The 115,343-nt window shown below is 56.2% G+C and carries 89 protein-coding genes and 1 pseudogene (2 of these 90 only partly in view); 55 read left to right on the top strand and 35 right to left on the bottom strand.

The window, feature by feature from the left end; all coding sequences use genetic code 11:
* The 8 genes from sdhA to brnQ form a co-directional block, all read left to right on the top strand.
* Positions 1 to 1,023, top strand: partial view of a succinate dehydrogenase flavoprotein subunit gene (sdhA, locus tag RHM59_RS06640; protein ID WP_322169236.1) — the 3' portion only. Its footprint begins 750 nt before the window's first position; 1,023 of the gene's 1,773 nt are visible here — the last part of the coding sequence; its start codon lies off the left edge, out of view; the stop codon is at positions 1,021 to 1,023.
* 11 nt (positions 1,024 to 1,034) lie between these two features.
* Entirely contained in the window at positions 1,035 to 1,739 is a 705-nt protein-coding gene (locus RHM59_RS06635; protein WP_322169239.1) for a succinate dehydrogenase iron-sulfur subunit, read from the top strand.
* Positions 1,740 to 2,000: 261 nt separating this feature from the next.
* Positions 2,001 to 4,832: a 2-oxoglutarate dehydrogenase E1 component gene (locus RHM59_RS06630; RefSeq protein WP_322169242.1), complete on the top strand. Its 2,832-nt coding sequence runs from the start codon at positions 2,001 to 2,003 to the stop codon at positions 4,830 to 4,832.
* A 42-nt stretch (positions 4,833 to 4,874) separates the two neighbouring features.
* Entirely contained in the window at positions 4,875 to 6,092 is a 1,218-nt protein-coding gene (odhB, locus tag RHM59_RS06625; RefSeq protein ID WP_322286243.1) for a 2-oxoglutarate dehydrogenase complex dihydrolipoyllysine-residue succinyltransferase, read from the top strand.
* Positions 6,093 to 6,261: 169 nt separating this feature from the next.
* A complete protein-coding gene (gene lpdA, locus RHM59_RS06620) occupies positions 6,262 to 7,698 on the top strand; it encodes a dihydrolipoyl dehydrogenase (protein ID WP_322286242.1) in 1,437 nt (478 codons plus the stop codon).
* 212 nt (positions 7,699 to 7,910) lie between these two features.
* A complete protein-coding gene (sucC, locus tag RHM59_RS06615; protein ID WP_297837759.1) occupies positions 7,911 to 9,077 on the top strand; it encodes an ADP-forming succinate--CoA ligase subunit beta in 1,167 nt (388 codons plus the stop codon).
* Positions 9,077 to 9,958: a succinate--CoA ligase subunit alpha gene (gene sucD / locus RHM59_RS06610; protein ID WP_322169250.1), complete on the top strand. Its 882-nt coding sequence runs from the start codon at positions 9,077 to 9,079 to the stop codon at positions 9,956 to 9,958. The genes sucC and sucD overlap by 1 nt, the downstream gene beginning before the upstream one ends.
* A gap of 277 nt (positions 9,959 to 10,235) precedes the next feature.
* On the top strand, positions 10,236 to 11,549 hold the full coding sequence (brnQ, locus tag RHM59_RS06605) for a branched-chain amino acid transport system II carrier protein (protein WP_322169253.1): 1,314 nt from the start codon (positions 10,236 to 10,238) through the stop codon (positions 11,547 to 11,549).
* Between the two features lie 50 nt (positions 11,550 to 11,599).
* Here the strand turns inward: brnQ and RHM59_RS06600 are convergent, their stop codons facing one another.
* On the bottom strand, positions 11,600 to 11,857 hold the full coding sequence (locus RHM59_RS06600) for a hypothetical protein (protein WP_322169257.1): 258 nt from the start codon (positions 11,855 to 11,857) through the stop codon (positions 11,600 to 11,602).
* Between the two features lie 151 nt (positions 11,858 to 12,008).
* Between RHM59_RS06600 and RHM59_RS06595 the strand changes: the two genes are divergently transcribed.
* The 4 genes from RHM59_RS06595 to RHM59_RS06580 all read left to right on the top strand — a co-directional run bounded on the left by RHM59_RS06595 (position 12,009) and on the right by RHM59_RS06580 (position 15,721).
* Positions 12,009 to 12,485, top strand: coding sequence for a PaaI family thioesterase (locus RHM59_RS06595; RefSeq protein WP_322169260.1), 477 nt, complete (start codon positions 12,009 to 12,011; stop codon positions 12,483 to 12,485).
* A complete protein-coding gene (locus tag RHM59_RS06590; protein ID WP_322286241.1) occupies positions 12,482 to 12,925 on the top strand; it encodes a PaaI family thioesterase in 444 nt (147 codons plus the stop codon). Before RHM59_RS06595 ends, RHM59_RS06590 begins: the two co-directional genes overlap by 4 nt.
* Before the next feature lie 103 nt (positions 12,926 to 13,028).
* Positions 13,029 to 14,933, top strand: a complete 1,905-nt coding sequence (gene htpG / locus RHM59_RS06585) for a molecular chaperone HtpG (protein WP_322169265.1) — start codon at positions 13,029 to 13,031, stop codon at positions 14,931 to 14,933.
* Positions 14,934 to 14,992: 59 nt separating this feature from the next.
* Entirely contained in the window at positions 14,993 to 15,721 is a 729-nt protein-coding gene (locus tag RHM59_RS06580) for a dienelactone hydrolase family protein (RefSeq protein WP_322169268.1), read from the top strand.
* A 470-nt stretch (positions 15,722 to 16,191) separates the two neighbouring features.
* Here the strand turns inward: RHM59_RS06580 and RHM59_RS06575 are convergent, their stop codons facing one another.
* The 9 genes and pseudogenes from RHM59_RS06575 to RHM59_RS06535 all read right to left on the bottom strand — a co-directional run bounded on the left by RHM59_RS06575 (position 16,192) and on the right by RHM59_RS06535 (position 27,953).
* A complete protein-coding gene (locus RHM59_RS06575; RefSeq protein ID WP_322286240.1) occupies positions 16,192 to 16,701 on the bottom strand; it encodes a hypothetical protein in 510 nt (169 codons plus the stop codon).
* Between the two features lie 83 nt (positions 16,702 to 16,784).
* Positions 16,785 to 17,945, bottom strand: coding sequence for a DUF2515 family protein (locus RHM59_RS06570; RefSeq protein WP_322286239.1), 1,161 nt, complete (start codon positions 17,943 to 17,945; stop codon positions 16,785 to 16,787).
* Between the two features lie 311 nt (positions 17,946 to 18,256).
* On the bottom strand, positions 18,257 to 19,111 hold the full coding sequence (locus tag RHM59_RS06565; protein ID WP_416194769.1) for a pirin family protein: 855 nt from the start codon (positions 19,109 to 19,111) through the stop codon (positions 18,257 to 18,259).
* 19 nt (positions 19,112 to 19,130) lie between these two features.
* The gene (locus RHM59_RS06560; RefSeq protein ID WP_322169277.1) at positions 19,131 to 19,550 is read right to left on the bottom strand and encodes an OsmC family protein; all 420 of its coding nucleotides are present in this window, start codon (positions 19,548 to 19,550) and stop codon (positions 19,131 to 19,133) included.
* Positions 19,547 to 22,588: pseudogene (locus tag RHM59_RS06555) on the bottom strand (EAL domain-containing protein). The gene RHM59_RS06560 and the pseudogene RHM59_RS06555 overlap by 4 nt, the downstream one beginning before the upstream one ends.
* Complete coding sequence (locus RHM59_RS06550) at positions 22,576 to 23,622, bottom strand: substrate-binding domain-containing protein (protein ID WP_323562505.1); 1,047 nt, start codon at positions 23,620 to 23,622, stop codon at positions 22,576 to 22,578. Before RHM59_RS06550 ends, RHM59_RS06555 begins: the two are co-directional and overlap by 13 nt.
* Before the next feature lie 438 nt (positions 23,623 to 24,060).
* A complete protein-coding gene (fabB, locus tag RHM59_RS06545; RefSeq protein ID WP_322169286.1) occupies positions 24,061 to 25,281 on the bottom strand; it encodes a beta-ketoacyl-ACP synthase I in 1,221 nt (406 codons plus the stop codon).
* 10 nt (positions 25,282 to 25,291) lie between these two features.
* Entirely contained in the window at positions 25,292 to 25,807 is a 516-nt protein-coding gene (gene fabA / locus RHM59_RS06540; protein ID WP_322169289.1) for a 3-hydroxyacyl-[acyl-carrier-protein] dehydratase FabA, read from the bottom strand.
* A 223-nt stretch (positions 25,808 to 26,030) separates the two neighbouring features.
* Positions 26,031 to 27,953: a response regulator gene (locus RHM59_RS06535; RefSeq protein WP_322169292.1), complete on the bottom strand. Its 1,923-nt coding sequence runs from the start codon at positions 27,951 to 27,953 to the stop codon at positions 26,031 to 26,033.
* 270 nt (positions 27,954 to 28,223) lie between these two features.
* On the opposite strand from RHM59_RS06535, the gene RHM59_RS06530 reads away from it, so the two are divergent.
* The 3 genes from RHM59_RS06530 (at position 28,224) to sixA (ending at position 30,085) form a co-directional block, all read left to right on the top strand.
* A complete protein-coding gene (locus RHM59_RS06530; RefSeq protein ID WP_322286237.1) occupies positions 28,224 to 29,246 on the top strand; it encodes an NAD(P)H-dependent glycerol-3-phosphate dehydrogenase in 1,023 nt (340 codons plus the stop codon).
* Between the two features lie 90 nt (positions 29,247 to 29,336).
* Entirely contained in the window at positions 29,337 to 29,633 is a 297-nt protein-coding gene (locus RHM59_RS06525; RefSeq protein ID WP_322286678.1) for a DUF4389 domain-containing protein, read from the top strand.
* Entirely contained in the window at positions 29,630 to 30,085 is a 456-nt protein-coding gene (sixA, locus tag RHM59_RS06520; RefSeq protein WP_322286236.1) for a phosphohistidine phosphatase SixA, read from the top strand. The genes RHM59_RS06525 and sixA overlap by 4 nt, the downstream gene beginning before the upstream one ends.
* Before the next feature lie 528 nt (positions 30,086 to 30,613).
* Here sixA and RHM59_RS06515 read toward each other — a convergent pair.
* Both RHM59_RS06515 and RHM59_RS06510 read right to left on the bottom strand, forming a co-directional pair.
* Positions 30,614 to 31,372 carry an anti-sigma factor gene (locus RHM59_RS06515; RefSeq protein WP_322286235.1) on the bottom strand — a complete coding sequence of 253 codons (759 nt, stop codon included), beginning with the start codon at positions 31,370 to 31,372 and terminating at the stop codon, positions 30,614 to 30,616.
* Positions 31,369 to 31,881 (bottom strand): RNA polymerase sigma factor, encoded by a 513-nt coding sequence (locus tag RHM59_RS06510; protein WP_322286234.1) that lies wholly within the window; start codon positions 31,879 to 31,881, stop codon positions 31,369 to 31,371. The genes RHM59_RS06515 and RHM59_RS06510 overlap by 4 nt, the downstream gene beginning before the upstream one ends.
* A 176-nt stretch (positions 31,882 to 32,057) precedes the next feature.
* Between RHM59_RS06510 and RHM59_RS06505 the strand changes: the two genes are divergently transcribed.
* Entirely contained in the window at positions 32,058 to 33,155 is a 1,098-nt protein-coding gene (locus RHM59_RS06505; protein ID WP_322286233.1) for a catalase family peroxidase, read from the top strand.
* On the top strand, positions 33,155 to 33,694 hold the full coding sequence (locus RHM59_RS06500; protein ID WP_322286232.1) for a cytochrome b: 540 nt from the start codon (positions 33,155 to 33,157) through the stop codon (positions 33,692 to 33,694). Before RHM59_RS06505 ends, RHM59_RS06500 begins: the two co-directional genes overlap by 1 nt.
* Positions 33,695 to 33,931: 237 nt before the next feature.
* Here the strand turns inward: RHM59_RS06500 and RHM59_RS06495 are convergent, their stop codons facing one another.
* The 8 genes from RHM59_RS06495 to RHM59_RS06460 form a co-directional block, all read right to left on the bottom strand.
* Complete coding sequence (locus tag RHM59_RS06495) at positions 33,932 to 35,077, bottom strand: M14-type cytosolic carboxypeptidase (protein ID WP_416195056.1); 1,146 nt, start codon at positions 35,075 to 35,077, stop codon at positions 33,932 to 33,934.
* 261 nt (positions 35,078 to 35,338) lie between these two features.
* Positions 35,339 to 37,330, bottom strand: a complete 1,992-nt coding sequence (locus RHM59_RS06490) for an acetyl/propionyl/methylcrotonyl-CoA carboxylase subunit alpha (protein WP_322286231.1) — start codon at positions 37,328 to 37,330, stop codon at positions 35,339 to 35,341.
* Entirely contained in the window at positions 37,327 to 38,142 is an 816-nt protein-coding gene (locus RHM59_RS06485) for a gamma-carboxygeranoyl-CoA hydratase (RefSeq protein WP_322286230.1), read from the bottom strand. The genes RHM59_RS06490 and RHM59_RS06485 overlap by 4 nt, the downstream gene beginning before the upstream one ends.
* Before the next feature lie 24 nt (positions 38,143 to 38,166).
* A complete protein-coding gene (locus RHM59_RS06480) occupies positions 38,167 to 39,774 on the bottom strand; it encodes a carboxyl transferase domain-containing protein (protein WP_322286229.1) in 1,608 nt (535 codons plus the stop codon).
* Between the two features lie 110 nt (positions 39,775 to 39,884).
* Positions 39,885 to 41,048, bottom strand: coding sequence for an isovaleryl-CoA dehydrogenase (locus RHM59_RS06475; protein WP_322169331.1), 1,164 nt, complete (start codon positions 41,046 to 41,048; stop codon positions 39,885 to 39,887).
* Positions 41,049 to 41,700: 652 nt separating this feature from the next.
* Positions 41,701 to 42,600 (bottom strand): hydroxymethylglutaryl-CoA lyase, encoded by a 900-nt coding sequence (locus RHM59_RS06470; protein WP_322286228.1) that lies wholly within the window; start codon positions 42,598 to 42,600, stop codon positions 41,701 to 41,703.
* A 39-nt stretch (positions 42,601 to 42,639) separates the two neighbouring features.
* On the bottom strand, positions 42,640 to 43,029 hold the full coding sequence (locus RHM59_RS06465; RefSeq protein WP_322169336.1) for a MerR family DNA-binding transcriptional regulator: 390 nt from the start codon (positions 43,027 to 43,029) through the stop codon (positions 42,640 to 42,642).
* A gap of 167 nt (positions 43,030 to 43,196) precedes the next feature.
* On the bottom strand, positions 43,197 to 44,144 hold the full coding sequence (locus RHM59_RS06460; protein WP_322286227.1) for a LysR family transcriptional regulator: 948 nt from the start codon (positions 44,142 to 44,144) through the stop codon (positions 43,197 to 43,199).
* A gap of 161 nt (positions 44,145 to 44,305) precedes the next feature.
* On the opposite strand from RHM59_RS06460, the gene RHM59_RS06455 reads away from it, so the two are divergent.
* Entirely contained in the window at positions 44,306 to 45,541 is a 1,236-nt protein-coding gene (locus RHM59_RS06455; RefSeq protein ID WP_322286226.1) for an acyl-CoA dehydrogenase, read from the top strand.
* Between the two features lie 76 nt (positions 45,542 to 45,617).
* Here the strand turns inward: RHM59_RS06455 and RHM59_RS06450 are convergent, their stop codons facing one another.
* On the bottom strand, positions 45,618 to 46,991 hold the full coding sequence (locus RHM59_RS06450; protein ID WP_322169346.1) for a phosphate ABC transporter substrate-binding/OmpA family protein: 1,374 nt from the start codon (positions 46,989 to 46,991) through the stop codon (positions 45,618 to 45,620).
* 98 nt (positions 46,992 to 47,089) lie between these two features.
* Positions 47,090 to 47,902, bottom strand: coding sequence for an exodeoxyribonuclease III (gene xthA, locus RHM59_RS06445; RefSeq protein WP_322169349.1), 813 nt, complete (start codon positions 47,900 to 47,902; stop codon positions 47,090 to 47,092).
* A 202-nt stretch (positions 47,903 to 48,104) separates the two neighbouring features.
* Between xthA and RHM59_RS06440 the strand changes: the two genes are divergently transcribed.
* The 3 genes from RHM59_RS06440 (at position 48,105) to RHM59_RS06430 (ending at position 54,260) form a co-directional block, all read left to right on the top strand.
* Positions 48,105 to 48,755 (top strand): GNAT family N-acetyltransferase, encoded by a 651-nt coding sequence (locus RHM59_RS06440; RefSeq protein ID WP_322169352.1) that lies wholly within the window; start codon positions 48,105 to 48,107, stop codon positions 48,753 to 48,755.
* A 67-nt stretch (positions 48,756 to 48,822) separates the two neighbouring features.
* Positions 48,823 to 50,571 (top strand): autotransporter assembly complex family protein, encoded by a 1,749-nt coding sequence (locus RHM59_RS06435; RefSeq protein WP_322169355.1) that lies wholly within the window; start codon positions 48,823 to 48,825, stop codon positions 50,569 to 50,571.
* Positions 50,568 to 54,260 carry a translocation/assembly module TamB domain-containing protein gene (locus RHM59_RS06430; RefSeq protein WP_322286225.1) on the top strand — a complete coding sequence of 1,231 codons (3,693 nt, stop codon included), beginning with the start codon at positions 50,568 to 50,570 and terminating at the stop codon, positions 54,258 to 54,260. Before RHM59_RS06435 ends, RHM59_RS06430 begins: the two co-directional genes overlap by 4 nt.
* 169 nt (positions 54,261 to 54,429) lie before the next feature.
* On the opposite strand, the gene RHM59_RS06425 is transcribed toward RHM59_RS06430, so the two are convergent.
* The gene (locus tag RHM59_RS06425) at positions 54,430 to 55,425 is read right to left on the bottom strand and encodes an aldo/keto reductase (RefSeq protein WP_322286224.1); all 996 of its coding nucleotides are present in this window, start codon (positions 55,423 to 55,425) and stop codon (positions 54,430 to 54,432) included.
* 132 nt (positions 55,426 to 55,557) lie between these two features.
* On the opposite strand from RHM59_RS06425, the gene RHM59_RS06420 reads away from it, so the two are divergent.
* The 8 genes from RHM59_RS06420 to RHM59_RS06385 all read left to right on the top strand — a co-directional run bounded on the left by RHM59_RS06420 (position 55,558) and on the right by RHM59_RS06385 (position 69,319).
* The gene (locus RHM59_RS06420; RefSeq protein WP_322286223.1) at positions 55,558 to 56,481 is read left to right on the top strand and encodes a LysR family transcriptional regulator; all 924 of its coding nucleotides are present in this window, start codon (positions 55,558 to 55,560) and stop codon (positions 56,479 to 56,481) included.
* A gap of 65 nt (positions 56,482 to 56,546) precedes the next feature.
* Positions 56,547 to 57,047 carry a thiol peroxidase gene (gene tpx, locus RHM59_RS06415; protein ID WP_322169369.1) on the top strand — a complete coding sequence of 167 codons (501 nt, stop codon included), beginning with the start codon at positions 56,547 to 56,549 and terminating at the stop codon, positions 57,045 to 57,047.
* 174 nt (positions 57,048 to 57,221) lie between these two features.
* Complete coding sequence (locus RHM59_RS06410; RefSeq protein ID WP_322286222.1) at positions 57,222 to 58,562, top strand: MdtA/MuxA family multidrug efflux RND transporter periplasmic adaptor subunit; 1,341 nt, start codon at positions 57,222 to 57,224, stop codon at positions 58,560 to 58,562.
* Positions 58,559 to 61,669 carry an MdtB/MuxB family multidrug efflux RND transporter permease subunit gene (locus tag RHM59_RS06405; RefSeq protein ID WP_322286221.1) on the top strand — a complete coding sequence of 1,037 codons (3,111 nt, stop codon included), beginning with the start codon at positions 58,559 to 58,561 and terminating at the stop codon, positions 61,667 to 61,669. Before RHM59_RS06410 ends, RHM59_RS06405 begins: the two co-directional genes overlap by 4 nt.
* Entirely contained in the window at positions 61,666 to 64,773 is a 3,108-nt protein-coding gene (locus tag RHM59_RS06400; RefSeq protein ID WP_322286220.1) for an efflux RND transporter permease subunit, read from the top strand. Before RHM59_RS06405 ends, RHM59_RS06400 begins: the two co-directional genes overlap by 4 nt.
* Positions 64,770 to 66,236, top strand: a complete 1,467-nt coding sequence (locus tag RHM59_RS06395; RefSeq protein WP_322286219.1) for an efflux transporter outer membrane subunit — start codon at positions 64,770 to 64,772, stop codon at positions 66,234 to 66,236. Before RHM59_RS06400 ends, RHM59_RS06395 begins: the two co-directional genes overlap by 4 nt.
* Before the next feature lie 162 nt (positions 66,237 to 66,398).
* Complete coding sequence (locus RHM59_RS06390) at positions 66,399 to 68,504, top strand: putative bifunctional diguanylate cyclase/phosphodiesterase (protein ID WP_322286218.1); 2,106 nt, start codon at positions 66,399 to 66,401, stop codon at positions 68,502 to 68,504.
* Positions 68,505 to 68,572: 68 nt separating this feature from the next.
* Positions 68,573 to 69,319 carry an SDR family oxidoreductase gene (locus tag RHM59_RS06385; protein WP_322286217.1) on the top strand — a complete coding sequence of 249 codons (747 nt, stop codon included), beginning with the start codon at positions 68,573 to 68,575 and terminating at the stop codon, positions 69,317 to 69,319.
* 27 nt (positions 69,320 to 69,346) lie between these two features.
* Here the strand turns inward: RHM59_RS06385 and mapR are convergent, their stop codons facing one another.
* Together mapR and ccoG are read right to left on the bottom strand one after the other, a co-directional pair.
* The gene (gene mapR, locus RHM59_RS06380) at positions 69,347 to 70,756 is read right to left on the bottom strand and encodes a GntR family transcriptional regulator MpaR (RefSeq protein ID WP_322169390.1); all 1,410 of its coding nucleotides are present in this window, start codon (positions 70,754 to 70,756) and stop codon (positions 69,347 to 69,349) included.
* Positions 70,757 to 70,812: 56 nt separating this feature from the next.
* On the bottom strand, positions 70,813 to 72,225 hold the full coding sequence (gene ccoG / locus RHM59_RS06375) for a cytochrome c oxidase accessory protein CcoG (RefSeq protein WP_322169394.1): 1,413 nt from the start codon (positions 72,223 to 72,225) through the stop codon (positions 70,813 to 70,815).
* Positions 72,226 to 72,671: 446 nt separating this feature from the next.
* Between ccoG and RHM59_RS06370 the strand changes: the two genes are divergently transcribed.
* Positions 72,672 to 72,905 (top strand): hypothetical protein, encoded by a 234-nt coding sequence (locus RHM59_RS06370; RefSeq protein ID WP_322286216.1) that lies wholly within the window; start codon positions 72,672 to 72,674, stop codon positions 72,903 to 72,905.
* A 323-nt stretch (positions 72,906 to 73,228) separates the two neighbouring features.
* Here the strand turns inward: RHM59_RS06370 and RHM59_RS06365 are convergent, their stop codons facing one another.
* Both RHM59_RS06365 and RHM59_RS06360 read right to left on the bottom strand, forming a co-directional pair.
* Positions 73,229 to 73,450: a DUF3203 family protein gene (locus tag RHM59_RS06365; RefSeq protein WP_322169401.1), complete on the bottom strand. Its 222-nt coding sequence runs from the start codon at positions 73,448 to 73,450 to the stop codon at positions 73,229 to 73,231.
* Between the two features lie 93 nt (positions 73,451 to 73,543).
* Positions 73,544 to 73,720 (bottom strand): hypothetical protein, encoded by a 177-nt coding sequence (locus RHM59_RS06360; RefSeq protein ID WP_322169404.1) that lies wholly within the window; start codon positions 73,718 to 73,720, stop codon positions 73,544 to 73,546.
* 474 nt (positions 73,721 to 74,194) lie between these two features.
* On the opposite strand from RHM59_RS06360, the gene RHM59_RS06355 reads away from it, so the two are divergent.
* The 3 genes from RHM59_RS06355 to glgB are packed head-to-tail and all read left to right on the top strand — an operon-like array spanning position 74,195 to position 81,796.
* A complete protein-coding gene (locus tag RHM59_RS06355) occupies positions 74,195 to 76,225 on the top strand; it encodes an alpha-1,4-glucan--maltose-1-phosphate maltosyltransferase (protein ID WP_322286215.1) in 2,031 nt (676 codons plus the stop codon).
* A gap of 19 nt (positions 76,226 to 76,244) precedes the next feature.
* On the top strand, positions 76,245 to 79,571 hold the full coding sequence (gene treS / locus RHM59_RS06350; protein WP_322286214.1) for a maltose alpha-D-glucosyltransferase: 3,327 nt from the start codon (positions 76,245 to 76,247) through the stop codon (positions 79,569 to 79,571).
* Positions 79,568 to 81,796: a 1,4-alpha-glucan branching protein GlgB gene (gene glgB, locus RHM59_RS06345; protein ID WP_322169411.1), complete on the top strand. Its 2,229-nt coding sequence runs from the start codon at positions 79,568 to 79,570 to the stop codon at positions 81,794 to 81,796. The genes treS and glgB overlap by 4 nt, the downstream gene beginning before the upstream one ends.
* 98 nt (positions 81,797 to 81,894) lie before the next feature.
* Here the strand turns inward: glgB and RHM59_RS06340 are convergent, their stop codons facing one another.
* Both RHM59_RS06340 and RHM59_RS06335 read right to left on the bottom strand, forming a co-directional pair.
* Positions 81,895 to 83,097, bottom strand: coding sequence for an MFS transporter (locus tag RHM59_RS06340; RefSeq protein ID WP_322169414.1), 1,203 nt, complete (start codon positions 83,095 to 83,097; stop codon positions 81,895 to 81,897).
* 261 nt (positions 83,098 to 83,358) lie between these two features.
* Complete coding sequence (locus RHM59_RS06335) at positions 83,359 to 84,948, bottom strand: ABC-F family ATPase (protein ID WP_322169417.1); 1,590 nt, start codon at positions 84,946 to 84,948, stop codon at positions 83,359 to 83,361.
* A gap of 393 nt (positions 84,949 to 85,341) precedes the next feature.
* Between RHM59_RS06335 and RHM59_RS06330 the strand changes: the two genes are divergently transcribed.
* Positions 85,342 to 86,532, top strand: a complete 1,191-nt coding sequence (locus RHM59_RS06330; RefSeq protein WP_322286676.1) for an MFS transporter — start codon at positions 85,342 to 85,344, stop codon at positions 86,530 to 86,532.
* A gap of 65 nt (positions 86,533 to 86,597) precedes the next feature.
* Here RHM59_RS06330 and RHM59_RS06325 read toward each other — a convergent pair whose 3' ends face one another.
* The 5 genes from RHM59_RS06325 to RHM59_RS06305 form a co-directional block, all read right to left on the bottom strand.
* On the bottom strand, positions 86,598 to 88,640 hold the full coding sequence (locus RHM59_RS06325; RefSeq protein WP_322286213.1) for a bifunctional DedA family/phosphatase PAP2 family protein: 2,043 nt from the start codon (positions 88,638 to 88,640) through the stop codon (positions 86,598 to 86,600).
* Between the two features lie 72 nt (positions 88,641 to 88,712).
* Complete coding sequence (locus tag RHM59_RS06320; RefSeq protein WP_322286212.1) at positions 88,713 to 91,832, bottom strand: efflux RND transporter permease subunit; 3,120 nt, start codon at positions 91,830 to 91,832, stop codon at positions 88,713 to 88,715.
* A gap of 21 nt (positions 91,833 to 91,853) precedes the next feature.
* Positions 91,854 to 92,918 (bottom strand): efflux RND transporter periplasmic adaptor subunit, encoded by a 1,065-nt coding sequence (locus RHM59_RS06315; protein WP_322183956.1) that lies wholly within the window; start codon positions 92,916 to 92,918, stop codon positions 91,854 to 91,856.
* The gene (locus tag RHM59_RS06310) at positions 92,915 to 94,285 is read right to left on the bottom strand and encodes a TolC family protein (RefSeq protein WP_322286211.1); all 1,371 of its coding nucleotides are present in this window, start codon (positions 94,283 to 94,285) and stop codon (positions 92,915 to 92,917) included. The genes RHM59_RS06315 and RHM59_RS06310 overlap by 4 nt, the downstream gene beginning before the upstream one ends.
* Before the next feature lie 68 nt (positions 94,286 to 94,353).
* A complete protein-coding gene (locus RHM59_RS06305) occupies positions 94,354 to 94,950 on the bottom strand; it encodes a phosphatase PAP2 family protein (RefSeq protein ID WP_322286210.1) in 597 nt (198 codons plus the stop codon).
* A 314-nt stretch (positions 94,951 to 95,264) separates the two neighbouring features.
* Here RHM59_RS06305 and RHM59_RS06300 point away from each other — a divergent pair, with 314 nt between their 5' ends.
* The 18 genes from RHM59_RS06300 (at position 95,265) to RHM59_RS06215 (ending at position 111,318) form a co-directional block, all read left to right on the top strand.
* Positions 95,265 to 95,927 (top strand): response regulator, encoded by a 663-nt coding sequence (locus RHM59_RS06300; RefSeq protein WP_322169434.1) that lies wholly within the window; start codon positions 95,265 to 95,267, stop codon positions 95,925 to 95,927.
* Positions 95,924 to 97,264, top strand: coding sequence for an ATP-binding protein (locus tag RHM59_RS06295; RefSeq protein ID WP_322169436.1), 1,341 nt, complete (start codon positions 95,924 to 95,926; stop codon positions 97,262 to 97,264). The genes RHM59_RS06300 and RHM59_RS06295 overlap by 4 nt, the downstream gene beginning before the upstream one ends.
* A gap of 344 nt (positions 97,265 to 97,608) precedes the next feature.
* Positions 97,609 to 98,913, top strand: coding sequence for an IS4 family transposase (locus RHM59_RS06290; RefSeq protein WP_322286209.1), 1,305 nt, complete (start codon positions 97,609 to 97,611; stop codon positions 98,911 to 98,913).
* A 593-nt stretch (positions 98,914 to 99,506) separates the two neighbouring features.
* Positions 99,507 to 100,208, top strand: a complete 702-nt coding sequence (locus RHM59_RS06285; RefSeq protein ID WP_322286208.1) for a glutathione S-transferase family protein — start codon at positions 99,507 to 99,509, stop codon at positions 100,206 to 100,208.
* A 139-nt stretch (positions 100,209 to 100,347) separates the two neighbouring features.
* Positions 100,348 to 100,911, top strand: coding sequence for a TetR/AcrR family transcriptional regulator (locus RHM59_RS06280; RefSeq protein WP_322169446.1), 564 nt, complete (start codon positions 100,348 to 100,350; stop codon positions 100,909 to 100,911).
* An 88-nt stretch (positions 100,912 to 100,999) separates the two neighbouring features.
* On the top strand, positions 101,000 to 101,695 hold the full coding sequence (locus RHM59_RS06275) for a glutathione S-transferase (protein WP_322183952.1): 696 nt from the start codon (positions 101,000 to 101,002) through the stop codon (positions 101,693 to 101,695).
* A gap of 141 nt (positions 101,696 to 101,836) precedes the next feature.
* On the top strand, positions 101,837 to 102,061 hold the full coding sequence (locus RHM59_RS06270; protein WP_322169452.1) for a hypothetical protein: 225 nt from the start codon (positions 101,837 to 101,839) through the stop codon (positions 102,059 to 102,061).
* 256 nt (positions 102,062 to 102,317) lie between these two features.
* Positions 102,318 to 102,644 carry a hypothetical protein gene (locus RHM59_RS06265; RefSeq protein ID WP_322169456.1) on the top strand — a complete coding sequence of 109 codons (327 nt, stop codon included), beginning with the start codon at positions 102,318 to 102,320 and terminating at the stop codon, positions 102,642 to 102,644.
* Between the two features lie 251 nt (positions 102,645 to 102,895).
* Complete coding sequence (locus tag RHM59_RS06260; RefSeq protein ID WP_322169460.1) at positions 102,896 to 103,570, top strand: histidine phosphatase family protein; 675 nt, start codon at positions 102,896 to 102,898, stop codon at positions 103,568 to 103,570.
* 281 nt (positions 103,571 to 103,851) lie between these two features.
* Positions 103,852 to 104,703: a transporter substrate-binding domain-containing protein gene (locus RHM59_RS06255; RefSeq protein WP_322286207.1), complete on the top strand. Its 852-nt coding sequence runs from the start codon at positions 103,852 to 103,854 to the stop codon at positions 104,701 to 104,703.
* 53 nt (positions 104,704 to 104,756) lie between these two features.
* Entirely contained in the window at positions 104,757 to 105,419 is a 663-nt protein-coding gene (locus tag RHM59_RS06250) for an amino acid ABC transporter permease (RefSeq protein ID WP_322170887.1), read from the top strand.
* Positions 105,420 to 105,429: 10 nt separating this feature from the next.
* Entirely contained in the window at positions 105,430 to 106,092 is a 663-nt protein-coding gene (locus RHM59_RS06245; protein ID WP_322169466.1) for an amino acid ABC transporter permease, read from the top strand.
* On the top strand, positions 106,089 to 106,877 hold the full coding sequence (locus RHM59_RS06240; protein WP_322169468.1) for an amino acid ABC transporter ATP-binding protein: 789 nt from the start codon (positions 106,089 to 106,091) through the stop codon (positions 106,875 to 106,877). Before RHM59_RS06245 ends, RHM59_RS06240 begins: the two co-directional genes overlap by 4 nt.
* Positions 106,878 to 106,927: 50 nt before the next feature.
* On the top strand, positions 106,928 to 107,320 hold the full coding sequence (locus RHM59_RS06235; protein ID WP_322169471.1) for a RidA family protein: 393 nt from the start codon (positions 106,928 to 106,930) through the stop codon (positions 107,318 to 107,320).
* Between the two features lie 102 nt (positions 107,321 to 107,422).
* A complete protein-coding gene (locus RHM59_RS06230) occupies positions 107,423 to 108,187 on the top strand; it encodes an IclR family transcriptional regulator (protein ID WP_322169474.1) in 765 nt (254 codons plus the stop codon).
* A gap of 34 nt (positions 108,188 to 108,221) precedes the next feature.
* Positions 108,222 to 109,448, top strand: coding sequence for an amino acid deaminase (locus tag RHM59_RS06225; protein WP_322169478.1), 1,227 nt, complete (start codon positions 108,222 to 108,224; stop codon positions 109,446 to 109,448).
* 21 nt (positions 109,449 to 109,469) lie between these two features.
* Positions 109,470 to 110,429: a sugar kinase gene (locus RHM59_RS06220; RefSeq protein ID WP_322169481.1), complete on the top strand. Its 960-nt coding sequence runs from the start codon at positions 109,470 to 109,472 to the stop codon at positions 110,427 to 110,429.
* Positions 110,430 to 110,631: 202 nt separating this feature from the next.
* Positions 110,632 to 111,318 (top strand): DUF4123 domain-containing protein, encoded by a 687-nt coding sequence (locus tag RHM59_RS06215; protein ID WP_322286206.1) that lies wholly within the window; start codon positions 110,632 to 110,634, stop codon positions 111,316 to 111,318.
* Between the two features lie 122 nt (positions 111,319 to 111,440).
* On the opposite strand, the gene RHM59_RS06210 is transcribed toward RHM59_RS06215, so the two are convergent.
* On the bottom strand, positions 111,441 to 112,433 hold the full coding sequence (locus RHM59_RS06210) for an IS5 family transposase (RefSeq protein WP_322165339.1): 993 nt from the start codon (positions 112,431 to 112,433) through the stop codon (positions 111,441 to 111,443).
* 98 nt (positions 112,434 to 112,531) lie between these two features.
* Here RHM59_RS06210 and RHM59_RS06205 point away from each other — a divergent pair, with 98 nt between their 5' ends.
* The 3 genes from RHM59_RS06205 to RHM59_RS06195 form a co-directional block, all read left to right on the top strand.
* Entirely contained in the window at positions 112,532 to 112,750 is a 219-nt protein-coding gene (locus RHM59_RS06205; protein ID WP_322286205.1) for a hypothetical protein, read from the top strand.
* A 147-nt stretch (positions 112,751 to 112,897) separates the two neighbouring features.
* The gene (locus RHM59_RS06200) at positions 112,898 to 113,896 is read left to right on the top strand and encodes a hypothetical protein (protein ID WP_322169487.1); all 999 of its coding nucleotides are present in this window, start codon (positions 112,898 to 112,900) and stop codon (positions 113,894 to 113,896) included.
* 9 nt (positions 113,897 to 113,905) lie between these two features.
* Positions 113,906 to 115,343, top strand: partial view of a lipase family protein gene (locus RHM59_RS06195; RefSeq protein WP_322286204.1) — the 5' portion only. 743 nt of this gene lie beyond the right edge of the window; 1,438 of the gene's 2,181 nt are visible here — the first part of the coding sequence; it begins with the start codon at positions 113,906 to 113,908; the stop codon falls past the right edge of the window.

Genomic DNA, 115,343 nt, shown 5'->3' with positions numbered 1-115,343 from the left:
GGCGCAGGTGTACTGGTCACTGAAGGCTGCCGTGGTGAAGGCGGTTACCTGATCAACAAGCACGGTGAGCGTTTCATGGAGCGTTATGCTCCGAACGCGAAAGACCTTGCTGGTCGTGACGTGGTAGCACGCTCCATGGTTAAAGAGATCATTGCCGGCAACGGTTGTGGTCCAGATGGCGACCACGTGATGCTCAAGCTAGATCACTTGGGCGAAGAAGTACTGCACAGCCGTCTGCCCGGGATCATGGAACTGTCCAAGACCTTCGCTCACGTCGATCCTGCAGTGGCTCCGATTCCAGTGGTTCCAACTTGCCACTATATGATGGGCGGCGTTCCGACCAACATTCATGGTCAGGCGATCACCCAGAATGCCGAAGGCGTGGATCAGATCATTCCGGGTCTGTTCGCGGTTGGCGAAGTGGCCTGCGTATCGGTTCACGGCGCCAACCGTCTGGGCGGCAACTCGTTGCTCGATCTGGTGGTCTTTGGTCGTGCTGCCGGTATCCACCTGGAACAAAGCCTGCGTGAAGGCGTTGACTACCGTCGCGCTTCTGAAACTGACATCGACTTCGCCCTCGAGCGCCTTGCTGGCTTGAACGAACGTACCACCGGTGAAGATGTCGCTTCGCTGCGCAAAGAGCTGCAAAGCTGCATGCAGAACTACTTCGGTGTGTTCCGTACCGGCGAATACATGCAGAAAGGTATTACCCAATTGGCGGATCTGCGTACGCGCATCGCCAACGTCAAGATCAACGACAAGAGCCAGGCTTTCAACACCGCTCGAATCGAAGCTCTGGAATTGCAAAACCTGCTGGAAGTGGCGGAAGCCACGGCAATCGCCGCAGAAGTTCGTAAAGAGTCCCGCGGCGCTCACGCCCGTGAAGACTTCGAAGATCGCGATGATGTGAATTGGCTATGCCACTCCCTGTATTTCCCGGGTGACAAGCGTGTAACCAAACGTGCCGTGAACTTCTCGCCGAAGACTGTTCCGACTTTCGAACCCATGATCCGTACTTATTAAGGGTGGCCGATATGTTGCAAGTCAGTGTTTATCGCTACAACCCTGATCAAGACGCGGCGCCGTTCATGCAGGAATTTCAGGTCAATACCAACGGTAAAGACCTGATGGTTCTGGATGTGCTGGCGCTGGTCAAAGAGCAGGATGAAGGTTTCTCTTATCGTCGCTCTTGCCGTGAAGGCGTCTGTGGTTCCGACGGTATGAATATCAACGGCAAAAACGGCTTGGCGTGCATCACGCCACTGTCTGCCGTGGTCAAGGGCAACAAGCTAGTGGTACGTCCATTGCCTGGTTTGCCGGTTATTCGTGACCTGGTCGTCGATATGAGCATCTTCTATAAGCAATACGAGAAGGTGAAGCCATACCTGCTGAACGATACGCCGGCTCCGGCCATCGAGCGCCTGCAGACTCCAGAAGAACGTGAAAAGATTGATGGTCTGTACGAGTGCATCCTGTGCGCTTGCTGCTCGACTTCCTGCCCGTCTTTCTGGTGGAACCCAGACAAGTTCCTCGGTCCAGCGGCACTGCTGCAAGCTTATCGTTTCCTGGCTGACAGCCGTGACACTCATACCCAGGAACGTCTGGCTTCGCTGGATGATCCATTCAGCGTATTCCGCTGCCGCGGGATCATGAACTGCGTGAACGTGTGTCCGAAGGGCCTGAACCCAACCAAGGCTATCGGTCACATTCGCAGCATGCTGCTCCAAAGCGGCGTTTAATTTGTAACGTTGCACCTGTAATTGATTTACCCGTACTAGCTGCGGCGCAGGCTTCAACCGGCGCCGTAGTTTTAACCTGAGCAGTAGCTCATGAAGCTACGGCTCTTATTTTGAAGAAATGAGACCAGCAGGGGCATCCGGGCTGGTACCCGGACTATCTGCGTGGACCTCGGTGGCTTGTTTTAGTCGCGATACATGGGCTTTTTCAGGCTGGCTGTGGTGTCTTCGCCGGTGGTGTCCCCTTACCGAGGGTGACCAAGCATGCAAGAAAGCGTGATGCAGCGCATGTGGAACAGTGCCCACCTTTCCGGTGGTAACGCTGCCTATGTGGAAGAGCTCTACGAGCTCTACCTGCACGACCCTAACGCTGTGCCAGAAGAATGGCGCACCTACTTTCAGAAGTTGCCCGCTGACGGCAACACTGCCACCGATGTATCGCATTCGACGATTCGCGATCATTTCGTGTTGCTGGCTAAAAACCAGCGCCGCGCCCAACCGGTATCTGCCGGCAGCGTGAGCAGCGAGCACGAGAAGAAGCAGGTTGAAGTGTTGCGGCTTATCCAGGCGTATCGGATGCGGGGCCATCAAGGCGCCCAGCTCGATCCATTGGGTTTGTGGCAACGTCCAGCGCCGGCTGACCTGTCGATCAATCATTACGGTTTGACCAACGCTGATCTTGACACCACTTTCCGCGCCGGTGATTTGTACATCGGCAAAGAGGAGGCGAGCCTACGCGAAATTCTTGATGCGTTGCAGCAGACATATTGCCGCACCATCGGTTCTGAATTTACGCATATCGTCGATTCCGTGCAGCGTAACTGGTTCATGCAACGCCTCGAGAGCGTGCGCGGACGTCCAGCGTTTTCCGCTGACATCCAAAGCCACCTGCTCGAGCGTGTGACGGCAGCTGAAGGTCTGGAAAAATACCTGGGCACCAAGTACCCAGGTACCAAGCGTTTCGGTCTGGAAGGCGGTGAAAGCCTGATTCCAATGCTCGATGAGCTGATCCAGCGTTCGGGTTCTTACGGCACCAAGGAAATCGTGATCGGCATGGCCCACCGTGGTCGGTTGAACGTCTTGGTCAACACCTTCGGCAAAAACCCGCGCGACTTGTTCGACGAGTTCGAAGGCAAGAAGAAGGTCGAGCTGGGTTCCGGTGACGTTAAATATCACCAGGGCTTCTCGTCCAACGTGATGACCGCCGGCGGCGAAGTTCACCTTGCGATGGCGTTCAACCCGTCTCACCTGGAGATCGTTTCTCCGGTGGTAGAAGGGTCGGTACGTGCGCGTCAGGATCGTCGTAACGATCCGACTGGTGACAAGGTTCTGCCTATTTCCATCCACGGTGACGCTGCGTTTGCAGGTCAAGGCGTGGTCCTGGAAACCTTCCAGATGTCGCAGACTCGCGGCTTCAAGACAGGCGGCACGATCCACATCGTCATCAACAACCAGGTTGGTTTCACCATCAGCAACCCGGAAGACGCTCGCTCCACCGAGTACGCGACCGACGTTGCCAAGATGATTCAGGCGCCGATTCTCCATGTAAATGGTGATGACCCTGAAGCCGTCGTGTTTGTAACCCAGTTGGCCATCGATTACCGCATGCAGTTCAAGCGTGACATCGTGATCGATCTGGTTTGCTACCGTCGCCGTGGACACAACGAAGCGGATGAGCCGAGCGGTACTCAGCCGTTGATGTACCAGCAAATCGCCAAGCAGCGCACTACGCGTGAGCTGTACGCCGAACGCCTGACCAAGGCCGGTGTGATCGATGACGCCCGTGTACAAGCAAAAATCGACGACTATCGCGATGCGCTGGACGCCGGTTTGCACGTAGTGAAAAGCCTGGTCAAAGAGCCGAACAAAGAGTTGTTCGTCGATTGGCGCCCTTATCTGGGTCATGCCTGGACTGCTCGTCACGACACCCGTTTCGACTTGAAGACCTTGCAAGAACTGTCCGCAAAAATGATGGAGCTGCCAGAAGGCTTCGTGGTTCAGCGTCAGGTGTCGAAGATCTACGAAGACCGTCAGAAGATGCAAGTCGGTGGCCTGCCGATCAACTGGGGTTACGCTGAAACCATGGCGTACGCGACCCTGGCATTCGAAGGTCACCCGGTTCGCATTACTGGCCAAGACGTCGGTCGCGGCACGTTCTCGCACCGCCACGCAGCCCTGCACAACCAGAAAGATGGCGCTACCTACATTCCATTGCAGAATCTGTACAAAGGTCAGCCGCGTTTCGACCTGTACGACTCCCTGCTGTCGGAAGAAGCGGTACTGGCGTTTGAGTACGGTTACTCGACCACCGAGCCTAACGCGCTGGTTATCTGGGAAGCTCAGTTTGGCGATTTCGCCAACGGTGCCCAAGTGGTTATCGACCAGTTCATCACCAGCGGCGAGCACAAGTGGGGCCGTCTGTGCGGTCTGACCATGTTGCTGCCTCACGGTTATGAAGGTCAGGGTCCAGAGCACTCGTCTGCGCGTTTGGAGCGTTACCTGCAATTGTGTGCCGAGCACAACATTCAGGTTTGCGTACCGACCACACCGGCTCAGATCTATCACCTGTTGCGTCGTCAAGTTATCCGTCCGCTGCGCAAGCCGCTGATCGTGTTGACACCGAAGTCGCTGCTGCGCCACAAACTGGCCGTTTCGACTCTGGAAGATCTGGCCGAAGGCTCGTTCCAGACCGTGATTCCAGAAGTGGATGCACAAGACCCGGCCAAAGTCGGTCGCGTCGTACTGTGTAGCGGCAAGGTCTACTACGACCTCTTGGAAAAACGCCGTGCCGAAGGTCGTGATGACATCGCCATCGTGCGTCTTGAGCAGCTGTACCCGTTCCCGGAAGACGACTTGATCGAAGTCCTGGGCCCGTACAAAAACCTCAAGCACATCGTCTGGTGTCAGGAAGAACCGATGAACCAGGGCGCCTGGTACGGGAGTCAGCATCACATGCGTCGCATCATCAGCGGTCACAACAAGGCATTGGTCCTTGAGTACGCTGGTCGTGACGCGTCTGCGGCTCCGGCTTGTGGTTATGCCTCGATGCATGCCGAACAGCAGGCAAAACTGCTGAAAGATGCATTCACCGTTTAACGCCTTCGTGCATCAGAAACCGAATTTAAGGAACCACAGATAATGGCTATCGAAATCAAAGCCCCCACTTTCCCGGAATCGGTTGCCGACGGTACCGTTGCTACCTGGCACAAAAAGCCTGGGGATGCCGTCAAGCGTGACGATCTGATCGTCGACATCGAAACCGACAAGGTGGTGCTTGAAGTTCTGGCTACCGCTGACGGCGTGATGGGCTCCATCGTTAAAAACGAAGGCGACACCGTTCTCTCCGATGAATTGCTGGGCACGCTTGAAGCGGTTGGCGCCACTGTTGCTGCCGCTGCTGCACCGGCTCAGGCCGCTTCTGCTCCTGCAGCAGCGCCTACCGCTGGCGATGAAGATGCAATTGCTGCACCTGCCGCGCGCAAGCTGGCTGAAGAAAATGGCATCAATCTGGCCAGCGTTAAAGGCACCGGTAAAGACGGTCGCGTTACCAAGGAAGACGTTGTTGCTGCTGTAGACGCGAAGAAATCCGCGCCTGCCGCTGCTCCTGCACCGGTTAAAGCGGCTGCGGCCGCGCCTGTTTTTGCCGCCGGTGATCGCGTTGAAAAACGTGTTCCGATGACCCGCCTGCGTGCCAAGGTTGCCGAGCGTCTGGTTGAAGCTCAGTCGAACATGGCGATGCTGACCACGTTCAACGAAGTCAACATGAAGCCGATCATGGAGCTGCGTTCGAAGTACAAGGACCTGTTTGAGAAGTCCCACAACGGCGTACGCCTGGGCTTCATGTCGTTCTTCGTGAAAGCGGCCACCGAAGCGCTGAAACGCTACCCGGCGGTCAATGCTTCCATCGACGGCACCGACATCGTCTACCACGGCTATTCAGACGTCGGCGTTGCCGTGTCGAGTGATCGCGGTTTGGTGGTTCCGGTTCTGCGTAACGCTGAGCTGATGAGCCTGGCTGAAATCGAAGGCGGCATTGCTGCTTTCGGCAAAAAAGCCAAAGACGGCAAGCTGACCATGGATGACATGACCGGCGGTTCCTTCACCATCTCCAACGGTGGTACCTTCGGTTCGCTGTTGTCCACGCCAATCGTTAACCCGCCACAAGCGGCTATCCTGGGCATGCACAAAATCCAGGAACGTCCAATGGCGGTCAAAGGCGAAGTCGTGATCTTGCCAATGATGTACTTGGCACTCTCGTACGATCACCGTTTGATCGACGGCAAAGAAGCAGTGACCTTCCTGGTGACCATCAAAGACTTGCTGGAAGATCCCGCTCGCCTGCTGCTGGATATCTAACGGGAATCGCTATAAGTTTCTAGCGTCAAGCTGCAAGTAAAAGCAGCCTGCGTTGTGGCTTGTAGCGCGGACACCTAAATGAACAGGTCGCAAGCTCGTCTGTAATTTATCGCAGACCAGCTTGCGGCGTGTAGCTTGAAAGCTTGCAGCTAAAGAGGAACTCTTTTTTATGTCCCAGAAATTTGACGTAGTAGTGATTGGCGCGGGCCCTGGTGGCTATGTTGCTGCTATCAAGGCTGCGCAACTTGGTCTTAAGACGGCTTGCATCGAAAAGTATCAGGACAAAGAGGGCAAGCTGGCCCTCGGCGGCACGTGCCTGAACGTTGGTTGCATTCCATCCAAGGCGCTGCTGGACAGCTCCTGGAAGTTCTACGAAGCTAAAAACGGCTTCAAAATCCACGGTATTTCGACGTCTGAAGTCACCATGGATGTGGCTGCAATGATCGGCCGCAAAGCTACCATCGTCAAAGGCCTGACCGGCGGCGTAGCCAGCCTGTTCAAAGCCAATGGCGTGACTTCCCTGCAAGGTCACGGCAAGTTGCTGGCCGGCAAGAAAGTTGAATTGACCAAGCCTGATGGCACGGTTGAAGTGATCGAAGCGGACCACGTGATTCTGGCTTCTGGCTCACGTCCGATCGACATTCCGCCGGCTCCGGTTGATAACAACGTGATCGTCGATTCGACGGGCGCTCTTGAATTCCAGCAAATTCCAAAACGTCTTGGCGTGATTGGCGCTGGTGTGATTGGCCTGGAATTGGGTTCGGTCTGGGCACGTCTTGGCGCACAGGTTACGGTTCTGGAAGCACTGGAAAAATTCATTCCAGCCGCTGATGAAGCTGTCTCCAAAGAAGCGTTGAAGACCTTCACCAAGCAAGGTCTGGACATCAAACTCGGTGCTCGCGTGACCGGCTCGAAGGTCAACGGCGAAGAAGTCGTTGTGACCTACACTGATTCGACCGGCGAGCAAACCATCACGTTTGACCGTTTGATCGTTTCCGTGGGCCGTCGTCCGGTGACCACCGAATTGCTGGCTTCCGACAGTGGCGTGAACCTTGACGAACGTGGTTTCATCTTCGTCAACGATCAGTGCGAAACCAGCGTTCCAGGCGTTTACGCCATTGGTGACGTGGTTCGTGGTCTGATGCTGGCGCACAAAGCCTCGGAAGAGGGCATCATGGTCGTCGAGCGCATCAAGGGTCACAAAACCCAGATGAACTACGACCTGATTCCATCGGTTATCTACACTCACCCTGAAATTGCATGGGTGGGTAAAACCGAACAGACCTTGAAGGCTGAAGGCGTTGAAGTTAATGTCGGCGTCTTCCCGTTCGCTGCCAGTGGCCGTGCCATGGCTGCCAACGACACCGGTGGTTTCGTCAAAGTTATCGCTGACGCCAAGACTGACCGCGTTTTGGGCGTTCACGTTATTGGTCCAGGCGCTGCCGAGCTGGTACAGCAAGGCGCAATCGGTATGGAATTCGGCACCAGTGCCGAAGATATCGGGATGATGGTTTTCTCTCACCCGACCCTGTCCGAAGCTCTACACGAAGCCGCATTGGCTGTGAATGGCCACGCCATCCACATCCAGAATAAGAAAAAACGTTAAAAAGGAAACCACGGCGGACTGCCCGTCGTGGGTCTTGCGAGCAAGACTCACCGCGGAATGTCCGCTGGACCAGACCTCATAAGGCGAATTCAGGAACGTTCAGAACTCATGTTCGGCACATTCCTGAGGTCACCTGGAGTCAGTCACAGGTGGTGCGCCACTTTTATAAGTGCGGCACCGAATGCGCAGTACTAACGAAGACGGTAATAAGCATGAATCTCCACGAGTATCAGGGTAAGCAGCTGTTCGCTGAATACGGCCTGCCAGTATCCAAAGGCTACGCTGTAGACACCCCGGAAGCTGCAGCAGAAGCTTGCGACAAAATTGGCGGTACCGAATGGGTCGTCAAAGCACAGGTTCACGCTGGCGGTCGCGGTAAAGCGGGCGGCGTTAAGCTGGTTCGCAGCAAAGAAGACGCAGCAGCATTCGCTCAACAGTGGTTGGGCAAGCGTCTTGTGACTTACCAGACCGATGCAAATGGTCAGCCAGTCACCAAAATCCTGGTCGAGTCCTGCACCGACATCGCTAAAGAGCTGTACCTTGGCGCTGTAGTGGATCGTTCGAGCCGTCGTATCGTGTTCATGGCTTCCACCGAAGGTGGCGTGGACATCGAGAAAATCGCTCACGACACACCAGAGAAGATCCTCAAAGCCACGATCGATCCACTGGTTGGCGCTCAGCCATTCCAAGGTCGCGAGTTGGCTTTCCAGTTGGGTCTGGAAGGTAAGCAAGTTACTCAGTTCGCGAAAATTTTCGTTGGCCTGGCGAAACTGTTCAAGGATCACGACCTGGCTTTGCTGGAAGTGAATCCATTGGTCATCAAAGCTGACGGCGATCTGCACTGCCTTGATGCCAAACTGAACATCGACGCTAACGCGATGTACCGTCAGCCTAAGCTGAAAACTTTCCACGATCCGTCGCAAGACGATCCGCGTGAAGCGCACGCTGCCAAGTTCGAACTGAACTACGTAGCGCTGGAAGGCAACATCGGTTGCATGGTCAACGGTGCTGGCTTGGCCATGGGTACCATGGACATCGTCAATCTGCATGGCGGCAAACCAGCGAACTTCCTCGACGTGGGCGGTGGTGCTACCAAAGAACGCGTTACTGAAGCGTTCAAAATCATTCTGTCAGACACTAACGTCGCGGCAGTATTGGTTAACATCTTCGGCGGCATCGTTCGCTGCGACATGATTGCCGAAGGCATCATCGGTGCAGTGAAAGAAGTTGGCGTGAAAATCCCGGTTGTTGTGCGCCTTGAAGGTAACAACGCTGAACTGGGCGCTAAAGTACTGGCAGAAAGCGGCTTGAACATCATCGCTGCTACCAGCTTGACCGACGCTGCTCAACAAGTTGTCAAAGCTGCGGAGGGCAAATAATGAGCGTCCTGATCAATAAAGACACAAAAGTTATCTGCCAGGGTATTACCGGTTCGCAAGGTAGTTTCCACACCCAGCAAGCCATTGAGTACGGCACCAAGATGGTCGGTGGTGTCACTCCGGGCAAAGGCGGCACTGAGCACCTGGGTCTGCCAGTGTTCAACACCGTGAAAGACGCTGTGGCACAAACTGGCGCAACCGCCAGCGTGATCTACGTTCCAGCTCCTTTTTGCAAGGATTCCATCCTTGAAGCGGCGTTCGGTGGCATCAAGCTGATCGTGTGCATCACCGAAGGCATTCCTACCCTGGACATGCTGGATGCCAAGGTCAAGTGCGACGAACTGGGCGTGATTCTGATTGGGCCTAACTGCCCAGGCGTGATCACTCCGGGTGAATGCAAGATCGGCATCATGCCAGGTCACATTCACTTGCCAGGTAAAGTCGGTATCGTGTCGCGTTCTGGCACTCTGACCTACGAAGCTGTGAAGCAGACGACTGACGCCGGTTTCGGCCAGTCGACCTGTGTTGGCATCGGCGGTGACCCGATCCCAGGCTCGAACTTCATCGACATCCTGAAACTGTTCCAGGAAGACCCGAAGACTGAAGCGATCGTCATGATCGGTGAAATTGGCGGTTCGGCTGAAGAAGAAGCGGCTGCCTACATCAAGGCACACGTGACCAAGCCGGTTGTTTCCTACATCGCTGGTGTGACTGCCCCTGCGGGCAAGCGCATGGGCCATGCTGGCGCAATCATCTCCGGCGGCAAAGGTACTGCAGACGAGAAATTCGCTGCACTGGAAGACGCTGGCGTTAAAACCGTGCGTTCTCTGGCAGACATCGGCAAGGCTTTGGCTGAGCTGACCGGTTGGGCTGTCAAGTAAGCTTCTGCTGAACTGACGCAACAACCAGCAAAGGCCACCTTCGGGTGGCCTTTGTGCGTTTTAGGTTTTGATAATTGTGGGTGACGCAGATCTACGGGTTTGAGCACCGTATCGAAATTCGCGTAATTCGTTGGCCACGCTATTAATGTTATCCGTATGCGACGCTTGCTGTCGTAAATGGGACTATTTGCCCCTTAATGGTGCGACGGACACGCTAATTCGTTAGGCTAGTCGCCGCTTTGTATCGCCCCGATCCAGCAATGTGGTATTCCCCGTAATGAAAGTGTTGAAAGGTCAGGACATCCTGGCACTCGGTTTTATGACCTTTGCTCTGTTTGTTGGGGCTGGCAATATCATCTTCCCACCCATCGTCGGACTTCAGGCCGGACCACACGTTTGGCTGGCGGCGCTGGGTTTTCTGATTACGGCGGTGGGCCTTCCGGTTATTACCGTAGTTGCGCTGGCTAAAGTAGGCGGCGCGATGGATGCGTTGAGCAGTCCAATCGGCAAAGTTGCGGGCGGGATTCTCGCCGCAGTCTGCTACTTGGCGGTAGGCCCACTGTTCGCCACGCCACGGACAGCCAGTGTGTCGTTCGAAGTCGGCCTTGCGCCACTGACCGGGGACGGTCCGTTGGCGTTGTTCCTGTACAGCTTGGTGTACTTCATCGTGGTATTTTGGGTTTCGCTGTATCCGGGTCGACTGCTTGACACGGTTGGCCGGTTTCTTGCGCCGATGAAGATCTTTGCGCTGGCCGTGTTGGGCATCGCGGCGTTTGCTTTGCCGGCAGGGGACGTCGGTGTCGCGGAGCCGGCCTACGTGGCGGCGCCTTTTTCTCAAGGTTTTATCAACGGCTACCTGACCATGGACACCCTGGGCGCGTTGGTATTCGGCATTGTCATCGTCAATGCCATTCGTTCGCGCGGGGTCACTTCACCGCAGTTGATCACTCGCTACGCCATTATTGCCGGTCTGATTGCCGGGGTGGGGCTGGCGCTGGTCTACGTCAGTTTGTTTCGCCTAGGCTCGGGCAGTCACGCGATTGCTGCGGGGGCGGGCAACGGCGCGGTGGTGCTGCACGCCTATGTGCAGCACACCTTTGGTTCGTTGGGCAGCGGTTTCCTTGCGGTACTGATTTCATTAGCGTGCTTGGTCACCGCCGTCGGTCTGACCTGCGCGTGCGCCGAATATTTCAGCGCAGTACTGCCGTTATCTTATAAAACCCTGGTGCTGATGCTGGCGGTTTTTTCGTTGTTGATATCGAACCTGGGCCTGACTAAATTAATACACTTCTCAGTCCCGGTGCTGACCGCGATCTACCCGCCGTGCATCGTGCTGGTGGCCCTGAGCTTCTGCAAAGACTTCTGGTATTCACAGCGTTTGATTGTCGCGCCGGTGATGCTGGTGTCTCTGCTGTTTGGCATTATCGATGCCCTTAAAGTCGCCGGGCTAGCGGACGGATTACCGAGCCAACTGGCGCATTTGCCGTTGAGTGAGCAGGGCCTGGCATGGCTGGTGCCAACGGTGATTACGTTGATCGGTGCATTCGTCTGCGACCGCCTGCTGGGTAAGCGCCGCGAAGCGCTGGCCTAACGAATAAAGCCCGCTGGTGGCGGGCTTCATGATCCTGAGAGCGGCTCAGTTTATTTGGTGGTGGTAGGCGCCGGCGCCTGAGAGTTAGCTTCTTTAGTCCGCTCTTGAGCGGCTTCGGCATTTTTCTGAGCGGCCTGTTGACTTTCTTTGGCGGCGTCATTGACCTTGTCTTGGGCCTTGCTCATCGAATCCTGGGATTCCTGAGCTGCTTTGTTGGCTTCTTGCTGTTTGTTCTCGCTGGATTTATCGCAAGCGGCCAAAGCGACGGTGGCAGTGAGCATGAGGGCAAAAGCTAAAGATTTACGCATGGGGTTTTTCTCCTTATTGAACATATCTACCGGTCTTTCGAGCGTGGCTCGGTAAATTAAGTTCAACATTTCCTATAGAAATCTATAGGTTGCCGTGTCAACCGCTTTGCGCTGCGGCTATGCTGGGTCCACTAAAACAAGAGATCAACGGATGAGCGAAAATGCGATTTTCGATAGCGCAGTGCGTTTCGTTTCGGTGCTCAGGCATTGTCAGGTGCTGGGGCTGCGCGTTCACAGCGCGAACGCCGATGGTATGACCCTGATCCTTCCTTACAGCTTGAGTATTGTCGGAAACCCTGAAACCGGGGTCATCCATGGCGGTGCGTTAACCTCGTTGATGGACAGCACCTGTGGAATAGCCATCCTGTGCGTATTGCCTGAGTTTGAGGTCTGCCCAACCCTCGACCTGCGTATCGATTACATGCATTCGGCCGAACCCAATAAAGACGTTTATGGATTTGCTCAATGTTATCGGGTCACCAGCGATGTCATTTTTACCCGTGGGTTTGCCTATCAAGATGACCCACAGCAACCCATTGCTCATGTGGTCGGGACGTTCATGCGCATGGGTAAAGGCATCAAAGGCGACAGCCGCCTGAGCGGACCGATACGGGGCTCAGCGCTATGACCATCGACTTCAAGGCACAGGTCCGTCAGGCGCATCAACAAAACAGCTATGAAGCGTTATTCGAACTGATTCCTTATGCCCGTCTGATCGGCATCGAATGCACCCGGCAGGACGGCGCCTTGATTTTTCGTCTGCCGGCCAACAGCGACAACATTGGCAATCCTTTGCTGCCGGCCATTCATGGGGGTGTAATCGCCGGGTTCATGGAGCTGGCAGCGGCCATGCACTTGCTGATCGCTACTGACTCGGGAGCTGTGCCGAAAATCATCGATTTTTCGGTGGACTACCTGCGTGCCGGACACGTTCGCGATACCTACGCGCAGTGTCAGGTCTGGCGTCAGGGTCGACGGGTGGCAAACGTTGCTGTTACCGCCTGGCAAACCCTTTCCACCGAACCGATTGCCACTGCGCGGGCGCATTTCAAAATCGAAGAATCGTAGATCACACAACTCAAGCCCTTGAAATCTCTGACCCAGCCCCCACTTTGATGACATCCCGCCGCTGTGTATGCGGCTTGTACCATCTGATTGGAGTTTGACGACCATGAGTGTGGAAACTCAAAAGGAAACCCTGGGCTTCCAGACCGAGGTGAAGCAACTGCTGCACCTCATGATCCATTCGCTGTATTCCAACAAGGAAATTTTCCTTCGCGAATTGATCTCGAACGCCTCTGACGCTGTTGATAAATTGCGCTTCGAAGCCTTGTCCAAGCCGGACCTGCTCGAAGGCGGCGCTGAGCTGAAAATCCGTGTGAGCTTCGACAAGGACGCGAAAACCGTCACCCTCGAAGACAACGGTATCGGCATGAGCCGCGAAGACGCGATCACTCACTTGGGCACCATTGCCAAGTCGGGTACTGCGGACTTCATGAAGAATTTGTCCGGTGATCAGAAAAAAGATTCGCACCTCATCGGCCAGTTCGGTGTGGGCTTCTACTCAGCATTCATCGTCGCCGACAAGGTTGAAGTGTTCAGCCGTCGTGCTGGCGTTCCTGCTAGCGAAGGCGTGCATTGGTCCTCAAAAGGCGAGGGCGAATTTGAAATCGCTACCGTCGAAAAGGCTGATCGTGGTACGCGCATCGTTTTGCACCTGAAAAGCGCTGAAGATGAATTCGCAGACGGCTACCGTCTGCGCAACATCATCAAGAAATATTCTGACCACATCGCGTTGCCCATTGAGCTGCCAAAAGAACAGGCCGCTGCCGAAGGTGAAGCCACGCCTGAAGTGGAGTGGGAAACCGTTAACCGCGCCAGTGCGCTATGGACCCGTCCTCGGACCGAGGTGAAGGACGAGGAATACCAGGAGTTTTACAAGCACATAGCCCATGACTTCGAAAACCCGCTGAGCTGGAGCCATAACAAGGTTGAAGGCAAGCTGGAATACAGCTCGTTGCTCTATGTGCCAGCCCGTGCTCCGTTCGATCTTTATCAGCGTGAAGCACCTCGCGGTCTGAAACTGTACGTGCAGCGCGTTTTCGTGATGGATCAAGCTGAGTCGTTCCTGCCGCTGTACCTGCGCTTCATCAAGGGCGTGGTCGATTCCAATGACCTTTCGTTGAACGTGTCGCGGGAAATTCTGCAGAAAGACCCGATCATCGATTCGATGAAATCGGCGCTGACCAAGCGTGTCTTGGACATGCTGGAAAAACTGGCGAAAAACGAGCCTGATCAATACAAAGGCTTCTGGAAAAACTTCGGCCAGGTCATGAAGGAAGGCCCGGCAGAAGATTTCGCCAACAAGGAAAAAATCGCCGGCTTGCTGCGTTTCGCATCGACCCACGAAGACGGTGGCGAACAAGTCGTCGCACTGACCGAGTACTTGGCCCGCGCCAAGGAAGGTCAGGACAAGATCTATTACCTGACCGGCGAAACCTACGCTCAGGTTAAAAACAGCCCGCATCTGGAAGTCTTCCGCAAGAAAGGCATTGAAGTGCTGCTGTTGACTGACCGCATCGACGAATGGTTGATGAGCTACCTCAGCGATTTCGACGGCAAAGGGTTTGTCGACGTCGCGCGTGGTGACTTGGATCTTGGCAAATTGGACTCCGAAGAGGACAAGAAAGCCCAAGAAGAAGTCGCCAAGGATAAAGAAGGTCTGATCGAGCGTCTGAAAGCCGCGCTGGGCGAGGCTGTCAGCGAAGTGCGGGTTTCCCACCGTTTGACCGACTCCCCGGCGATTCTGGCCATCGGCGAACAAGATCTGGGCCTGCAAATGCGCCAGATCCTTGAAGCCAGCGGTCAGAAGGTTCCGGATTCCAAGCCTATCTTCGAATTCAACCCGGCCCACCCGCTGATTGCCAAGCTCGATGCAGAGCAAAGCGAAGAGCGATTCGGTGACCTGTCACACATCCTGTTTGACCAAGCGGCGTTGGCCGCAGGCGATAGCCTGAAAGACCCGGCTGCTTATGTGCGTCGACTGAACAAGCTACTGGTAGAGTTGTCAGTTTAAACACCAGCAAAAAACCCGCTTCGGCGGGTTTTTTTTATAGTTTTTTTCGAGGGCTGCAAATGAGCAACGTTATCGTTCGTTCCGTGGTTTACCAAATTGATGGCCAATCCTACGAAAGCCGTCTGGTGTTTGATTCCAGCGATGCTTCCTCACGCCCAGGCCTGGTAATGGCGCCAAACTGGATGGGCGTTAGCGAAGGTGCGCAGATGATTGCACAGTCGGTTGCTGAGCAAGGTTATGTGGTGTTGCTCGCTGATCTTTATGGGCAGGGGGTTCGTCCACAGAACGGCGATGAAGCAGGCGCCGCCATGATGCCGTTGAAGAATGACCGGGCGTTAGTGCGCAAGCGCATGCAAGCGGCGCTCGATGCGCTTAAATCGCAGACAGATGCCCCGGTAGATACCCGCAAGTTGGCGACCTTTGGTTTCTGCTTCGGTGGTTGCTGCTCCCTGGAACTGGCCCGTAGCGGCGCGGATCTGAAAGCCACCGTCACGTTCCACGGAACGTTGGATACGCCTGATCCAGCTGATGCCAACAACATCAAAGGCTCGGTATTGGTCCTGCACGGCGCGTCCGACCCCCTGGTCGCGAAGGACCAACTGCCAGCGTTCGAAGAAGAAATGAATGCCGCAGGCGTGGATTGGCAATTGCTGAGCTACGGCGGCGCGGTGCATTCATTCACTGACCCCCACGCCAACGTGCCGGGCAAGATGATGTACGACGCTAAAACCGCCAAGCGCGCGTTTGTTTCAATGCATAACTTGCTGGATGAAGTGTTCAAGGGCTAACGCTTCAGATCCTTCTGTAGGCGAAGGTCCTTCGGGCTGTTCGCAGCCTCCGGCAGTTCCTACAGAAGTGTGTGCAGCGCCAAATCTGTGGGACCGAATTTATTCGGGAAGGCCACGATGCGATACATCAGACAAACCGCGCCGCCTTTAGCTGTCTGTAGAGCCAACTTGTTGGCAAGAGGGCCTGACGCGGTTTGCAGGACCTACCGCTTCGCCAACAAGTTGGCTCCACAGATCGTCGAAGAGTGCTTCCAGCCCGGAGCCACAATTGCCAGTGTTGCCCTGCGCAATAATTTGAACGCGAATCTGGTCCACAAGTGGATTTGCGCCACCACACCCCAACCGCCCACAAACACCGTGGTGCCCGCGTTCTTGCCCCTGAAACTCAGCGTGCTTCTTCGGGGTGTTTGCGGTCCTTTACGCGGTGCACGCTTAACAGGGCCTGATATTTTAGGCCCAACGACGCCGAGTCACGGGTAAGGCGTCCAAGGTTTGGACACACTCAGGATAATTTTATAGCGCTCTTCTTCGGGGTGTTTACGGTCTTTAAAGCGATGCATTGTTAACGTGGCCTGATATTTATCTCCGGCATACCAAAAAGTTGCTCTACCGTTGGGCGCGTCGCGCAAATGAGCGCGCCATTGCGGCGTATCAGCAAACGGCGGGAATTTTTTTTGTTTTTTATCCATCCAGCCACCCCGACGCCATTGTTCTTGTAAATCTAGAACAACCTTCAGTGCGTCATCGAGTAACAAGGGTTCGATCTGCGGAGAAATGCGAACGTCCTCAATGATGTTGCCTCTGAATCCCATAGTGAAATGAGTGCCTATGGGAGTGATAAACCCATATTGCGGGTCGACGAACCGTAAGCGTGCGTTGGACTCTGCCCCGCCCCACGATATGCCCCCGTCTGGGTAAGGTGGACTAAAGCGGGCTGACGACTGCCGTCGCATGTGCTCATAAGTTCCACCGATCTCCATGACGATCTCTCGTTCATACCACGACCGGGCGACATCGGCGCCCCATACCGCTAGCAGTGCCAAGCAGAACCAATATCGCCGCTTCATCGGACACCTGCCCCTTCGGCGATATCTTTTATTGACTGCTCTAGCAAGGGTCGATTTTCGTCGCCCAGCATCTCATCGAAACGTTCCGCGGCTTGCAATACGAAGGCTATGCGCTGCTTGTAAACTGACAAGTCTGCAAACGGGTTGCTGCTGAATTCGAGGGTGCGTCCATCCTCGACGGGCTGGCATTGGCTCGCCAGGGTCAGCTCAATCGCTTGAGCCACCCCGGATGGAAAACCGGTCACGTAGGAGACATGGTTACCGCGAAGTAGCAGTTTAAGTTGTTGGTCTTGGTAGATGGTCGGTTGCAGGATATTGAGTTGCTCATGTTTCGCCAATTGCCTCACGCTCTCGGCAATATCTCCCCCCTCTATCGCCTCGAAGGCCTGCAGGATTTCTGCATACAGCCCCCCGAACTCGAGCTTCTCCTTCTCCACCGGCCACAACACCGGAAACTTCGGATGACCATAAATACCCGCCCGCTCTTTAAGACAGGTCCTTAACTCTTCAATGCCACGCTTTTTGTAAAACGCATGCAACGGGAAGATATCCAGAAACAAGGTGGTGTTGCCCAGCGCCATCATTTCGTAGACGTGCTGGAACTGTTGCTGCATCAAGGATGAGGGTTCCGGGCCCAAAGCAAGGTCGCTTAGAGGAACGGGATTATTGCTGCGGGCGGTTTGGTAATCATCCAGCGCCTGCTGATCCGTATCTTTGAAAATATGAGCCCCGAGGAAACCGGGATTCGATGCCGCATTGGAGTCGATCAAGCGCTGCCTGGCGTCGCGTTCAGCTTGAATGACGTCAGTCATATCGGCAGCATGCAACAACCCGCAACCGACTTGCTTGGAGGCAAAGGCTGCCAGGCCGGCCCACTGAAAGCGGTTGTCGTGCAACCACAACCGGGCATAGGCGGCATTGATCACGCGATTGCGTTCGATGGGGTCGGCGATCAGGACGCCGCCGGGGGCGACGATTTCTTCGGCTTCGCGCTGGAAGACTCGCCAGATTCCCGAGCAAGTCAAAAACGGCACGTCAACAACGTCCTGCATGACCCCGTACAACTCGATCCTGTGCGTCTCGCACTCTTCGATCGGTTTGGTGGGTTGGTTCAACAGCTGCGTGTCGCATTCGTGGTCTTTGAAACACTGGGTCATGGCGCTGGCTCCTGGCTAGAATTTCGCCACCCTACCAGCCACAAAACCGAAGTAAAATATCGCCGAAAAAATGGAGAGACGCCCTACAAGCCAAGCTGTACAACCTTACAAGAACCTCGGAAAAAGCTTACAACTCTCACCCCCGCTAACACCGAAACCCCATACTGGTTCACCGATCTGTAGGAGCGCGCTTGCTCGCGATGGAGCGCGAAGCGGTCCCAATCGGCTGACTCGGTTTCAACTGAAAGAACCGGGTCGCTGATTTTACGACTGCTGCGCAGCCGATCGCGGGCAAGCTGCTCCTACAGAGGCTATTTCGGCAATTCGATCCTGTCGAACTCACCCGGCACCGTCGGCCAATCTCCTGCCGCCCAGCGAGCGCGGGCTTGATCGATCAATGCGAGGTCGCTGGCGACGAAGTTCCAGTTCATGCGCCGTGGTCCGTCCAATACGGCGCCGCCTATCAGTACGGCGTGGCATTCACTGCCGGCGCTTAGGGTCAGCGCTTCGCCCATCGGCAGCACCACCAGTGTTCGCGGCTCCATTTGCTCGCCATCCAATAGCGCTTCACCCGACAGCACGTACAGCGCCCGCTCTTCGTGTTCTGCGGGAATCAACAGCGTGGTGGCGGTTTGCAGGTTGATTTCGGCATACAGCGTCGGCGACAGCACTGGCACCGGCGATACCAGGCAAAACCCGCTGCCAGCGATCATGCGAATGCGGATGCCCATAGTGTCGCTCACGGGGAGGGTGTGCGCCGGGTGATGGCTGTAATGCCCCGCGCCTTGCTCACGTTCTTTCGGCGAAGCCAGCCACACCTGCAAACCGTGCATGCGTGACCCCCGAATACGCAGATCATCCGGGGTACGCTCGATGTGAGAAACGGCGCTGCCGGCGGTCATCCAGCTCACTTCACCCGGTTGAACCCGTTGATCGCTGCCCAGGCTGTCTTTGTGCAACAACTCGCCCTCAAACAGGTAGGTGAGGGTCGATAAGCCGATGTGTGGGTGCTGACGAATATTCATGCCGCTACCGGCCGGGTAATCGGTTTCCAGCATGTGATCAAAAAACACGAACGGTCCGACGCTGCGGCATCTGGCGGACGGCAGTGGGCGCAGAATCGGCTGACCCTCAACGTCTTCGGCGCGAGGCTTAATTACGATCATGAGCGTCACCTCGTCGAGGCTACTGGCTGAATGCACCTTCAGCCAAATGGGTTTCAATCGTGACTTCAGTGCGGGTCATCAGCTTGTGTACCGGACAGCGATCAGCGATGCGATGAAGCAAGGTGCGTTGCTCGTCACTCAGGGCACCCAGCAGCGTCAGTTGAACACTGATGGCGTATTTACCTTCCCGTTCCAGGCTGCCGTCGTGGTTGACTTCAACGGTTACCCCGGTGAGTGGGATGTCATGTTGTTTGGCGTAGAGTTTGACTGTCAGGGCCTTGCACGCGCCCAGCGCGACGTCGAAATAGTCATGGGGGTCAGGTGCCGAACCTTCGCCGCCTGCTGAAACCGGCAGGTCGGTAAACAGCGGGTGTTTTTCATCGACTTCAATCGTGTGGCGGTATCCAGTGCTGGACAGGGTATTGATGGTGACACTCATAAGATACCTCGTGGGCGGCTAACGCGGGTTTCGGCGCTATATCCGTGGAGTGGGAACAGCTGCTCGATTTCCCGCGCAAAAACGGGTTTGCTGAACAAGTACCCTTGCATTTCATCACAACCGTTGTCACGTAGGAACGCCTTCTGTGCTTCGGTTTCGACACCCTCGGCGATGACCTTCAGATTCAGCTTATGGCCCAGTGATATGACCGCAGTGGCGATGGCTTTGTCATTTTCGTTTTCGGGAAGGTCCCGAATGAACGATTGATCGATCTTCAAGCGCACGATAGGAAAGCTTTTCAGCGCTGCGAGGCTTGAATAACCCGTGCCGAAATCATCAATAGAAAGCCTGATCCCCATCGCCTGCAATTCTTCCATCTTGCTGATGGCTTGCTGAAGGTCTTGCATGATCAAGCTTTCAGTCAGTTCCAGTTCCAGGTACATCGGCTCCAGACCGCTTTCCTTCAGCGCATGCTCGACGCGTCGGATCAAATCCCGCTCGATGAATTGGCGGGCGGAGATATTGACCGACATGGTAATAGGCGGCAGGCCAGCGTCTTGCCAAGCTTTGGTCTGACGGCACGCGCTGTGAATGACCCAGTCGCCAATCGGTACGATCAAACCAGTCTCTTCAGCCTGCGAGATGAACTTGATCGGAGAAACCAGACCCAGTTCTGGATGCTGCCAACGGATCAAAGCCTCCACACCGATAATCTCGCCGGTGTGCAGGTCCAGTTGAGGCTGATAGAGCAGCAGGAATTCATCGTTCTCAATGGCATTACGCAGCCCGTCTTGCAGGGCGAGCTTGCCTTGGTGCTTGGTGTTCATCTCATCGGTGTAAAACTGGTAACCGTTACGGCCCATCTCTTTGGAGCGGTACATGGCGGCGTCAGCGTTTCTTAGCAGCGTGTCGGTATCAATGCCATCGGCTGGGTAGGTCGCCAGGCCCATGCTGCAAGTGACGTGAAGCGTGTGCCCACTGAGATGAATCGGTTGCAGGATGGATTCCTGGATATTCTGCAGGACCGACGTGATGTCCTCGGCGTCCGAAGGTTGGTCGAACAGGATAATGACGAATTCGTCGCCGCCCAACCGAACAACTGTATCGGTGCGCCTTACAGACTTGACCATTCGGTTAGCAACGGTTTTCTACAGTTCATCGCCAGCGCTGTGGCCCAGGCTATCGTTCACCAGTTTGAATTTGTCCAAGTCGATAAATGCCACTGTGACCAAACGGGCGAAACGCTGGGCATAAATAATGGCTTGTTTGAGTCGATCCTCCAGCAACAGACGGTTGGGCAGTCCCGTCAACGCATCATGGTCGCCCATGTAGCGGATACGATTTTCCGTGTGTTTGCGTTCGATGGCGATGCCCGCCAGTTGCGTTGCCCCGTCGAGCAGTTGGATCTCGGTTGTCGTCGGGCTGCGCTCTGTCAGCGAGTACAAGGCAAACGTGCCAAGGACTTCTCGCTCTCGGGAAAAAATCGGTGTCGACCAGCACGACCGAATGCCATGGGTGGTGGCCAGTTCACGATAGTCGGCCCACAAAGGGTCCTGCTCAATGTCCGAGACAATGACTGATTCGCGTCGATACACGGCAGTGCCACAAGATCCACCACAGGGACCGATGGCGACGCCATTGATCGCTTGACAATAATCATCCGGCAAGCTGGGTGCTGCGCCGTGTTGCAGGTGCTCGCCATCTTCGTCCAGCAGTAGAATGGACACCATCATTCCCTCCAGCTGGGATTCAGTCACCCGAGCCAAGGTGTCCAGGACGGCCTCCAGCTCGGTGCTGGTCGCAATCAGCTCCAGCACATGGCTTTGTCCGGTACGGGTAACAACTTCTTGTTGCAGCTGAGTGTTTTGCAGCGCGAGTCGCTCTTGGGCTGCGCTGAGTTGTGCGGTGCGGCTTTCCAATTGCTGACGGTCGCTTAGAAACTGACTCACCGCACCCGCCATGGCACCGATTTCGTCTTGCTCATGCAGGTCCAGGGTGTGTTGCTCTTCGTCGATCCGGCCCTGACGTAGTTGGCGGCTGATTTCATTCAACCGCACCAAGACCCGGCGGCCCATGAATACGCGCGCCACAAACCCGGCAATCAACAGACTTCCCGCCAGGATGATCAAGATCCAGCGTTGGCTACGGGTGGATGCATCGACCAGTTGCTCCACGGCGACGCGATACTCTTGGGTAAATACCCCGGATTGCACCCGTGCGGCATGCACCAATGCGCGAGCCTGATTTTGCAGTTCATCGTGGAAACGCTGCAGGGTCTGATGCTGATTGATCAACTTCAGACGCAAAGAGAACAGGTCGTGTGCGCTAGCATCAATAGCGCCCGATGGCTGCGCGCTCAGGGCGATCAGATCCTCGCGGACGATTGCAGGCAGCGAGCCTGCGGTCTTACCTTTTTCAATAAATGAGGTCCGCAACGATTGCACAGCATCTGGATCATTCGCTGACGGCAGGCTATAGAGCAGCACCGCAAGTTCGAGGCTACTGGCGGTGTGGCTTCGCTTAAGCGCTGCCGTTCGGTCGTTGAGCGCCAGATCAAAAGCGACTTCACTCTGCAGCGCGCCTTCCCGCAGTTGCGCAACGACGTTGGCGGTATTGCGAAACAGCTGGCTCGACTGGTGCAAATCGAGCACGGCGAGCCCGTCGTTAGTGTCGTTAGTGTCGGTCAGTTGCAGCATTGAGTAGTCGACGGCTTCGAGCCGCTCGATCATCGTTAAATAGGTCGAACGAAGGGTCTCAAACGAGGTAGTGGTCAGCAACTGGTCGGTCTGGCGCTCGATCAATAACGTGTTTTGCAGCATGTCCTGCCCAGCCTGCATGTGCATCAGCCGCTCTTGGGTCAATTGACGGGTGGCATTGTTCGCACTGCGCAAGGCATAGACCGCCGTGGCCCCACCGGCCGCGATCAGCAACGCCAATGCCAGCAGTGCGAGGGTGAACTGCGCGCGCAGCGATTGCGGTGCCAATCGCTGATAAGCCGCGGAAAGTCGAAGCGTCGGTGCCACCGTCAGGGATTCCATATTTTGCGGTACCTGTCCCTGTAACCATTGTCGGGGTCATATCGAAATTGCTTGCCGCCGTCTGCGCCTGCGTTGTCGGCGTTGACCAAATGGATCGGCGCCACGAAACCGCTGACGGCTTGACCGGCAATCAGCCGATTCAACTCATCCATTACCTGCCAGCCCTGTTGATTCAGGGGCTCGGCGACGGTGGCGGTTTGATAGGTATTGGCCTGGATGCGGAGAAAGGCGGATGCGCTACCGTCCCCGGCCGAAATCAAAATGAGGTCGTTGGCTGGGATCCCGGCAGTGGTGAGGGTGGCAATGGCGTAGTCGAAATAGAGGTCGTTGATTGCCAAGGTATACGTCCAGCGTTTGCCATATCGCAGCATTAATTGCTGGGTAATGGCGGGCATACGGTCATTGCTGTCCGACAGCGCAACGTCACGCACTTCCAGCAACGTGCAGTTTTTGCAGGCGCGAATAACGTCCTCCATAGCCTTGGCTTTGGCCATCGCGATGCTGAAATGACTGTCCGTCAGGATCACCACGCCTGCGTGTCCATCGGATTGCGCCACTGCCGCGAGGGCCGCGAGCTGGGCGACTTCAATCGGTGCGCTGGTGACGTTCATCGCCATGGGTGTGCCGGCGATAGGGCCGGGTTGCGGCCCCGTGTGCCAGCCAACAATAGGAGTGCCTGCGCGGGCAATCGCGGCCAAGGCCAGTTTGTTTTCAACGGCGTCTGAACCACACAACACCAAGCCGTCGGGCTTGCTCGCCAGTGCATCAGCCAGCGCCTTGGCGCGCCCGGTCGAGATGCCGGCACCGTCGAATACCCTTAACGTCCAACCCATGGCAACCGCCGCTTCGCGTGCGCCTTGAGCAACGCCGATTATCCCGCCGTTACGCAGGTCTTCGGCCACCAGTGCAATGACCTTGCCTTTAGGTGCCTGCGGCCCTGTTTCGGGGCCGTTCCAGCGCACGGCTTCCCGTGTCGCTCTTGCAACAGTCTGTTTGGCTTGGGTGACAAAGGCGCGGGAGTCTTCAGCATTCACGCTGGCAGGGAGGGGCGACAAATCCTGGGCAAGGACCGGACCTGAAGATAGAAAGAAAACGGTAGAAATTAAAAATATCTTAGGCACGCTTGATCGCGTTAGACGACCCAAGCATTTACGGCGCACAACGTGGGCGATCGGATCGCCATGATTAGTTTCTTCCATGACATCCCTTTTCGATGAAAAGCCAGTGCCACGGGTATCCGCGAGGACACACCAGTGCCTGTCATCAGGCCCCCGGAGGGACAGAGTGCAGGCGCTTCGTTCCTTATTGCGTAGCTACACTTCCCTTATAAAAAGGGCAGGGGCCATAGGGGTCGAAAGCCGTTTACATCCTTTACCACAATTCATTCTTTTACAAGATGGCCTTTTGCAAGTACGCGACAGCCGGTTAAAAAAAAGGCACCCGAGGGTGCCGTTTTTTCACTGCAGGGGGAATTACTTGCCCTGCCAGCGTTTCAGTACCAGCGTGGCATTGGTGCCACCGAAACCGAAGCTGTTGCTCATCACCTGGTCGATCTTGGCGTTCTCGCGAGTCTTGGTCAGGATCGGCATGTCAGCGACAACCGGGTCCAACTCGTCGATGTTAGCGGAACCGGCAATGAAGTTGCCTTCCATCATCAACAGGCAGTAGATCGCTTCGTGCACACCCGCGGCACCCAAAGAGTGACCGGACAAGCTTTTGGTCGAGCTGATCACGGGTGCGTTGGTACCGAAGACTTCACGCACGCCTTCCATTTCTTTCGCATCGCCCACCGGCGTCGAAGTGCCGTGGGTATTGATGTAATCAATCGGCCCTTCAATGGTAGACATTGCCATCTGCATGCAGCGGATGGCACCTTCACCGCTGGGTGCGACCATGTCGTAGCCGTCGGACGTAGCGCCATAGCCGACGATCTCGGCGTAAATCTTGGCGCCGCGGGCCAGAGCATGTTCCAGCTCTTCAACCACGACCATACCGCCACCGCCGGCAATGACGAAACCGTCACGCTTGGCGTCGTACGCACGGGAGGCTTTCTCCGGTGTCTCGTTGTACTGGGTAGACAACGCGCCCATGGCGTCGAACAGGAACGATTGGCTCCAATGTTCTTCTTCACCGCCGCCGGCAAAAACGATGTCTTGCTTGCCCATCTGAATCTGTTCCATGGCGGTACCAATGCAGTGAGCACTGGTCGCACAAGCGGACGAGATGGAATAGTTCAGACCTTTGATTTTGAACGGGGTCGCCAGACAAGCGGAAACGGTGCTGCCCATGGTCCGCGTAACACGGTAGGGACCGACGCGCTTGACGCCTTTTTCGCGCATGATGTCCAGCGCTTCCATCTGGTTCAGAGTCGACGCACCGCCGCTGCCTGCAACCAGGCCAGTGCGCGGGTTGGAGACTTGATCGTCGCTCAGGCCTGAGTCGGCGATGGCGTCTTTCATGGCCAAATAAGCGTAAGCCGCTGCATGGCCGACGAAGCGATAGATCTTTCGATCGATCAATTCTTCGAGGTTGAGGTCAATGGAGCCCGAAACCTGACTGCGTAGACCCATTTCGGCATATTCCGGATTAAAACGGATGCCAGGGCGGCTTGCACGCAAGCTAGCGGAAACGGTGTCTTTGTCATTGCCCAAGCAGGAAACAATGCCCAGACCAGTGATAACGACGCGGCGCATGCGGATACCCTTAAAAGTTGTCAGTGGAAGTGAACAGGCCGACACGGAGGCTTTCGGCGCTGTAAATTTCGCGGCCATCGACGCTAACGGTGCCGTCGGCAATCGCCAGGACCAGTTTGCCGCGCATGGTGCGTTTGATTTGGATGTTGTAAGTGATTTTTTTCGCGGTAGGTAACACCTGACCGAAAAACTTGACTTCGCCTGAGCCCAAGGCGCGACCACGGCCAGGATTTCCCTGCCAACCGAGGTAGAAGCCGACCAGTTGCCACATGGCATCAAGGCCCAGGCAGCCTGGCATTACGGGGTCGCCTTCGAAGTGACAGGCAAAAAACCACAGGTCGGGATTGATATCCAACTCGGCGACCAATTCACCTTTACCGTACTTGCCGCCCTCGGCGCTGATATGGGTGATGCGATCTACCATCAACATGTTCGGGGCGGGCAGTTGCGCGTTACCTGGGCCGAACAACTCGCCACGACTGCAGCGCAGCAGATCTTCCCGGGTATAGGCGTTTTGTTGGGTCATGCGAGCTCCTCAATAATCTTGTGCGGCAGGTGGGGGCGTAACGTGCCCCACATAACAAGTCCTGGCCGGATGACGCGCCAGATCTCAGCCGTCAGCCTACTCATAGACTATTGCGTTGTAATGAAAGTCACAGCACAAGCGGAATGAAAGCACACTTGTGCACTGAAATCATAATCCAACAGCTTTTAGTCGCTGATTTGGCGAACAAGACTGCCGTAATTTATCATTTATCGCCAGTCGCAGATGCTGGAAAGGGTAGCCAATGCTGAAGAATATGCTGTAGATCAGCTCGTTTGAACGGCTTGGCCAGATAATCATTCATCCCTGCCTGTAAACAAATCTCGCGGTCACCGTGCAGCGCATTGGCGGTCAAGGCAATGATCGGCACATTGGCGCGCTCCGGTAATAGCCGGATCTGTCGCGTGGCTTCGTAACCGTCGATTACAGGCAGTCGGCAATCCATCAAAATCACCGCAAAATCATTTGCTTCAGCCATTCTGACTGCCTGCGCACCGTCATTAGCCACGCTGATCCTGAAGCCCAGACTGCGCAGCATGGCCTCGATCACCGTCTGGTTCACGGGGTTGTCTTCCACCAGCAGTACCTGTTGGTTATGACCGTCGTCATTGCCAATGAAGGCCGGAGGGATTTTTTCTGCTTTCTGGTGCCGATACAACGTCAGAGGAATCTCCAGGGTGAAGACCGACCCCATCCCTTCTTCACTCTTCGCGCGCAAGGTCCCGCCCATGCGCTCGGCCAGTGTTCGAGCGATCGGCAGACCCAATCCGGTGCCACCGTAGCGCCGGGAAATAGAACTGTCCGCTTGCTGGAACGCGTTAAACATCAATTCAAGGCGCTCAGCGGAAATACCGATGCCGCTGTCGCGCACGATGCAGGTAAACCAGATCAATTCATGGTCCAGTGGCTGCCATTGGGTTTCCACTTGAACGCTGCCCAGCTCGGTGAACTTCATCGCGTTACCAATCAAGTTCACCAAAATCTGGCGAATGCGCGTCGGATCACCCAACACTTCCAGCGCATCGAGGCCCGGCGGGGAGATTAATTCCAGGGAGAGACCGCGCTGCTGCGCGTTGTGATGGAACGCTTGGGCTGAGGTGCTGATCAACTCTGCCAAGTTGAACGGGATGTGCTCCAGCTCAAGGGCGTCACGCTCGATACGCGAGAAGTCGAGAATGTCGTTGATGACCCGCAGCAGGTGCTCGGTTGACTCGGTGGCCAACGCCGAATATTCGGCCTGTTCCTCAGTCATCCGAGTGGTTTCCATCAACTGCAACATCCCCAATACGCCATTCATGGGGGTGCGCAGCTCATGGCTCATCATCGCCAGAAAATCGGATTTGGCGCTGTTGGCGCGCTCGGCCTCTTCCCGGGTCTGGATCAACTGCGCAATGGCCCGCTGCTGTTCGCCGCTGGCCTCCTCAAGGCCGAAAGCTAAATGGTTGATATGGCGCGCCAAGTCGCCCAGCTCGCTGTCATCGGGTACTGGCAACGGCGTGCTGTAGTCGCCTTGTTGAATGGCTTTGACCGCCTCCACCATGTCACTGATTGGCTGCGACAGGCTCAGCGCCAAACGCCGGGCCAAAATATAGGTGAACAGCAGGGCGAAGAGGGCGAGGATGGCCGCTTTGAGCAGAATTTCTTGTTGGCGCTCGCTGAACGCGTCGTTGGACATGCCCACCAATACCCGGCCGATATAATCCTCGGGGTGGGATCGAGGTGTCGAGCCGCGTTGGGAGTCTGCCTCCAAGCGGATACTTTGCAAGCGGATGGGCGCCTGAAACATTTCCACCTGGGTTGGCCGCGCACCGGTCAGGTCCGGTTGCTCCACGTACACCAACACATGATTGGTGTTGTCCTGAACTTCCACGAAGCGCACATGGGGCGTCGCCAAGGTCGCGCGCATTAAGCCTTCGAGGACTTCGTAATTACCGACGATGACGCCGTATTCCGAAGCCGGAGCCAATTGGTTGGCGATGAGTTGGCCGGTGTAATTCAACTCTTGGCGTAAATCCTGAATGCGCACGAAGGTGAAAAAGCTGATCAACAGCAGGGTCAGCAGCAGCGCTGGACCCAAACTGATGATTTGCGTGCGGGTATTGATGCCCCAACTGTTTCGGAAAGTCATTGGCCTGACTTCTCTTGCCGGCTGCTCTGCATCGGCTGGTGTGTCCCGTAGAGGGCCAGCATTGCCGGGAGATCCCTGTCATCGACACACAAATTTTCAGCCCCTTGATGAAAAACATCCGTTGCGCATGTTAACCGACGTGGCGGTAAATTCCATGCAACTTGCTGCGCATTGATCAGGCTCAATTGAACGGTCGTCAGGACTGGTCGCGCCAGCGTGGCGCCGTATAATGCTGCCATCGCCAAACAGATGGCTCTAGATGGATTGGTTATGACTCAACAGCGACCTATCGCGGTTCTTGGAGGCGGCAGCTTCGGTACTGCAGTGGCGAACCTGCTGGCAGAGAACGGCTATCCAGTCAGGCAATGGATGCGCGATCCGGCCCAAGCCGAAGCCATACGGGTGAATCGAGAAAACCCGCGTTATCTAAAAGGCATCAAGGTCCACCCGACGGTTGAACCGTTGACCGATCTGGTGACAACCCTGGAAGACAGCGAACTCATCTTTGTCGCCTTGCCTTCCAGTGCGCTGCGTGCGGTGCTGGCCGAACACGCGCCGCGCTTGACCGGAAAAATGCTGGTCAGCCTGACCAAAGGCATTGAGGCGAACACCTTCAAGCTGATGAGCGAAATTCTTGAGGATATTGCTCCGCATGCGCGCATCGGTGTGTTGTCCGGTCCCAACCTGGCGCGTGAAATCGCCGAACACGCGCTGACCGCCACCGTGGTCGCCAGTGCCGATGAAGACCTTTGCCAACAGGTTCAGGAAGTGCTGCACGGGCGCACCTTTCGGGTGTATGCCAGCGCTGATCGGTTTGGCGTGGAATTAGGCGGGGCACTGAAAAACGTCTACGCGATTATTGCCGGGATGGCCGTGGCACTGGGCATGGGTGAAAACACCAAAAGCATGCTGATCACCCGCGCCTTGGCCGAGATGACCCGATTCGCCGTGAGCCAGGGCGCCAACCCAATGACGTTCCTCGGCCTGGCCGGGGTGGGCGATCTCATCGTGACCTGCTCATCGCCCAAAAGCCGGAATTATCAGGTGGGTTTTGCCCTCGGCCAGGGCTTAAGCCTTGAAGACGCGGTGACACGGTTGGGCGAAGTTGCCGAAGGGGTGAACACTCTGAAGGTGCTTAAGGTCAAAGCCGATGAGCTACAAGTCTATATGCCACTCGTCGCGGGTTTGCATGCGATTCTCTTTGAGGGCCGCACGCTCAATCAGGTCATTGAAGTATTGATGCGGGCCGAGCCAAAAACCGATGTCGATTTTATTTCGACCAGTGGGTTCTAACTGCGCCACTGATACTGACGCCACAGAAAACAGGTGAGAATCTTGAACGAATCCAAACTCAAGCAGCATGAATCAGTGTTGCTGCGCATTATGTGGATGCTGTTGTTCGTGTTGATTTGGCAGCTGACGCAAGTGGTGCTCGGTTGCGTGGTGCTGGTGCAATTGGGCTATCGAATAGCCTATGGCGCACCGAGCGGCAGCCTGATGAACTTTGGCGACAGCGTCAGTCAATACCTGGCCCAAATTGGACGGTTTGGTACTTTTCACAGCGATCAAAAACCGTGGCCTTTCGCCGATTGGCCAATAGCACGCGCACCGGAAGGCGAAGCGCCGCACCGTGTACCGCCAGCACCTCATCCGGTCCGTGACGAGGAGCCGAAACTATGAAGTTGTGGATCCTGCGTCATGGGGAAGCCCATTCTCAGGCGCCCAGTGATGCTGAGCGGGAGTTGACGCCCCACGGCAGAGGTCAGGTTCTGAGCAGTGCGGCGCACCTGCTGGGCAAACCGCTGACCCGAATCATCGCCAGCCCTTACCGGCGAGCGCAGCAGACCGCCGAATTGGTCCATCAGGTGTTGGGGTTCAGCGAACCGATCCTGACCGTCCCTTGGCTAAGGCCAGACAGCGACTCGCGCCTGGTGCTCAATCAATTGGATAACTATTCCACGCAAGACGTGCTTCTGGTAAGCCACCAACCGTTGGTGGGCTCGTTGGTGAGCGTGTTGGTTCACGGGCATTATCGCCACGCGCAACCCATGAATACGGCGAGCCTGGCTGAACTGGAAGGGGATTTTCCTCTGGCGGGGCTTATGGAATTGCGTACTGTTCACCACGTTTGAGGGTGACTCGCTCGTCGTATGTTGTTAGTGCCCTAATGAGTGTTTTTTAGTAAAAAACTCACTCGAACGGGTGTTCATCGGAAAGTGCGATAGAACTGCCGTGTTTTCCAACGAGATATTTATCCGCTGCTAACCTACTCCTTGCATTGCACTTAATCGCAAGGGTTGTGGATTTGAAAGGTCGGTTGTTGTTCGCGTTTTTGAGCCTAATGCTCAGCGAAACCACGTCAGGTGCGCAGCTTCAAGTTGAGGTTCGCGTCAATGTGCAGCGCGGCTGATTGCTGGTCTCCCAAGTCAGCGATGCCAGCCTAGAGTCGGCGGGGCTGCTGAATTTTGGCAGCACCGCGCGGCTCGACGATCCCACCAGCACTCTCGATGCCCAGCTTCTTTCTGCGCGTTTGCCCGTTTGGAATGCAACTTAGATACCGCGTAACAACTGCAAGTAGACGCGGTTTGAACGGTGGCGTCGCCGATGTGCATCATTGAGAGGGCGCTAGCGCCGCTAAATCCCACGGACACCTGATCACCCTAGATAGGCTGCTGAATAACCTGCCGGGCTGCTTGCGCTGCCGGGTCGTCGGCTTGGCTGACCATTGCATAGTTGTAACCGCCACTGGACCAATAATCGGCCTGCAGTTCACCGTCACGACGGCTTCCACGCGGCAGCATATGATTGTGTGGTCCTGGTGGGCGGATATAGAAGCTCACCTTGCGCCCAGTCCCATCCTCATAAACCACCATCGCTGCCGCACCCTGTTCGGTGCTGGTCAAACGCCCACTGATCGGTTTGAACCCTGCCGCCTCAAGGTCCGGAAGGCGACTGGCGTGAGAAAAATTTTTGTCCAGCCAACCCTGGGCGTTGCTGGTTTTCTGCGCATTCCAGTCCGATGCCACATTGTCATTCACCGCAAACATCCGGTACGCCTGTACTGCGTCGGCCATCGGCAGGACGTTGTTGCTCAGGGTCATTTCCCGCGCCTGCCAACCGCTCAAACCGCCCACGCTGACAGCGATCAGCAACACCGCCGCCGAGGCGTAGTGCCGATAAGACGAACGACGCAGGCGCTGACGAATGAACGCCGGGTCCAGCTCGGCATTGGGTGCTTGGTGTAGACCACCGCTCAATGCTGCGCGCAAATGCTGGGCGTCCAGCTGCCACGCGGCAATGTGCTCGGCCTGCTCTGGGTGTGCGGCCAGCCAGGTTTCCAGAGTCAGGCAGTCGGCATCACTGAGTTGATGATCGACATAAGCGTGCAAGTCGCGTTCGCTGGGGGGCAGGGTCATCATTTCAATATCCGCAAAGAGGGAAGTGTGATTTCACCGTCGCTGAGTTGGCGCAAGGCTTGGCGAGCACGGGACAAACGGGACATGACGGTGCCAACAGGAACATCAAGAATCTCAGCGACTTCTTTGTAACTAAGGCCTTCGACCGACACCCACAACAACAGCGCACGTTGCTCGGTGTTCAACAGGCCGAAGGCTTCGAGTGTCGATTGCGCGACCACCGTGCGTTCGACGGACGGCTCATAGTGATCGTCACGGCCGCCAGTGAACAGTTCCAACATGCGGCTATAACGCCGAGACCGGCGATGCGCATCCAGGAACTGCCGATACAGAATCGAAAATAGCCACGCGCGCAAATCACCCTCGGGACGTTTATCGGCCCAGCGTGACAGGGCTTTCTCAAGACTCGACTGCACCAAATCGTCAGCGCTGCTGGGGTCGCGGGTCAGCCATACGGCGAAGCGACGCATTCGCGGCAATAACTCACGGAGTTGATCGTCAAATTCGTTCATCGGCCTGCGGGTTCCATGTCAGCAACTATGATCAATTCAGATCGTGTGACCAGAGAGACGCCTGTCGGTGAAGGTTATTCCACGGCCGAAAAATAAAATCTCACCGATGGAATAACTCGTCAGCGCCAGCGTCACACAGTACTTACATCTTGAGGCCAACGGCCCTGGAGTTTTTCATGGTTGACCCTTTACCGCCGACATCGCCCCCGCAAAAGCCGCCCTTGAGTGCCGCAAGCACTGTTTTTCGACTGGCGGGCATCGCGGTAGTGGTCGCCGCCGCCGCCGGTATCTTCGCCTACGTGGGGGGCTATTTCGACCCGCAGCGACTGACGCCCAAATTGTTCACTGATCGACTTGAACAGAGCAACGGCATCCATCCGGGTTTTCGGCGCAATCACTCAAAAGGTGTCTGCGTAGCAGGGTACTTCGAAAGCAACGGTGCAGCCGCCGAGTTTTCCAGTGCGCAGGTGTTAAGCGCCACGCGTACGCCGGTGGTTGGCCGGTTCGCGTTGCCGACAGGCAATCCGTATTCGCCCGACAGCGCGGCGCCGATTCGCAGCATGGCCTTGCGTTTCAAACAGGCAAATGGTCAGCAATGGCGAACCGGGATGAACAGCATGCCGGTGTTCCCAGTGGGTACTCCGGAAGCGTTCTACGGGTTGCTCACCGCCACCGCCCCGGATCCCGCAACGGGCAAACCGGACCCGAGCAAGCCGCCCGCGTTCTTCGCCGCGCATCCTGAGGCCGGAGCGTTTCTGGCATGGGTCAAGACCGCCAAACCGTCCGCCAGTTACACCACCGAGCAGTACAACAGTCTCAATGCGTTCTACCTCGTGGGTGCCGACGGCAAACGCCAAGCCGTACGCTGGAGCATGGTGCCAGTAGGTAAAGACGAGCCGGGCGCCCAGGCACCTGAGGCCAAGGATTATTTGGAAAAAGACCTGGATCAGCACTTGGCGAGCGGTCCGCTGCGGTGGGACCTGGTCTTCACCTTGGCCAATGCGGGTGACCCGATCAACGACGCCAGCAAATCCTGGTCCGCCGATCACCGGACGGTGAATGCTGGCACGCTGGTATTGGAAAGCACCCAGCCACAACTCAACGGCGACTGCCGTGACGTCAACTACGACCCGTTGGTGCTGCCAAGCGGTATCGAAGGTTCTGACGACCCGTTACTGGCGGCGCGGTCGGCGGTTTACGCATCATCCTACCTGCGCCGGACCAGTGAAGTGGACCAGCTACCCACCTCAGCCTCGACTCAGGAGTCCAAATAATGAACGGCCAACCTTCGCATTTCGCACCCTTGGCGCGCCTGTTGCATTGGCTGATGGCGCTGATGATTTTGTCGATGCTGTTCATCGGGGCCGGGATGGTCGCTTCCGTTTCAGAACGGCACGAGTGGCTGTTGCACATTCACAAACCGCTGGGCATCGCTATTTTAGTGCTGGTGATTGTGCGGCTCTTCGTGCGCTTCTCCAGCAAAACGCCGCCCTTGCCAGCAGACCTGCCAAGTATTCAGGCGCTGGCGGCAAAGCTGTCGCACTATTTGCTGTATGCCCTGATGCTGGTAATGCCGTTGATTGGCTGGGCAATGATCTCGGCGGCCGGTGACCCCGTCATGCTCAGCCATTCAATACAGTTGCCTTCGATCATGGCGGCCAACCCACACACCTTCGCGTTGCTGCGCAAGGCACACACCTACTTGGCGTATCTGTTCTTCCTGACCATCCTGCTGCACGTGGCGGCTGCTTTGTTCCATGGCTTCATCCGCCGCGATGACGTGCTGGACAGCATGGTGCGTGGGGAGGATTGAGGAGGAGGCAACGTGTTGGCGATGAGATGGGCGCTGCGGTACGTCAGACAAACCGCGCCGCTCGCTTCCCGAATGAATTCGGTCCCACAGATTCTGGCGATGTACTGATTTTCTGTAGGAGCTGCCGAAGGCTGCGATCAGGCCAAAGGGCCTTCGCCAACAAGTTGGTATCTACAGTCCTGTCAGCTAATCCCACGATCCGCTGTGGGACCGAATTTATTCGGGAAGCTTTTTGTCTCAACGCAAAACCGGAATCATCTCCGCAATCGTGGTCAACACGTCCTTGGCCAGTTGTTTCGAGCGCTTACCCGACCAACCCGTGAGCGCGTCCGGCGCATCGTCGTTGTCTTTGAACGGCATCTCCAAGGTCAGCGCCAAGCACTTATAGCGCTCGCCGGTGCTGTTGCAGGCCAAGTCCATGTTGGCGTGTCCAGGACGTGCGCGGGGATAGCCATAGCGTGATTGGAAATCCCGGGTGATCTCGCTCAAACGGCGGCGGAAATGTTCTTCCAACTGCTGCTGATGAGGCGTGTAACCGGGGTTGCCCTCGCAGGCAGCGGCGAAGATATAAGGAATCTCCTCGTCACCGTGTACATCAAGGAACAGATCAACACCGTACTGTTCCATCTGCTGCCGAACGAAAAACACCTCCGGGCTGAGCGCTTCGGTGGAGTCTTGCCAGGCCCGATTGAGGTCCTTGCCCATGGCGTTGGTGCGTAAATGGCCATGGAATGAGCCGTCCGGGTTCATGTGTGGCACCAGGTACAGATTGGCCACCGAGAGTAATTGCGCCATGACCGGGTCAGCGGCGTCCTGCAACCGCTCGATCAATCCTTCCATGAACCATTCGGCCATGTGCTCACCCGGATGCTGCTGGGCAATGATCCAGATATTGCGTTTGCTCGCGTTCCCATCACCCCTACGTAACAACTGAACATCACGGCCTTCGATGCTCTTGCCGGTCGCGATCAGCTCTAGGCCGGCCTTATTGATGGCCTGCTCGATCAACCGGTCGTGACGCACCCGGCTGTAGGGTTCGAAATAAGCAAAATACACCTGCGGCTCAGTCGGTTCGATGCTGAAATCAAGAGCGGCTCCGTCATAGGTGGTGGGTACGCGAAACCAGTGTTCATGGTCGTAGGACGCCACGACGTTATAGCCGCTCCAGGCACGGCTGTAGCTGGATTGCCCTGCATTATTGAGGCTAAAGGCGTGCGCGTGGCCCACGTGCAGGTTCTCGACCTTGAAGTGAAACCACTGAAAGTGCGGGCTGCGAGTGTCTGGGCGAATCGCCAGTATTGTGCGGGAAGGGTTACTGGCGTCGATTACTTCGATGTTGCCGCTGTCGAAATCAGCGCTGATTTTGAGAGAGGTCTGAGTCACGATTGTTTCCTGAGTACGGCAGTGCCAAATAAGCCGGGTACTCTACACCATAGAAAACCAACCCAAAAAAAAGACCCGGCAAAAAATGCCGGGTCAAAACCGTGATTAGCCTGATGAGGAGATAAACCAAGAGCCGACCTAAGGCTCTTGAGTTATCAGACTGATCTCGCGATCAGTTGCCGCAATACTAATCGTTATCATTCGCAAGTCAAAGCTTTTTCCTTCTTTGTTCAAGAAAGATTCTCAATAGCGACGCAGAGCCTATAGAACCGACGGATCTTCCAGCTCCACCAACCCGGTGCCTTCACTGACCATCTCGCCCTCTACGCAATAAATCGCTTTGACCACCCCTGCATGGGGCGCCCGAATGCTGTGTTCCATTTTCATGGCTTCCAACACCACCAGTTGCGCGCCGATGTCGACGCTTTGCCCGACCTCGACCATCACCCGCACGATGCTGCCGTTCATGGGCGCAGTCAGGCCGCCTTGTTGGGTATGGCTGGCCTCGACTTCGGCAATCGGATCAAGACGCTTGATCGTACGCAGCTCGCCCTGCCAATTCAGGTACAGCGTGTCGCCGCGCCGGATCGCCAAGTGCTGATGCCGAACACCGTCGTGTTCGATGACCAACTGTTCGCCCTGCAACCTGGCGCTGGATGCATTCGTGTTGCGCAGCTGGATCACCTGTTTCTGGCTGTTACAGCTCAGATGCAAGTCTATTTCGGCTGGAAGACCGGCGCGTAAGCCCCGGTTGCTGGACCAGGGCGAATGCAGATCATTCTGACGAACGGCGTTTGCCTGGCTTTGGCTGAACGCTTCACCGGCCGCCTGCCAAAATTCAGCCGTCAGTTCACCCGCTGGCGGCAGCAATTGCGCCTGATAACGCGGAATGAAATCAGTATCCAACTCCGCCGCGGCGAACGCTGGGTGGGCAATGATGCGACGCAGAAACGCCACGTTGGTTTTCAGACCACCAATGGCAAACTCATTCAGCATCGCCAACAAACGCAAGCGTGCTTGCTCGCGGTTTTCACCCCAGGCGATCAGCTTGCCGAGCATCGGGTCATAGAAAGGCGAAACGCTGTCGCCCTCAGCCACGCCGCTGTCCACCCGGCGTCCGGGACCCGCCGCCGACTCACGGTAAATCGCCAAAGTGCCTGTTGCAGGCAAGAAGTCGTTAGCCGGGTCTTCGGCATAAAGTCGGACTTCGATCGCATGCCCGATCAGCGGCACCTGCGCTTGAGTAATCGGCAGCGGCTCGCCCTGTGCGACGCGAATCTGCCAAGCCACCAGGTCCAGGCCGGTGATGGCTTCGGTGACCGGGTGTTCGACTTGCAGGCGCGTGTTCATCTCCATGAAGAAGAACTCACCGCGTGAGTCGAGCAAAAACTCGACAGTACCCGCCCCAACATAGCCAATGGTTTGCGCCGCACGCACCGCAGCTTCGCCCATGGCCCGGCGCAGTTCCGGGGTGAGACCGGGGGCGGGGGCTTCTTCCACGACTTTTTGATGGCGACGCTGAATCGAACAGTCGCGCTCATTCAGGTACAAACAATTGCCGTGTTGGTCGGCAAACACTTGAATTTCCACATGGCGTGGCTTGAGCAGGTATTTCTCCACCAGCATCCGCGAATCACCGAACGATGACTGCGCTTCCCGCTGTGCCGAGGCCAGCGCTTCAGCCAGTTCACTGACCTGCTCAACGACCTTCATCCCTTTACCGCCGCCACCCGCCGTGGCTTTGAGCAATACCGGGTAGCCGATGCGCTCAGCCGCAAGGCGGAAGGTGTCAACGTCTTGCGCCGCGCCGTGGTAACCCGGCACCAGCGGAACGCCAGCGTCTTCCATTAACGCTTTGGCGGCGGACTTGCTGCCCATGGCATCAATGGCCGAGGCGGGCGGGCCGAGGAAAATCAGTCCGGCGTTTTCGATGGCGCGGGCAAAACCGGCGTTTTCCGACAAGAAACCATAACCGGGATGGATCGCCTGGGCACCGCTGGCCTTGGCGGCGGCGATCAGTTTGTCGATCAGTAAATAGCTGTCTGCGGCTTTGCTGCCACCCAAATCGACACCGATGTCGGCTTCACGAACATGCCGAGCCTCGCGATCAGTGGCGCTGTGCACCGCGACGGTGGTCAGGCCCAGGGCTTTGGCGGTGCGCATGATCCGGCAGGCAATTTCGCCCCGGTTGGCTACCAGAATCCGCGTTAGCAGTGGGGCCGCAGTTAATGAAAGCTTTGGCGAAGCGCTCATGGGCGCGGCTCCTTATTGAGTTCTGGCTGCCACGTGGGTGTGCGCTTTTCCAGAAAGGCGCGCAAACCTTCCTGGCCTTCCGGGCTGACGCGAATCCGCGCGATGGCGTTTTCGCAGTAACGGCGCAGGGCAGGGGTCAGCGCACCGTTACCCACTTCTCGGAGCAAGTCTTTGCTGGCGCGCATGGCTTGAGGGCTATTGAGCAACAGGTTGTCGACCCACTGGTCGACCCGCTGTTCAAACTCGGCGACTGGGTAGCACTCGGCAAGCAGGCCGATCTCCTGTGCCCGAACCCCGCTGAAACGCTCGGCGGTCAATGCATAGCGTCGGGCAGCACGTTCGCCGATGGCTTGCACCACGAACGGACTTATCACTGCCGGGGCCAAACCGATGCGCACTTCCGACAGGCAAAACTGCGCATCGTCAGTGCCGATCGCCATGTCACAGCAACTGATCAGCCCCAGTGCACCGCCGTACGCGGCGCCTTGGACAACGGCCAAGGTCGGGATTTTCAGTTTGGCCAGGTTGTACATCAGCTCGGCTAATTCCCGGGCGTCGTCAAGGTTGGTGCTGTAATCGAGCTTCGCCGATTCCTGCATCCAGGTCAGGTCGGCACCCGCGCTGAAGTGCTTGCCTCGGCCACGGATTAACATGAAGCGCAGGCTGGTATTGGCTTGAACCTCATCCAGCGCCAAAATCAGCTCGCGGATCATTTGCGCGTTGAAGGCGTTGTTCTTATCAGGGCGGTTCAGCCAAAGCGTGGCAAATCCCCGTGGGTCGGTGTTCAGTTCTAGGGTATTGAAGTCGGTCATGTTCACTCCTTTGGCGAGGCCGGGTTACATCCGGAACACACCGAATGTGCTTGGCTCGATAGGCGCGCTCAATGACGCGGACAGCGCCAGCGCGAGAATGTCGCGGGTTTGCGCCGGGTCAATCACGCCGTCATCCCACAAGCGAGCGCTGGAATAATACGGATGGCCCTGATGTTCGTATTGTTCGAGGATCGGCCGTTTGATCGCGGCTTCCTGCTCGGCACTAAACACCTGACCGCTGCGCTCTGCCTGTTCGCGTTTGACCTGCACCAGAACGCCCGCCGCCTGTTCGCCGCCCATTACGGCGATGCGCGCGTTAGGCCACATCCATAAGAAACGCGGGTCATAAGCGCGGCCACACATGCCGTAGTTACCGGCGCCGAAGCTGCCGCCAATGATGACCGTGAATTTCGGCACTTTGGCACAGGCCACTGCGGTGACCAGCTTGGCGCCGTGCTTGGCGATGCCGCCCGCTTCGTACTTCTGGCCGACCATAAACCCGGTGATGTTTTGGAGAAACAATAGCGGGATACCGCGCTGGCAAGCCAACTCAATGAAGTGCGCGCCTTTCTGTGCGGATTCGGCAAACAGCACGCCGTTATTGGCCAGGATCGCAATCGGATAACCGTGCAGATGGCCGAAGCCGCAGACCAGCGTGGCGCCGAACAAGGCCTTGAACTCATCGAATACCGAGCCGTCCACCAGCCGCGAGATCACCTCACGCACGTCGAACGGTTGTTTAGCGTCAGCCGGAATGACCCCGTAAAGCTCTTCGCTGCCATACAGTGGGGCAATCGGGGCGAGTGTGTTGAGTTGGCCTTGCTTGCGCCAGTTGAGGTTAGCGATGCTGCGGCGGGCGATGGCCAAGGCGTGCTCATCGCTGTCGGCGTAATGGTCGGCGACGCCGGAAATCTTGCAGTGCACATCGGCACCGCCCAAGTCTTCGGCGCTGACCACTTCACCGGTGGCCGCTTTCACCAGCGGCGGCCCGGCGAGGAAAATCGTCGCTTGTTGCCGGACCATGATCGCTTCGTCGGCCATAGCTGGCACGTAAGCGCCGCCAGCGGTGCATGAGCCCATGACCACCGCGATCTGCGCAATGCCCACCGCGCTCATGTTCGCCTGATTGAAAAAGATTCGACCGAAATGCTCCCGGTCTGGAAACACCTCATCCTGGCGGGGCAGGTTGGCGCCACCGGAATCCACCAGATAGATGCACGGCAGGCGGTTTTGCTGAGCAATGGCTTGCGCCCTTAGGTGCTTTTTGACCGTCAGCGGGTAGTACGAGCCGCCTTTAACCGTCGCATCGTTGGCGACGATCATGCATTCGACGCCTTCAACTCGGCCGATGCCGACAATCAACCCGGCCGCCGGAACGTCCTCGCCATATACCTCGTGCGCGGTCAGTTGTCCGATTTCAAGGAACGGCGAGCCGATGTCCAGCAATCGATTGATTCGTTCGCGTGGCAGTAGTTTGCCGCGTGAGGTATGGCGTTCCTGAGCCTTAGGCCCGCCGCCCTGGTGAACTTGAGCCAGCAATTGGCGCAGGTTCTCAACGTGATTGAGCATCGCCGCGCCATTGAGTGCGAACTCAGGCGAGCGGGTATTGATCTGGGTGTGCAGGATGGCCATGGGGCTACTCCGTGGATCTCCTGTAGGAGCGAACGTGTTCGCGAGGCGGCGCACCTGGCACATCGGGTCGCCAAGCTCGCCAACACGTTGGCTCCTACAGGGGAGGGTGCTTATTTTGTCTCGTTGAACAGTTCGCGACCGATCAACATGCGGCGAATCTCACTGGTGCCGGCGCCGATTTCGTACAGCTTGGCGTCACGCAGCAGCCGACCGGCCGGGAATTCATTGATGTAGCCGTTTCCGCCCAGAATCTGGATCGCGTCCAGGGCCATTTGCGTGGCGCGTTCGGCGCTGTACAAAATCACCCCGGCGGCGTCTTTACGGGTGGTTTCGCCGCGTTCGCAGGCCTGGGCCACGGCGTACAGGTAGGCACGGCTGGCGTTGAGTTGGGTGTACATGTCGGCGACTTTGCCTTGAATCAACTGGAACTCGCCAATGCTTTGGCCGAACTGCTTGCGGTCGTGGATGTAAGGCACCACCACGTCCATGCAGGCTTGCATGATCCCGGTCGGGCCGCCCGAGAGTACGACGCGTTCGTAATCGAGGCCGCTCATCAGCACCTTGACGCCGCTGTTGAGCACGCCGAGCAGGTTTTCTTCTGGCACTTCGACGTCATCGAAGAACAGCTCGCAGGTATTGGAGCCGCGCATGCCGAGCTTGTCGAACTTGGGGCTGCGGGAAAAACCTTTCCAGTCGCGCTCGACAATGAACGCGCTGATACCGTGAGCGCCTTTTTCCAGGTCGGTCTTGGCGTAAATCACGTAGGTGTTAGCGTCCGGACCGTTGGTGATCCAGGTCTTGCTGCCGTTAAGCACGTAGCAATCGCCGCGTTTGTCGGCGCGAAGCTTCATCGACACCACGTCGGAACCGGCATTCGGTTCGCTCATGGCCAGCGCCCCGACATGCTCGCCACTGATCAGCTTGGGCAAGTACTTGGCTTTCTGCGCGGGGCTGCCGTTGCGGTTGATCTGGTTCACGCACAGGTTTGAATGTGCACCGTAGGAAAGGGCGACCGACGCCGAACCACGGCTGATTTCTTCCATTGCTACCACGTGCGCCAAGTAACCCATGCCCGCGCCACCGTACTCTTCGTCGACGGTGATGCCCAGCAGACCCATGTCACCAAACTTGCGCCACAGGTCAGCCGGGAACAGGTTGTCCCGGTCAATCTGCGCGGCGCGGGGAGAAATTTCTGCGGCGACGAAGGATTGAACTTGGTCGCGTAACATGTCGATGGTTTCGCCGAGGGCGAAGTTTAGGCTCGGGTAGCTCATGTATGTGCCTTTTCTATTATTGTTTGAAGTTCGGTGTTCACCTTTACGTTAACGTAAACCTACGGGTGTTTGTGTGTCAACGAGAGAGTGGGGGGAGGAGATTTTTAGCGCAGGGGCATCATAGGCCAGACAGCACGAAGGGGAGCCTAGGCTCCCCTTCAAGTTTTTTTGTATGCTCTTTTTATTATTCGAGGGTGGCCTGTTTTTGTTTTTGGCGACCAGTCCCTTTCACTGCTTTTTAATCGATCCCCATTCAGGATCAAGAGCAAACGTATTTTTTTGAGCGCTGATACTGCTTTTATCAATATCGATCCAACCAGTGCTGGAGCTACCTGAGGTAGTTTTATTATTCTCTGTCCGGTTGCGGGACCTAAATCCCTGAAAAGCCATCCACTCCAAAAAGATCTGTTAGCTGCGTCTCTGTCCGTGTTGTTCTTGTTATGTCAGAGCCGATACGTATTGTTTTTATTGGGTTACTGCTTCGTTTCTTATTCTTGTTGTACAAGAGATATAGCAGATGCCGTGCCAGCTTTTATAAAAGCTATAAAAAACAATTGGTTAAATAAAATACGACTATTCAGGCCCGTCAGAATATCGAGGAATTGTTTCCGTGTTACCCGTTTACGACGACCGCCCATCGTTACGGTAACACTCAGCTCGCCAATCGCGCCTTGGCCACCCTTGAGCCGCTAGGGCGTCCAAGCACGTCACAGATCCGTTGGCCGGCACCGATCAACAGGTCGAGATCAACCCCGGTCTCGATGTCCAAGCCGTTGAGCATGTACAGCACATCTTCGGTCGCAACGTTGCCGCTGGCGCCCTTGGCATAAGGGCAGCCGCCCAGCCCGGCGATGGAGCTGTCAAACACCTGAATGCCTTCCAGCAGGCTGGCGTAGATATTGGCCAGCGCCTGCCCATAGGTATCGTGGAAATGCCCGGCCAACTTGCCCCTGGGGATTTTCCCGGCAACGGTGTCGAATAGCGTGCGGGTGGCGCCCGGCGTGCCGGTGCCGATGGTGTCGCCCAGCGAAATTTCGTAGCAACCCATGGCGAACAGCTCATTGGCGACCGACGCCACTTGTTCCGGGGTCACCTGGCCCTCGTAGGGACAGCCCAGCACGCACGACACGTAGCCACGCACTTGCATCCCATGCAAGCGTGCGGCTTCCATGATCGGGGCAAATCGCTCCAGACTTTCGCTGATCGAGCAGTTGATATTGCGCTGTGAGAAGGTCTCGGACGCGGCGGCGAAAATCGCGATTTCAGTTACGCCGGCAGCCAAAGCGTCTTCGAAGCCTCTCAGGTTCGGCGCCAACGCGGCGTAGGTCACTTCTTCCTTGCGTTGGATTTGAGCGAAAACGTCAGCGGAGCCGGCCATCTGCGGCACCCATTTGGGCGAGACGAAACTGCCGACTTCGATGTAACTCAAGCCCGCAGCGGTGAGGTCGTCGACCAAACGTACTTTGTCGGCCACGCTCACCGGCTGCGCTTCGTTCTGCAAGCCGTCGCGGGGGCCAACTTCTACCAGGCGTACACGTTGAGGTAAGGGCATGGCATCACCTTATAATTATTTGAGATTCACTCAGTAACATCATGATTTTTCAATAGAACGTTCAAGTGCAGACAAGCAGCGTTCTTCGGCAGTGTCCAATTCCAGCTGCATTTGCTGAATATCCAGTAACTGCTGTTCCAGCTGATTACGGCGCTCCCCGATCTTGCCAAGCATGGTGTTGAGTTGCTTTTGATTGTCTCCACGCGGGTCGTACAGCTCGATTAATTCGCGGCATTCGGCCAAGGAAAAGCCAATACGTTTGCCGCGCAGGATGAGTTTCAGGCTGACTTTGTCGCGGGTCGAGTACACCCGCTCAAGGCCGCGTCGCTCGGGGGCGAGCAGACCTTGTTCTTCGTAGAAACGAATAGCACGGGTGGTGATGTCGAGCTCGCGGGCGAGGTCGGAGATGCTGTAAGTCTGGCTGCTCATGGAGTCGCTCGGGGTTAACGTGGGGTTAACCTACGGCGAGCTTGACGTATACGTCAAGCAGCGCGCCATGCGTTCTTTTTTTTCAACTGCTCAGGAGTGACTAATTCAGAGCAATTATCTAATCTAGAATTCACATTAACTAACGGATATATAGCTATATTTATCAGTTATTTATTAGAGATATCTAATGCTTTGTCGAGTTTTTTATCTTGTGCCGTCACTTGCTGGCACAGCTCAATCATTTGCTCACGCATCCAGCGGTTGGCTGGGTCTTGATCGGTGCTTTCGTGCCAATAAAGGTGAGTTTCCACCTGCGGCACATCGTTGACCGGCAAGTTGAAATAGTGGAGTTCATGACGTCGAGCGAAGCGTTCCGGGACGGTCATCACCATGTCGGTTTGTTGCAGCACTTGCGATGCCATCAGGTAATGCTGCGAGCGCAGGGCGATCTTGCGTTGAATACCCATTTTGCCCAAAGCCAAGTCAACATGACCTAAACCACTGCGGCGGCTGGAGATGTGGATGTGGGTCAGGGACAAGTAGTCGTCGAGGGCAAATTTCTCTTTGGTCGCCATCGGATGGCCTTTGCGCATGGCGCACACGTACTTGTCTTCCATCAGCTTGACGTGACGCACTTGAGGGTCGGTATTGAGCGGCGCATCGACCGCGAAGTCCAGGCGTCCCGCCGCCAGTTCTTTGGTCGTTTCCCGGCGCTTGGACAAGAAGCTTTCGATGATCACGGCCGGCGCCAACCGCCGCAGACGCTGAAACAGTGCGGGCAGAATTACGGCTTCGGTCAGGTCCGTCATGCTGATGCGATAGGTCTTATTGGCCTGTAGCGGATTGAAAATCCTGCTTTCCTGCACCGAAACCCGCAGCAGCGATAACGCATTGCGAACCGGGCCGATGATGTTCTGGGCCATCGGCGTAGGGACCATGCCCTGGGCGGTCCGCACGAACAATGGATCGTTGAAGGTCTCGCGCAAACGAGCCAATGCGTTCGACACTGCCGGCTGGGTTATGCCGACGATTTGCCCTGCGCGAGTCAGATTTGCTTCGGTATAGATGGCATCAAACACAATAAAGAGATTGAGGTCGACTTTGCTCAGATTCATTCCATTGCACTCTCATGTTGTTTTTGTTGTGACTTGCGAAGCTCGATCATATATCGGTTATGAATGTTTATACACGCTGAGAATAGGTTAGATAAATGTTCATTGCTGATCTAGCATCGGATTCATGTCCTCACCCACCTCATTTCACAAGGTAGTTGCCCATGGATTTCGCTTATTCCCCTAAAGTTCAGGCGCTGCGTGAGCGTGTGACCGCGTTCATGGAAGCTTATGTCTACCCGGCAGAACCTGTCTTTGAACGTCAGGTCTGCGAGGGTGATCGTTGGCAGCCCACTGCAATCATGGAAGAACTCAAGCTCAAGGCTAAAGCTGAAGGCCTGTGGAATTTGTTCTTGCCTGAATCGGAGCGGGGTGCCGGCCTGACCAATCTGGAATATGCACCGCTTGCGGAAATCATGGGCCGCTCGTTGCTCGGACCTGAGCCGTTCAACTGCTCGGCACCGGACACCGGCAACATGGAGGTGCTGGTGCGCTACGCCAACGAAGCACAGAAAGTGCAGTGGCTAGAGCCGCTGTTGCGTGGCGAAATTCGTTCAGCCTTCGCCATGACCGAACCAGATGTAGCGTCTTCGGACGCCACCAACATGACCGCCCGTGCCGAGCGGGTCGGTGACGAGTGGGTGATCAACGGCCGTAAATGGTGGACGTCGGGTGCATGCGACCCGCGCTGCAAAATCATGGTGTTCATGGGCTTAAGCAATCCCGATGGCCCACGTCATCAGCAACACTCGATGATTCTAGTGCCTACCGATGCGCCAGGCGTGACCATCGTTCGTTCGTTGCCGGTATTCGGTTATGACGACGCACCCCATGGCCACGCCGAAGTGCTGTTCGAAAACGTGCGAGTGCCTTACGAGAATGTGTTGCTGGGTGAAGGTCGCGGTTTTGAGATTGCTCAAGGTCGACTCGGCCCTGGCCGTATTCACCACTGCATGCGCTCCATCGGCATGGCGGAGCGGGCGTTGGAGTTGATGTGCAAGCGCGCGATCAGCCGAACGGCCTTTGGTAAGCCTTTAGCGCGGCTGGGTGGCAACATCGACCTTATCGCCGACTCGCGAATGGAAATCGACATGGCACGGCTGCTGACCCTAAAGGCCGCGTACATGATGGACACCGTCGGCAACAAGGTGGCGAAAAGTGAAATTGCCCAGATCAAAGTCGTGGCGCCCAACGTCGCGCTGCGGGTGATTGATCGCGCGATTCAAATCCACGGTGGCGCGGGGGTTTCCAACGATTTCCCACTGGCCTACATGTACGCCATGCAACGCACCCTGCGCTTGGCCGACGGCCCGGACGAAGTTCACCGCGCAGCCATTGGCAAGTTCGAGATTGGCAAATACGTGCCCAAGGAGATGTTGCGCAGCGAACGTCAGGGATAAGGTTCACACCAACTGTAGGGCCAACGTGTTGGCTCTACAGGGATTGTGTTTACGGTGCGCCCGCCCACCAAAGGACTTAATACACCCAAACTTCAACCCTACGGTTCTTGATCCGGCCCTCGTCGGCATTGTTCGCCGCTACGGGCATTTCGTCTCCGAACCCTCGGATGTCGCGGAAATTAACCCCATTCTTGACCAACTCCCGGCGTACCGCCATGGCGCGCAGTTTGGACAGTAATGCGGCGCGGGCCGAGTCGCTCTTGGGATCACCAAACCCCACCAGTGTCACCTCGTCGTTCAGTTTGTTGTGGGCTTTCAAATACACCAGCACTCGCCTCAAATCACGCTGTGCCTTGTTGTCGAGGATTGCGCTGCCTTGGGCAAAGCGAAAGTTCACCGACAAGCGTTGTGCTTGTCTGACGATGGCCTGGTAGTCGGCCGGCATTTCGGCAGAGACCTGCACCTTCACCGCCTGCACCGTCTGAGAAATGAAGCCGCTATTGGCAACAATCGCCTGACCTTTGGCACTCTGCGCAAATTGCACCAGCGCTTTAGCCCAGGGTTGGTTGCTTAGGGGGGGCAGGTAGAAATAAAGGCGTCGCGACAGTGGGTAGTCTTCGGTCGCGATCAGGCTGTTGGTCGGCAGCATCGGTTTCGAGTTGCCGTCAACAATCGCCACTGCCTGGGCCTTGCGGACGTAGGGCAGACCAATAAAGCCGATGCCGCCCCGATCCTGGCTGACTTCATCAGACAATTGCTCGCTGGATTCGAAGCGCTTGGCGCTGGGTGCCAAGGTTTTACCGTTCTTGACCAACACCAACTCGTTGAACGTGTCGAAGGTGCCGGATTGGTCATCGCGGGCATACAGGTGGATTGCGCCGCCCGTACCGCCCAACTCTTCCCAGCGGTGAACCTCGCCCGAAAAAATCCGCGCCAGTTGTTCAGTGTTCAACTGATGCAGTGGATTACCGGGGTGCAGGATGACGGCCACACCGTCGATGGCGATAACCTGTTCAGCGTTTGAACTTTTCAGATCGCCTAGAGCTGCCAAATCGTTCAGTTCGGTTTCTTTAATGGGGCGCGATGACGCGGCCAGATCCGCAGTTCCTGCCTTCAACGCGCTAAAGCCGGTGCCGGAACCATGGGCGGCGACCTCAATCAATACCCGATGACCATCGGCAGTTACAGCCGTCACCCGCTGTTCGTTTTCGTGGGCGCCGGGCTCGATTCGCACCTCCTGCATGCCTTGCGCTTGTAAAAGACCTTCGACCAATGCCGGGCCCAATGTAGCGCCAATGGTGTTCGAGCCTTGAATACGCAAAGCGGCCCCGCCATCGGCAGGCACAAGCAGTGCAGCGAAAACCGAAGCGGGCAGGGCGCTGCACAGCAGCCCAAAAAATAACCCTGCAGCGCGTTGGCGGGATTGACCGGTGAACAGAGCGCACAGCATGCGCGGCACCTTATATAGACAGAAAGTGTCGGCAGATTAAGTCAGGATGATTGCTGAAATATGACAGTGCGGCTGCGCTGTCATATTTCCCTGTGTGCTTAATTCAATTCCAGCCAGATAGGTGCATGGTCTGATGGCTTTTCCATTGCGCGCAGGTCGTAATCAACGCCCGCGTCCTTGATGCGTGGCTGCAACCCGTGGGACGTCATGATCAGATCAATGCGCAGGCCGCGTTTCGGTACGTCTTCAAAACCACGGCTGCGGTAGTCGAACCAGCTGAAGCGGTCTATTACGTCCGGGTGCAAGTGACGAAAGCTGTCCACCAGTCCCCAGCTCTTCAGCCGCGCCAACCATTCCCGCTCTTCTGGCAAGAAGCTGCACTTGCCAGTTTTCAGCCACCGCTTGGCGTTGTCCGCACCGATACCGATGTCACTGTCTTGCGGTGAGATATTGATATCGCCCATCACGACGACCGGCTGATGATTTTTAAATTGAGTTTCCAGCAGCAACTGCAGGTCGTTGTAGAAGCGGGCCTTTGCCGGGAATTTGGTCGGGTGATCGCGGCTTTCACCTTGTGGGAAGTAGCCATTCATGATCGTCATTGGCTCACCGTTGGCATCGGCGAAGGTGCCCCAGATGAAGCGTTTCTGAGCTTCTTCGTCGTCGGAATGGAAGCCCTTGTGCAGGGTCAGCGGCGCTTGGCGTGAGAGCAATGCGACACCGTAATGACCTTTCTGGCCATGGAAGTGCACGTGATAGCCCAACGCCTCGATCTCGGCGTGGGGGAACTGTTCATCAGACACTTTGGTTTCCTGCAAACCGATGACGTCTGGCTGATGTTTTTCAATCAGTGCCGCCAACTGATGAGGTCTGGCGCGCAGGCCGTTGATATTGAATGAGACGATTTTCATGGGCGGCGATCCTGGCAAAACTAAAAAGCGATGCTAGCTGACCTGTCGGCTCTCGGCCAGCGTGGCGGATTGCTCGATCGACTGCTAGGGTCGGATAAGGGAATGAAAGGATTGCAGGAACCACTGCCCCGACGCTGACTCGAAGCCTTCGCATCACAAAACGCTGCCGGTCGAGGGGCGCTGTATCTATGAGGTTTATTAAATGCCTGACACTTCAACGGCTGTGGCTGAAGTCCGTTCGCTGGACAGCGGTTATTCACGGGAAGCGCGCTCGCTGCTTTACCACGCCTACCGTCACGAACCGAGCTTTGGTTATCTGTTCGAATCTGAACGGCCGGGCTATGAGCACCGAGTGCGGGCCACCGTGAGGGAATTGGTCAAACAGCATTTTTTCCAGGAGTTGCCCGCGCTGGGATTGTTTGTCGAGGATCGGCTGATTGGCATCGCCTTGATTGCACCGCCTCAACGGCGTTTGGGTATTACCGAGAGCTGGGCCTGGCGCCTGCGCATGGTGCTCAGTACCGGATTTCGCTGCACTCAGCGTTATTTGGCGTATCACCAGGCGGTGCTGGCGTGCTTGCCGTCAGACGCAGTGCACGTCTTGCCGCTGCTCGGCATTCACCCTCAATTTCAAGGCCGGCATTTCGGCGAACAACTGCTTGAAGCCCTGCATCGATGGTGTGCCGTGGATGAAACGTCGGAAGGGGTCGTTCTCGACACCGGAAATCCCCGTTACTTAGAGTTTTACAAGCGACAGGGTTATGAGGAAATTGGAGAGATCGCCGTAGGACCCATCCGCGAGCATGTGTTTTTTCACCCTAATCCACAGGCTTTGCTCAAAGCCCAGGCGTAACAGCTTGAAACTTCTTGGGTTTGGTACGTTCTAGTGGCATCCGCAGCTCGTGATAGCATTCGCGCCTATGAAATTTCACGGAAGATTTACCCGCGGTTTGATTCTGTTGTTCACTGTACAGCTCAGCAGTTTTGCGGCCCTTGCCCAAACACAATTGGATGTCAGGATCAAACCCTCCAACGCCGAACTTAAAGCCAACATCGAAGGGTATGTGGGCAGCCTTGGCGAGCGCGATGATATAGAAGCGCTGCGGCGTTTCAGCGTGGGTGCCGAAGAGCAGGCGCTGAAAGCGGTGCAGGCCTTGGGTTACTACCAAGCGCACATCGGCAGCGAAGTGGAGCCGGGAAAGGACAAAGACCTTCGGCTTATCATCAACATCGAACCTGGCGAACCCGTGCATTTGCGCACGGTCACCGTACGTGTCGACGGCCCGGCGTCCACGCTCAAGGAATTTCGCATTCCGTCGAGCGACGTTCTGAAACCCGGTGCGGTGCTCAACCACGGCCATTACGAAGATGCCAAGCGGCTGATTCAAAATCAGGCTTCGCGCTTCGGATTTTTTAGCGGGCATTTTACTCAACAACGCTTGGCCATTGACCCAAAGGCGGGGGTTGCCGATATCGAACTGGTCTTTGAAAGCGGCCCACGTTACGCCTTGGGCAAGGTCAGCTTCACCGGCGACGCGCCGTTTGACGACGACCTGATGCAACGGATGGTGCCTTTCAAAGCCGACACCCCTTATGACTCTGAGCTGGTCGCCGAACTCAATCAGAATCTGCAATCCAGCGGTTATTTCGACACTGTCCGCGTCGATGTGGCGCCTACGTCTGCGGTGGCCCAAGTCATCCCCGTAGCGGTCCAGCTAGAGACACGCAAACCGCGCACGATGGGGTTGGGCATCGGTTACTCCACCGACGTCGGCGTGCGCGGCAAGGCCAATTGGACACGGCATTGGGTTAACCCGCAGGGCGACAGCTACGGTGCCGACATGGAGTTGTCGGCACCTAAGCAAAACATCGGGTTGTGGTACGACATTCCGCTGGAAAAGCCATTGACCGACAAGCTGCGTTTCGCTGGCGGATACCAGTACGAAGAGATCGCTGACAGCGACAGCCTCAGCAAACTGCTCACGGTCGGGCCGGAATGGCACAGTAAATTGCCCAGCGGTTGGGAACGGGTACTGTCATTGAAGTGGCAACGCGAGGATTACCGGTTGGGCGATGACGCGGGCCTCAGTACGTTGTTGATGCCCGGTGTCAGCTACTCATTTCTGCGCAGCGACAACCGGATTGATCCCCACAATGGCTATCGTCTGCAATTCGACGCGCAAGTGGCCAAAGAAGGGTTGGGGTCGGACACCAACCTGCTGCATGGCAACGTTCTGCTTAAAGGCCTGACCACCGTGTTTCAAAATCACCGTTTTTTAGGCCGCCTCCAACTCGGCGGAACTGCCACCAACGGCTATAAATCGATTCCACCGTCATTGAGGTTCTTCGCCGGTGGCGATCAAAGCGTGCGCGGTTATGACTATCAAACCCTTTCGCCCACCAACTCCAATGGTGATCGGGTCGGCGGCCGGTACATGGTAGCGGCCAGCGTTGAATACCAATATTCCATTGCTGAAAAGTGGCGGATCGCGACCTTTATCGATCAAGGCAATGCGTTCAACTCGTTACAACTTCCCAGCCTGAAAACCGGTGTCGGCATCGGCATTCGCTGGGTATCGCCGGTCGGGCCATTGCGCCTTGATGTGGCCCATGCCTTGGACGAAGACGGCGGGATTCGTTTGCATTTCTCCATGGGGCCTGAACTGTGAGGCGGGCGACGAAGATTACCAGCATCAGCCTGATCGCCTTTTTTGCGCTATTGGCTGTCCTGGTCCTTGGGCTGTACACGATTCTCAGTACCGAGGCCGGCAGTCGATGGGCGCTTGGGCAGGTTCCAGGATTGCAAATCGACAACTTCACCGGGCAATTGGCCGGAGAGTGGCGAGCGGATCGACTGCGCTGGGTTCAAGGCGATAATCAGGTCGACGTTGACGCCCCGGTGTTTGTCTGGTCTCCCTCGTGCCTGCTGACGATGACCTTGTGTGTCGATCAATTGCAGGCCGATCGCGTTAGTTTGCGGTTCCCGCCGGGACCTGCGTCAGAATTGAATAACAGCCCGATAACGCTGCCCACGTTGAAGCTACCGGTGGCGATTCGCTTAGGCGAAGTGCGCGTTGGCAGTCTGTTGTACAACGGCAGCGAGCAATTGAAGGACCTTCATCTGGGAGCTGAGTGGACATCCCAGGGTTTGCAGATTAATACCGCGCATCTGCAATACGGCGATCTGGTCCTGGACCTTTCCGGTGTGTTGCAACCCAACGGCGACTGGCCACTGACTGCCCAAGGTCAATTGAAGCTGCCTGCTCCAGGCAACGTGCCGTGGAGTTTGGCGCTGAATATTCAAGGCAACCTGTTGAAAACCTTGCAGCTCAATGCTGACAGCGCCGGCTATCTCCAAGGACACCTGACCGGTCAACTGCAACCGTTAATGGAAAATTTGCCGGCGCAGGTGAAGATCACCGCTGACAGTTTCAAGGCGACTGCCGAGCTGCCTGACACGCTGCAACTCAACAAGCTTGTGCTGACAGCCCAAGGTGATCTGGAAAACGGTTATCAGGTCACTGGCGACGCCAGCCTGCCTGCGGAAAAAGGCCCGGTGGCGTTGAGGTTGCAAGGTCGTGTCGACGCTCAAGGTGCTGACATAGCCGCTCTCGACTTGACCGTCAGCCCCGAACAATCATTAAAGCTCAGCGGAAAATTAGACTGGCGCCAAGGGTTCAGCGCCGACGCAAAAATTGATTGGCTGAGTTTCCCCTGGCATCGACTTTATCCCGCCATCGATGAGCCTCAAGTGTCGGTGCGTACCTTTCGAGGTGAAGTTTCCTACAGCGATGGCAAATACCTTGGCAATTTCGATTCAGCGTTCGACGGTCCGGCGGGGGCCTTCACCCTGAACAGCCCGTTTAGTGGTGATCTCAAACAGGTATTTTTGCCGCAGCTTGAATTGGGTGCCGGTCAGGGCAAGGCGAGCGGTCATTTGAATCTGCAATTTGCCGACGGTATTGGCTGGGACACGGCGCTGGACTTAAGCGCAGTCAACCCCGCGTATTGGCTGGCGCAACTGCCGGGAAATCTGGCCGGGTCGTTGCGCAGCAAGGGTGAGTTCAAAAACCAACAATTGACGCTGAATGCCGACCTGGACCTGAAAGGTAAGCTACGAGGGCAGCCGGCTCTGCTTCAGGCTAAAGCCGACGGCGCAGGTGACAAATGGACCGCCAGCGCGCTGGATGTCCGCCTGGGTGATAACCGGATTCACGGCAGTGGTAGCGTGCAACAGAAATTGCTCGGCCAGCTAGACATTAATTTGCCGCGTTTGTCCCAGCTTTGGCCTCAATTGCAAGGGCAGCTGAAGGGCCGCCTGGACGTGGGGGGCAGTGTGCAAGCGCCGCAAGGTCAGCTCATTCTGCAGGGTGGGCAGTTGGCGATGGCCGATAATCAGCTGCAAACATTGACCCTGACGGCGAAGCTCGACAACGCCCAGCGCGGGAATCTGGACCTGAAAGCTGCGGGTATTCAATTAGGCGATACGCAGTTAGGCACGTTGACCGCCAATGGACAGGGCGATATCAAACGTCAACAGATGAAGCTTGATCTGCAAGGCCCCTTGCTGAAAGTGGCGCTGGGCGCTGACGGCGTTTTGGATAAAGGCAGCTGGCGCGGCCGCCTGGCCAGTGGAGATGTTCAAACCGGTGGCCAGGATTGGCGCTTGCAACAGCCCGCTAAGCTTGAGCGTCTGGCAGACGGCAAAATCAACTTCGGTGCGCACTGCTGGCTATCCGGGCCGTCAAGCCTGTGTGGCGAAGATCAGCGGTTGATGCCGGAGCCGCGCCTTCGCTATCACCTCAGGCAATTCCCCCTCGACAGCCTGGCGCAATGGTTGCCCAAGGATTTTGCCTGGAAAGGCGCGTTGAGCGCCGACCTGCAGCTCGATCTACCCGCGTCCGGCCCCAATGGACAGATTTCGGTGGACGCCAGCGGCGGTACGCTACGCCTGCTCGAAAAAGACCAATGGCTGGATTTTCCGTATGAAAGCCTCAAGCTCACCAGCACTTTGACCCCCAAGCGTATCGACTCACGGTTGGATTTTCGTGGCGGCAAACTGGGCACATTGTGGATGACGGCACAGATCGATCCGCTGGCAAAAAACAGGCCTGTGACGGGCGAGTTCAATCTCAGTGGTCTGGATATCTCAATCGCTCGACCGTTTGTGCCCATGGTCGAAAAGCTGACGGGTCGGCTTAATGGCAGTGGGCGTGTGTCCGGTGGATTGCTGGCCCCCCAAGTCAGCGGCAATGTCACGCTCAGCGGTGGCGAGGCCTCCGGGCCAGAGTTGCCACTCAATGTGCATGACCTGAAAGTGCAAGCGCTGATCGCCGGAGAAAGCGTGCGTCTGGACGGCAGTTGGAGCAGCGGCGATGCGGGGCGGGGCACCTTGAATGGTCAGGTCGCGTGGGGCGAGGCGCTGGCGGTGGATATCAGTCTCAAAGGCACGCACCTGCCCGTCACGGTAGAACCTTATGCCGAACTCGACGTCGCGCCGGACCTGCACATTGCGATGAAGGGAGACAAACTGGCGATCTCCGGGAAAGTGCTGATTCCCAAAGGCACGATTACCGTCCGCGAGCTGCCGCCGTCGACGGTCAAACTGTCAGGCGACACGGTCATCATCGGCCAACAAACCGGTGATTCCGCTCAATCGAAGCAGTTGGCAATGGCCATGGACATCGACGTTATCGTGGGCCAGGAAACACTCAGCTTTACCGGCTTTGGATTAACTGCCAATTTGGCGGGGCATGTCCATATTGGCGATAACCTCGACACCCGCGGGGAACTGAACCTCAACGACGGCCGTTATCGGGCGTATGGTCAGCGTTTAACTATCCGCAAGGCGCGATTGTTGTTTGCCGGACCGATTGACCAACCGTATCTGGATATCGAAGCGATCCGTCAGGTCGATGACGTGGTGGCGGGCATTCGCCTGACCGGCAGTGCTGAACAACCCACTACCGTGGTCTTTTCAGAACCGGCACTGACTCAGGAGCAGGCACTTTCCTATCTGATTCTGGGTCACGCACAGACCACCACCGGAGAAGACAGCAATATGATGGCCCAGGCAGCGTTGGCGTTGGGTTTGGCGGGCAGTTCGTCCACTACCGGCGCGTTGGCAAAAAACCTGGGCATCAAGGATTTTGAACTGGATACGGCGGGCAGCGGTACAACCACCAGCGTAGTCGCCAGCGGAAAGATCACCGATAAAATAAGCCTGCGTTATGGGGTAGGTGTATTTGATCCCGCGAACACCATTGCGTTGCGCTATACGTTGAGCAAGAAGGTGTACCTGGAAGCCGCCAGCGGCGTTGCCAGCTCGCTGGATATCTTCTACAAGCGGGATTTCTGATCATCTGTAGGAGCGAACTGGTTGGCGAAGGTCTTTCGGACCCTATCGCAGCCTTCGGCAGCTCCTACAAATCTGTGCAGCGCCAAACTCTGTGGGACCGAAGTTATTCGGGAAGCGTCATATCGGAAATACCGTATTACGCCCTTCGCCAACCAGTTGGCTACAGAGGTTACTGATTCACCAGCTTCAACGACGTCTCGGTATACCGTTTGCCAGCGATGGCCTCGACCGGGAACAAATCCTTGAGCGCTTGCAGCTCGCCAGGACTCAGTTTGATTTCCAGCGCCGCAACGTTTTCTTCCAGGTATTTGCGTTGTTTGGTGCCCGGAATAGGGATCACATCATTGCCCTGCGCCAGCACCCAGGCCAACGCCAGTTGCCCGGCTGTAACGCCCTTGTCCGACGCCAGCTTCTGAACTTCCTCGACTAACAGCAGATTTTTCCCAAAGTTTTCGCCCAAGAAACGCGGGCTGGAACGCCGGTAATCATCGGGAGCAAAATCATCCGGGCTTTTCAGGGTGCCAGTCAGAAATCCGCGTCCCAAGGGACTATAAGGTACAAAAGCGATGCCCAGACGACGGCAGGCTTGGAGGCTGCCGTTTTCTTCAGGGTCGCGGCTCCACAGGGAATATTCAGTCTGCAGCGCGCTGATCGGATGCACTTTGTGCGCGCGCTCCAACGTACTGGCAGAGGCTTCGCTCAATCCCAGGAAACGCACTTTGCCCGCCTTGACCAACTCAGCCATAGCGCCAACGGATTCTTCAACCGAGATTTGCGGGTCGATCCGATGCTGGTAATACAAATCTAGGGTTTCAACCCCCAGGCGCTTAAGCGTGCCATCAATAGCGCTGCGGATGTACTCTGGGCTGCCATTCACGCCTCGTGCAGTGGGGTCGCCAAGATCGCGAACAAAACCGAACTTGCTGGCGATGAAGACCTGGTCGCGTTTGCCACGAATGGCTTTGCCGATCAGCTCTTCGTTGGTGAACGGGCCATACATGTCGGCGGTGTCCAGCAGATTGACTCCCAACTCCAGCGCGCGGTGCAAGGTTGCCACCGCTTCCTTCGCATCGGTGCCGGTGGTGTAAAAATCGGTCATGCCCATGCAGCCAAGACCGATAGCTGAAACCTGAGGGCCGTTTGTTCCGAGTTGACGAGTGTGCATAGATGACTCCGGCTCGTTATAAAGAGATTCCTATTGTTACCCTCGACAGAACAGGGGTAAACCGGCTAAAAATGCTTTCACTGTTTAGAAAATCTAAACAGTGACTTCATCATCATTCATCAGGCCGTGCCCATGGACCGATTTAACGCGATGCGGGTGTTCACCCGTATCGTCGAGCTGGGCGGGTTTGCCAAGGCAGCCGACAGCCTGCACATACCCCGTGCTTCGGCAACGATTCTGGTCAAGCAACTGGAAGCGCATTTGGGCGTTCAACTGTTGCAGCGGACAACGCGTCAGGTCAAACCGACCTTGGACGGAGAGGCGTATTACCAACGCTGTGTCAGCTTGCTAACCGACCTTGAAGACACTGAAGCGGTATTTTCTTCCAATCGTGTCGAGCCAAAAGGTACGCTGCGTATCGATATCCCAGTAGGTTTTGGGCGGTTGATCATTCTTCCGGCGTTGCCCGAATTCAGTGCTCGCTACCCGCTGCTTGAATTGGAAATCGGCATGAGTGACCGCCCGGTCAAGCTGATTCGGGAGGGCGTGGATTGCGTGGTGCGCATAGGTCCCTCCCTGGATGACTCGCTGGTGGCTCGATTGTTGGCCCACATACCCCAAGTCACGTGCGCCAGCCGGGAGTATTTGCAGCGGGTGGGCATGCCAAGCAACTTGGATGACCTTCAAGGGCACCAGGTGATCGAGTATTTTTCGGCTAATTCCGGCAAGCGCTACGGATTGGAATTTCAACTGGGCGATGAGGTCCATGAGATAAGCCTGCCCAAGGCACTTTCAATCAACAGCGCGGACGGTTACCTCGCTGCCTGCGAAGCCGGGTATGGCTTGATGCAGACACCGCACTATCACATCGTCGAGCAACTGCGTAGCGGGACATTATTGGAGGTGCTCAGCGAATTTCGGCCACCCACCATGACATTGATGGCCTTGTACCCACCGCATCGGCAGATGTCACGTCGAGTGCGAGTGTTTATTGACTGGCTGGTGGAGCTTTGCGCTTGGCACAATCTGTCAGACAAAAAGCAGCCAACCCCATAGGTCGCTAAGCGCTTTCGTGTTTAACTTCCGGCTCTTCCAAAAACCCTTCAAAAAGGACTCAGTTCATGGCTCAAGTGACTCATAGAGGCAACCCTATCCAAGTCAAAGGCGATCTGCCAGCCGTCGGAAGCGCAGCACCTGCGTTCACGCTGGTGGCGGGCAACCTGACTGACGTGACCTTGGCAACCTTTGCCGGAAAACGCAAAATACTGAATATTTTCCCAAGCATCGACACCCCGACGTGCGCCACGTCCGTGCGCAAATTCAATGCTCAGGCCAACGACCTGACCAACGCCGTCGTACTGTGTATTTCTGCTGACCTGCCGTTCGCTCAAGCCCGTTTCTGCGGCGCTGAGGGTCTGGAAAATGTTCAGAACCTGTCGACCATGCGTGGCCGTGAATTCATTGAAAACTACGGTGTTGCAATCGTTGAGGGGCCTCTGTCCGGTCTGACCGCACGGGCGGTGGTTGTACTCGACGAAAACGACAAAGTACTGCACAGCGAGCTGGTACCGGAAATTGGCCAAGAGCCCGATTACGACGCTGCCCTGGCTGTACTAAAGTAATAAGTTGTAAAACATTAGCGGCCTGGACTAGTCCGGGCCGTTTTTATTTGTGCTTCAGGGCCTTATAGAAAGTAAGCGCTAAGTAAATAGCCGGTAAAGGCCCTTTGCTTCTCATTCCACAGTGCTTATTGTTCTGCCTCTCAATGAAGCCGTCGCACACAATGGTTGATATTCATGCAATCGTCTGGCCCCCGTAGTTCCCGTCGTTGGCTGATTAGCCTGCTAGTCCTGTTGGTCATTATCGGCTTGTGCTGGAAGTTTTGGCCGTCTACCGGGTCGCACCCAGGAGCTGGAAATATAGCTGCTGACGATAAAGGTACTGCCGCTGCGACCCGGCAAAAAGGCGGGGGCGGCGGGATGGCCAAGGGTGGGGCGCCGAGGCCGGGTTTTGGCGGGTCAACCGGTCCGGTTCCAGTGCGAGTGGCCGCAGCGACCGTTGGCGACTTCCCGATTATCTATAAAGCATTGGGTACCGTGACGGCGATGAACACCATCAACGTGCGCAGCCGAGTGGCAGGGGAGTTGGTCAAGATCAACTTTCAAGAAGGGCAAATGGTCAAGGCCGGCGACTTGTTGGCAGAAATAGACCCGCGCAGTTATCAAATCGTGTTGGAACAGGCTCAAGGCACCTTATTGACCAATCAGGCGTTGTTGAAAAATGCCCAGGTTGATCTGGAGCGCTATCGCGGTCTGTACGCCGAAGACAGCATCGCCAAACAGACACTGGATACCGCCGCTTCGCTGGTCAATCAATACGTGGGCACGATCAAGACGAATCAGGCTGCGGTGGGCGACGCCAAACTCAATCTTGAATTCACCAAGATTCGGGCGCCGATTAACGGCCGAGTCGGGTTGAAGCAACTGGACGTCGGCAACCTTGTCGCCGCCAACGACACCACAGCCTTGCTGGTCATCACCCAAACCAAACCGATCACGGTTGTTTTTACCCTGCCTGAGAAAGACCTTTCGGCAGTCATCGGCCGCTATCACAGCGGCGACAAACTGCCCGTAGAAGCGTGGGATCGCGGCGACGTGAAGCGCCAGGCCACGGGTGTCTTGGCCAGCCTGGACAACCAGATTGACGTCACCACTGGCACCCTGAAATTCAAGGCGCGCTTCGAAAACCAGGATGAGGTGCTGTTTCCGAACCAATTCGTCAATGTCCGTTTGCGTGCCGACACCCTTAAACAGGCGGTCCTGGTGCCTTCAGCAGCGGTTCAATTCGGAACCAATGGCACGTTTGTCTACGTGATGGACGGCGACAAGAAGGTCAAGGTTCGTCAGTTGGTAGCCGGGGGCAGCGATGAATCTTCTACGGTCATCACCAGCGGCTTGGCAGTGGGCGAGCGCGTGGTGCTGGAAGGCACTGACCGCTTGCGCGATGGCAGCGACGTTGAAGTTGTGAACGGCGTCAAGGACGTGCCCGTCACGCCCGATCAGGACCTACGCGGCAAACCGCCCCAAGACTCCAGTGAGTCAGCCAAGGCTGGCAAGGCGGACAAAGGCAGCGTATGAGCATCTCACGGCTGTTCATCCTGCGCCCGGTAGCGACCACATTGAGTATGCTGGCTATCGTGTTGGCCGGTTTGATCGCTTATACCCTGTTGCCGGTGTCGGCCCTGCCACAAGTGGATTACCCGACGATCCGGGTTTTGACGCTCTACCCTGGCGCCAGCCCCGAAGTCATGACCAGTTCCGTCACGGCACCGCTGGAGCGCCAGTTCGGGCAAATGCCCGGCCTTACCCAAATGGCCTCCACCAGTTCGGGGGGCGCATCGGTCATTACCCTGCGGTTCAGCCTCGACCTGAACATGGACGTCGCCGAGCAAGAAGTACAGGCCGCGATCAACGGCGCGACTAACTTGCTGCCCACCGATTTACCCGCTCCGCCGGTTTACAACAAGGTCAACCCGGCCGACACGCCAGTGCTGACCTTGGCCATTACGTCGAAAACCATGCTGTTGCCCAAGCTCAACGATCTGGTCAATACGCGCATGGCGCAGAAAATCTCGCAGATCAGTGGTGTGGGTCTGGTCAGCATCGCCGGCGGCCAACGTCAGGCGGTTCGCATCAAGGTGAATCCCGACGCGCTGGCAGCCAATGGCTTGAATCTGGCCGACGTTCGCACGCTGATCACCGCATCTAACGTCAACCAGCCTAAAGGTAGCTTCGACGGCCCGACGCGGGTCTCGACCCTGGATGCCAACGACCAGTTGCAGTCCCCTCAGGAATACGCCGACCTGATTCTGGCTTACAAAAATGGCGCACCCTTACGCCTCAAAGACGTGGCCGAGATTGTCGACGGCGCGGAAAACAATCGACTCGCTGCTTGGGCTAACGAAAATCAAGCGGTGCTGCTGAACATTCAACGCCAACCCGGCGCCAATGTGATTCAGGTGGTTGACCGGATCAAGGCCCTGCTGCCAAGCATCACCGATAACTTGCCAGCCGGGCTGGACGTCATTGTATTGACCGACCGCACGCAGACCATCCGCGCCTCGGTCAGGGATGTGCAGCATGAATTGCTGATCTCCATCATCCTTGTGGTGCTGGTAACGTTCCTGTTCTTGCGCAGGGTCAGCGCCACGATTATTCCGTCGATTGCCGTGCCGTTGTCGCTGGTCGGCACCTTTGGCGTGATGTACCTCGCCGGCTTCTCGGTCAACAACCTGACGCTGATGGCCATGACCATCGCCACCGGCTTTGTGGTGGATGACGCCATCGTCATGTTAGAAAACATTTCGCGGCACATTGAAGAGGGCGATACGCCGTTTCAAGCCGCCCTCAAAGGTGCGCGGCAGATTGGTTTTACCTTGGTTTCGCTGACCATTTCGCTGATCGCGGTATTAATCCCGTTGCTGTTCATGGCCGATGTGGTGGGGCGGTTGTTCCGTGAATTCGCGATTACCTTGGCCGTTGCGATTCTGATTTCGTTGTTTGTGTCGCTGACCCTGACGCCGATGATGTGTGCTCGATTGCTAAAGCGCGAACCAAAACCAGAAGAGCAGAGCCGTTTCTACCGTGCCAGCGGTGCGTGGATCGACTGGCTGATCGCCGCGTATGGGCGCAAGTTGCGCTGGGTATTGAAACATCAACCGCTGACCTTGCTGGTGGCCATCGCCACGTTAGGGCTGACGGTGTTTTTGTACATAATCGTGCCCAAAGGATTTTTCCCGGTGCAGGACACTGGGGTCATTCAAGGTATCTCCGAAGCGCCGCAATCGGTGTCGTTTGCGGCCATGAGCGAGCGTCAGCAGTCGCTGGCAAAAATCGTTTTGCAGGATCCGGCGGTAGAAAGCCTTTCGTCCTACATCGGGGTCGACGGCGACAACGCCACGCTGAACAGCGGGCGCATGTTGATTAACCTTAAGCCGCATGACCAACGCAGTCTAAGCGCGTCGCAGATTATTCAGCGCTTGCAGCCAGAGCTGGAAAAAATTTCGAACATCCGGTTGTTCCTGCAACCGGTCCAAGACCTGACGGTTGAAGATCGGGTCAGTCGTACGCAATACCAATTCAGCATGTCGTCACCCGATGCCGCGCTGTTGTCGCTGTGGAGCGGCAAACTGGTGGACGCCTTGGGTCAGCGCCCGGAACTGAAGGACGTCGCCAGTGATTTGCAGGACAAAGGGTTGCAGGTCTATCTGGTCATCGACCGCGATGCGGCCAGTCGGGTCGGGGTCAGCGTCGCGAACATCACCGATGCGCTGTACGACGCGTTCGGTCAGCGGCAGATTTCCACTATCTATACCCAAGCCAGCCAATACCGCGTGGTGATGCAAGCGGCAGTGGGCGTAGACCTCGGCCCGCAGGCGCTGGAACAGGTTCACGTCAAAACCACGGCGGGAACCCAGGTCAAACTGTCGAGCCTGGCCCGGATTGAGCAGCGTCAGGGGCAGTTGGCGATCGCCCACATAGGCCAGTTTCCGGCCGTCATGATGTCCTTTAACCTGGCACCGGGCGTTGCGCTGGGCAAAGCGGTTGAAGTGATTCATCAGGTGCAGAAGGACATCGGCATGCCGATTGGCGTGCAGACTGAATTCCAGGGCGCTGCTCAGGCGTTCGAGGCCTCGTTGTCGAGCACCTTGCTGCTGATATTGGCGGCGGTGGTGACCATGTACATCGTATTGGGCGTGCTGTACGAAAGTTACATTCACCCAATCACCATTCTTTCGACCTTGCCGTCTGCGGCGGTCGGTGCATTGCTGGCCTTGTTGATCAGTGGCAACGATCTGGGAATGATCGCGATTATCGGGATCATCCTGTTGATTGGCATCGTTAAGAAAAACGCCATCATGATGATCGACTTTGCACTCGACGCCGAACGTAACCGTGGTGTCGACCCGGAGACTGCGATCTACGAAGCGGCGCTGCTGCGTTTTCGACCGATTTTAATGACCACATTGGCGGCGTTGTTCGGTGCCGTGCCGTTGATGCTGGCCAGCGGTTCGGGCGCGGAGTTGCGTCAGCCGTTGGGTCTGGTGATGGTCGGCGGACTGATGGTGAGTCAGGTCCTGACGTTGTTCACCACCCCGGTTATTTACCTGTACTTCGACCGGTTAGGCCGACGCTGGGGCCGTAAACCGGACGCTGCAGCCGATTTGGAGCAGGCGCAAGTATGAACCTGTCGGGGCCGTTCATTCGTCGACCGGTGGCGACGATGCTCTTGAGCCTGGCGATCATCCTGCTGGGCAGCGTTGCGTTTAATCTGCTGCCAGTGTCGCCACTGCCGAACATGGACTTCCCAGTGATCGTCGTTTCGGCCAGCTTGGCCGGGGCCAGTCCAGAAGTGATGGCTTCCACCGTGGCCACGCCTTTGGAACGCTCGCTGGGCACCATCTCCGGCATCGCTACCATGAGCAGCCGTTCAAGCCTGGGCTCCACGCGAGTGATTTTGCAGTTCGACTTGGACCGCGACATCAATGGTGCAGCGCGGGAAGTTCAGGCCGCGATCAACGCGGCGCGCAATCTGTTGCCCAGCGGTATGCGCAGCATGCCGACCTATAAAAAGGTCAACCCGTCTCAAGCGCCAATCATGGTCTTGTCGTTAACCTCCGACGTATTGGCGAAGGGCGAGTTGTACGATTTGGCCTCGACCATTCTTTCCCAAAGCCTGTCTCAAGTGAGCGGCGTTGGCGAGGTGCAGATTGGTGGCAGTTCGTTGCCAGCGGTAAGGGTCGAGCTGGAGCCGCAGTTACTCAGTCAATATGGCGTGTCGCTGGACGATGTGCGCACCACTATTGCCGCCGCCAACGTCCGTAAACCCAAAGGGTCGGTGGAAGACGCCAACCACCATTGGCAGATCCAGGCCAATGATCAGTTAGAGAAAGCCAAGGACTACGCACCGCTGATTATCCGTTACCAGAATGGCGCAGCCTTGCGCCTGAGCCATGTGGCCAAAGTCACCGACGCCGTGGAAGACCGTTACAACGCCGGTTTTTTCAACGATAAACAAGCTGTATTGCTGGTCATCAACCGTCAGGCGGGCGCCAACATTATCGAAACCGTGGCGCAGATAAAGGCCCAGCTCCCGGCCCTGCAAGCGGTGCTCCCGGCCAGCGTCAAACTGGACCTGGCCATGGACCGTTCGCCAGTGATCAAGGCGACGCTGCATGAAGCCGAAACCACGTTGCTGATTGCCGTGGTGTTGGTGATTCTGGTGGTGTTCTTCTTTCTCGGAAACTTCCGCGCATCGCTGATTCCGACGCTGGCGGTCCCGGTATCGCTGGTGGGTACCTTCGCCGTCATGTATTTGAATGGCTTCTCGCTGAATAACTTGTCGCTGATGGCACTGATTTTGGCCACCGGATTGGTGGTGGACGACGCCATCGTGGTGTTGGAAAACATCTCCCGGCACATCGACAAAGGCGTGCCGCCGATGGAAGCCGCGTACCTCGGCGCCAAAGAAGTTGGTTTCACGTTGCTGTCGATGAACGTGTCACTGGTGGCGGTTTTCCTCTCGATCTTGTTCATGGGCGGGATCGTTGCCAGCCTGTTCCGCGAGTTTTCCATTACCTTGGCGGCGTCCATCGTCGTTTCGTTAGTGGTCTCCCTGACCTTGACCCCGATGCTCTGCGCACGCTGGCTCAAGCCCCACGACCCGACAAAAGAAAATGCCCTGCAACGCTGGAGCCGTGGGCTAAACGACCGACTGATCGCTGGATACGATCGCTCCCTTGGCTGGGTGTTGCGACATCCTCGGCTGACGTTGTTGAGCCTGTTCGTCACCATTGGGGTCAACGTCGCGCTGTATATCGTAGTGCCTAAAACCTTCATGCCCCAACAGGACACCGGACAGTTGATTGGTTTCATCCGGGGCGATGACGGCCTTTCGTTCGCAGTGATGCAGCCCAAGATGGAAATTTTCCGGCGCGCGGTGCTTGCTGATCCTGCCGTCGATAGTGTGGCAGGCTTTGTGGGCGGTAACGGCGGAACCAGCAACGCGACGATTATCGTGCGCCTCAAGCCGCTCGCTGAGCGCAAATTGGCCGCCGATAAGGTCATCGACCGTTTGCGCAAGAACATGCCGCTGGTGCCTGGGGGACGGTTATTCCTTCAGGCTGATCAGGACCTGCAGTTTGGTGGCGGTCGTGAGCAGACCACTTCGCAGTATCAATACATCCTGCAAAGCGGCGACTTGGCCAGCTTGCGCTTGTGGTACCCGAAAGTGCTCGAAGCCCTCAAATCAGTGCCGGAACTCACCGCGATTGACGGTCGCGAAGGCCGGGGCGCGCAACAAGTGACGCTGCAGGTTGACCGCGATACCGCCAAGCGCCTGGGCATTGACATGAACATGGTGACGGCGGTGTTGAATAACGCCTACAGCCAGCGGCAAATCTCTACGATTTACGACAGCCTCAACCAGTACGAAGTGGTTATGGAGGTCAATCCGAAATACGCCCAAGACCCGATCACCCTCGATCAGGTGCAGGTAATTACCGCCGCCGGCGACCGCGTGCCGTTGTCGAGCATTGCTCACTACGAGCGCAGCCTTGCGGATGACCGGGTGACCCACGACGGGCAGTTCGCTTCCGAAGACATATCTTTCGATCTGGCCGAAGGCGCCACCCTTGAACAAGCCTCGGCAGCGGTGGAACGGGCCGTGGCCAAGGTTGGTTTGCCGACTGAGGTCATCGCAAAAATGGCTGGCACCGCCGACGCCTTTGCCGCCGCACAGAAAACTCAGCCGTTCATGATTCTTGGCGCGTTGGTTGTGGTGTACCTGGTGCTGGGCATTCTCTATGAAAGCTACATTCACCCGCTGACCATTCTTTCAACCTTGCCGTCAGCAGGCGTGGGTGCCTTGCTCACCATCTACATGGTGGGCGGGCAATTTAGCCTGATCTCGCTGCTGGGCCTGTTTTTGTTGATCGGCGTGGTGAAGAAAAACGCCATTCTGATGATCGACCTGGCGCTGCAACTGGAGCGGGAGCTGGGTATGAGCCCGATGGATTCGATCCGCAGCGCGTGCTTGCAACGGCTGCGACCGATTCTGATGACCACCTTGGCGGCGATTTTGGGTGCTGTGCCTTTATTGCTGAGCAGCGCTGAAGGGGCAGAAATGCGCCATCCGCTGGGCCTGACCATTATTGGCGGTTTGATTTTCAGTCAAATCCTGACCCTCTACACCACTCCGGTGGTTTACCTTTACCTCGACCGCCTTCGCCATCGTGTCAACAAATGGCGTGGCGTGCGCACCGATGCCGCATTGGAAACTCCGTTATGACCGATCGCCTGCACCTCCCTTCCGTTTTTCAGCGTCTCGTGCGTTGGCTGGGCACCGGCCTGTGCGTGCTGTTGTTAAGCGCTTGCGCGGTCGGGCCGGACTATAAAAAACCGTCCGTAACTACCCCGGCCCAGTTCAAGCAAGCTGCGGGCTGGCGTCAGGCAACGCCTAACGACGCGTTGGTCCGGGGCGCATGGTGGGAGCTCTATGGCGATGCGCAACTCAACGGCTTGGTGGAAAAACTCAACAGCTCTAACCAGACCGTCGCTCAATATGATGCCCAATATCGACAAGCCCAGGCATTGATCCGTAGCGCGCGAGGAGCCTTTTTTCCGACACTCGACCTGACCACCAGTAAGAACCGCTCCAGCCAGGGCACCGGCAGTAGCAGTTCGAGCCTGAGTAGTTCGAGCAGCGGTATCCGCGACACCTACAACGCTCAGTTGAACGTCAGTTGGGAAGCCGACATTTGGGGCAAATTACGTCGCGGGATGGAAGCGGATAAAGCCAGCGCTCAGGCCAGCCTCGCTGACCTGGCCTCAATGCGCCTGAGCCTGCAATCGGAACTGGTGCAGAATTACCTGCAGTTGCGGGTCATCGATGAACAGAAGCGTTTGCTTGACGCCACTGTCGAGGCGTACCAGCGCTCGTTGACCACCACCCAAAATCAATACCGCCACGGTGTCTCTGGAAAGGATGCGGTGGCCCAGGCGCAGACCCAACTCAAAAGCACCCAGGCCGACTTGATCGACCTGATTTGGCAGCGAGCGCAGTTCGAGAATGCAATTGCAGTACTCATGGGCCAGGCCCCGGCCGATTTCAGCCTCGCCGCTACCACCACGGTTCCGGCGCTGCCGCAGATCCCTCTGGAAGTTCCTTCGCAATTGCTTGAACGCAGACCGGACATTGCAGCGGCGGAACGCTCGGTGATGGCCGCTAACGCCAACATTGGTGTGGCAAAAGCCGCCTACTACCCTGATCTGAGCTTGAGCATGAACGGCGGTTACAGCAGCTCCACCTTCACCAACTGGATCAGTTTGCCAAACCGTTTCTGGTCGGTCGGGCCGCAACTGGCGACCACGTTATTTGATGGCGGACAACGCTCCGCTGAAGTCGATCGCACCGAGGCCGTCTACGATCAGACCGTGGCTCAATACCGACAGACCGTGTTGAACGGTTTCCAAGAGGTCGAGAACTATCTGGTTCAACTCAAGGTTTATCAAGACGAGGCGGCGGTGCGCGCTGAAGCGTTGGACGCTGCGCGTGAATCACTGCGCTTGACCAACAACCAGTACAAAGCCGGGCTAATCGCTTACCTCGACGTGGTAACCGTGCAAACCACGGCGTTGAGTAATGAAAGAAGCGTGCTGACCCTGCTGCAAAGCCGACTCATCGCCAGTGTTCAATTGATTGCGGCGTTGGGCGGTGGCTGGAATGCTGAAAGCGGGTTGACGCTCCAGTAACCCTTCGGGAGACCAGGAACACAGCCCCTACGAATGGCGTATGTTTTTAAGTCGATGGTTCAGAACACTAAACATTCAGCGACTTTTTGTACAAGGTGCGTACAATCTTTAGCTTTTCTCTGGGCAAAAAACCTGTCGTCCGCCTAGATCACGAGAAGCCGTATGCTCATTGGTAATTACACGCCAGCGCTGGTCTTGATTTCCATATTCGTGGCGATCTTGGCCTCTTATACCGCGCTGGATTTGACCGGACGCATTGCCACTGCAAAAGGGCGCACTGCGTACCTGTGGATGGGCGGTGGGGCATTAGCCATGGGCGTCGGTGTGTGGTCGATGCATTTCATCGGCATGCTTGCCTTTAGCTTGCCCATCGAATTGGGTTACGACATACCGATTACCCTGTTGTCGTTGCTGATTGCGATTCTCGCGTCCGGGTTCGCCCTCTGGCTAGTCAGTCAGCCGCAGCTACCCTTGGTGCAGCTGTTTTTCGGCGCGTTGATCATGGGCGCCGGGATCAGCGGAATGCATTATTGCGGGATGGCCGCGTTGCGCATGCAGCCGGGCATCGCCTACGACCCTATTCGTGTTGCTCTTTCGTTGCTGATAGCCTTCAGTGCATCGGCTGCTGCGCTGTGGACTGCATTTCGTCTGCGTCAGGAAAAACCTTATGTGCGCCTGGTCCGCGCCGTGGCTTCAGTTTTCATGGGTGCAGCAATTGCTGGCATGCACTACACCGGCATGGCCGCCGCGATGTTTGCCGACGGCAGTTTCTGTGGCTCAGTCGGCAGCGGATTACGCGTCGACGGTCTGGACATGTTGGTGCTGGTCACCAGCTTGGCGGTGCTGGGCATCGCCTTGCTGACCTCTATTCTTGATGCGCGGATGGAAGCGCGCACTGCTGACCTGTCCGATTCCCTGAGCATTGCCAACCTGGAGCTGACGCACCTGGCATTGCACGACACCTTGACCGGCCTGCCGAACCGCGTATTGCTGGCCGAGCGGGTTGAACAGGCCATGCGCAAGGCAGATAAACACGGCGGCAGTTTCGCGCTGATGTTTATGGACCTGGATGGCTTCAAGCCGATCAACGATGCGTTCGGCCATTACTTGGGTGACCAACTGTTGCGCCAAGTCGCATTGCGGCTGCGCAAGAACTTGAACAGCCAAAATACCTTGGCCCGTATCGGTGGCGATGAGTTCGTGCTGCTGGTTGACCTAGGCGAACTGGCCGACGTTACGGCGTTCGCTGCCCGCCAGGTTGCGTTGATTGGTCAACCCTTTATCGTCGCCGAAAACACCGTGCAAATTTCCGCGAGCATTGGCATTGCGTTGTATCCGGGGAGCGGTGAGACGCAGCACCAATTGCTGATGAACGCCGATGCCGCGATGTACCACGCCAAAGCGGCAGGAAAAAACGGCTACAGCTTCTTTGACGTCTTGATGAATACCAACGCGCGCAATCAATTGCAGTTGCTGCAAGACCTGCGTGTTGGGCTTAAAGAACAGCAGTTTTGCCTCTATTACCAACCAAAATTCGATGCCGTGACGGGCTTGCCGATAGGGGCTGAAGCGCTGCTGCGCTGGCACCATCCGCAGCAAGGGTTGCTGCTGCCGGACAAATTCATCGGCCTGGCGGAAAAGACCGGGTTGATAATCCCCATCGGCGATTGGGTACTTAACGAAGCCTGTCGGCAGATGCGCGTCTGGTACGCGCTTGGCTATAACCATTGGCGAATCGCGGTCAATCTCTCGGCGTTGCAGTTCTGCCATGCCGGGTTGCTCAGTAGCGTCGCCACGGCGCTGGAACTGCACCAGTTACCCGCCAACAGCCTGACACTGGAAATCACCGAAACCACGGCCATGAGCGATGCCGATACGAGCATGAAGGTGCTGCAACGGTTGGCTGAAATGGGCGTCGACCTGTCCATCGATGACTTTGGCACCGGCTACTCCAGCCTGATGTACCTCAAGCGCTTACCGGCCAATGAAATCAAGATCGACCGAGGCTTCGTCCGCGATTTGGAGCACGGTAGCGATGACGCGGCGATTGTCTCGGCCATCGTTGCCGTCGGCCAGGCGCTTGGCCTGCGCATCGTTGCCGAAGGGGTTGAAACCAACCTCCAGCAGAGCTTTTTGACCCGACTAGGCTGCGATTCGCTGCAAGGTTTTCTCTTGGGACACCCATTGCCTCCCGAGAAATTCATGGCGGATATCCATGCAGCTGAAGTACAAGCGGGTGAGCACGCGAGCGTTATACCTGAGGGTTAAGGTGGGTGATTTCTTTTAGTGAACTGGGCTAGGCTGACAGTCTTCAGGCATCGATCAGGCACTCACTTATGGAAAAAGTCATTCTTATCACCGGTGGCTCCCGTGGCATCGGCGCGGCCACCGCCTTGTTGGCCGCCGGTGAAGGTTATCGGGTCTGCATTAATTATCGGTCGGACCACGTCGCCGCCAAGCGCACTTGCGCACAGGTTCGCGAGCTTGGCGCGCAGGTGATGTCGATACAAGCGGACGTCAGTGATGAAGCCCAGATCGTCAGCCTGTTCGCCAGGATCGATGCCGAATTTGGTCCGGTCACCGCGCTGGTCAATAACGCGGGGACGGTCGCTGAGGCGTCCCGGGTCGAGGACATGTCTGAATTGCGCTTATTGCGGATTATGAAAACCAACGTGGTGGGACCGATACTGTGTGCCAAACACGCGGTGCTGCGAATGTCGCCGCGCCATGGCGGCAAAGGCGGGAGCATCGTCAATGTGTCGTCGGTGGCCGCGCGGTTGGGCTCGGCGGGGGAATACGTTGATTACGCAGCGTCCAAAGGCGCACTCGACACCTTTACTATCGGCCTGTCGCGGGAATTGGCAGGCGGGGGCATTCGAGTCAACGCGGTGCGCCCCGGTTACATCTATACCGATTTCCATGCCCTGAGCGGCGACCCGCAGCGGGTCAGCAAGCTTGAACCTGGCATTCCCATGGGCCGTGGCGGCGTCGCAGAAGAGGTCGCCGAAGCGATCATCTGGTTGCTGTCGGAAAAAGCCAGTTACGCCACCGGGACATTTATCGACTTGGGCGGCGGCAGATAATCGTTTGCGTCCTCGCCGTCGTTTCGCTCAGAACGAACGAATAATTCGCCCCAGGGTTTCCATGGCTTTCTCTGCTGTCTCGTTCCAGGGACTGCCGTAATTAAGCCGGATGCAGTTACGAAAGCGCTGGGTCGGTGAAAATATTGGCCCGGGCGCAATACTGATGCCTTGGGCCAGGGCCATCTGAAACAACTTCAACGAATCCATTTGCTCGGGCAGTTCCAGCCACAGAAAGTAGCCGCCTGCGGGCTGGCTGACCCGGGTTTGTGCCGGGAAGTAACGGACGATCGCGCTGAGCATGGCGGCTTGTTGTTCCTCCAATGCGTAACGCAGTTTGCGTAGATGGCGGTCATAACCGCCGTGTTGCAGGTAGTCGGCAATCGCGGCCTGGGCGGGCATCGACGCGCAGAGCGAGGTCATCAATTTGAGCCGTTCGACTTTTTGCGCATAGCGTCCCGCGGCGACCCAGCCAATTCTGTAGCCGGGTGCGAGGCTTTTGGCAAAGGAGCCGCAGTGCATCACCAAACCTTCTGTGTCGAACGCTTTGGCAGGTTTGGGCGCTTGGGCGCTGTAATACAACTCGGCATATACGTCGTCTTCGATCAGTGGCACCTGATGCTGACGCAGCAACTCCACCAACTGGCGCTTCCTGGCTTCGGGCATGGTCGCGCCCATGGGGTTCTGGAACGTGGTCATGCACCAACAGGCTTTGATCGGGTGGCGATCCAAGGTCTGGGCCAGCACCTCAAGGTCGATACCGTCCCGGGGGTGAACCGGGATTTCAATCGCTTTGAGCTTGAGGCGCTCCAACACCTGCAAGCAGGCGTAAAAGGCAGGGGCTTCGATGGCGACCAGATCACCGGGCTCGGTCACCGCTTGTAGACACAAGTTCAGCGCCTCCAGCGCGCCATTGGTGATAATCAATTCTTCCATGGGCAGCATCAAACCGCCGACCATGTAACGCAGGGCGATTTGCCGCCGTAGCTGTGGGTTGCCAGGCGACATGTCGGTGACCACCAAGCGCGGGTCCATGTCACGGGCGGAGCTGGCCAGCGAACGGGCCAACCGTTGCAAGGGAAACAGCATGGGGCTTGGAAACGCCGAACCAAACGGCACCGTTTGCGGGTCTTTGATTGAAGCAAGCACCGAGAACACCAACTCGCTGACATCCACCTCGGTGGACTCGCTGACCTGATGACTAATCACCGGTTCAGAAAACTGCCGAGGCGCATTGTTGGTGACGAAATAGCCGGAGCGAGGCCGCGCCCTGATCAACCCGCGACGCTCCAGTAAATAATAAGCCTGGAACACCGTAGAAGGACTGACACCATAAGACTGGCTGGCATAACGCACCGATGGCACCCGCTCGCCAGGGCCGAGAACCCCGGAGCGGATCAGTTCAGCGATGTCCTCGGCAAACTTTTCATAGCGTTTCATCGGTGCTCGCTGGCTGACCATCGGTGGAATATCGTACACGGACTGCTCTGGGGTGATCACCGGTTGATCGGCGCAACAAAACGGCTTTGCGCCAGGCTGCGCACCGTGGAATCAGCGTCGTCTACCACCTCAAAACTGATGCTCTGGGAACTGCTGGTCGGGTGGTCCGCGATCATCGCTACCGACACCGGAATGTCGATGATTTCCCCCGCCGCAAGACTGACCTCGGTTTTGCCGTGATACTCGAAGCCCTTACCCTCGACCAGCGCCAGATGATACTGCTGTGGCTGCTGAGTTTTGTTGATGATTTTCAGGCTGTAGATGTTTTCGATCTGACCTTGGCTGTTTTCACGGAACATCCCTCGGTCTTTGCTGACATCCAGCGAGACCATCGGCCGCTCGACCAGCGACAGCACCAGCGCACCGATCATTAACACCAACACCGCGCAGTAGCCGATCAAGCGGGGTCGGAGCAGGTGGGTATGACCGCCTTGCAGCGTGCGTTCGGAGGTGTAACTGACCAAGCCGCGTTCATAGCCCATTTTGTCCATGATCGAGTCGCAGGCGTCGATGCACGCGGCACAGCCGATGCATTCCATCTGCAAACCGTCGCGAATGTCGATGCCGGTGGGGCAGACCTGCACGCACACCTGGCAATCGATGCAATCACCCAGGCCCACTGAGGCCGGCTCGACGTCACGTTTGCGTGGGCCGCGATTTTCTCCCCGTGCAGCGTCGTAAGAAACGGTGAGGGTGTCTTTGTCGAACATCACGCTTTGAAAACGGGCATACGGGCACATGTGCATGCACACCGCTTCCCGCAGCCAGCCGGCATTGATGTACGTTGCCGCCGCGAAGAACAGCACCCAGAACAAGCTGACGCCGCTCAATTGCAACGTCAGCATGTCCATGGCCAGCGGCCGAATCGGCGTGAAGTAACCGACGAAGGTCAAGCCGGTCAAGACGCTGATCGCTAGCCATAAGCTGTGTTTGGCGGACCGTCTTAGCAGTTTGTTCACGCCCCACGGCGCGGCTTGCAGCTTGATCCGCTGATTGCGCTCGCCTTCGGTGAGTTTTTCGCACCACATGAAGATCCAGGTCCAGGAACTTTGTGGGCAGGTATAACCGCACCACACGCGCCCGGCGAAAACCGTGATCGCGAACAAACCAAACGCACAGATGATTAGCAGCGCAGACAACAGAATGAAATCCTGCGGCCAAAACGTCGCGCCAAAGATATGGAACTTGCTGTCGGCCAGATCCCAAAGCACCGCTTGGCGGCCACTCCAATCCAGCCATACCGTTCCAAAGAACAGCAGGAATAAAAGTCCAGCGCCGCTCAAGCGCAAGTTGCGGAACAGGCCAGTGAAACTGCGGGTATGGATCAGCGTGTCGCTGGACGTGGCCTTCAGTTTCGCTCGGGAAGGTTCAACCAGTTCAATGATCTGGACGGGGATGCGTTCGCTCATGGTAGGTACTCATCAGCCTCGATCAGGCCGCTGAACTATGGGCGCGCAACTGTTTGCATAACAGACTCAGCCATTTGAATAAAAAGCGGATCAGATGGAGTATTTGTCCTAGGAATTTAGTGGGATAAAGCATGAAAATCCGGGCAGGGGCGAACTTTTTGGTGAGAGGCGCGATTCGGTCAACCTGTAACACCGCTTTCGTCGGCAAGTCGGGTCCCAGAGGATCTGTATCTGACACAGCCCCTTTGGCAAGCACAGATTCTGTGGGAGCAGGCTTGCCTGCGAAGAGGGCCGATCTGATTCACATCCTAAGAACTGCGTTACCGATCAACGCCGCCAATAGTCAATATGCCTGCTCGTGGTTTTTCATCTGAGGGGCCGGACAGTAACGTAGCGCCATCCACTCGAACCCGCCTTTTACTTGAACGACCTACTGGAGCTTAACCATGAAACGTAACCTTGCTTTCGGCTTTGCCCTGTCGGTGTTGGCTGCAAGTTCAGCCTTTGCCAGCCCTCAAACCACGGCTTCGGTTGCCAAACCGGTTAGCGCCGAAGTGACCCACGTTCGTGTCGCTGACACTTCGTCCAAGACCTTTGACCGTCTGAGCAGCGACCTGCACGGCAACGTTATCGTTGCAGAAAACCGCAAAGAATTTGGTTCGCAGTATCAGCGCTACTGATTGACTGACAACCCTACAGTCGTCAGCCAAAAAGCCCGGTTATCCGGGCTTTTTGCTGTCTGGAAAGTGATCAACGCGCACCCCTCAAACGCATACGTCGCGTTGCAAACATTTTTTCGTAGCTGCCGAAGGCTGCGAGGAATGTTCAGCGTTTACTTTCCTAAGACTCCCGGAATTTTGTGGGAGTTGCCCTCAAACATAGAATTTCCCACAGTATCTGCGGCTGCATGCGTTCGACTGCGTCAATGACATCATCGAGCCGCCCGGGCTTCGCGGCCTGCGGCGGCTCTTACACGTCCTGTGTTTGCATCGCGAGAAACCCGTCACTCCGCCACGGTGTGGTGCCGTTTATCCAGCGCGCCTAACACCGTCAATGAATCTGCCTCGTCTTCGGTGATGGACACACTCTGGCCGTCGATGTGAGCTTCAGACATGTGAGTGCTGTCATTTGTGATGATCACCACCTCAATAATGGGGCTTTGATAGCGCACCTTTTCGATGACGGCGGAGCAGTGTTCACGGGTGTTGTCGAATTCCAGTGGCATGGCTGTTCTCCTTTCAGGTCGTTGATAACGCTGTGACCCTCGGCGTGAATCAACGTTCGGCCTATGCACTGCGCCCACACGAAGGTTTAGACATTAGTCATAAAACACATCGCCCAGAATCGCCGGCGATTTCTCGGGAGGTGGATCACCCTTCGGTGGCTCCATTACCGGAGGCATCGTCGGAGGCGGGTCCTTCTCCGGCGGCGTCACGGGTAAAGCGGGGTCGTCGATCATCGGGTCAGGCGTTTCTGCCGGGATGGGGATGTTCATAGATTCCACCTCGTAATCGTTCGAGCGCGCGGACAATTCGGCGCGCTCAACGTACGACCACTGCGTGTCGAAAACGACTCCACGCTGGCGACCTGCGGTTCAAGCATCGAAGCGCAAGGGTAAAGCGTTGGGCGTGTGGGAGTTTTCCGTGTTAATTAAGTTCTTCCGTTTCGTTCGTTGGATTAACTGGGTTTGATCGTTTCGTTCCCGATGTCTCATGATCGTTTCTGCCCCTCGCTTTCGCCAGGTCGACCTGCTTCGTCCAGGCCTAAGGCATTGCGTTCAGATAGCGTTCTGTTCTATGTCTACGCGTGTTCCTGCCCCAAACCCTTTTGAACTTTTTCCGTCCGTCCACGTTCGGAAACTATGCGGCCCAGTGAGGTGGATCGGTGCAGGATGGGCTCGCTCTTTTTTTTCAATCGTGTGATTTTTGCCGGAGAGCGTCTTTTATAAGGGCGTGAGGAGTGATGCTCGATGAATGTGACCGCAGATCAGCCCTACGGCCCGGATTCTTTGGCCAGTGACGTACCGCACCAAACTCAACCGTTAACCCTGACCCAAGCGCTGCAATTGCCGCGCATCGTGATTGAAGACACGATGCCGGCGATCGAGGGCGGGCTGTTTGCGGTCAAGGCGATCGTTGGTCAGCCGATTGTGGTGACCAGTAAGGTATTTGCTGACGGACACGACAAGCTAGCGGTGGTGATTCGCTGGCGGGCTGCCGATGAAGAGCAGTGGCACAGCGCGCCGATGCAGGAGCTGGTTAACGACAGTTGGGTGGGTCAGTTCACCCCGTCATCTATCAGTCGCACGGTATTCCGTCTTGAAGCCTGGATCGATCAATTCGCCAGTTACCGTTATGAATTGCAGAAAAAGCATGGGGCCGGCGTGCCCATCGAGCTGGAGTTGGAGGAGGGCCGTATTCACCTCATCCAAGCAATGGAGCGCAATGAAGGCGAGTTGCATGAGCGTCTGGCTGCGGTGGTTGAGCAGTTCGGGAGCAGCGATTTAGAGGCGCAAGTCGCGCTGTTGCAGAATCGTGAAACCACGACGCTGATGGCCAAGGCGGAAAACCATGCGTACTTGAGCCGCAGCATTGAGTTTCCGGTGGACGTGGAGCGTGAGCTGGCGCGGTTCGCCAGTTGGTACGAGCTGTTTCCGCGCTCGATTACCGACGATCCCGCACGGCATGGCACCTTCAACGATGTGCTCGGTCGGTTGCCGACGATTCACGACATGGGTTTTGATGTGTTGTATTTCCCGCCGATCCATCCCATTGGGCGGGCGCACCGTAAGGGACCCAACAACTCACTGAACGCCGGGCCGGACGATCCCGGCAGTCCTTACGCCATTGGCAGCGCTGAAGGCGGCCACGACGCGATTCACCCGCAGTTGGGCACCCGCGTGGATTTCCGCAATCTGGTCAAAGCCGCCGCCGAACACGGCCTGGAAATCGCGTTGGATTTCGCTATTCAATGTTCCCAGGATCACCCGTGGCTCAACGAGCATCCGGGTTGGTTTTCGTGGCGCCCGGATGGCTCGATCCGATATGCGGAAAATCCGCCAAAAAAATACCAGGACATCGTCAATGTCGACTTTTACGCGCCGGATGCGATTCCCAGTTTGTGGCTTGAGCTGCGGGACGTAGTGCTGGGTTGGGTCGAGGAGGGCGTGAAGATTTTTCGGGTCGATAATCCACACACCAAACCACTGCCGTTCTGGCAATGGATGATTGCCGACATCCGCCATGAGCACCCTGACGTCATGTTCCTCGCCGAAGCCTTTACCAAGCCGGCGATGATGGCGCGCCTGGGTAAAGTCGGGTACTCCCAGAGCTACACCTATTTCACCTGGCGCAACACCAAGGCCGAGCTGTCGGAATACTTTGCGCAACTGAACGAATCGCCATGGCGAGACTGCTTTCGACCGAATTTTTTCGTCAATACGCCCGATATAAATCCCGGCTTTCTGCACGCCTCGGGACGTGCCGGTTTTTTGATTCGGGCGGCACTGGCGACCATGGGTTCGGGCTTGTGGGGCATGTATTCCGGGTTCGAACTGTGCGAGTCGGCGCCGATACCGGGCAAGGAAGAGTACCTGGACTCGGAGAAATATCAGCTGCGGCCACGGGATTACACCGCGCCGGGCAACATCATTGCCGAGATCGCTCAGCTCAATCGCATTCGTCGCCAGAACCCGGCGTTGCAGTCCCATTTGGGCCTGAAGCTTTACAACGCCTGGAACGACAACATTTTGTATTTCGGTAAACGCAGCGCCGACGGCAGCAACTTCATTTTGATTGCCATCAGCCTCGATCCGGTCAACGCCCAGGAAGCGAGCTTTGAACTGCCGCTGTGGGAAATGGGCCTGCCCGACGACGCGGCGTCATCGGGGGAAGATTTGATGACCGGCCACCGCTGGACCTGGTACGGCAAGTACCAATGGATGCGCATCGACCCGACGTATCAGCCTTTTGGCATTTGGCGTATCCAGACCACGAATTAAGCCTTACAAGGAACTAAAGATGGCGAAGAAACCGAGGAGTGCGGCCTTCATCGATGACCCTCTGTGGTACAAGGACGCGGTCATTTATCAAGTCCATGTAAAGTCTTTTTTTGATTCGAATAACGATGGTATTGGCGACTTCCCTGGCCTTATTGCCAAGCTCGATTACATTGCGCAACTGGGGGTCAATACTATCTGGCTCCTGCCGTTTTACCCGTCACCACGCCGGGACGACGGCTATGACATCGCTGATTACCGTGGCGTCCATAGTGACTACGGCACCATGTCCGATGCGAAGAAATTCATCGCCGAAGCCCATGGTCGCGGTCTGCGAGTCATTACCGAGCTGGTCATTAACCACACCTCTGACCAGCACCCGTGGTTTCAAAAAGCTCGTGCCTCCAAGCGCGGCTCCAAAGCCCGTGACTTTTACGTGTGGTCCGACAGCGACCAGAAGTACGACGGGACGCGGATTATTTTCCTCGACACCGAAAAGTCCAACTGGACCTGGGACCCGGTCGCGGGCCAGTACTTCTGGCACCGGTTTTATTCGCACCAGCCGGACCTGAATTTCGATAATCCGGCGGTGATGGAAGCAGTCCTGGAAGTGATGCGGTATTGGCTGGACATGGGCATCGACGGCCTGCGTCTGGATGCGATTCCGTACCTGATTGAGCGCGACGGCACCAACAACGAAAACCTGCCTGAGACCCATCAGGTACTGAAGAGAATTCGCGCTGAGATTGACGCCAATTACCCTGATCGCATGCTGTTGGCCGAGGCGAACCAATGGCCAGAAGACACGCAAATGTACTTCGGCGACACCAAAGGCAAAGACGGTGACGAGTGCCACATGGCGTTTCACTTTCCGCTGATGCCTCGGATGTACATGGCCGTGGCGCAGGAAGACCGTTTTCCAATCACCGATATTTTGCGCCAGACCCCGGAAATTCCGGAAAACTGCCAATGGGCGATTTTCCTGCGCAACCACGATGAACTGACCTTGGAGATGGTCACCGATCGTGAGCGCGACTACCTGTGGAACTACTACGCCGCCGACCGCCGCGCGCGGATCAATCTCGGCATTCGTCGTCGTTTGGCACCGTTGGTCCAGCGTGACCGGCGACGTGTTGAATTGCTCATCAGCATGTTGTTATCGATGCCCGGTACGCCAACCTTGTACTACGGCGACGAGATAGGCATGGGCGATAACATCTACCTCGGTGACCGCGACGGTGTGCGCACGCCGATGCAATGGTCCATTGACCGCAACGGTGGTTTCTCTCGCGCCGACCCGGCGAGCCTAGTGTTGCCGCCGATCATGGACCCGCTGTACGGCTACCAATCGGTGAATGTCGAAACCCAGAACAATGACCCGCATTCCTTGCTGAACTGGAACCGCCGGATGTTGGCGGTACGTAAACAGCAGAAGGCGTTTGGCCGTGGCACATTGAAAATGCTCTCGCCGAGCAACCGGAGGATTTTGGCCTACACCCGGGAATACACCGGGCCGGACGGTAAAACTGAAATCATCCTGTGTGTGGCCAACGTGTCCGCCGCCGCTCAGGCGGCGGAGCTGGAGCTTTCGTCGTTTACCGGGATGGTGCCGGTGGAAATGCTCGGCGGCAGTGCGTTTCCGCCGATTGGTCAACTGACCTACCTGCTGACGTTGCCGCCTTATGGTTATTACTGGTTCTTGCTGGCGGCAGAAAATCAGATGCCCAGTTGGCACGTAGAGCCGGCGCAGAGCATGCCGGACTTCCCAACGATGGTGCTGAAAAAACGCCTCGAAGAACTGCTCGACGAGCCGTTGCGCAGCGTAATGGAGAAGACCTCGCTGGCGGTGTATCTACCGAAGCGTCGTTGGTTTGCGGGCAAGGACAAGGTCATTGACCAAGTCAAAATTGCCTATGCCGTGCGTTTTGGCGATGTTCAGCATCCGGTGCTGTTGAGCGAGCTGGAAGTGACGGCCGGCGACCATCAAGGTCGCTACCAATTGCCGTTCGGGCTATTGGCGGAAGACGAAATCAGCAGCGCGTTGCCTCAACAATTGGCGTTGGCCCGGGTTCGACGCGGACGCCAGGTCGGCTTCATCACCGATGCGTTTACCTTGGAAACCTTCATCCGCGCTGTGGTTCAGGGTATGCAAGCTGAAACCGTTCTGCCCTGCAGCGAAGGCGAAATACGGTTTGAGCAGACGCCGGAAATGACCCATCTGGGCCTGACTAATGAATCGGAAGTGCGTTACTTGTCGGCGGAGCAGTCCAACAGTTCGGTGGTGGTCGGCGGTAGTCTGGTGTTGAAAATGATTCGTCGCGTCAGTGCGGGTACTCACCCGGAATTGGAAATGGGCGCGTACCTGACGGCGGCGGGTTTCAAACACATTTCACCGTTACTGGGCTCGGTGGTGCGGGTCGACAACGACGGGCAGGACAATTTGTTGATGATTGCTCAAGGCTACCTGAGCAATCAGGGCGATGCGTGGGAGTGGACTCAAAACAACCTCGAACGTGCTGTCCGTGACGAGCTGTCTCGGGGGCGTTCAGACTTGGATCAACACTTTAACGCGCTGCTGGAATTGTCGGATTTCTCGGCCTTATTGGGGCAGCGTCTGGGCGAAATGCACCAAATATTGGCAGCGCCGACCGACGATCCGGACTTCGTTGCGCAGCCTACTAGTGCTAAAGACGGCGAAGCGTCAGGCAATAGTGTCGTGGCGCAAATGGAGCGTGCGCTGGAGTTGCTTGAGCAACACCAAAGCAAGCTGGAAGCGGACGACCAAGCCTTGGTCTCCGGGTTGTTGAGTCAACGTAAACAGGTGCTGGCGCATATCAAAGACCTGGCCAAGCGTTCCGTGGGCGGACTGCGGCTGCGGGTGCACGGTGATTTGCACCTTGGCCAAGTGTTGGTGGTCAAGGGCGACGCTTACTTGATTGACTTTGAAGGTGAGCCGGCACGTGCGCTGATCGAACGCCGAGCCAAGTACAGCCCGTTTAAGGACGTCAGTGGCGTGCTGCGTTCGTTCGACTATGCGGCCGCCATGGCCGTGCGCAATGCCCAGGCCGTCGACACCTCGGTGGAAGCGAAAACCGCGCGTCAAACGGTGGCCGACACCTACTTGGCCCAAGCCCGGGAAGCCTTTATCAACGGGTACCGAGCGGCAACCACGGACATGGCCCACGCCTGGAAGGACAGCGCTGGCGAAGCCGCCGCGCTGGAATTATTTACCCTGGAAAAAACCGCTTATGAAGTAGTCTACGAAGCCGAGCACCGCCCCAACTGGTTGGCCGTGCCCTTGCAAGGCCTACGTGGACTGCTGACTTTGTCTGATGGAGAACCAACATGAATGCACCTAAGGAATACGGCAGGGGCACAGTGGAAATGCTGCCCGGTGCGGCCGACATGGACGCGCTGATTAGCGCCGAACACCACGACCCATTTTCGATGCTTGGCCCCCATGACGATGGCAAGGGCGGTCAATACATTCGCGCTTATTTGCCGGACGCATTGAGCGTGAAAGTTTTGGCTCGAGACGGCGAGCACGAATTGGCCACGCTGGACATGAGTTCGACCCCCGGTTTTTTTGTAGGACACCTTGCCCACCCTCAACCGTATTTGTTGAAGGTCAGTTGGGCCGGTGGCGAGCAAATTACCGAAGACCCTTACAGCTTCGGTCAACTGTTGGGTGAAATGGACCTGTACCTGTTTGCCGAAGGTAATCACCGGGACCTGAGCAGTTGCCTGGGCGCACAGGTGATGAATGTCGATGGCATTGATGGGGTTCGATTCGCGGTTTGGGCGCCTAACGCGAGACGCGTCTCGGTGGTAGGCTCGTTCAACAATTGGGATGGCCGTCGTCATCCGATGCGCGCACGTTACCCGTCCGGCGTGTGGGAGGTGTTCATCCCTCGCCTGAAGCCGGGTGAAGCCTACAAATACGAAATCCTCGGGACCGGCGGGATTCTTCCGCTCAAGGCGGACCCGGTGGCGTTGGCGACACAAATGCCTCCGCAAACCGCATCGGTGGTCGCCACGCCGCTGAATCATGACTGGCAAGACGGCAACTGGATGCAATCTCGTGGCGAGCGGCATTCACAGAAGGCACCGCTGTCGATTTACGAATTGCACGCCGGTTCATGGCAGCTCGACCACAGCGATGAATTCGTGGTGCGTCAGTACAACTGGCAAGAACTGGGCGATCGCCTGATCCCCTACATCAAGGAGCTGGGCTTTACTCATATCGAACTGATGCCGATCATGGAGCACCCGTTTGGTGGTTCATGGGGGTATCAGCCGCTGTCACAATTTGCCCCGACTGCTCGCTTCGGGTCGCCGCAAGACTTCGCTGCATTCGTCGATGCGTGCCACCGTGCAGAAATTGGCGTGATCCTCGATTGGGTGCCGGCGCACTTTCCGACCGACACTCATGGCTTAGCCCAGTTCGACGGCACCGCGTTGTACGAATACGGCAATCCTCAAGAAGGTTTCCACCAGGATTGGGACACGTTGATCTATAACCTGGGTCGCACCGAAGTCCACGGTTTCATGCTGGCGTCGGCATTGCATTGGCTCAAACATTTCCACATTGACGGCCTGCGGGTCGATGCCGTCGCCTCGATGCTCTATCGCGATTATTCGCGCAAGGCCGGGGAGTGGGTGCCCAATCGCCACGGTGGTCGGGAAAACCTCGAAGCCATCGATTTCCTGCGACACCTCAACGACGTTGTCGCGTTGGAGGCGCCGGGCTCGATGGTGATTGCCGAAGAATCCACTGCATGGCCCGGCGTTAGCCAGTCGACGCAACAGGGCGGGTTGGGCTTCCAATACAAATGGAACATGGGCTGGATGCACGACACCCTGCATTACATGCAGCAGGACCCGATCCATCGCGCTCACCACCACAGTGAGTTGAGTTTCGGTCTGGTGTACGCCTGGTCGGAGAAGTTCGTTTTGCCGATCTCCCATGACGAAGTGGTTCACGGCAAGCACTCACTGATCGACAAAATGCCCGGTGATCGCTGGCAAAAATTTGCCAACCTGCGCGCTTATCTGGCGTTCATGTGGACCCATCCCGGCAAGAAACTGCTGTTCATGGGCTGCGAGTTCGGCCAATGGCGCGAGTGGAACCACGACGAGCAGCTTGATTGGTACTTGCTGCAATATGCCGAACACATTGGCGTGAAGAAACTGGTCAGCGACCTCAATCGTCTTTACCGCCAAGAGCCTGCGTTGCATGAGCGCGATTGCGAGCCGATGGGCTTTCAATGGGTGATTGGCGATGACGCCGCCAACAGCGTCTTTGCGTTTATGCGTTGGAGCTGCGAAGGCGAGCCGGTGTTGATCGTGGCGAACCTGACCCCGGTGCCACGCGAGTCTTACCGTGTCGGCGTGCCGTTCGAAGGGCCATGGATTGAACTGTTGAACAGTGACGCTGACACCTACGCCGGTTCTAACGTCGGTAATGGCGGCGAAGTGAAGGCGATGGAGGGTAAAAGCCATGGCCAGCCGTTTTCACTGCAATTAAACCTGCCACCGTTGGCGGTGCTGATTTTGAAGCCCAAACCGGAGTGACAGTGCCCTGCGTCGCAGCTTAACGGCTGCGGCGCTTTAAGCTGCTGAGGCTAATGCAACGTCCCGGAAAATTGTCGGAGCGTTGACGCTTGGACAGATCAGTAGCGGGGGCGACGAGACAAACTAATGGTCAGCGCCAACCCAGCCACTGAAAGCAGGGCGGCCGCGAGGAATATCATCGAATAGCCAAACCCCAGTGCAATGCTGCCCATCACCGGCCCGGCGATGGCCAGTGCCAAATCGAAAAACACCGCATAGGCACTCAAACCTGCGCCACGACTGGAGTTTGGTACCTGCTTAATCGCCTCGACGCCTAATGCCGGGTAAACCAACGACAGGCCGAAACCGGTCAAACCCGCGCCAATCAACGCGAACTGGGTGCTGGGTGAGACCCACAGCATGACCAATCCAGCGGTTTCGACCAGCATGCAGGCGATGGCTGCGTTGAAGCCGCCAAAGCGCTTGATAGCGTTGATGAAAATCAGCCGCGACAGGATGAAGCAGATCCCGAAGACCGTCAGGCAGTACGCGGCGCCTTTCCAGCCTCTGCTCAAGTAAAACAGGGTGATGAAGGTGGTCAGGGTGCCATAGCCGATAGACGCCAGCGTCAGGCTCACGCCAAACGGGGCAACGCGGCCGAACACTGCCCAGAACGGCATCCGTTCGCCTCTGACGACAGGCACTGAGGGCTTGTTACGAATCAACGCCAAGGCGAGTAACGAGATGATCAGCAGCGCAACGCCGAGGCTGACGAAGCCCAGTCCGTCGACCATGACCACCCCAATTGGAGCGCCAATGGCGATGGCGCCATAGGATGCAATGCCGTTCCAGGAAATTGCTCGGCCGGTGTGCTCGGTACCAACTTGGCCAATGCACCAACTGATGGTGCCGACGCCGATCAATCCTTGGGCCACCCCGAGAAACAGGCGCGCGATAATGAGAATCGTCAGGCTCAGGTCGGGCAGGCTTTCAAGCAGCGTGGCCACTAGGGTCATTACGCCACTGATAACAATTCCGGACAGGCCATAAATGATCGCGCGCTTGGTGCCAATGCTGTCTGCCACACGGCCCGCAAGCGGGCGGCTGAGCAACGTCGCCAAATATTGCGAGCCCACGGCAAGCCCCGCAATGACAGCACTGAAACCTAGCTGGTCGTGTACGTACCCCGGAATCACAGCAATCGGTAAGCCGATGCACAGAAAGGCTACGAAGGTATAAAACACAATGGAGACGATCTGCAGGGTGATCGCCATGGAACTTGGGGGTGTGACCGGGGAGGGTGCAGGTTGTGCGGCAGACATGTGGCTCATTCGCTGGTAGGCGGTTGGAGACCGACATGATGGCGTGGGCCGAGCGTAAAAGGAAGCTGGCTAACGATTGTTTTGCGCTTGCCACAGACTCCTGGTCGATCCGTACACAACCTGTAATAGGAGCCAACCTGTTGGCGAAGCGTCTTACCTGATACACCGCAATAAGCCGCTTCGCCAACAAGTTGGCTACAGAGAGTGCCAGACCAAAAAAAGCCCCGTCATCAGGACAGGGCTTTTTTCATGGTCATCAAATCAGAACACAACACCTTGGCTACGCAGGTAGTCATCGTAAGTGCCGCTGAAGTCGACGACGCCGCTTGGGCTCAGCTCAATGATGCGGGTAGCCAATGACGATACGAACTCGCGGTCATGGCTGACGAAAATCAAGGTGCCTGGGTAGTTTTCCAGTGCAAGGTTCAACGCCTCGATGGATTCCATGTCCAAGTGGTTGGTCGGTTCGTCCATGATCAATACGTTCGGCCGCTGCAGGATCAGCTTGCCGAACAGCATGCGACCTTGCTCACCACCGGAGATCACTTTGACCGATTTGAGGATTTCGTCGTTGGAGAACAGCATGCGGCCCAAGGTGCCGCGAACGATTTGCTCGCCGCCCTGAGTCCAACGGCCCATCCAGTCGAACAGGTTGGATTCGTCTTCGAAATCAGACGCGTGATCCTGGGCGTAGTAGCCCAGTTCAGCCGCGTCAGTCCATTTAACAGTACCGGCGTCCGGCGACAGCTCGTTGACCAAGGTGCGCAGCAGAGTAGTTTTGCCGATACCGTTCGGGCCGATGATCGCTACGCGCTCGCCTGCTTCAACCACAAAGCTGAAGTCCTTGAACAGTGGCTTGCCATCGAAACCTTTGGCCATGCGCTCGACGATGACCGCCTGACGGTGCAGCTTTTTGTTCTGTTCGAAACGAATGAACGGGCTGACTCGGCTTGAAGGCTTGACCTCGGCCAAGTGGATCTTGTCGATCTGCTTGGCACGTGAGCTGGCCTGCTTGGATTTCGAGGCGTTGGCCGAGAAGCGGCTGACGAACGATTGCAGTTCGTTGATTTGTGCTTTCTTCTTGGCGTTGTCCGACAGCAGTTGCTCGCGGGACTGGGTCGCCACGGTCATGTATTCGTCGTAGTTGCCTGGGAACAGACGCAGCTCACCGTAATCAAGGTCGGCCATGTGCGTGCAGACACTGTTCAGGAAGTGCCTATCGTGGGAAATGATGACCATGGTGCTGTTGCGCTGGGTCAGGATGTTTTCCAGCCAGCGGATGGTGTTGATGTCCAAGTGGTTGGTCGGTTCGTCGAGCAACAGCACTTCTGGATTGGAGAACAACGCCTGCGCCAGCAACACGCGCAGTTTCCAGCCCGGCGAGACTTCGCTCATCGGGCCGAAGTGCTGGTCGATGCCGATACCCAGGCCCAACAGCAATTCACCGGCGCGGGATTCGGCGGTGTAGCCGTCCATTTCGGCGAACTCGGTTTCCAGCTCAGCGACGGCCATGCCATCAGCTTCGGTCATGTCCGGCAGCGAATAAATACGATCGCGCTCGGCCTTGACCTTCCACAGCTCTTCGTGACCCATGATCACGGTATCGATCACGGTGAATTCTTCGTAAGCGAACTGGTCCTGGCGCAATTTACCCAGACGCACGTTCGGCTCCAGCATCACCTGCCCACCCGAAGGCTCCAGGTCGCCACCCATGATCTTCATGAAGGTGGACTTGCCGCAGCCGTTAGCGCCGATCAGGCCGTAACGGTTGCCGCCGCCAAACTTGACCGAAACGTTCTCGAACAAGGGTTTGGCACCGAATTGCATGGTGATGTTAGCTGTGGAGATCAAAAGTGTGTCCTGCAAGGTAGCAAAGGCATAAAGGCTTGAGGGCCCGGCACAATGGCGTTGGGCGTCAACCCAAAACAGCCAAAAAGCGCACGGCCAAGGCAGGTTGAACGCAGAACGCGCAACCCAAAATCAGTCAGTGCGGCTTTAAAGGGGCGTAATAGTAACACTTGGCGCGCGGAAGGGCAGCCGGAGAGTTGGATCTGGATCTGGATTGAGCGTTTGCGCCGGGCTACAGCACGTTATGCCCGCTGCGGCGTAAAAAGACGCAAGACAAGCGGCATCGTTAACCCATATTGTTGGAATTAGAGCACGCGCAATTGGTTGGAAAAATCGTTCATGTTGTTAGCGAAATGATCGGTCGCGATGAGCGAAATACGCATGCAGGGTGAAAATATGAGTAGCGAATTTTCAAGTACCAAAGCTGAGCCTCTGCGTATTCCACGCGCGATCTGGGCGTTGGGCTTTGTTAGCTTATTCATGGATCTATCGTCTGAGCTGGTACACAGTTTGTTGCCCGTATTTTTGGTCACTACATTGGGGGCGAGTGCATTAACCGTCGGGGTAATCGAAGGGGTAGCAGAGTCGACCGCCATGCTCGTCAAGATATTCTCTGGCGCTATCAGCGACTTTATCGGTCGGCGCAAAGGATTGCTGCTGGTCGGATATGGTTTAGCCGCTCTGACTAAACCACTTTTTCCTTTGGCTCACTCGGTAGATGTGGTCTTTACAGCCCGCTTTCTGGATCGCATCGGCAAAGGCATTCGCGGGGCACCACGAGATGCTCTGGTCGCGGATGTGTCGCCACCGGAGATCCGTGGCGCCTGCTTTGGACTGCGGCAGTCGATGGATACCGTAGGGGCTTTTCTTGGGCCCGCCCTGGCCATTGTGTTGATGCTATGGCTCGCAGATATCCAGCGTGTGCTGTGGTTTGCAGTGATCCCGGCAGCAATAGCGGTGATGCTCATTGTGGCCGGTGTAAAAGAGCCCACACACGCCTCCAGCGAACACAAATACCGATCTCCAATTCATTGGCGAGTCCTTCGCGATTTTTCCACGGGGTATTGGTGGGTTGTCGTCGTTGGGGGGTTGTTTACACTTGCCCGGTTCAGTGAAGCGTTTCTTGTTTTACGTGCGCAGCAGATGGGCTTGTCTGTCACCTGGATTCCGCTGGTGATGGTGGTAATGGCTCTTTTCTATACGTTGTCCGCTTACCCTGCCGGCTGGTTATCTGATCGTATCAGTCGCACGAAACTGCTCTGTGTGGGTATGGGACTACTCGTCCTGGCGGATCTGGTTCTTGCTCAGTCCAGCTCTGTCATCACGATGCTGCTGGGCGTTGCCTTGTGGGGGCTTCATATGGGATTCAGCCAAGGCATTCTTGCCTCGCTGGTGGCAGATAAAGCGCCTGGAAAACTCAAGGGCACCGCCTTCGGCATTTTCAATCTAGTTAGCGGCGTATGCATGCTGATCGCCAGCGTTCTTGCCGGCTGGCTATGGCAAAGCATTGGATCAGACAGCACGTTCCTCATGGGGGCATTGCTTGCCGCAATAGCTCTGCTCTTACTGTTAATTAAGAAACAATAATGCCTCAGGCAAAGATTGGAAGAGTTTCGATCTGTTCGAGCAACTCACCGGTTGAACAGAGCGTGTCAGTAATGGGTAGGCCCTGCATGGCGAGCTAGCAGGACTTTGCCATCCCAATCCTCATCTGCCATCTCTGGGATGCGAGGAAGGAGTCGCCCATCCTCAAAAGTAGTAGTTAGCGTGCCCCGTGGTGCGTTCACATCCTGCTGTGTCGACGTCAACGTGAAGAGGGATAGGGGATGATAGAAACGCTCCTCGACAACTGAGCCCATCCACAGCGGTGAAGTACGCCCGTTCGTGAGCTCGAAATCGACGACCCACACTCGAAGCACTAGGCGCGAGCTGGTCAGTGCGCCACCACTATTCGTTCGAACGAGCGTCAGACTGGGGAGTCGGCCACTAGCGAAAAGTGGAATAACCGGAAGAGCTGCCGGGTCGTTCTGGACGGAAAGCCAATTCAGGGTATTCAACAGTGTCCAGTCCGCTGAGTCGCGCCACCCGTTACGCTGCAGGACATCTTGCAACTCCGGCAGACCACCGGCCCACTGGAACGTCAGTGGTTCATTTGTCTCGCCCGTCAGATCGATACGCCGTACCGGCAGTTGCTGCCAACCCGACGCCAACCAATCGGTGGCGGCCATGGATGGAGTTACTACTTTGACAGCATAGCGGTCGCTGTCGGTGGCATGGCTACGATAGATATTGAATCCTCCGACGAAAATCAGTGCTGAACATCCAGCGGCGAGCAGGCCCTTTGGCCCAATGTGTCCGACTTGGCGCTTCAGGTAGGACAGTCCGAGCAGTGCCAGCCACGCCGACCCGAATGCCAGTCCTCCGAGCACGTCGGAAAACCAATGCGCACCGAGGTAGAGGCGCGAAAACGCAATCAGAAATATCAGAGTTGCTGCGCCGAGAACGACCACGAAGCGCCATGCTGGGCGGATCTCACGCGCGATGAGGAAGGCGAGGAAGCCGTAGAGCACGACATTGACCGTGCTATGGCCGCTAGGGAAGGAAAATGCACTCCAGCCGGAGTAGAGAAGCTCGCCGGGTCGAGCTCGATGCAACGCCACTTTGATGACCGAGTTGAGTGCTGAAGCGCCGGCAATCGCAATCAGCCAATAGGCAGCTGTACGCCAGGAGCGTTTCCACATGAGCCACAGCAAGACAATCAGCGTTACCGCAACCACGACCGTGGTGTCGCCGAGTTCTGTAATGGCGATCATCACCATATCGCCTGGCACTGTACGAAGCTCCTGAAGCGCGTGGTATATCGCGCTGTCTGCGAGCAGCAATGGGTCACCGGTGACGACATCTTCAAGGATGCCAAAGAAGAGCCAGGCTGCACCGACGAGTAGCACCGCCGACACTGCGAGAGTCCGTACTTCGGGCCGTGAAGGATCTAGTAAATGGGAGAGTCTGCGGCTCAACCAGGTGTCATGGGTGCCGGCCCAGTACCGCAGCCGCCCAAGTGCGCCGATGAAGTATGGGACTCCGCGTCGCAACGTCCAACGCATGATATGCAGGAGCGTCCAGCCCGCCACGAGTAGAACGACCAGCAGAATCGCAAGCGGTTTTGCAGCGGCTCCGAGAATGCTGAACGTTGCGCCTACGAGAACACCTGACAGGATATGCGACGAAGCCCACGCAATCGCCGAGGCTATATTGACGGCATAAAACCGACTGACTGCCATTCCCATCATGCCAGCTAAGAGCGGGACGAAGGCGCGGACTCCCGGTACAAAGCGCGCAAGAAAAACACTCTTAGCCCCGTGACGCTCGAAAAAAGACTCGCTGCTTTGAATCAGTTCCGGGTGGCGGTTCAAGGGCCAGAAACCTAGAATCTCACGGTGGTATCGATGCCCGAGCGAGAACGAAAGACTATCGCCCGCGATGGCACCCAACGTGGCGGCGACCAGCAACGGCCAGAGCAATAATACGCCACTTGGCACCAAGGCACTGAGCGCGAGGATCACGGCAGTGCCTGGAACGACGGCACCGATGATCGGGATTGACTCGGAAAGTGCCAGAAGAAACACCGCCAGATAGGCAACATGCGGATGCGCCGTGAGGAAATCGATGACCGATGAGACCAGGGACGTCATCATGCATGGGCTGCCTATGTAGTACCGGTGATGAAGCAATCAAGATGCGCCTCTTCCCTAGAGGTCACACAACCGTTATGACGCAGTTGCCACGTCAGCGGGGAACTCTTCTACGCGCTTTTCAAAGCGTCCAAAATGCAACGCCAGGGTCGGTAACACCAACAGATTGAGTGCGGTCGAAGTCACCAACCCACCCAGGATAACGATAGCCATAGGCCCTTCGATTTCATTACCCGCTGCCCCACTGGCGAGCGCCAGCGGTAGTAATCCCAGCGCGGTCACCACGGCTGTCATCAAGATCGGCACCAGTCGTTCGGCAGCACCTCTTCGAGCGGCTTCCGGGCCCCATGTCATACCTTCTTCATTCACCAGGTTTGAGTAATGCGAGACGAGCATGATGGAGTTGCGCAGCGTGATCCCAAACAGGGTGACAAACCCGACAAGCGATCCCAATGACAAGTTTCCACCGCACACCAACACGGTCACTACACCGCCTACTAAGGCGAAAGGCAGATTCACGAGGACTAAGACCAACGCACGCATACTTTTGAGGGCGAGAAACAAAAGCAGCACAATCCCAATGATCGCTGCAGCTGTGTAAACCAGTAAGTCCTGTTGTGATTGCGCACGTGCTTGTTCCTCACCAGCAAACAAAACATAGGTTCCCTTGGGGAGAGCTACCTCCTTGTTTATTAACCGTTGAGCCTCCTGAACGAAGTCGCTCACCGCACGGCCATGTACGGCGGTCGAGACGGTTTGCAGGCGTTGGCCACCGCTGTGCATGATTTGGTAACGACTGGTGGTTTGAGTGATCAAGGCCAGTTGATCAAGCGGCACCGTTGTTCCGGTTTTGTTGCGTAGCAGCAGTGACCCAACTGTTGCGATGCTGTGATGGGCCGTGGGAGTTAACGAGACGGTGACGTCATAAGTCTGGTTGCCCTGATAGATTTGGCTGGCGGTCACTCCGTCATAAGCCACTTGAATCGCCTCCATCACATCAACCGGTTCGAACCCCCAATGGGTCAATTGCTCAGGCCGCAGCCTGATGGTCAATTGCGGTACATGTTGGGCGGACTCGACTCTTAGGCCGATGGTGCCTGGGATTCGACCTATTACCTGGGCAATTTCCTGGGCTTTGCTTTCCAGCACATCCAGATCAGTGCCAAAGATATTGATAACGACCGGCGCGGTGACACCGGAGATGCTTTCGTCCACCCGTTCAGTCAGGAATGTATTCACCGACGTCGTCAGCCCTGGAAAGCTGGCCAGTACTTGTTGGATATGCGCCACGGTTTGGGTTTCCTCGGCGGCGGACAAGGTATTCAAATCCACTTCGAACTCACTGACATGGACGCCGGTGGGGTCGACCACTTCGCTGGTTCGCCCTGCGCGTTGCGCTACCAGTCGCACGCCGGGAACTGTGCTCAGCTGCTTCGCCACACGGTCACCCACGCGCATGGATTCGGTCAAAGAAGAGCCGGGAGCCAACGCCATATGGATCAGGTAATGTCCCTCCTTCAATTCCGGTATGAAGTTACCGCCAAAAAACGGCAGCGCGCTGGCCGCCACTGTGCAGAGAATGATGATCATCCATACGATTGAGCGAGAGTGTGATTCGACCCTGGCGAGTAATTTCAGGTAGCGGGTCTTCAGTCGCTGGACCAACTTTGGCTCGTCCGATTGGAGTGGCTTAGTGGTCAACAACATAAACGTGAGTGCGGGTGTGACCGTTAGGGCCACCACAAGGGAGGCCAAAATCGCGAGGATATAGGCGAGCCCTAAGGGCGCGAACAGTTTCCCGGCGATCCCTGACAGTGCCAGTACGGGTAGGAAAATCAGCGCAACAACAAGGGTGGCATACACCACGGCACTGCGGACTTCGTATGAGGCGCGTAATACCACCAATGCCGGAGAAATGGGATGCTCCAGCGCTTGATTTTGGCGCAGTCGACGGAAAATGTTCTCCACGTCGACCACGGCATCGTCCACCACCTCTCCCAAGGCAATGGCCAAGCCGCCCAAGGTCATGGTGTTGAGGCTCACACCCAAGTGATGGAGCACGATCACCGCCGTTAACAAGGACAGCGGAATCGCCGTAGCCGAGATGATTGCAGTACGGATATTGAGCAAGAACAGAAACAGCACCAAGACAACTAACACGCCTCCCAATAGCAGTGCTGTCTGCAAGTGACCAATCGCGGTTTCGATAAACCTGGCGGGGCGGAAGATATCCGGATGTAGGCTTACCTGTTCTGCATCCAGCGCAGGTTTCAAACTCTTCAGGGTGCTTTCCACATGACTGGAAACGTTCATCATGTCGGCGCCGTATTGGCTTTCCACCATCAGCGACACCGCTGGCTTACCGTCGATAGCTGCCGCGCCCACCGCAGGAGCAGCCCCATAGGCTACCGAGGCGACGTCGCCCAGGCGCACGGCGATACCCTTCTGATAGTTGAGCACCGTTTGCGCCAACTGCGCTGGTGTAACGGTTTGACCCTCGGTATTCAAGACAATGCGCTGGTTTTCGGTTTCCAGAAAACCCGCGCCTCTAATCCCCGTTGCGCGCTGAGCAGCACTCAATACGTCTTGAAGAGAGAGACCGTATTGCACCAGTTTTTTTGCATCTGCCTGAATCTGAAACTGCTTTAGATCACCGCCGAACACGATCACATCTGCCACGCCCGGCACGCGCAACAATTGCGGCTTGATCGTCCACTCGGCCAGTGTACGCATCTCCATCAGCGAACGGGTGTCAGAGGTGATACCCGCAACCAGGGTGACGCTGGTCGATGACGTTAATGGCAATAGCGCGGGCGTTTTGACCCCGTGCGGGAGAGTACCGGTGAGCGTACTGACCCGCTCCGCAGCCAGTTGTCTGGCTCGGTAAATGTCAGCCCCATTCTTGAAGGTCAGCGTTACCATGGATAGACCAGGTAACGATTTGGATCGCATGCTCGCCAGTCCCAGGGTGCCACCCATTGCATTTTCGATCGGCTGGGTGACCAGCATTTCAACCTGTTCGGACGACAACCCCGGGGCTTGGGTTTGGATCACCGCCAGCGGTGGCGCGAACTCGGGGAAAACATCTTGCCGGGCGTAAGTCAGGGTGTAGATGCCATAACCTGCCAGCAGACAAGCGAGGGCGACAACGACCCCACGGAAGCGGACAGCGAAGCGGATAATTGAATTCAGCATGATGTATTCGCTGCCGTCTGGTTAGTCGTCACATTCGGGGTCTTTGCAGGCCGATGCTGTGATGGGTGGACGCTGTTCTTCGGATAACAGCAGTTGCGCACCCTGCACCACGACCCGATCACCGGACTCAAACCCGGTGCTGACCAGGTATCCATTGTTGTAGGGGGTTTGCTCTGCGACAGGTCTTCGGGTAAAGCGGTCTTTAGCAATTTGCACATACGCCCACGGCTGTCCACCAAACCATAGGATCGCGGCCTCAGGTATGACGAGACTGGTGCTGGGGGGTGTGGGTAATGGCAGATAGGCAACCACTTTGCTACCGACTGGAAGCGTTGCCGCCGCTCGGTAAAGGTATGCACGGCCTTCAGTCGAAGGGTCGACTTGAGGCGAGACTGAAATGAGCTGAGCCGTTTCCCGATGCTCGCTGGACTCAACTGAGATCAGTTCAGGAGCGACTAAATCAACCCCGAGGGGAAGAACAATGCGCAAAAGCATGTCCTCGCGGCTCAACAACTTTTGCAGTTGAGGGGCGTCCTGCGCTCCGATCATGTTTGCCAAGGGCGCACCAAATTGTTGGCGCGCGTTGTTGTGTAACGACCGTATGCTGGCATCAGCAGCCTGTAACTTTGCCTTATCTGCACTCCATGTGACTTGCGAGGCTTGCAGCACTTTCAAGGACACGCTCTGGTTCGCTTTGTACAGTGAGGCGTTGCGCTCGTATTCCTGACCAGAAGCCGTAGCGGCAGAGTGTGCTGTTGCTGAGTCTGCTTGAGCGATTGAGTAACGAGTGTTTAGATCATTGAGCCCTTGCACACCAAGCACACTCCCGTAAGTAAGACGTTCCACTTGATGCTTGGACGCAGTGATCGGCTCACTCTGGATGCCACTGATTGTCTGGGTCGCTTCGTCCAGCGTGACGATAGTTAAACCTCCTTCGGTAGTGACCCTAGATGGAAGGGGTGCGACCGGAGTGGCTGGCGTGACGGGCATGGCTTGATAAGAGAAAAAACCTAAAGCGCCTAAGCCGACTACGGCTATCACCGCCAGGGTGATTCGTGAGGTTTTGCTACGAAAGGGTGTGTTCATTTTCGAATGACAGCCTCGGTTGACTGGGCGTGCAGTGGGATTCCATCGAGCGGTTGCTGGATGGCATTTTCAAGTTGGCTGATGGCTTGCTGGACTTGAACCACTGCATCCACGTGGGTCATTGCATCAACATTCACTGCACGGCGTGATCGCGATAGCGCCAGTCGGTCTATCGCGCCTAAATCAAAGGAATGTTGGTCCGCTTTAAATACGGCTGTTCGAGTCGTCTCTTGGGTATCAACGAGCGCCAAGCCTTGCGTGGCCAGACGATAATGCTGTAGAGCGCTGTCGGTCTGATTGATTGCTTGGTTTTGAAGTGCTTCAACGTGAATGGCGGCTTCCTTGCGGTGAGCTTCGGCCTCAGCGATAGGCCCTTCATTGCGGTTCAATAGGGGGAGCGTGATACCTGCCGGTGTAATGCTGTACTTGTTCACGCCTTGGTCGAACGAGTAGCCGAGGCCGAGTGACAGGTTTGGATATTGCCGTGCAACCTCCAGTTGCAGAGCGGCTTGGCTCGCTTCGTACTCGGCCAAGGCACCCTGAATGTCAGTGCGGTTCAGAACGGTTTGGCGGCGGGCGATCCTACCCGGGATTTCTGGAGTCAGGCTCTCGAATTCATTAAGGTCCATCTTGATGGGTTCAAGCGCCCTGACAGGAATCCCAATAGTTTGAGCAATCAGTGCTTTGGCTTCTAACATCAGCTTTTCGTCACTCGCCAAGTCGCGACGATCGTTCTGCAGAATGATCTGCTCCTGGCTCAACTCGAACGTCGAGGCCTCCCCCAATGAACGCTGCTTCTCCAGCATGCTCACTATGTTCTGCTGGATGTTGACCTGACGCCCGATAATCGCGTGGTGCCGGCCGGCAGCGTAAAGATCGAGCAACGCGATGTGAAGACGACTCCTGATTTGCCAGGTGGTTTGGCCGATATTCAGACGAGCAGCGTCTGACAGTTGTTGCGCTTGCGCTACGCGATACCCACGTTTGCCGGCAGTCTCAATCGGGATGTCGACGGCCAATCCGTAAGTCCACGGTTTTATCGGCTGATCGGTGTACTGCAGTGGCAACGACAAGGACGGATTGGGTCGTTGATTAGCCGTCTCTGTTGCCGCCTCACCGCTAGCAAACCTGGCGCGCACCGCGTCCAGCTCAGGGCTGTAATAGTAGGCTGCCAGAGTTAACTTGCTCAGATCCCAGGCGCTAGTGATTTTGGGAAGGCGCGCTGTTATGAAGCGCTGAAGCTCTGGGTTAGTCAGAGAGCGCTCTTCATAGGCCGCCATCATTTTTTGAGGTGCCAATGGATGCGGTTGATAACGCGCACAGCCGGTGAGGAGGGTTAACACCGCGATAAAACAATGTTTATGCATTTGCATTTTCTTTGAGAGCAAAGTGTCGGCGCGCGCAGCGCTTCGCGAATAGGGCATTGCCTCTCTCCCTACTGGTGAGTGTCGCGCCGGGAGGCTGGTGGAAAAACCCGTTGATATAGGCGCTCAAGGACGTCGAGCAGACGCTCGCCAAGATGCCGCCAACTCATCACCCGCGGTACTAACCAGGCGCTTACCAGCGAGACCAGCAACGACCCGGCAATATCGAGTGGAAAATGCACGCCTAAATAGACACGGGCCCAGCTGACCAACATGCCCAGCAGCAAAATCAGCACGCCAAGCTTGCGTTGCGATGCCAGCATCAGAGCCAAGGCCAGCGTGAATATCACAGTGGCGTGATCGCTGGGAAAAGAGGACTCAGGAGCGTGTTCGAGGAAGTTTTGTCCTAGCCCCAGCATGAAGGGACGAGGATGGAACCAAAGGCTGCTGATCAGCAGATTGCACCCAAGCGCGAACACGATGCTCAGCGTGGCGGTTACCGCAGCAGCTCGGTACTGGCGCTTGCCTCGCAGCCACATTCCTACCAGCAATAGCGGTACGCCGGTGATGAGCCACTGGGCCAGGAAAGTCGCAAATAGCTGCATTTCCACCGGGGAGTGCACGCTGGCGTTGATCGCCAGGAACAGAGTGCGATTGAGTTCTTCCACGAGGAGACCTCGTAAGGTGACGGGGAGGCACCGCGTTGTGATCACGGTGCGAGTGACAGGCACCATAGTGGTTGCTTCCTTAAGTCCGCCTTAAGGCTGACGATGGCAGTCTTATCGTCCTTGCAGGCCCGAGAGACTATTGCTACGCAGCGTTGATCTTGGGGCTCAGGTCGCTGGGCTGAGTTCAGAATGCTGAGAGGTCGAGCGGGAATAGAATGACTATGGCTGGACTGCATAGGCGCGTAGGCGAGAATTCGGCACACTGTGCGTCACTCCAGCGAAGCGCTGACTGATGTGAGGAGAGGGATCAGGCGATGCGAATATTACTGGCAGAAGACGACCTGATGATCGGCAGCGGCCTGCAAAAAGGCTTGCGCCAGGAAGGGAACACGGTGGATTGGGTGACTGACGGCAGGGCCGCCGTCCTTGCTTTGGAAACCACTCCCTATGCGTTGCTGCTACTCGACCTGGGACTTCCGCGCCAAGATGGCATGGAGGTGCTCAAGATTCTGCGTCAACACGACGAGACCTTACCGGTAATCATAATCACCGCCCGCGACTCGCTGCCAGATCGGGTTGCTGGCCTTGATCACGGTGCTGATGATTACCTGGTTAAACCGTTTGCCCTCGAAGAGCTGGTTGCACGCATCCGCGCCGTCAGCCGCCGTCAGTCCGGGCGCGTGCAGACCGAGCTTCGAGGAGGCCCGTTGCGCCTTGATCCGGTGCGGCATCTTCTATGGCTTCGCGATCAACCCGTTAGTCTATCGGCCAAAGAATATGCGTTACTGCACGAGCTGATGAAAGAGTCTGATGCGGTAATCTCCCGCGAGCAGCTAGAGGACCGCCTATACGGTTGGGGAGATGAAGTGGGCAGTAATGCGGTGGAAGTTCACATTCATAATCTTCGTAAAAAGCTTGGGGCGCGGGTGATCCGTACTGTTCGAGGGGTCGGTTATCACATTGGAGCGGATGCATGAGTTCACTCCGACGGCGCCTGTTGTTATGGCTACTGCCAGCCACTTTTCTGGCTGGGCTGCTGGCAAGTATCGGTACCTATTGGGGGGCTGTGCTTGAACTGGATGATTTGCTCAACGACCAAATGCGTTACCTCGCAGAACACATCAATGTGGATTCTGGTGAGCGTGTTGTCCTGACGGATACGGGCAAAAAAAACAGTCCATTCAGTGATGATAATGCTGACGAAGTGTTGCTTCAGGTTTGGAACGCAGGAGTTTTGAGTTTTACGACCGACTCCGCACTCACGCTGCCGCCACCACAACAAACTGGACTGAACGATGTTCAGGTCGGAGATCAAACCTGGCATGCGTTCGTGAGCCAGCGCGGCGATAAGTTTATCCGGGTAGCTCAAGCGCAAAATAAACGCTGGGAAGAACTCGCCGGGTTAGCCGTGCACCTACTGTGGCCATTGGTTTCACTGATTCCCTTCCTAGCCCTGTTCCTGTGGTTTGGTATCAGCTACGGGCTAAAGCCACTGCGAACAGTGGCGATAGAACTATCGGAGCGCAACGTGAACAGCCTGCAGCCTATCGCTTCGAAAGCGCTGCCTGGCGAAGTTAAACCTTTGGTCGATGCGCTCAACGATTTGCTAGAGCGCCTGGCAGATGCCTTCACTATGCAAAAGCACTTCATCGCTGATGCGGCGCACGAGTTACGTACCCCAGTAGCAGCGCTCAGTATTCAAGTGGAGTTGGCACAGCGGGCCACTTTCGATGAAGACCGTCAGATATTGTTGTCGCAGGTACAGGCTGGCGTCACGCGTCTTACTCACCTGACACAACAATTGTTGACCTTGGCTCGTTTGGAGCCTGATGCTCAATCGCCGGTCATTCAGAGGGTCGACTTATCCGCTCTATGCAAGTCAGTGATCAGTGATCAGGTTCGCAGGGCCGAAGCCTCAGGGATCGATCTCGGGCTGGTCGAGCATGCGGCATTATGCATTTTGGGAGATCCCGAAACGCTACGTATCTTGCTCAATAACCTGGTAGATAACGCCATTCGTTACGCGGGTGCTCATACAAAAATTGACTTGGCAGTGCGTAACACTGACCAAGGAATCGTGCTTGAGGTTTGCGACAACGGGCCAGGAATAAATGCAGCGGAGCGTGAGCGGGTGCTTGAGCGATTCTATCGAGGCAACAATCAAATCGGCACTGGCAGTGGGCTCGGGCTTTCAATTGTCAAAACAATTGCGGAAAAGCATGGAGCCCAAGTAGGACTTGACGCTACATCAAATGGTTCGGGGTTGCGAGTACAGATCACTTTCCTGTCTAAATCAGAAAAATATACAGGCTAGGCAATACTTGGAAAATTACCGCAAAAGGCGGGTCAAACGTTGGAATAACCCTTGACGCGGTGGCGACACTATTAAAGAGCGCAACAGAATCGGATCAGGCCTTAACGATTGCCGCCGCCAAACTTGACCGAGGCGTTCTCAAACATAGTTCAATGGGGGCTTGATCATGCTCACCATCAATATTCACGAGGCCAAGACCCATCTATCGAGATTGATAGATCTCGCCGTTAGAGGCATCCCGTTCAAGGTCTTTGCTAAAATCCCCCAAAATTCCAGTCAGGGTGACTAAGACGATGTGGGCAGAAGTTCTAGCGCGGTTTGAAAAACAGGCACCGGCGAGTGTTATGGCCAATCTGGTATTGGAGCACGCCATTTCTGCTGAGTGGATTGATCAGATCTTCGAAGAACATCGTCAGCGCCAGTACCCGCGGGAGCTTTTGTTTTCAACCATCGTTGAGCTGATGTCCCTTGTTTCATTGGGCTTACGACCGTCTTTGCATGCCGCTGCGCGGCAGATGGAAACGCTACTGGTTACCTTGGCAGCGCTCTATGACAAGGTCAGTCGTACGGAGCCCGCGCTGCTGCGAGCCTTGGTCACTGGCAGTGCAGAGCGCTTGGCTCCGACGATAAAAGAGCTGGGTTATTCGAGTATTTTGCCCGGCTGGCAACTGCGCGTCGTTGACGGCAACCACCTGCCTTCTACCGAAAAACGCTTGGGGGCTTTGCGTCGTGAACGGGGCGCGGCTCGACCAGGATTTTCAGTCGTAGTCTACAATCCCGACCTCGATCAGGTGGTCGATTTGCAGCCTTGCGAGGACGCCTACGCCAGCGAACGGGTCGGCGTGCTGCCGCTGCTGGCTAGCGCCCATGAAGGGCAGTTGTGGATGGCCGATCGACTGTATTGCACGCTGCCCGTGATGCAGGCCTGCGAGGAAGTCGGGGCTTCTTTCATTATTCGCCAGCCAAGTAAACATCCCCGACTGATTCAGGAAGGCGAATGGCAAGAACCGGTGCCCGTCAAAACCGGAACAGTGCGTGAGCAAATGATCGAACTCAAGGGCGGGCACTGCTGGCGCCGAATTGAACTGACCCTGCAAACATCTACTGACTCCGGCGACTCTGTGATGTGGTTTTGGAGCAACTTGCCCGAGTCCATCAGCGCCGAGCAGATCGCCGATTTATACCGGCGTCGCTGGAGCATAGAAAGGATGTTTCAGCGCCTTGAATCGGTGCTGGACAGTGAAATCGAAAGCCTCGGTTCTCGCCGAGCGGCGTTGCTGGGTTTTGCTTCGGCGATCTTGGCCTACAACGTGTTGGCGGTTGTGAAACGTAGCGTGGAACAGGCTCACCGCGAGACGCAGCCCGAAGGATGGGAGGCCTCGACGTTCCATTTGGCAGTGCAAGTGCGCAGCGGTTATCAGGGCATGCAGATCGCACTGCCGTCGGACTACCTATCATCTCAAAAGAGCTCGGAAACCTTGGCACAGCGCCTGATGGCGCTGGCCAGGAATATCAAGCCCAGGCAGGTTGCCAAGAGCAAACGCGGACTGAAGAAAGCCAAACCTAAGGAGTGGCTGGAGGGCAGAGCTGCGAACGCTCATGTATCGACGGATCGCGTACTCAAGGCCCACAAAAAGAAAACACCTTGAAAGGGCTGGCCGTTAGAGGGAAGCCTTTCATCATTGCGAAAGCAGGCAGCCGCTGGTTAAGTTGATGTCATTGGCGTCCCCCGAGCCAAGTGAAACGCATGGGCTTTATGGTAGGTCAAATCGTCGTTCCCGATGATTTTGACCAGATGGGTAGCGAGGAAATTGAGCACATGTTTCGACCCATTGGCAGTGAGCACGCTGTCGCCATCGACAGTCTGCCTTTGATCCATAAGGACCCGTTGATCGCATTCTCGTGGCCCAAGCCACCTTCGAGGGTATTACGCTATTAACAGTTGATGCTTTGGTTGCCCAATACCTGGTCCCGTGCAAAACGTCTAATCGTGTTTCGTAAGATGAACCCCGCCCTTTGCGGGGTTTTTCGTTTTTTGGAGTTTTAAATTTTTTAGCAGCCTCCGGGGCAGTGACGTCCTTGGCCTGGAGGTCACCATAGGCACATTAGCCGCTGCGACCCTCAACGATAAAATAAACCTAACAAATGTTAGATAGGTTCTTGACGGGCGCCCATTAGCTCGCTATTGTCTGGCTACCTAACAACAGTTAGGTAATCCAGCCACCTGCCTCCAGGATCGACCATGACCTCTAAACTTCAACTGTTCACTTCCCCTTCGGCTTTCCCCAATCCGCAGCGCTTGCGTCTGTTCATGCATGAAAAGGGCATTGCTGATCAGTTCGACGAAACCATCTATGACATGGCCCCTGGGGGCGAGCAGCGGGGCTGGCGTCACCTAAACATGAATCCGTGGGGCGAGACGCCCACGCTCCAACTGGCGGACGGAAGCTTCATTTCCGAGACGGCTGCCATCGCTCGCTACCTTGACCAGTCCTATCCCGGTCGCAAGATCATGGGGGAGAGCGCACTGGAACAGGGGCTCGATAACATGTGGGACAACCGGGTCTCGGTGCACATCCTGTACCGGATCGTCACGGCGTTTCACGTTTTACACACCGGGCTCGGATTCAAGCTGGAGCTGACGAAGAACGAGGCGTGGGGCGAGCACTGCCGCAAGGAAGCATTGGCTCACGCTGCTTTGGTCAATCGTCATCTGTCCGACGGTCGCGAATGGTTGCTGGGCGGGGATGCTCCCACCTTCTCGGACATAACCCTGGCAACCGCGATTGCGTTCTCCAAATTCCCGGTCAACGCCACGCCGCTGGACGAGCGTTTTGAGTTTCTGGACGCCTACTGGAAACGCTGGCAGAAGCGCCCTAGCTTCCAGGCTGCCTACGCTGATCGCAGCAGTGGTATTCCTGAGCTGAACTCGCCGACGGAGTAACGGTTCCGGTGATCGGTGGTAGCGGAACCGCCGGGATCGCCCGTCCAGCGACGCTAGGTCTACCTAACAAAAGGTAGGCTCTTCATATAGCATGCTGCACACTTTCTAAAACATCGTCCTTTGGACGAAAGGCATCACAATGATTACCAACGCCCGAGAGGCCATCCTGATGGCCGCCACGAAAATTGCCCAATCACAGGGCTACAATGGCCTGAATTTCCGTGACCTTGCCCAACAGGTCGGGATCAAAGCGGCAAGCATTTATTACCACTTCCCGAGTAAAGCCGATCTTGGCGTTGCTGTTGCCAAGCGATATTGGGAAGACGGCGCGGCTGCACTTGAGACGATCTGCGAAGAAGACCCGAACCCGATAGACGCCTTGCGTCGTTTTCCTGAGATTTTTCGCCGATCACTTGAAGCCGACAATCGCCTTTGCCTAGGCAGTTTTGTCGGTGCGGAAACAGACAGTTTGCCCACTGATATGACCAAGGAAATCCAGGCGTTTGCGGACGTAAACGTCGCTTGGCTCAGCAAGCTTCTTTGCGCCGCGAAGGTGTGCAAACCACAGGATAGCGAGGTTCGGGCATGTGCCATTTTTGCAGCCGTCGCCGGCGCCCAGCTCATCGCAAGAAGTCGCTCGGACATTTCGCTTTTCGACACGCTGATCGAGGCTTACCGCGCGTCTGGGCCTTTGCCTGCATAGGCGAACGAAGTCGATTTTTAGGCGTGAGTGCAGCGACCGAAAACTTCTATTTTCTGCCTGCCAACTGGCACATAGGCGAGGATTTACCATGAGCTCTGACATCAATTTTGACTTGGCCGCGTTGGCCATAATGAAGATTTACGATTGGCCCACCGGCCCTTACCCGGCTCGCGTGCGTATAGCTTTGGCAGAGAAGAACCTACAGTCACGCGTGCAATTTTTGCCGGTCAATCTCTGGAAGGGCGAACACAAGACGCCCGAATTCCTCGCGAAGAACTACTCAGGCACGCTGCCGGTGCTCGAACTCGACGACGGAACGCTCATTGCCGAGTGCACGGCCATTACCGAATACCTTGACGCGCTTGATGGCGTTCCCACACTCACCGGTAGGACGCCGCGGGAAAAGGGCCTGATCCACATGATGAGTAAGCGCGCGGAATTGGAGCTGCTCGACGCCATCAGTGTTTATTTTCACCATGCCACGCCAGGGCTTGGACCCGACGTCGAGATTTATCAGAACGCCGAATGGGGATTTCGCCAGCGCGACAAGGCGATAAAGGGAATGCACTACTTCGATGCGATTCTTAAAAGCCAGCCGTTCGTCACCGGCGACGACTTCACGATGGCTGATATCACGGTCATAGGCGGTTTGATCTTTGCGGGCTTGGTGGATCTGCCAGTGCCAGGGGAGTGCGAGGCTCTGCAAGCGTGGTACACACGAATGCAGGAGCGTCTCAGCGTAAAGAATTGCGTAACCATGTCAGAGGTGACGCCTGCCGCTTAACCACGCCTGACCATAGGACGAAATTTTCACGTCTGGCCGACGCATTGTGAACATTTGGCACTCTAGTCTGTTGCCATCCAATCTATGCGTCAGGGCGGTTTTTTTGAATGCCTGTCGCATCCCCATAATAAGGAGCGACAGATGGCGATCGGCGTAATTTCAGCGTCAATTCCGGTGAATGTTGGCGTAACCGCCGACCACCAAGCCAAATTCAGAGTAACCGCGAAATCAACTGCATTTCCCACCCCTGGCGCCGCAACGACCGCAGTGAACAGCCTAACTGAAACGTCCATTGAAACGGCGCAAGAGGCCGAAAATGGTGTTCGCCACACTCAAGCGGGAGAAATCATTAACACCAAGATTTAGTCATCTAGCCAGTACGGCCCGGTAATAGTCCCCGTTGGCGGGGCCGGGTCACATTCATTTAAATAGGTTCACACCTGTTTGTATATCGCGCTGAAGCCCTTAATCTTGTCCGGTTCACTTAACTCGTAAATACGACGGAATTTTCACCTGTTGCCAACGTAAACCAAACGCTTGCGCTTTTACTCTCTGATCTCGTTCAACCCCTTATGCAAGGCATTTTTTAGGCCTTGGTGTATCAGAAAATCAGGAGTTACCTATGTCTATTGGCGCTATTTCAGCTTCTATCTCCGTACGCGGTGGGGCAACTAGCCCTGTCACCGATAAAACGAAAACGCCCGCTTCGACGAGCGCGACGCCCTCCACTAGCAGCGTCGTCAGTGTTGCGGCGGCGGCTTTAAAGGAAGCTACCGAGACATCCGCCGAGACTGCAAAAGAGGCGGGGCATGGCGATCGTGTAGCTCAACGGTTAATAGCCAAGCAACACGAGGCTTCGGTATCGAATTCCCCTGCGCAGACTCCGGCCAAAGGGACTGTAAACGGCTCCGGGCAAATCACAGGCGAAACCATTAACACCAAGGCCTGATTGTCATCCTAAGATAAAACCCGCGGCAGTCCTGTCTTACTAAGGGCTGCTTAAGGCTTTCTGAACACTTGCTGAACGTTTCTTAAGTAAATTTTTTATACCGAGATAGTCTCTCGCTAATCACGTATTTTAATTTTCACTCTATCGAGTGGCTTGTGGCGTTCGCACCACAAATATTTCCCCCCCGCCAAAGCGCATCGGCTAATAATAATCCCCCATAATAATAATCACGATTGTAGAGATGTATGCCAATGGAAACCGTTACTCGCCTGCGTTCTAACTCGTTATTTGTCTGGCGTACTCTTGGGCGTTACAGAATTGTGTCAGTTGCACTGCTGATAGGACTATTAGGTGTGGCGGCGTATGCACACTTTAAACATCCTGTGCTGAAAAACTTCGCTCATGGCTCGGCTGCTGAAATTGCTAACCTCAAAGCGTCATGGAGCAAAGGCGAAATCATCGTCTTTGTGCGTCACGCTGAACGTTGCGACCAATCGGACGCCACCTGCCTTAGCGCTAAAGACGGAATTACCACTCGGGGAAGCGATGCTGCCCGGGATGTCGGCAAGGAATTTGAAAGACTGGGACTGGATAATACCGACGTCTATGCCAGCCCTCTTGCGAGAACCACGCAAACGGCCGCGTTTATGTTTAACCGTGAGGTAGATACCCGAACGTGGCTTGCCGATTGCCGCGCTACGATGCTGACAAACGCAATCAAGCATAAGGCAGTCGGACGTAATCTAGTCTTGGTGACTCACAGTGACTGCATCAGAGAGGTCGAGAAGGGCCTGAAGGTTTTCTTGCCCGCCAAACCGGCTTATACCTCTTCGTTGTTTATTTCACTCGGCGAAAATACGCACCCACATGCCCTTGGTTTTATCGATGCCGCGCCGTTTGCAGCGGATTTTAAACACGAATGGTAGCCTTGCTTCATCCCTGACATGCCCTTTCAAAGACGCGCCGTATTGCGGCGCGTTTGCCCCGCTTTGGGGCCTGGCTACACATGCTGTAGCAAACGGTAGCGAGCCCTCGCTGCAAAGCCGTTACGTAGCAAATTAATCCACCCGTGATAGCTCATTGATCTTAAAGCCTTTTTCTTGCACTTTTTTTCGGTTGCTTTCTGTGGCACACTTTCTGCTCTCTATTCCGCTGTTACACACCTTGTTCCGCTATAGCGGAATTTAACCACGGCGGAGTTCATCACATGCATCGCGGACCTTCCCTTTTGAAAGCTTGTGCGTTTGTTCTTGCGGCTACGGCCACGCTTATCAGCTCGGTGCAGGCGGCAGACACCAGCAAGCTCGACAGCGTGTTGCAGCGGGGCCATCTGGTGGTGGGCACGGGCAGCACTAACGCGCCTTGGCATTTCCAGGGTGCTGACGGAAAGCTCCAAGGCTTCGATATCGACATCGCGCGGATGATCGCCAAAGGGCTGTTCAACGACCCCAGCAAAGTCGAGTTCGTGGTGCAGTCGTCCGACGCACGAATTCCTAACTTGCTGACTGACAAAGTCGACATAAGCTGCCAGTTCATTACCGTCACTGCCAGCCGTGCCCAACAAGTCGCCTTTACCCTGCCTTACTACCGCGAGGGCGTAGCGCTGTTGCTGCCCATCCAGAGTAAGTACAAAGAGATTGACGACCTGAAAGCCGCCGGTGACAGCGTTACCGTGGCGGTACTGCAAAACGTCTACGCTGAAGAACTGGTACACCAGGCCTTGCCCAAAGCCAAAGTCGATCAGTACGACAGCGTTGACTTGATGTACCAGGCCGTCAACTCCGGCCGTGCCGACGCTGCCGCCACGGATCAGTCTTCGGTCAAATACCTGATCGTGCAGAACCCAGGCCGCTATCGCACCCCGAATTTCGCCTGGAGCCCACAGACCTACGCCTGCGCCGTCAAACGTGGCGACCAGGACTGGCTGAACTTCGTCAACACTGTGTTGCATGAAGCGATGACTGGCGTTGAGTTCCCGACCTATGCCGCCTCGTTCAAACAATGGTTCGGCGTCGATCTGCCGACCCCGGAAATTGGTTTCCCTGTCGAATTCAAATGACTCGGTGAGAGCAGGGCAGTGCGTTGACTGCCCCGTTCCAGGTACTGCTGACCATGAACTATCAGTTGAATTTTGCCGCCGTCTGGCGTGATTTTCCCAGCTTGCTATCAGGCTTGGGGTTGGGCCTGGAATTGGCGTTGATCTCAATTGCCATTGGCTGCGTCATTGGCCTGATGGCGGCGTTCGCACTGCTGTCAAAACACCGGACCTTGCGAGTCATCGCCTCGGTGTACGTCACGGTGATCCGTAATACGCCGATTTTGGTACTGATCCTGCTGATCTACTTTGCGCTGCCGAGTTTGGGCATCCGCATGGACAAGCTGCCGTCGTTCATCGTCACCCTGTCGCTGTACGCCGGGGCGTATTTGACCGAAGTGTTTCGTGCGGGGCTGTTAAGTATTCATAAGGGCCAGCGCGAAGCCGGGCTGGCAATTGGCCTGAGCGAATGGCAAGTGCGCGCTTACGTGATCATCCCGGTGATGCTGCGCAACGTGTTGCCGGCGCTGTCGAACAACTTCATCTCGTTGTTCAAGGACACCTCGTTGGCGGCGGCGATTGCCGTGCCGGAGCTGACCTACTACGCCCGCAAGATCAACGTTGAAAGCTATCGGGTCATCGAAACCTGGATGGTGACTACGGCGTTGTACGTGGCGGCCTGTTACCTCATCGCCATGGTCTTGCGCTACTTAGAGCAACGCTTGGCGATCCGTCGCTAGGAGGTCTGGTATGTACGAAGCTCATAGCTGGCTGCAAGAACTGTGGATCGCCCGGGAAGCGTTGCTGGCGGGTTTTTTGACCACCATTCAATGTTCGGTCATTGCGATTATCTGCGGCACGGTGATCGGCCTGTTTGCCGGGTTGGTGCTGACCTACGGCAAGCTCTGGAGTCGCCTGCCGTTTCGGCTTTATGTCGATCTGATTCGCGGCACTCCGGTGTTTGTGCTGGTGTTGGCCTGCTTTTATATGGCCCCGGCGTTGGGCTGGCAGGTCAGCGCATTTCAAGCCGGTGCGCTGGGACTGACGTTATTTTGTGGTTCCCACGTCGCGGAAATCGTGCGCGGCGCCTTGCAAGCGATTCCTCGCGGGCAACTTGAAGCGGGCAAGGCCATTGGCCTGACCTTTAAGCAGTCACTGGCTTATGTGTTGCTGCCTCAGGCGCTTCGGCAGATTTTGCCGACGTGGGTGAATTCCTCCACCGAGATCGTCAAGGCCTCGACCCTGTTGTCGGTGATTGGTGTTGCTGAACTGCTCCTCAGCACCCAACAGGTCATCGCCCGAACGTTCATGACGCTGGAGTTTTACCTGTTCGCCGGATTTCTTTTTTTCATCATCAACTACGCCATCGAGCTTCTTGGACGGCAAATTGAAAAACGGGTGGCCTTGCCATGACAGCGACACACACTGCTACTGCCCCAGCGTTGCTGAGCATCGAGGGGCTGCATAAATCCTATGGCGCGGTCGAGGTGCTCAAAGGCGTTGACCTGCACATGCAGCGCGGCAACGTCGTGACCCTGATTGGCTCAAGTGGTTCGGGCAAAACCACCTTGCTGCGCTGCGTCAATTTGCTCGAAGAGTTTCAAGGCGGCCGTATCCGTCTCGATGGCCAGGACATCGGCTACAGCGATGTCGATGGAAAACGTGTCCGCCATGCCGAAAAAGTCATTGCCCAGCATCGGTCCATGACCGGTATGGCGTTCCAGCAATTCAACCTGTTCCCGCACCTCAGCGCCTTGCAGAACGTCACCCTGGGCTTGCTCAAAGTGAAAAAACTGCCCAAGGACGAAGCGGTGGCACTGGCCGAAAAGTGGCTGGAACGGGTGGGCCTGCTGGATCGGCGCAATCACTTTCCGGGGCAACTGTCAGGCGGCCAGCAACAGCGCGTGGCGATTGCCCGAGCGATTGCGATGAACCCGAGCCTGATGCTGTTTGATGAAGTCACCTCGGCACTCGATCCAGAACTGGTCGGCGAAGTGCTGAGTGTGATCAAGGGCCTGGCCGAGGAGGGCATGACCATGTTGCTGGTCACCCATGAAATGCGGTTCGCGTACGAAGTGTCGGACCAGATTGTCTTCATGAATCAAGGCCGCATCGAAGAACAGGGCCCGCCCAAAGCATTATTCGAACAACCCAAGTCGGCGCGCTTGAGTGAGTTCCTTAAGAACATCCGTTTTTAGTCGTTCAACACACCGCATTACTCTTTTAGATAAAACAGCAGGAGACGTTCATGAGCATTACTCGTTATGGCACCGGCAACACTGCCGGCGGTGGCCAGCCCCGTCCTTTCGCCCGTGCAGTTGAAGCCGATGGCTGGCTGTACGTGTCCGGCCAAGTGCCTGCGCAAAACGGCGAGATCATCAATGGAGGGATCGTTGAACAGACCCATCAGACCATGAAGAACCTGATTGCCATTCTCACCGAAGCCGGCTATGGCCTGGAAGACGTGGTACGTACCGGCGTCTGGCTCGAAGACCCACGGGATTTCTGGAGTTTCAACAAAGTGTTCTCGGAGTATTTCGCCAGCGAACACGCGCCAGCCCGCGCCTGTGTCCAGGCCAACATGATGGTGGATTGCAAAGTCGAAATTGACTGCGTGGCGTACAAGAAGCCAACGGCCTGACACCCTGCGCGCTGATCGTTCCTGCGCGAGCGTGGGAACAATCAGTGGGCAGCGTTAAACTGCTTGGCATTCTTACCGACCGCTTATTGGGTAGTACGCACAATGACCGAAGACACCATCAAACGTCGGGCCAGAGGGCTGGATCGAGCGTTCGATATCCTCGACTTTCTCAAAGAGAAAGGCACGCCGTTGCGCCCGAATGAAATCGCAACCGGTATTAGCAGCCCAAAATCGACGGTTTATGAACTGGTCAGCTCGCTGCTTGAACGGCGGATTCTGGAGACCGTGGGCAAGGACGGGCATGTCTACCTTGGCCGTCAGCTGTACTTTCTCGGCCAAGCGCATTTGCGGCATTTCGACTTCACCCGTGAAGCGGAGACGTCACTGGCCGAGATCGTCAGCCAAACCCGTGAGACGGCGCAAATGTGCTTGCTCAACGGGCGTAAATACACCGTGGCGTTGATGAAAGAAGGCGAGCGGCATTTTCGTATTTCCTCAGACATCGGCGAAAACGCGCCGATTCCCTGGACGGCGTCCGGGCGCCTGTTGCTCAATCACTTGAGCGACCAGGAGATCAGCGACCTTATTGACCCCGATGATTACGTGCTGCCTAGCGGAGAGTTGCTGCCCATGGACACCTTTCTGCGGGAAATTCGTCAGGCGGGTGAAGACGGTTTTTTTTCCTTCGACAGCGTGGCCGACACCTTCACCCATTGCTTCGCCGCGCCGGTCAAGGACGAGCGGGGCATCTGCGTCGCTACCTTGTGCATCGTCGCCCCGCGTGCGGATGCCAAAAACAATTACAGCGATTACCGTAGGGTGCTGATCGACAGCGCCAACGGTCTTGCGCGCCGAGTCAACGAATAGCGCGGCCCGCGTCGCGCTGATCAGGAGAACAGTCATGAGTTTTGCAACGGCCGAATTGAACGCTACCCCAGTGCAAAAGGGTGCTGCTGCGCCGGGCGATAGCCTGGTTTGCGACGTCAGCCTGCCCGCGTTGGTGATTCATCAGCAGGCGTTGGACCATAACATTCGCTGGATGCAAGCCTTCGTCAGCAACAGCGGCGCCGAGTTGGCGCCTCACGGCAAAACCAGCATGGTTCCGGCGTTGTTTCGCCGGCAACTGGACGAGGGCGCTTGGGGCATCACCTTGGCCACCGCCGTGCAGACCCGCGCCGCTTATGCGCATGGCGTGCGCCGGGTGTTGATGGCGAATCAACTGGTCGGGACGCCGAACATGGCGTTGATCGCGGATTTGCTCGATGACTCGATGTTTGATTTCCACTGCATGGTCGATCACCCAGACAATGTTGCAGCGTTGGGCGAATACTTCGGCGGACGCGGCCTGCGCCTGAACGTAATGATCGAATACGGCGTGCCCGGCGGCCGTTGTGGCTGCCGCACCGAGCAAGAAGTGTTGGCGTTGGCTGAATCCATCGCCGCCCAACCGGCGCTGGCGTTGACCGGAATCGAAGGCTACGAAGGCGTGATTCATGGTGACCAGGCCATTGCCGGCATCAAAGCCTTTGCCGCGTCCTTGGTGCGCTTGGCGGTTGAGTTGCAGGACAAAAGCGCGTTTGCGTTGACTCGGCCCATCGTCACCGCATCCGGCTCAGCGTGGTATGACCTTATCGCCGAAGCCTTCGACGCCCAAGCGGTTCGCGAACGATTTCTCAGCGTGCTGCGTCCCGGCAGTTACGTGGTGCATGACCACGGCATCTATAAAGACGCCCAATGCTGCGTGCTGGATCGCCGTAGCGAACTGAGCGAGGCATTACGCCCGGCACTGGAAGTCTGGGCCCACGTGCAGTCCATGCCGGAGCCGGGGTTTGCCGTGATCGCCATGGGCAAACGCGACGTGGCTTACGACGCTGGGTTACCTAACCCTTTACGGCGTTATCGCGCCGGGGTCGTGCCTGCGCAGGGTGATGACGTCAGCGCTTGCAGCGTGACCGCAGTGATGGATCAGCATGCATTCATGACCGTCGCGCCGGGTTGCGAACTGAAGATTGGCGACATCATTTCGTTTGGCACCTCACACCCCTGCCTGACCTTTGATAAATGGCGTTCGGGCTGCCTGGTGGATGAAAACCTGCAGGTTATCGAAACCCTGCACACCTGTTTCTAGACCCAGGAGCCTGCACGTCTGATGAGCGAATTGATCAGTCACCATCACCCCCGCATCGCCTTGATCGGCGAATGCATGATCGAACTGCAACAGCACGCCAACGGCACGCTGCAACAAAGTTTCGGCGGCGACACCTTGAACACCGCGGTGTACATGGCGCGCATGCTTGGCGGCACGTCCCAGGTTGATTACGTCACCGCGCTGGGCGACGACAGCTTCAGCGATGCAATGTGCCAGGTGTGGGCTGACGAACAGATCGGCCTGAGCCGGGTGCAACGTCTGCCGGGACGTTTGCCAGGGCTGTATTGCATCCAGACCGATGCCAACGGCGAGCGACGGTTTTTGTACTGGCGCAATGAAGCAGCCGTACGCGATTGTTTTACCACGCCGGCCGCCGAGCCGATTCTGGCGGCGCTTGTGGAATACGACGTGCTGTATTTCAGCGGCATCACCCTGGCGGTATTGGGCGAACAAGGCCGGGCGCGGTTGCTGTCGGTGTTGATCGACGCCCGCGCTCGGGGCGCCCGAGTAGCGTTTGACAACAACTACCGGCCGCGACTCTGGGCCAGCGTCGAACAGGCTCGCGAGGCCTATCGGGCGGTACTGCCCCACGTCGACCTGGCATTATTGACCGAAGACGACGAACACGCCTTGTTCGGCTATACCGACTCGGAACAACTGCTGTCGGTGTATCGGGACTTAAGCATTAGCGAAGTAGTGGTCAAGCGCGGGGCCAACAGCTGCTTGGTGGAATGCCAGGGCGAACGCTTCGAAATCCCGGCGCACCGAGTGACTCGGGTAGTAGACACCACCGCAGCCGGCGATTCATTCAGCGCCGCGTATTTGGCCCAACGGCTCAAAGGCGGCAGCCCGGAACAAGCCGCGCAGGCCGGGCATCGGCTGGCCAGCCTAGTGATTCAACATCCTGGGGCGTTGATCCCCAAAAGCGTGATGCCCATGCCATTACGTATTGATTCGTAAGGGTAGGAGTGAACGTGTTTGCGATGGAGCGCGAAGCGGTCCCAATCGCTGGCAAGCGGGCTATTACAATGGATCGGTGGACCTGAATCTAGGTTTTCGCTGAATTTAAAGAAGTTTCCTACACGCAACATTGAATTGTATGGCATTTTTTTTTGGCGTCATCGCCCAGAGTCAGTCCTTACGTTGAAACAAGGAGTGACGAATGTCTTATCTGGCCGATACCCAAAAAAACGCCACAAATTTAACGGGGGACCAACAAAATAACCTTTTAAAACTCTCGTTCCCCAATCAATGGATCTCCGAGCAGACTCGACTCGCGCGCCCGACGTATTTGATTCTTAACTCAGATGGTGAACAGGAAAATCTCCAAGCGCTACTGACCCAGCAACCCACACCAGAGCACATTAATGTCTACAGTCAAACACCCATAAGCAGCATGGCGGCAGGACCGTTCATCTTCAAAATCAGCAGCACAATTAGGCCGCTGCTCACTTCATTGCTCGCAACCCCCGAGTGCAACTGGGGCTGGCTGGTCAGCTGCAAAGGCGACCAGATTGCGGCCATGGCCGACCATTGGCGCGCACGCATTATCATCGGCCAACGGCCTGAGCAATCGCTGTACCGATTCCACGACAACCGCGTGATCGCGCGGGCATTGAACCATCTTGAACTTGAATCACTGCCCCAATACCTCGGACCAATCGCTGGCCTTTGCTATTGGAATGGACAGGACTGGGCTGCGGAGGAAAATCCGAGTCCTGGTATCTACCCGGTGCCGGCAAATCCGGCTTGGCTGACGGTTCCGGTGCCGGCAAAGAGTTTGAGGGCAGTCCTGCGTCACAATATTGAACTCTATCTTCGTGGGAAACATGCTCTAGGGAAGGTCTGAAATAAGACCTTCTTTTTCTGGCAAATCGGGCGTCAAGCGCTCCGAAAGAAAGTACTTCACTGAAATTTCGAAAATATCGGCTTTTATTGATGAATAAGCCGGTTTTAAGCACTTATTAACCCTTAATTTCCATACTGCGGACGCACCTGTCCTATAGGCTCCATCAAATGTCGGCGCGCCATCCACAGATTCGACAGTGCAAACAGTGTCACCAACTGCGCCGTGTTCTTTACCAACCCGCGAAACCGCACCTTGGTGTAACCAAACTGGCGCTTGATCACCCGAAACGGGTGCTCAACCTTGGCCCGAGTTTGCGATTTGGCGTATTCAATCTTGCGCAACGCACGGCCAATGACGCTTTTTTCTCCATGTTTGCGGCGGCTGCTGGGCCTGGCGGAGATCGACCAGATCATCTCGCGCCCCTCATGTTCAAGCCGCTTTTCTACGCCGGTGTAGCCCGCGTCGCCACAGAGATGGGTCTCTTCGCCGTGCAGCAACTGATCGACTTGAGTGACGTCCGCGACATTGGCTGCCGTGCCCACCACGCTGTGCGTCAGACCCGTATCAGCGTCTACTCCGATGTGCGCTTTCATCCCGAAAAAATATTGATTACCTTTCTTGGTCTGATGCATTTCGGGGTCGCGTTTACCCTCTTTATTCTTGGTCGACGTCGGCGCATGAATGATCGTGGCATCAACAATTGTGCCCTGACGAAGCATCAAACCTCGGTCTCCCAGGTAGCCATTAATGACCTCCAGGATTCCCCCGGCAAGATGGTTTTTCTCCAGCAGGCGACGGAAGTTGAGAATCGTGGTTTCGTCGGGAATGCGTTCCAGATTCAACCCCGCGAACTGGCGCAGAATCGTGGTCTCATAAAGAGACTCTTCCATTGCTGGATCGCTATAGCCGAACCAGTTCTGCATCAGGTGCACACGCAACATGGCCATCAAGGGATACGCCGGGCGGCCCCCTTCGCCTTTTGGATAATGCGGCTCGATCAAAGCGATCAACCCCTTCCAGGGGACGACCTTGTCCATCTCGCTCAGGAAAATCTCACGGCGGGTTCGCTTACGTTTACCGGCGTACTCGGCATCGGCGAAAGAAATTTGCTTCATGGGGGGGCAACCGCTCGGCTCATGTGATGGGGGACATTTCACCAGATTTGAAAACCTTTTTCAGAGTTTCCCTAGAGACATACGAACTGGAACAAAGCATGCCTGTCAGTGATTGGTTAGATATACAACTAGACATGGCAGAGCAGTGGGGATGGGCTGCGCCGGAGAAGTTGCTGTTTTTAATAACGCAACGCCTCAAAGAAGAGAAAGGAAAGATTATTCAAGACTGGCTCCCACTACAGGGCGAGGCGCCGCAGTTGCATTTCGATCGGCTTTATAAAGAAGCGGAATATTGGTGCGATGCGAAATTGCAGTAATGCTAGTCAGGATTAATGACGGCGAATGGAGTGGTTTAGTTTGACGAAAATACAGACGTTTATCGTGGCGCTGTGTATATTTCTGAATCCGGTGACCTTGAGTATTGGCGGGCTAGCTTGGTTTGGAAATGCTTTAAGTAATAGACCATGTCCCTATGGTGGCTCGCAGGTTATATTGAAGTACATCATCCAACCGAAAAGCCTGCTGGACTCCTATGGTTTGAGCGTTCCGTTTGGAATAAGCGCACTTCCGACGGTGATTATTTTGGATATGTTAACGCTTCCAAAAGACTCTCACGGCTGCGCTTCATGGCACGAGGCTATATTTTGAAAAAGCGTGGAATTTTTATAACTGTAGATAAAGCTAAGAATCGCTTCAAGCACGTTGCAGGTGTTTGTACTCTCCTGCTTGTAAGCGGTTGTAGCGACACGGGTAAGGATCAGTTTACGTTAAAAACGGAAATGCCTGCCGATTTTAAACTTCAAGCTGATGCCCACTATGTGCCGGCTACTGGGGAGGTGTGTACTGCGCGGCGTCGAAAAAATGGACGTCTCATAGACAAGAAACGCTTCATAAGCGAAGTGCAGGATTCTCAATATACGGCGGTTTTCAATATTCCTTTGGCGATAGTGGAGAATAATTGTCCGTTGGTATTGGATGGGTTGAAGCTGGATGTTGAGGGTCGATGGGGGCCAGGCCGGTGGGACCTCGATGGAGATATCGCAGGCATCTCATTTCGTGACGGAGCCCCTGTCGATAACGTGAAATCTGGCAGTATAGAAAACACACTTTATAATGGCGAATGTCAGTGGTTTTTTAGGACTGCGGGGCCTGAGCGCTACATTATAAAAGTTTTGAGATGCCGAGCTATTGATAGTAACGGTGAGGTCCTAAAGCATTCTGCGGGAGGTATTCTTCGTCGCGATACATTAGGTGGAAAAACAATAAGCATGGGTTTTAAAGTGGCCGATAGTGAAAAGCCTTATTTTAAGAAATATTGGTTTAAAACTGTGGCCGGCTGGAAGCCGTGCGACGGACATTGGGGCCGTGCTATGGAGGAGCTGTGCTTATCCCCACCTCAATTTAAAAATTTCAAGATGCCTGATGGCCGTGATTGCAGCGTGTATCCAAATTGCACTGAATAAGGAGTGTTAATGAACGGTCGAGATCAATATGTTCCGTTTTTTGAAAGTAAAAGACTTGCCTGTCCATTGCGTGGGCAGCGAATAAGCTTTCAGCTGGTGGACGAAGTTAGAAGCGGGAAAACCTACGCCGGACTGGCTTATAAAATAGTCGACAGCGTAGGTCAGAACTACGATGGTATTTTAGATGCGCAAGGATCTGCTGTTCTGGATGGTTGCTATCTAGGAATGGTTGTTTTAACGCTAAATGAGGTCTGCACGGACATTGAAGGTTATTATAAAGATCTGACGACCCGTGAATATTATCCACTTCCTATTACTGAGCTCCAAGTGCGGGCTGAAGAATCCCGGTTCGTTAATAACGACGGTTCACGTGTCGAAAATAATCCAGCGCAAGTAAACGCTGATGAATTTTTTTACGTTGAGGTCAGAGATTTAGTCGAGCAAGCAGCTCACCTACCGCCTTTGGTAGCGCGTGCCCGCGTTCCGCGGTTAGCTCATTTGAGATGGCCGGAAGCGGCCAGCGGGAAAGAACAAGAGCGATGGGGCGTTATTCTGATGCCTAACAAACATACGGTTCTGGAGGTTCGACCATTGCGGGCTTTGCGGCCAATCCTTTCAACCGATAACGAATTCTGCGCCCTGAATCTCTACCAACTGGCACTGATGTCCACCTTGACTTACGTCGGCTTTGGGCAGAATCCTTCGGAGAAACCCGTAGACCGGGTTAGCTTCCCGTTTAGTCCGACTCCGGGCAATTTTTTCGGAGACGCCCTCGCCAGTTACAAAGAAATCTGGCGTGTAAACGACGATCAAACGGACGCGTATTATCCGTTGTACGAAGACGTGCCTTACTCAAAACGGTTTGAAGTCTTGCCGTTCAATCCAAAGCTCTATGAGCAAAATCTTCCCGAGAAAGGGGATAAGCAAGAGCACCCGGCTAACCAACATTTTTTTGATGACACTGACCTTGAAGAAGATACCGATACTCAGGCCTATATAACCCATCACGATGAAATTATCGTTATCGCAGTGAGGGGTACTCAGGAGGCAGCTGACATGTTCAGGGATGCCGATGCGTTGCAAGTTCCATTTGAAGGTGGCGATGAGCGTGTACACCGGGGGTTTTATGGTGCTTACCTTGCGCTCCGCAATTTTGTAAACCGTTATCTGTCGCGATTTCACTTCGGACAGAAAGTGATTATCTGTGGACACAGCCTGGGTGGTGCAATTGCTACTTTGTTGGCGGAAGCGTTACGCCGCTCAAAAAAATACGACGTTCTCCTCTACACCTACGGTGCACCCCGAGTCGGAGACACCGCATTTGTCGATAGCGCCTCAGAGCTCGTCCATCACCGCATCGTCAACCACAACGACCCTGTTCCAAGCGTGCCTTTGCCATGGATGAATGTAAGAAGGGAGGAATTAATAGGCTTGGCGGTTATACCGT

It is taken from the genome of Pseudomonas sp. MH10, assembly GCF_034353045.1.
Taxonomy (GTDB): Bacteria; Pseudomonadota; Gammaproteobacteria; order Pseudomonadales; family Pseudomonadaceae; genus Aquipseudomonas.
The sequence above is the reverse complement of the archived record's forward strand: the minus strand, read 5'-3'. Positions and strand labels throughout refer to the sequence as shown.

Excerpts from the sequence above, each read along its gene's own strand:
- RHM59_RS06300 (WP_322169434.1), top strand. The coding sequence starts at position 95,265 with ATGCGAATATTACTGGCAGAAGACGACCTGATGATCGGCAGCGGCCTG.
- fabB (WP_322169286.1), bottom strand. The coding sequence starts at position 25,281 with ATGCGCCGCGTCGTTATCACTGGTCTGGGCATTGTTTCCTGCTTGGGC.
- RHM59_RS06560 (WP_322169277.1), bottom strand. The coding sequence starts at position 19,550 with ATGAGTGTCACCATCAATACCCTGTCCAGCACTGGATACCGCCACACG.
- RHM59_RS06235 (WP_322169471.1), top strand. The coding sequence starts at position 106,928 with ATGAGCATTACTCGTTATGGCACCGGCAACACTGCCGGCGGTGGCCAG.
- RHM59_RS06515 (WP_322286235.1), bottom strand. The coding sequence starts at position 31,372 with ATGATGACCCTGCCCCCCAGCGAACGCGACTTGCACGCTTATGTCGAT.
- RHM59_RS06385 (WP_322286217.1), top strand. The coding sequence starts at position 68,573 with ATGGAAAAAGTCATTCTTATCACCGGTGGCTCCCGTGGCATCGGCGCG.
- RHM59_RS06310 (WP_322286211.1), bottom strand. The coding sequence starts at position 94,285 with ATGCATAAACATTGTTTTATCGCGGTGTTAACCCTCCTCACCGGCTGT.
- RHM59_RS06505 (WP_322286233.1), top strand. The coding sequence starts at position 32,058 with ATGGTTGACCCTTTACCGCCGACATCGCCCCCGCAAAAGCCGCCCTTG.
- RHM59_RS06460 (WP_322286227.1), bottom strand. The coding sequence starts at position 44,144 with ATGAATCTGAGCAAAGTCGACCTCAATCTCTTTATTGTGTTTGATGCC.
- RHM59_RS06290 (WP_322286209.1), top strand. The coding sequence starts at position 97,609 with ATGGCCAATCTGGTATTGGAGCACGCCATTTCTGCTGAGTGGATTGAT.
- RHM59_RS06365 (WP_322169401.1), bottom strand. The coding sequence starts at position 73,450 with ATGCCACTGGAATTCGACAACACCCGTGAACACTGCTCCGCCGTCATC.
- RHM59_RS06575 (WP_322286240.1), bottom strand. The coding sequence starts at position 16,701 with ATGGAGATCGGTGGAACTTATGAGCACATGCGACGGCAGTCGTCAGCC.
- xthA (WP_322169349.1), bottom strand. The coding sequence starts at position 47,902 with ATGAAAATCGTCTCATTCAATATCAACGGCCTGCGCGCCAGACCTCAT.
- RHM59_RS06405 (WP_322286221.1), top strand. The coding sequence starts at position 58,559 with ATGAGCATCTCACGGCTGTTCATCCTGCGCCCGGTAGCGACCACATTG.
- RHM59_RS06255 (WP_322286207.1), top strand. The coding sequence starts at position 103,852 with ATGCATCGCGGACCTTCCCTTTTGAAAGCTTGTGCGTTTGTTCTTGCG.
- RHM59_RS06490 (WP_322286231.1), bottom strand. The coding sequence starts at position 37,330 with ATGAGCGCTTCGCCAAAGCTTTCATTAACTGCGGCCCCACTGCTAACG.
- RHM59_RS06435 (WP_322169355.1), top strand. The coding sequence starts at position 48,823 with ATGAAATTTCACGGAAGATTTACCCGCGGTTTGATTCTGTTGTTCACT.
- RHM59_RS06285 (WP_322286208.1), top strand. The coding sequence starts at position 99,507 with ATGACCTCTAAACTTCAACTGTTCACTTCCCCTTCGGCTTTCCCCAAT.
- RHM59_RS06220 (WP_322169481.1), top strand. The coding sequence starts at position 109,470 with ATGAGCGAATTGATCAGTCACCATCACCCCCGCATCGCCTTGATCGGC.
- RHM59_RS06260 (WP_322169460.1), top strand. The coding sequence starts at position 102,896 with ATGGAAACCGTTACTCGCCTGCGTTCTAACTCGTTATTTGTCTGGCGT.
- RHM59_RS06330 (WP_322286676.1), top strand. The coding sequence starts at position 85,342 with ATGAGTAGCGAATTTTCAAGTACCAAAGCTGAGCCTCTGCGTATTCCA.
- RHM59_RS06245 (WP_322169466.1), top strand. The coding sequence starts at position 105,430 with ATGTACGAAGCTCATAGCTGGCTGCAAGAACTGTGGATCGCCCGGGAA.
- RHM59_RS06425 (WP_322286224.1), bottom strand. The coding sequence starts at position 55,425 with ATGCACACTCGTCAACTCGGAACAAACGGCCCTCAGGTTTCAGCTATC.
- RHM59_RS06370 (WP_322286216.1), top strand. The coding sequence starts at position 72,672 with ATGAAACGTAACCTTGCTTTCGGCTTTGCCCTGTCGGTGTTGGCTGCA.
- RHM59_RS06200 (WP_322169487.1), top strand. The coding sequence starts at position 112,898 with ATGTCCCTATGGTGGCTCGCAGGTTATATTGAAGTACATCATCCAACC.
- RHM59_RS06355 (WP_322286215.1), top strand. The coding sequence starts at position 74,195 with ATGAATGTGACCGCAGATCAGCCCTACGGCCCGGATTCTTTGGCCAGT.
- RHM59_RS06280 (WP_322169446.1), top strand. The coding sequence starts at position 100,348 with ATGATTACCAACGCCCGAGAGGCCATCCTGATGGCCGCCACGAAAATT.
- RHM59_RS06210 (WP_322165339.1), bottom strand. The coding sequence starts at position 112,433 with ATGAAGCAAATTTCTTTCGCCGATGCCGAGTACGCCGGTAAACGTAAG.
- tpx (WP_322169369.1), top strand. The coding sequence starts at position 56,547 with ATGGCTCAAGTGACTCATAGAGGCAACCCTATCCAAGTCAAAGGCGAT.
- htpG (WP_322169265.1), top strand. The coding sequence starts at position 13,029 with ATGAGTGTGGAAACTCAAAAGGAAACCCTGGGCTTCCAGACCGAGGTG.
- RHM59_RS06630 (WP_322169242.1), top strand. The coding sequence starts at position 2,001 with ATGCAAGAAAGCGTGATGCAGCGCATGTGGAACAGTGCCCACCTTTCC.
- RHM59_RS06340 (WP_322169414.1), bottom strand. The coding sequence starts at position 83,097 with ATGTCTGCCGCACAACCTGCACCCTCCCCGGTCACACCCCCAAGTTCC.
- RHM59_RS06390 (WP_322286218.1), top strand. The coding sequence starts at position 66,399 with ATGCTCATTGGTAATTACACGCCAGCGCTGGTCTTGATTTCCATATTC.
- RHM59_RS06230 (WP_322169474.1), top strand. The coding sequence starts at position 107,423 with ATGACCGAAGACACCATCAAACGTCGGGCCAGAGGGCTGGATCGAGCG.
- RHM59_RS06475 (WP_322169331.1), bottom strand. The coding sequence starts at position 41,048 with ATGAGCTACCCGAGCCTAAACTTCGCCCTCGGCGAAACCATCGACATG.
- RHM59_RS06635 (WP_322169239.1), top strand. The coding sequence starts at position 1,035 with ATGTTGCAAGTCAGTGTTTATCGCTACAACCCTGATCAAGACGCGGCG.
- RHM59_RS06250 (WP_322170887.1), top strand. The coding sequence starts at position 104,757 with ATGAACTATCAGTTGAATTTTGCCGCCGTCTGGCGTGATTTTCCCAGC.
- mapR (WP_322169390.1), bottom strand. The coding sequence starts at position 70,756 with ATGAAACGCTATGAAAAGTTTGCCGAGGACATCGCTGAACTGATCCGC.
- glgB (WP_322169411.1), top strand. The coding sequence starts at position 79,568 with ATGAATGCACCTAAGGAATACGGCAGGGGCACAGTGGAAATGCTGCCC.
- RHM59_RS06595 (WP_322169260.1), top strand. The coding sequence starts at position 12,009 with ATGAGCGAAAATGCGATTTTCGATAGCGCAGTGCGTTTCGTTTCGGTG.
- RHM59_RS06400 (WP_322286220.1), top strand. The coding sequence starts at position 61,666 with ATGAACCTGTCGGGGCCGTTCATTCGTCGACCGGTGGCGACGATGCTC.
- RHM59_RS06320 (WP_322286212.1), bottom strand. The coding sequence starts at position 91,832 with ATGCTGAATTCAATTATCCGCTTCGCTGTCCGCTTCCGTGGGGTCGTT.
- RHM59_RS06455 (WP_322286226.1), top strand. The coding sequence starts at position 44,306 with ATGGATTTCGCTTATTCCCCTAAAGTTCAGGCGCTGCGTGAGCGTGTG.
- RHM59_RS06485 (WP_322286230.1), bottom strand. The coding sequence starts at position 38,142 with ATGACCGACTTCAATACCCTAGAACTGAACACCGACCCACGGGGATTT.
- RHM59_RS06590 (WP_322286241.1), top strand. The coding sequence starts at position 12,482 with ATGACCATCGACTTCAAGGCACAGGTCCGTCAGGCGCATCAACAAAAC.
- RHM59_RS06525 (WP_322286678.1), top strand. The coding sequence starts at position 29,337 with ATGTGGATGCTGTTGTTCGTGTTGATTTGGCAGCTGACGCAAGTGGTG.
- RHM59_RS06225 (WP_322169478.1), top strand. The coding sequence starts at position 108,222 with ATGAGTTTTGCAACGGCCGAATTGAACGCTACCCCAGTGCAAAAGGGT.
- RHM59_RS06205 (WP_322286205.1), top strand. The coding sequence starts at position 112,532 with ATGCCTGTCAGTGATTGGTTAGATATACAACTAGACATGGCAGAGCAG.
- lpdA (WP_322286242.1), top strand. The coding sequence starts at position 6,262 with ATGTCCCAGAAATTTGACGTAGTAGTGATTGGCGCGGGCCCTGGTGGC.
- RHM59_RS06270 (WP_322169452.1), top strand. The coding sequence starts at position 101,837 with ATGGCGATCGGCGTAATTTCAGCGTCAATTCCGGTGAATGTTGGCGTA.
- sucD (WP_322169250.1), top strand. The coding sequence starts at position 9,077 with ATGAGCGTCCTGATCAATAAAGACACAAAAGTTATCTGCCAGGGTATT.
- RHM59_RS06395 (WP_322286219.1), top strand. The coding sequence starts at position 64,770 with ATGACCGATCGCCTGCACCTCCCTTCCGTTTTTCAGCGTCTCGTGCGT.
- RHM59_RS06215 (WP_322286206.1), top strand. The coding sequence starts at position 110,632 with ATGTCTTATCTGGCCGATACCCAAAAAAACGCCACAAATTTAACGGGG.
- RHM59_RS06580 (WP_322169268.1), top strand. The coding sequence starts at position 14,993 with ATGAGCAACGTTATCGTTCGTTCCGTGGTTTACCAAATTGATGGCCAA.
- RHM59_RS06420 (WP_322286223.1), top strand. The coding sequence starts at position 55,558 with ATGGACCGATTTAACGCGATGCGGGTGTTCACCCGTATCGTCGAGCTG.
- RHM59_RS06480 (WP_322286229.1), bottom strand. The coding sequence starts at position 39,774 with ATGGCCATCCTGCACACCCAGATCAATACCCGCTCGCCTGAGTTCGCA.
- RHM59_RS06570 (WP_322286239.1), bottom strand. The coding sequence starts at position 17,945 with ATGACCCAGTGTTTCAAAGACCACGAATGCGACACGCAGCTGTTGAAC.
- RHM59_RS06535 (WP_322169292.1), bottom strand. The coding sequence starts at position 27,953 with ATGACTTTCCGAAACAGTTGGGGCATCAATACCCGCACGCAAATCATC.
- RHM59_RS06315 (WP_322183956.1), bottom strand. The coding sequence starts at position 92,918 with ATGAACACACCCTTTCGTAGCAAAACCTCACGAATCACCCTGGCGGTG.
- RHM59_RS06530 (WP_322286237.1), top strand. The coding sequence starts at position 28,224 with ATGACTCAACAGCGACCTATCGCGGTTCTTGGAGGCGGCAGCTTCGGT.
- RHM59_RS06410 (WP_322286222.1), top strand. The coding sequence starts at position 57,222 with ATGCAATCGTCTGGCCCCCGTAGTTCCCGTCGTTGGCTGATTAGCCTG.
- RHM59_RS06600 (WP_322169257.1), bottom strand. The coding sequence starts at position 11,857 with ATGCGTAAATCTTTAGCTTTTGCCCTCATGCTCACTGCCACCGTCGCT.
- ccoG (WP_322169394.1), bottom strand. The coding sequence starts at position 72,225 with ATGAGCGAACGCATCCCCGTCCAGATCATTGAACTGGTTGAACCTTCC.
- RHM59_RS06510 (WP_322286234.1), bottom strand. The coding sequence starts at position 31,881 with ATGAACGAATTTGACGATCAACTCCGTGAGTTATTGCCGCGAATGCGT.
- RHM59_RS06295 (WP_322169436.1), top strand. The coding sequence starts at position 95,924 with ATGAGTTCACTCCGACGGCGCCTGTTGTTATGGCTACTGCCAGCCACT.
- fabA (WP_322169289.1), bottom strand. The coding sequence starts at position 25,807 with ATGACCCAACAAAACGCCTATACCCGGGAAGATCTGCTGCGCTGCAGT.
- RHM59_RS06440 (WP_322169352.1), top strand. The coding sequence starts at position 48,105 with ATGCCTGACACTTCAACGGCTGTGGCTGAAGTCCGTTCGCTGGACAGC.
- RHM59_RS06470 (WP_322286228.1), bottom strand. The coding sequence starts at position 42,600 with ATGCCCTTACCTCAACGTGTACGCCTGGTAGAAGTTGGCCCCCGCGAC.
- RHM59_RS06465 (WP_322169336.1), bottom strand. The coding sequence starts at position 43,029 with ATGAGCAGCCAGACTTACAGCATCTCCGACCTCGCCCGCGAGCTCGAC.
- sixA (WP_322286236.1), top strand. The coding sequence starts at position 29,630 with ATGAAGTTGTGGATCCTGCGTCATGGGGAAGCCCATTCTCAGGCGCCC.
- RHM59_RS06325 (WP_322286213.1), bottom strand. The coding sequence starts at position 88,640 with ATGATGACGTCCCTGGTCTCATCGGTCATCGATTTCCTCACGGCGCAT.
- brnQ (WP_322169253.1), top strand. The coding sequence starts at position 10,236 with ATGAAAGTGTTGAAAGGTCAGGACATCCTGGCACTCGGTTTTATGACC.
- RHM59_RS06265 (WP_322169456.1), top strand. The coding sequence starts at position 102,318 with ATGTCTATTGGCGCTATTTCAGCTTCTATCTCCGTACGCGGTGGGGCA.
- RHM59_RS06565 (WP_416194769.1), bottom strand. The coding sequence starts at position 19,111 with ATGATCGTAATTAAGCCTCGCGCCGAAGACGTTGAGGGTCAGCCGATT.
- treS (WP_322286214.1), top strand. The coding sequence starts at position 76,245 with ATGGCGAAGAAACCGAGGAGTGCGGCCTTCATCGATGACCCTCTGTGG.
- RHM59_RS06500 (WP_322286232.1), top strand. The coding sequence starts at position 33,155 with ATGAACGGCCAACCTTCGCATTTCGCACCCTTGGCGCGCCTGTTGCAT.
- RHM59_RS06360 (WP_322169404.1), bottom strand. The coding sequence starts at position 73,720 with ATGAACATCCCCATCCCGGCAGAAACGCCTGACCCGATGATCGACGAC.
- sucC (WP_297837759.1), top strand. The coding sequence starts at position 7,911 with ATGAATCTCCACGAGTATCAGGGTAAGCAGCTGTTCGCTGAATACGGC.
- RHM59_RS06240 (WP_322169468.1), top strand. The coding sequence starts at position 106,089 with ATGACAGCGACACACACTGCTACTGCCCCAGCGTTGCTGAGCATCGAG.
- RHM59_RS06450 (WP_322169346.1), bottom strand. The coding sequence starts at position 46,991 with ATGCTGTGCGCTCTGTTCACCGGTCAATCCCGCCAACGCGCTGCAGGG.
- odhB (WP_322286243.1), top strand. The coding sequence starts at position 4,875 with ATGGCTATCGAAATCAAAGCCCCCACTTTCCCGGAATCGGTTGCCGAC.
- RHM59_RS06275 (WP_322183952.1), top strand. The coding sequence starts at position 101,000 with ATGAGCTCTGACATCAATTTTGACTTGGCCGCGTTGGCCATAATGAAG.